The sequence below is a fragment of the Nonomuraea coxensis DSM 45129 genome, assembly GCF_019397265.1.
Taxonomy (GTDB): domain Bacteria; phylum Actinomycetota; class Actinomycetes; order Streptosporangiales; family Streptosporangiaceae; genus Nonomuraea; species Nonomuraea coxensis.
In genome coordinates this window covers 3601747-3714125 of record NZ_CP068985.1, presented here as the reverse complement: position 1 = coordinate 3714125, position 112379 = coordinate 3601747, and the positions used below count along the sequence as shown (strand labels likewise).

The following is a 112379-nucleotide window of genomic DNA, read 5'->3' as shown; positions in this document are numbered from 1 at the left end:
GGGCGGCCGCCGAGTCGCTGCCGGCCGACGCCGAGGCGCTGCGCGAGCATCCGCGCATGCGCGAGGAGATCCAGAAGGCGGTCGACCAGGTCAACGCCGACCAGGCCAGCTACTCGACGGTCAAGAAGTTCGCGATCCTCGCCGAGGACTTCACCGTGGAGACCGGCGAGCTGACGGCCAGCCTCAAGATCCGCCGCAAGATCGTCGAGGAGCGTCACGGCAAGACCCTGGACGGCTTCTACGACGGCTGAGCACCTGCCCGCCGCCGCTCGAAGACCGAGAGCAGCCGGTCGGCGGCGAGCGCCGGGGTCAGCGCGCCGTCGAGGATCTTCCGCTCCACCTCGTCCTTGATGGCGGCCACCCCGGGGTCGTCGCGCAACTCGGCCAGCAGCCGCTCGCGGACCAGCGTCCACGTCCAGCCGACCTGCTGGGCCCGGCGCTTGGCGGCCAGGTCGATCGACTCCTGGTGCGCCACGACGTGCCGCCACAGCTTCTCCAGGCCCTCGCCGGTCAGGCCGCTGCAGGTCAGCACGGGCGGCGGGGTGCTGTCGGAACGCAGCATGCGCAGCGCGCCGGCCAGCTCGCGGGCCGCCTTCCTGGCCGGGAGCTGGTACTCGCCGTCGGCCTTGTTGACGGCGATCACGTCGGCCAGCTCCAGTACGCCCTTCTTGATGCCCTGGAGCTGGTCGCCGGTACGGGCCAGGGTGAGCAGCAGGAACGTGTCCACCATGTCGGCCACGGCGGTCTCCGACTGGCCGACGCCGACGGTCTCGACGAGCACCACGTCGAACCCGGCCGCCTCCACCACGACCATCGCCTCGCGGGTGGCCTTGGCCACGCCGCCCAGCGTGCCCGACGTGGGCGAGGGCCGGATGAAGGCCGCGGGATCGACGGACAGACGGGACATGCGGGTCTTGTCGCCGAGAATGCTGCCGCCCGTGCGGGTGGAGGAGGGGTCCACGGCCAGGACGGCGACCTTGTGCCCCTCGCCGGTCAGCATCGTGCCGAACGCGTCGATGAACGTGGACTTGCCCACGCCGGGCACGCCCGACACGCCGATCCTGCGGGCGTGGCCGGTGAGCGGGGTGAGCTCGACGAGCAGCCGCTGGGCCAGGGCCATGTGGTCGGGCCTGGTGGACTCGACCAGCGTGATCGCGCGGGCGATCCACGTTCGCGAGCCCGCGCGGACGCCGTCGGCGTAATCCTCCAGCGAGTGCACGCCCCGCACCCCTTTCTTCCTCTTGGTCATCATGACTTCTGACAAATGTTGACTTTGCCAGTATGGTGCTGGAGTTCCCGTCTCAGCCGTCACAGGAGTCACTCCTCTCATGCCCCATGTCGAACCCCTGCGCGCGGGCGACCCGGCTGCCGCCGGACCCTACCGGCTCGTCGGGCGGCTCGGCGCGGGCGGCCGTGGCGCCGGCTACCTCGGCAGGGCGCCCGACGGGAGGCCCGTCGCGGTCAAGCTGCTGCCCGAAGGGCCGGCCGACCGGGCGCGGCTGGTCAGGGACCTGACCGTGGCGCGGCGGATGGAGCCGTCCTGCCTGGCGCGGGTGCTCGACGCGGCGGCCGGCGAGCGGCCGCACGTGGTGCGCGAGTACGTGAGCGGGCCCACCCTGGAGCAGGCCGCGCCCGCCCCGGCGGCGGAGCTGCCCCGGCTCGCGGTCGCCGTCGCGACCGGGCTGGACGCCCTGCACCAGGCGGGCGTCGCGCACCTGGCGCTCAAACCGGCCAACGTGCTGCTGGGGCCCGGCGGGGCGCGGGTCGCCGACTACGGGATCGCGGGGGCGTACGGGACGGCGGGCGGGACGCCCGCGTACCTGGCGCCCGAACAGCTCGCCGGGGGACCGTGCGGCGCACCGGCCGACGTGTTCGCCTGGGGCGCGGTGATCGGGTTCGCGGCCACCGGCGTCCCGCCCTTCGGCGACGGCCCCCCGGCCGAGGTCGCCGAGCGGGTGCTGCGCGGCGAGCCGCGGCTGGACGGGCTGCCCGCCCCCTTGCGGGAGGTGGTGACCGCCTGCCTGGCCAAGGATCCCGCGGCCCGCCCGGCCATGCGCGAGGTGCTCCTGCGCCTGATCGGCGCCGCCCCCGCCCCGGACGACGACTACGCCACCCCGGCCACCGCCCACGACCTCCGCCCCCCGAGCCTCCCGCTCCCCGCGCCGCGCGCCCAGCCCCCGGACCCGCACGTCCAGCCGCCCGCTCCGCGCGGCCGGTTCCGGGCGCCGCGGGCCAGTGACACCGGCACGCTCCTGGTGCGTCCCTTCGCGGCTCCCGTGGAGCCCGCACGGGTGCGTGCGGCCGCTCCCCCCGCCGACTGGGCGGCGTTCCAGCGGGCCGAGGGCGGGCAGCCGCCGGCGTTCGTGGACGTCCTGGCCGCCGGCGACCCGCCGGCGGCTCGTGGGAGCGACCGCCTGGTCGCCGGCGACCCGCGCCGCTCCCACGAGCCGGGTGAGCCGCGTCAGGATGGCGATCGTCGCCACCTTCTCGGGCGTCCTCGTTCCGGTCCTGGCCGCCGCGATCGTCTGGCTCACCCCCGCCGAGCCCTCGCGCCCCGGGCCCGCGGCCTCCGCCTCCCCGTCGGGGAGCAGCCGCACCACCACCGGCCAGAGCGCCGCCGACCTCCAGGTGACCCGCCTGCGCCCCCACGGCACGAGGAACGACGGCTGCTGGGCCCCCGGTGAGGTGACCGTACGGGCCCTGGCGGCCCGCACCGGCGGCCCGCTGACCATCCGCTACGCATGGCTGGTCGACGGCGCACCCGCGGGCGCGACCGCCTCCACGCTCATCCCCGGGAACGGACAGCGCTACCTGACCTCACCGCGTGCCCTGACGGCGGACCCGCCGGCCGGGAACACCACGCGCCGCGTCACGCTGCGCATCACGTCCCCGGTCGTCGTCCAGCGGTCGGTCACGCTCACGCTGTGCGCCGGCGGTTGAGCTGGTCCAGCAGGCCGAGCGCGGCATCGGCGATCACCGTGCCCGGCGGGAAGATCGCGGACGCGCCCGCGGCGCGCAGCTCGTCGTGGTCGCCGGGCGGGATGACGCCGCCGACCACGATCATGATGTCGTCTGCGCCGAGCCCGGCCAGCGCCTCGCGCAGCGCGGGCACCAGCGTCAGGTGCCCGGCGGCCAGCGAGGACACGCCGACCACGTGCACGTCGGCCTCCACGGCCTGCCTGGCGACCTCCTCCGGCGTCTGGAACAGCGGGCCGACGTCCACGTCGAAGCCGAGGTCGGCGAAGGCGGTGGCGATCACCTTCTGGCCGCGGTCGTGCCCGTCCTGGCCCATCTTGGCGACCAGGATGCGCGGGCGGCGGCCCTCGGCCCGCTCGAAGTCGGCGCAGGCGCGGCGCGCGCGCTCGATGTTCTCGGCGGGGCCCGACTCGTCGCGATACACCCCTGAGATGGTACGGACCGGCTCGGCGTGCCGCCCGAACACCCGCTCCAGAGCCTCGGACATCTCCCCCACGGTGGCCTTGGCGCGGGCCGCGTCCACCGACAGTTCGAGCAGGTTGTGCTCCAGCCCCGGCCGCGGGTCCCTGGCGGCGGCGGTGAGCGCGTCGAGGGCCCGCCGCACCGCTTCGTCGTCCCGCTCGGCCCGCAGCCGGGCCAGCTTCTCCAGTTGCCGGCCGCGGACCGCGCTGTTGTCGACCTTGAGCACGTCGATCGTCTCGTCGCCGCCGGTCCTGTACTTGTTGACGCCGATCACCGGCTGCGTGCCGGAGTCGATACGGGCCTGGGCGCGCGCCGCGGCCTCCTCGATGCGCAGCTTGGGCAGCCCCGCCTCGATCGCCTTCGCCATGCCACCGGCCGCCTCGACCTCCTCGATGTGCCGCCACGCCCGCTCGGCCAGCCGCGCGGTCAACGTCTCCACGTAATAGGAACCGCCCCACGGGTCGATCACCCGCGTGGTGCCCGACTCGTGCTGCAGCAGCAACTGCGTGTTGCGGGCGATGCGGGCGGAGAAGTCGCTCGGCAGCGCCAGAGCCTCGTCCAGGGCGTTGGTGTGCAACGACTGCGTGCCCCTGGGTGGCGGCCATCGCCTCCACACAGGTACGCACCACGTTGTTGTACACATCCTGCGCCGTCAACGACCAGCCGGAAGTCTGACTGTGCGTACGCAACGCCAGCGACTTCGGGTTCCCCGCCCCCATGTCCCGCACGATGCGGCTCCACAGCAGACGGGCCGCCCGCAGCTTGGCCACCTCCATGAAGAAGTTCATCCCGATGCACCAGAAGAACGACAACCGCGGCGCGAACGCGTCCACCTCCAGCCCCGCCCCGACCCCCGCCCGCAGGTACTCCATCCCGTCGGCCAGCGTGTAGGCCAGCTCCAGGTCACACGTCGCCCCGGCCTCCTGCAGGTGATAACCCGAGATGCTGATCGAATTGAACTTCGGCATCCTTTGACTGGTGTAGGCGAAAATGTCGGAAATGATGCGCATCGACGGAGCCGGCGGATAGATGTAGGTGTTCCGGACCATGAACTCCTTGAGGATGTCGTTCTGGATCGTCCCCATGAGCTGCTCCGGCTTCACCCCCTGCTCCTCCGCCGCCACGATGTACAACGCCAGGATCGGCAGGACCGCGCCGTTCATCGTCATCGACACCGACATGCGATCCAACGGGATGCCGTCGAAGAGCTGGCGCATGTCGTAGATGGAGTCGATCGCCACCCCCGCCATGCCGACATCGCCCGCCACCCGCGGATGATCGGAGTCATACCCCCGGTGCGTGGCCAGGTCGAACGCGACCGACAACCCCTTCTGCCCGGCCGCCAGATTACGCCGGTAGAAGGCGTTGGAGTCCTCGGCGGTGGAGAACCCCGCGTACTGCCGGACCGTCCACGGCTGGTTGACGTACATCGTGGGGTACGGCCCCCGCACGTACGGGGCGATGCCCGGATAGGTGCGCAGGAAGTCGAGCCCGTCGAGGTCGCCCCCGGTGTAGAGGGGCTTGACCGCGATGCCCTCCGGGGTCTCCCAGACCTCGCCGCCCGGCTCGGGGCGCCGTCCCGGCTCCTTGGCCAGGCCGTTGAGCGGTACGCCGGAGAAGTCCGGGATCATCGGGTCACCCCCAGGTCGTCGTCGAGCACGTCGTCGTAGGTGGCGCGCAGCACGTGGAGGGCGTCGCAGCCGGCGTGCACGGTGCCGTCCACGCCGTCGTACCTGCCCCGGCCCGCCAGCCACACCCGCCTGGCCCCGGCCCGTCTGAGCGCGGCGGCCACAGGGGCGGCGTGCTCGGCGTACAGCGGGTCGCTGGAGCACAGGCAGGCGACGCGGGCGCCGCTGACGGCGAAGGCGGTGGCGATCTGGCCGGGGTCGGCGCCCGGCCCGGCGGTCTCGGTCGCGAAGCCGCCCGCCCGGAACAGGTTGGCGGCGAACGCGGCCCGCGCGGTGTGGGCGGCGACGGGCCCGATCGTGGCGAGGAACACCTTGGGCCGCTCCGGCCGCGACTCGGCGAGGTCGCGCAGCGCCTCGAACTCCTCGGCGTAGCGCGGCGTGGCGATGCCGTTCCCGTCGCGCGGGACGGGGCGTTCGGCCAGGTCGGGGTACTCGCTGACGCCGGTGATCGGGAAGCGGCGGCGGGCGATGTCGGCGGCGCGGCGCTCGCGGGTGGCGGCCACGCGGGCCGCGATCAGCTCTCCTGCCGCGTCGGCGCCTCCGGCGGCCTCGATCTCCTGGAACCACGCCCACGCCTTCTCGGCCAGGTCGGCGGTGCGGCGCTCGACGTACCAGGAGCCGCCCGCGGGGTCGAGCACGCGGGCCAGGTGCGCCTCCTCCAGCAGCAGGGCCTGGGTGTTGCGGGCGAGCCGGCGGGAGAAGTCGTCCGGCAGTCCGAGCGCGGCGTCGAACGGCTGCACGGTGACGGCGTCGGCCCCGCCGACCCCGGCGGCGAAGCAGGCGACGGTGGTGCGCAGCAGGTTCGTGTACGGGTCGCGGACGGTCATCATGGCCGAGCTGGTGACCGCGTGCTGCCGCTGGCCGCCGTGCCCCGGAGCGCCGCACACCTCGGCGACCCTGGCCCACAGCCGCCGGGCGGCGCGCAGCTTGGCGATGGTGGCGAACTGGTCGTCGGTGGCGGCGTAGCGGAACTCGATCTGGTCCAGCGCCTGCTCGACCGGCAGGCCGGCCCGGGTGAGCTCGCGCAGCTCGGCCACGCCGCGCGCGATCGAGCAGCCCAGCTCGTCGGCGTCGCCGCCGCCCGCGTCGTGCCAACCGGTGGCGTCGACGGTGACGGCCCGCAGCCCCGGGAACTCGGCGGCGCACCGCACCGCCAGCTCCGCCCCGGCCGCGCCGGAGCCCCCCAGGTTGCCGGAGACGGCGACGCCGCGCCCGGCCGCCAGCGCGAGCAGCGCCTCGGCGGCCTCGCGGGTGCGCCCGCCCGCGTCCAGGACCACGGGGGCCAGGTCGAGCAGCACGTCCTTCAGCACGTCGGCCAGCGCCTCCGGCGGGATCGCGCCGTCGCCGACGACCAGCCACAACGAGGTGACGCCGTTCTCCAGGTCGGCCAGCACCGCCTCGGGGTCGGGCACGGCGTGCCGCTGCCGGACGTCCCAGCCGGGGACCGTCCGGGCGCCCCGCACGTACGGCGGCGCGCCCGGCAGCCCGGGATCGCCGGGCAGGTCGTCCAGGTCGTAGAGGGGTGCGATCGTCAGGCCGTCGTAGGTGGTGGTGGACAGCGCCTCCTCGGGCGAGCCCGCCTCGATCCCGGACCTGAGCAGGACGGCCGCCGCCAGCTCCCGCCAGTCGTCCCGGGTCGTGGGCGTGAACCCCGCTGCGAGTTCCATGGTTCGGATAGTAGGCGGAACCGGTCGGAGCCAGCACCCCAGGGGCCCCCGACATCCTGATCAGCTCCGCGGAGCCTCCCAGGTGAGCCGCCAGGTGAGCGGGCCCACCACGCCGTCGTCGGCGATGCCCTGCCCCCGTTGGAAGGCGACGCAGGCGGCGCGGGAGGCGGGGCCGTACGCGCCGTCGGCGTCGAGGTCGAAACCGCGCTCGCGCATGCGGCCCTGCCAGGCGCGCACGTCGTCGCCGCGCACGACCGGCGGGTACGACAGCAGGCGTCCGGGGAACGGCGGCGCGGCCGGACCCGGCGGCGGCGGCTCCTCCCCGCCCGACGGCCGGGGCGCGCCCCGGCGCACCCAGGAGTAGAGGGGGTCGCCGGGGCAGTCGGTGGAATAGCCGTCGCGGTGCCCCTTGATCTCCTTGCCGGCGCCGCCGCGGGCGCGTACGTGCTCGACGGCGTCGAGGATGGCGTGCAGGATCGGGCCGGTGGGCTGCACGAGCCCGCTGTTGCCGACCAGTCCGAGCACCGCGTAGTGGCCGGCGTTGAGCCCGGGGCCGTTGGCGGCGGGCAGGTGGTGCAGCCCGCGCCCCTCGAACACCTTGCGATGGGGGCAGGCCACAAAGGAGTAGCCGATGTCGACCCAGCCGTTGCCGTCCATGTGGTACGCCTGGATGGAGCGCACCAGCGCCGCGCAGGCGGCGTGGTCGCCGACGATGCCGGGATCGACCCTGCCGCCGGTGTAGTGGACCTTCACCCCTTTGGCGGAGTCGAGCTGTGAGTAGTCTCCGCGGGGGGCGCGGGCGTTCCAGTCGTGCCGTGACACCAGGTCGATGGCCAAGACGAGCTCCGAAGACTTGTGCGGGGAATACTGAGCGTAACAAGGGATACGCGGACAGGTCCCGAAGATGGCCGATTTGCCTACGGGCGAATCACCCGGCTCTCCGTCACGATGGCGGTGATGAGGTCGCGCGGGGTGACGTCGAAGGCCGGGTTGAGCGCGTCGGTCCCCTCCGGGGCGACCCGCACGCCCCTGACCGTGACGATCTCGTCGGCGCCGCGGTCCTCGATCTCGATGTGCCCGCCGGTCGGGGTGCCGGGGTCGATGGTGGACTCGGGGGCGACGACGACGAACGGGACGCCGGCGCGCTCGGCGCCGAGCGCGAGGGCGTACGAGCCGATCTTGTTGGCGGTGTCGCCGTTGGCGGCGATGCGGTCGGCGCCGATGAGGACCGCGTCCACCTCGCCCCTGGCCAGCAGGTAGGGGCCCGCCGAGTCGGCGACGAGGCGGTGCGGCGCGCCCATCCTGGCCAGCTCCCAGGTGGTGAGCCTGGCGCCCTGCAGCAGCGGCCGGGTCTCCAGCGCGAGGACCTCGGCCAGCCGGCCGCGCTCGTGCAGCGTACGGACGACGCCGAGCGCGGTGCCGCGCTCGACGGCGGCGAGCGCGCCGGTGTTGCACACGGTCATGATCCGCAGCCGGTCGCCCTCCAGCAGGTCGGCGCCGCGCTCCCCCATCGCCCGGCAGGCGGCGATGTCGTCGTCGCGCAGGCGCAGCGCGGCGGCGAGCACGGCGTCCCTGCCCTCGCCGAGCCTGGCGGCGGCACGGTCGACGCCCCAGGCGAGGTTGACGGCGGTGGGACGGGCGGCGCGCAGCCGGGCGATCAGCTCCGGGTCGCCGTCGGCGAGCACGACGCCGAGCGCGCCGGCCACGCCGAGGGCCGGCGCGCCGCGCACGGCGAGCCGGCGGATCGCGTCGACGAGCTCGTCCACGGTGTGGAGGCGCAGCGTCACGCACGTGTCGGGCAGCAGCGTCTGGTCGATCAGCTCGATCGCGCCGTCCACCCAGTCGATGGTCCTCACGCCAGAAACGGTAACGGGTCCCGGCGGGACCGGCGTCCGGCTCTAGTGGTCGGCCAGGACGATGACGGCGTCGCCCTCGGCGAGGACCACCGGGTCCGACGTGCCGGGGTTGAGGACGATGCCGTAGTGCGGCGGCTCGTCGCGGCCGGCGCGGGCACGGTAGCCGACGGCGCTCTCGCCGCGCCGCCGGGCGGCCTCGATCACCGTGGAGAACGTCACCTGCGTCCCGGTACGGACGTACGAGGAGGCGGGGCGGAGGTAGATCTCCGAGCCGTGCGAGTCGAAGAGGGCGCCGAACACCTCGGCGAGGTGGCGGTTCTCGGCGAGCTGCGCCAGCAGCAGGCCGATGACCGTGTCGCTGATGACGATGTCGTCGGCCTCGGTGACCTCGGCGAGGGTCCGGTTGTTCTCGTCGTGCATCTCGCTGACGATCGAGTAGTGCTCGCCGAGCGCGCTCTGCATGTCGCGGAGCTGCAGCAGGGTCATGAGCGTGCGCGTGTCGGCGTGGTGCGGGTCGAACCGGTCGTCGGACAGGACGATCACGTGCTGGAACACGCCGACGCCGAGCGCCTCCAGGGCGAAGCGGTCGGTGGTGTCGCAGTCCTTGACGTTGACGGTGAGGTTGCCCAGCCCGGAAAGCCCGGCGCCGGCCCTCGGGTGGTCGGCGGCGATCTCCAGGACCGAGCCTGGCGCCGCGTAGGCGTCGAGGAGGCGGACGATCCGCTCGGCGCGGCCGTTCCAGTTGAGCAGCAGCGTGCGCTCGGGCGCGGGCCCCGGCCGCCCGGCGGCGGGAGCGGCGATGGCGGACTCGTCCACGGACGGCTTGCCGGCGGCGAGGCGTACGTGGGAGTCGTCGGCGGCGATGACGATGATCTCGTCGTCCGCGCCGATCACGGTGTCGCCCGGCGGGTTGAGCACGACGCCGGACGGACGGCGCAGGCCGATCACGACGGCGGTCTGGTAGGCGTGCAGCGCCTCCCCGTAGGTGACGCCGACGAGCTTCCTCGGGGTGCGCAGGTAGATCTCGCCGCCGTCGAAGTTCAGCAGGTCCATGCAGACGACGGACAGGCCGGACTGGCGCGAGGACTGCACGATGAGCCGGGCGGCGGTGTCGTCGGAGTCGACCAGGTGCACGTCCGGGCCGCCGGCCAGGCGGGCGGCGGCGAGGTTGCGGCCGGAGGCGAGCGCGGCGACCACCGGCGGGTGCGCGCCCTCGCGCTTGGCCAGCGCGAGCAGGATCTTGATGACGTGCGCGTCCGGGTCCTCGCCCTGCGGCGAGAGCACGACGACGCTCCGCGCGGCGGCGAGGTTCATGAGCGCGAGGTCGTGCGGCTCCGTGGGCTTGCCGGTGCGGCAGATCAGCCGGGTACGGCCGAGGTCGCCGAGGTGCTCGCGGAGGTCCTCCTCCATGTCCAGCTTGTCGCGGTCGGCGAGGATCGCGACGGCCGACCGCTTCTGGCTGGCGTGCGCCTTGACCAGCTCGCCCACGATGGTGAACACCTGGTCCGACCAGCCGAGCACCACCGTGTGGCCGGACTCCACGATCCGCGAGCGCCCCCTGCGCAGGCGGTCCACCTGCTGCTTCAGCCCGTTGGACAGCAGGCCGACGAGCATGCTGACGATGAACAGGCCGCCGAGCGAGCCGGCGAACATCACCGCCAGGTACGCGGCCGACCCCTTGTCGCTCGCCACCTTGCTCGGGGTCAGCGCGTGCATGAGCGTGATCCATAAGACCTCGCCCGCGTGGCCCGCGCCGTCCGGCTCGCCCGGCGCCAGCCACAGCGTGAACGCCGCCACCGACACGATGAGCGCCACCGACACGACGGCCAGCCACCCGATCAGCGAGGCGGTGCCTTTCGACATCGTGTTGTCGAACCAGTACCGCAGGCGCGCACGGACCGTGACCTTGGACATTCCCCGTTACCTCCGTGTAAGGAGCCATTTGACGCGAGGCAACAAGGTACCTGGCGATCTTTCCTGACGCAGGAGGACCGGTAACGTATCCGCCATGGCGCACCCCCTCACCCCGGACGACCCGGAATCGCTGGGCGGATACCGCCTGGCCGGGCGGCTCGGCGAGGGCGGGCAGGGCGTCGTCTACCTCGCCCATCCGGCCGGGGGCGGCGACCCCGTCGCGGTCAAGCTGCTCAGCGCGGGCGACCGGGAGACGCGGGCCCGGCTCGCCCGCGAGCTCGACGCGCTGGAGGGCATCGCCTCCTTCTGCACGGCGCGGGTCCTCGACGCCTCCGTGGACGGGCCGCGGCCGTACGTGGTGAGCGAGTACGTGGACGGCCCCTCCCTGGCCGAGCGGGTGCGCGAGCGCGGGCCGCTGCGCGGCGGCGAGCTCGAACGGCTGGTCGTCGGCACCGCCACCGCCCTGGCCGCCATCCACGCGGCCGGGATCGTGCACCGCGACTTCAAGCCCGGCAACGTCCTGCTGGGGCCGGACGGGCCGCGCGTGGTCGACTTCGGCATCGCGCGGGCGGAGGGCGCGGCGACGCTCACGTCCGGGATCATCGGGACGCCCGCCTACCTGGCGCCCGAGCAGATCAACGGGACGCCCGCGTCGGCCGCCTCCGACGTGTTCGCGTGGGCGGCCTCGATGGTGTACGCGGGAACGGGGGTGAGCCCGTTCGGGGCCGACACCGTGCCGGCGGTGCTGCACCGGGTGCTGCACAGCGAGCCCGATCTGTCGCCGTTACCTGAGCGGCTGCGGGGGCTGCTCGCCGCCTGCCTGTCGAAGGAGCCGGGGCGTCGGCCCACGGCGCAGCACCTGATGGTCGCCCTCGTCACCCCCGGCCCCCCTCCCGGCGGCCCCGCGCCGGTGGGGACGGCTCCCCGGCGGCCGGCCGGGACCGTGCCGGGCCGTTCCCGTCCCCGGGGGCTGATCATGGGCGCGGTGGCCGCGGCCGCGGTCCTGGCGGCGTCCGCCGTCACCGCCGCCGTCCTGCTGAACCAGCCTCCCGGCCGCCTCACCGACACGGGCCGCTCCCCGTCGGCCGCCCCGCCCGCCACCACCTCCCCCGCGTCCGGCAACGGCAGCACCGCCCCCACCAGCCCCCCGACCAGCCTCCCTGCCAGCCCTCCTGCCAGCGTCGCCTCCCGCCCCGCCGGCAACCCCAGGATCCCGGCCGCCTTCGCGGGCCACTGGTCCGGCCACACCACCAGCACCAACCCCATGGACGGCGACGGCGCCGACAACGAGGTACGCCTGAAGAGCGGCGAGTCCACCGCCGAATGGCGCGAGGACAACAACGGCGGCAAGTGCAGGGGCACGATCACCCTCACCCAGGTCGAGGACACCCGGCTCACCTTCTCCCTCGGCGCGAACGAGGGCGGCTGCATCGCCGGCACCATCTGGCTCGACCTGCGCCCCGACGGCACGCTCGGCTACACCTGGCGCGACGAGCCCGGCCTGGGTCTCGTGACGCAGACCGGTTCGCTCAGCAAGAACTAACCAGATCGGCAGGCAAAAACCTTCGACATCGGGCCCGGCTGACTAGATCATGGACGCTATGTCTGTGATTAAGGAGGTGCCGTTCCCCAGCCCGGACTCTTCGGAGCTTCCGATGAACATCTGGATCGACGACGCCGACTCCGCCATCGACGTGATCGACGCCCTGGCGCTGTCGCCGTTCGCGACGGGCGCCCAGCCGTGGTCCCGGCTGGCGAACCTGGAGCGCGTGCGCACCGACGCGCCGCTCGCCCCCAAGGGCGGCCGGGTGCTGCGCACGGCGCGGGTCGAGGACGGCACGGAGTCGCGGCTCATCTGCGGCGACGGCTGGACGCTGCGCGTGGTGCGCCACCGCAACCGCACGGCCACGGTCAGCGTCACGGCGGTCGACGAGGAGCTGGCCAAGTCGGTGCTGCGCGAGAGCATCGAGGGCGCCGAGGAGGCCGTGCCCGAGGCCGACCACGTCGACATGGGCTTCTGGTGGCGGGGCACGCACGGCGGCACGCGCTCGGAGAAGCCGATCACCGCCCAGCCCTGGCCGGAGATCAGCCAGAACTACTCCGGCAAGGTGCGTCCCGCCCTCGACCGGCTGATGTCGATCACCCCGGCCGACGTCAACGGCCGGCTCATCCTGCTGCACGGCCAGCCCGGCACCGGCAAGACCACGCTGCTGCGCACGCTCGCCAAGCAGTGGCGCGAGTGGTGCCAGGTCGACTGCGTGCTCGACCCCGAGCGCCTGTTCAACGAGCCCGGCTACCTGATGGAGGTGGCGGTCGGCTACGACACCGACGAGGACGCGCAGCGCTGGCGGCTGCTCGTCCTGGAGGACTGCGACGAGCTGATCAGCTCGGGCGCGAAGGCGCAGGCGGGGCAGGGCCTGTCGCGGCTGCTCAACCTGACCGACGGCCTGCTCGGCCAGGGCCGGGACGTGCTGGTGGCCATCACCACCAACGAGGACCTCGCCCGGCTCCACCCGGCCGTCGTCCGTCCGGGCCGGTGCCTGACCCAGCTCGAGGTGGGGCCGCTGAGCAGGGACGAGGCCGTCGCCTGGCTCGGCAGGTCCGACGGCGTGGGCCCGTCGGGGGCGACCCTGGCGGAGCTGTACGCGCTGCGCGCCGGCCGCGAGTTCACCCCCGCCCAGGGCGACGAGTCCACCGGCCTCTACCTCTGACCCCGCCACCCGGGCGTCAGGCCCGGTGCGGGCCGCGTCGCGTCAGGTAGGTGTGGAGCCGCCGCGCCTCGCGTACGAAGTTGTTCGACGCCCGGCGCGCGGCGGCCTCCGCCACGCACGGCACCGGCCCGCGCGCCTCTGCCCACCGTGCCGCGCGCAGGGCGAAGCCGAGCACCTGCGCGTGCCGCGCGGCCGGCCGCTCCTCGGGCCCCGGCAGGAACGTTTCCAGCAACCCCGTCACGACCTCCCACACCTGCCGGTGCGCCCCCAGCGCCGCCGCGGCCTCCAGCGTCTCCAGCACCGGGCCCGGCTTGCGCCATCCCCCGCGCAGCAGCCGGCCGAGCTGCCGCCCGAGCCCGGCCCCGTCCAGTTCGCCGCGCGCGGCCAGCTCCACCACCGGCGCGGCCCGCCGCTCCGGAGCGCCGCCCCGGGGCCGGTCCGCGACGACGTGGGCGAGCACGAGGGCGACCCCCTCCCCCGGCGGCCCGCCGCTCGCCGCGAGCGCCAGCGCCTCCCCCGGCCCGACGTCCTCGCGCCCCGGCGTCCCGGCCAGGCGCAGCCAGGGCAGGTAGTGCTGCGCGGCCACCTCCCGGTCCGACGGCATGACGTACGGCCACCACGGCAGGCAGCCGCCGGCGTGCTCCTCGTCCGGGCGGGGCTCGGGATCGGCGAACAGCAGGTCGATCAGCGGCAGCCCGGTGGCGTCGGCGCGGATGCGCGCCACGAGCCCGTCCAGCCGTTCCCCCTGCCGTTCGCCCGGCTGTTCGCCCGGCTGTTCGCCCGGCCATGCGACGGCGGTCAGCGGCGCCGGGCGGGCGCCGTCCATCCATCGGGCCGCCGCGCGTCCCGCCGTCGAGGCGAGCGCCCGTGCCCGGGCCACCACCTCGGGCGGTACGGCGCGCGGCAACCGGAGCAGGGCCTGCTGCAGGTCGGCGGGCATGACCTGGACGTCCGCGCGCTCGTAGTCCTCCAACCGGGTCACCAGCTCGGCGGGGTCGATGTGGCCCGTCGGCTCGGTGGGCTCGGCGAGCAGGAACGGCGGCAACGTCCCCGCACGCAGCCCGTCACGGACCTCGGCCCAGCGACGCAGCAGCAACAGGTACGGCGCGGGCAAGCGGGCCCCGGCGCCGGGTGCGCCCACAGCCCCGTCGTCCAGGGGTTCACCGGAGAGCCCCCGCGGAAGGCCGTCCGCAGGGGCTCCCGCGGCCCCGCCCCCAGGTCGGTCGGCGGGCGCGTCCGCGAGGCAGGCGAGGATCGTCTCCGAGCACGCCTCGATCCCGTCGCGGGGGCCGCCGGTTGCCGTCCTCCTGGCGGCGCGTACGGCCAGGGCCGTCGCGAGGCCGCCGGGGTCCTCGCCGTGCAGCCGGACGACGCCCGCCAGCCACAGCTCCATGGCCGGCCACGAGTCGCGATGAGGGATGTCCGCGAGGTCGGCGGCGGTACGGGGCGCGGGCGGCAGCGGCGGCAGGGGCCGGGGGGCGGGCAGCGGGACGGGGGCGAAGCCGTCGTGCTCCCGCCGCGCCCCCGCGTGCGCCGCACCGCCGAACGCCGCCGCCAGGGTCTCCGCGAGGTCCTGGGGCAGCACCCTGGCTCCGGCCCGTACGGCCGCGACCCCCTCGGGGCCGAAATGCCTGGCGTGCGTGACCGCCAGCCGCACCGCCCGCCCCTGGACGTCGGCCGACGGGCAGCGGAAGGCGTTCGCCAGCGCGGGCGCGAACGTGTCCAGCCCGGCGTCGCGGTCGCTCGCGTACTCGTCGAGCCAGGCGAGCCCGGCCGTCACCAGCCTGCGTTCCGGGCGGGACAGCAGCGCCCGCACCGCCTCCCCCACGTCCTGGTGGCCGAGGCCGGCGAGCCGCCGCAGGTGCCGCAGCGCCAGGTCGGCGACCGAGCCGGGCGCGGCGGTGAGCAGGCGCAGGTAGGCGTGGGCGCGCGCGTGCACCTCGTCGTAGGTGGGCTCCAGCCGTTCGTGCAGGCGGGCGAAGAAGCGCAGGCCGACGACGGGGCCGCCGCGCAGGAAACGGTGTACGCAGCCGTCGAGCAGCAGGTCGCGGCCGATCCCGCCGTCGCCGGCCAGGGTCGTGAGCGCGGCGAGCCAGGCGCCGGAGGCGGAACGGTCGCCGCGTTCGTCGCGCAGCGCCCTGCCGACGCCGTCCGCCTCGAACAGCCGGGGCAGGAGGTGGCCGAGGAGCGGGTCGCGGCCGAGCTGGGAGGCGGTGGGCGGGCGCGCGGCCCACTCGACCACGAGCGGGTCGTGCGCCGGCGGGGTGACGCCGGTGTGGCGCAGCATGGCGAGGACCAGGGCGCCCAGGTCGCCGGAGCGGCGGTGGCCGCCGCGGCGGCCGGGGAGCCTGAGCGCGGCGCGGGTGGCGAAGTCGGCCTGCCAGGCGGGCGGGCGGGCCGACAGGACCCGCACCAGGACGGGGGTGGCGTCGGGGGCCTCGTGCCGGCGGTCCTGGAAGTCGCGGCGGTTGAGCCAGGCCACGGTGGCGGCGGCACCGGAGATGGCGCCCGCGCCGGCGACGCGCATGGGGTCGATCCAGGTCTCGTCGCCTGGGGCGACGGTCACCGCGCGGCGCCGTGCCACGGCGAGACGGCCCGGGAGAGCCGCGGCCACCGCCTTCCGTCCCTCCGCGTCCAGAGCCAGGACACGCTCGGCGACCAGCTCCGCATCCCCGCTGCCGACCGCCTCCCACACCCCTTCCCCACCGACCCGAGCAAGGCCCCCAGGAGGGGAGGGTGGGGAGTGGGTGGGGGTCATGGGGTGGCCTCGGACGGGACGGGTTCGGCGGGGGTGGTGGGGCGGGCGGCGATGCGCGCGGCGAGGACGTGCTTGCAGGGGCCGCGCGACCCCTGGTGGTCCCACCACCAGGGGCAGGTGCACGCGCCGGACTCGATGCGCACCCGCCGCACGCCGCCGTCCGTGGTGACCTCGGCCGTGTCGCCCATGAGCCGCACCGCGCCGGCAGCGACCAGCCGGCGGGCGGCGGTCAGGCGGGGGTTGAGCTGGGCGACCTGGTCGCGGTCGTACGGCAGCTCGCGGTGGAAGTGGGCGGCCTCGTGCAGGTCGTAGCCGACGCGCCCGGATACGCCGAGCTGGGTGAGGGCGGCGCGGACGCGCTCGGCGGGCAGGCCGGAGCGGTCGGCGAGCAGGCCGAGCTCGACCGTCGGCTCGAAGTTGAGCAGCATGCCGACCAGGTCGGCGTCGCCGGCGGCCTCGTCGGTGGCGAGGTCGGACAGGACGGCGCCCTCGCCGGAGAAGCCGCGCCACGGCTCGGGCGAGACGGCGAGGGTGTAGCGCATGCCGGGCAGCTCCAGCTCCCAGGCGCCGGCGGTGGAGGAGCCGTCGGCGGGCCCGTACACGCGCAGCCTCTTGGCGAAGCGCAGCAGCGGCAGGAGGGTGGCGACGCGCCCGGTGCCGGACAGGCAGACGCCGCCGCGCGCGGGCCCCGAGGAGAGGCGCAGGTCGCGCCCGGACGGGACGGCCCAGACGGTGGAGCGGGCGCCGCGCGGCAGGGACCGCAGGAAGCGGACCGCCTGCGGCCCCGCCAGCTCGGCGCGCAGGTCGAACCCGGCGGCGATCACCTGCACCTCGGCGAAGCCGCGCAGCCACCGCTCCGGCAGCGGCACCTTCTTCTCCACCACGGCGCCGTCGAGGGTGGTGACGGTCAGCTCGTCGGGCCCGACGCCGAGGTGGAGCGGGTCGCGCCCGCCGACCCTGGCGAGGGATTCGCGCAGCGGGCCGTTGACGTCGACGTTGGATGTGCCGCGGTCGAGGACGTCGCCGTCGAGCTCCAGCACGTCGAGGCGGGCGTAGACGCCGCCGCAGGCGGAGAACGACTCGAACCTGAGCCGGTCGCCGTCGCAGGTCACCACCGGGTCGCGGGTCCAGCCGGGCCGGGGCTGGTGGTAGCGGGTGAGCGCGACGTCGGCGACGGCCAGCAGCCCGGCGGCGGCCGGGGCGGCGTGGGTGAGCAGGCCGCTGAAGAAGCGGGGGTGCGCCTGCGGCCCGGACAGCGCGGTGCCGCCGGAGGTCGAGAGGCCGAGCCTGCCGTCGGCCAGCGTGGAGGGGCCCGCGTAGGAGTAGGCCTGTACGGCTTGAGTCATGGCCCGCACCATAGAGATCAACACCGACACATTTCCGCCGCCGTGGAGAGCCCCCGCCCAGGCCGGTACGTAAACCATCCGATGTGCGGCATCCAGGGACGAAACCACAATGTGCCTGGTGCTCACCGTCGATCTCGCCCGCGTCTCCTTCGCCCGCTTCGCCGTGCCCCCAGCGGCGGGCGACCCGGGCGCCACGACGGCGGGCGACGTGTGGATCGGCGAGGAACGCGAGATCGGCTTCCCCGCCACCCAGCTCGTGCCCTCGTGGACCGCGCGCACCCCGCCGGGCGCGTGGATCGAGGTCGCGCTTCGGGCCAGGGTCCCGTCAGGGGCCCGTACCAAGTGGTACGTGATGGGGCGCTGGTCCGAACAGGGCGCTCCCCGCACGTCGGTGCCCGGCCAGGGGGACGAGGACGGCGACGTGGCGGTGGACACGTTCGTGGCGCGGCGGCCGGTGACCGCCTACCAGGTGCGGATCGTCCGGCACGGCCCGGCGCGGGTGACCGGGCTGGGCGTGATGGCCTCGGCCGTGCCGCTCCGCCCGCCCACGCCGAGCGCGCCGCTCGCCGCCGAGCCGGTGGAGCTGGCCGTGCCGCGGCACTGGCAGCACGCGCACGCCGGGCACCATCCGCGCTTCGACGGCGGCGGCGCGAACTGGTGCGGCCCGGCGTCGGTGGCCATGGTGCTCGGCTACTGGGGCCGCGGCCCCGGCCCCGATGAGCTGGCGTGGGTGGGGGCCGGCGACCCGGCCCCGTCGGTGGACCACGCGGCCATGGGCGCCTACGACGAGAGCTACCAGGGCACCGGCAACTGGCCGTTCAACGTGGCCTACGCGGGCCGTTACGGGCTGGCCGGGTTCGTGACGCGGCTGCGCTCGGCGGCGGAGCTGGAGCTGTTCGTCAGGGCCGGGATCCCGGTGATCACGTCGCAGTCGTTCAAGGCGCACGAGCTGCCCGGCTCCGGCTACTCCACGAACGGCCACATCCACGTCGTCGTCGGCTTCACGGCGGCCGGCGACGTGGTCGTGAACGACCCGGCCGTGCCCGACGGCGAGGTGCGGCGGGTGTATCCGCGGGCCGCGTTCGAGAACGTGTGGCTGCGGGGATCGGGCAGCGGCGGCATCGCGTACGTGCTGCATCCGCCCGATCATTCCCTTCCCTACAGTAGTGATGGCAATTGGTGAGTTGATGAGCATTCGACCGATCGACGTGGCCCGTACCGACGGCGGCCCCCAGTGGGTGGAGGCGGTGGCCACGCCCGCCGGCGTCGAGGTGTGGTGGGACGAGCCGCGTCCCCACGAGGACGGCCGCAGATGCGTGGTGCGCCGGCTGCCGGACGGGACGCGCACGGACGCGCTGCCGCCCGGCTGGAACGCCCGCAACCGGGTGGTCGAGTACGGCGGCCGTTCCTGGCGCCCGCTGCCCGGCGGCGGCCTGGTCTTCACGAACTGGGCCGACCAACGCCTCTACCGCCGCGACGGCGAGGCCGCCCCGGTCCCGCTCACCCCGGAGGGCCCCGCAAGGTACGCCGACCTGTACCTGCCGCCGGGCCGCGACGAGGTGTGGGCGGTGCGCGAGGTGGACGACGTCCGCGACCTGGTGGCGGTGCCGCTGGCGGGCGGCGAGGTCCGGGTGGTCGCGAAGGCCCAGCACTTCCTCATGAACCCCCGCCTGTCGCCGGACGGCCGGCACGTCTGCTGGATCGGCTGGGACCACCCGGCCATGCCGTGGGACGGCACCGAGCTGTGCGTCGCCCCGCTCGGCGCGGACGGCACGGCGGGCCCGCACCGCGTGGTGGCCGGCGGCCCGCGCGAGTCGGTGGCCCAGGCGGAGTGGCGCGACGGGGCGAGCCTGTACGCGGTGACGGACCCCACCGGCTGGTGGAACCTCCACCTCGTGCCGCTCGGCGGCTCCCCCTCGGTCAACCTCACGCCGATGGAGTCGGAGTTCGGCGCGGCCACCTGGAAGCCGGGCATGTCGTTCTTCGCCGTGGCGGCGGACGGGCGGCCGGCGGTTCTGTACGGCACGGCCGACCGGCGCAGGCTCGGCGTGCTCGACCCGGGGAGCGGCGAGCTGCGCGAGATCGGCGGGGAGGCGACGCACTGGGTCTCGACCGTGTCGGTGGCGGACGGGCGGGTCGCCGGGGTGGCGGCGACGCCGTACACGCCGATGGAGGTCGTGCTGCTCGGCCTGGACGGCGGCGGGCGCGAGGTCGTCTCGGCGCCCAAGCCGCTGCCGGACCGGGCGCTGCTGCCCACCCCGGAGGCGGTGACGGTCGAGGGCGTGCACGCGCACCTCTACCCGCCGTCAGGGGCGCCCGCGGGGCCGGCCCCGTACGTGATCTTCGTGCACGGCGGGCCCACCGGCCACATGCCGATCGTGCTCGACCTGGAGATCGCCTACTTCACCAGCCGAGGCATCGGCGTCGCCGTCGTCAACTACGGCGGCTCGACCGGCTACGGCCGCGCCTACCGGGAGCGGCTGCGCCACCAGTGGGGCGTGGTGGACGTGCAGGACTGCGCCAGGGTGGCCCGCGGCCTGGTCGAGCTGGGCCGCGCGGACGCCGCCAGGCTGGCGATCCGCGGCGGTAGCGCGGGCGGCTGGACGACGGTCGCCGCGCTGGTGCACAGCGACGTGTTCGCGGGCGGCGTCGCCCACTACGCGATCACCGATCCGGAGAGCTGGGCGGCCGAGACCCACGACTTCGAGTCCCGCTACCTGGACGGCCTGGTGGGCCCGCTGCCGGAGACCCGGCAGCGCTACACCGAGCGCTCGCCGCTGCTCAACGCCGGCCGCGCCTCGGGCCCGTGCCTGATGCTGCACGGCCTGGAGGACGCCATCGTGGACGTGAGCCAGGCCGAGCGCTTCACCGCAGAGCTGGACCGGCACGGCAAGGAGTGGGCCCTGCTGACCTTCCCCGGCGAGCAGCACGGCTGGCGCAGGGAGGAGACCATCGTCGCGGCACTGGAGGCCGAGCTGGCCTTCTACGGGCTGATCTTCGGCATGGAGACGCCCGAGGTGCCGCCGCTGACCCTGAAGGGACGAGTGTGAAGAGCGTCGCCGAGATCTGCTCGGATCTGATCAGGTTCGACACCACCAATCCGGGTTCCGGGGAACGCCCGGCGGCCGAGTACACCGCCACCCTGCTGGCCGACGCCGGCCTGGAGCCGGTCGTGTTCGAGGCGGCGCCGAAGCGGACCACGGTCGTCGCGAGGATCGCCGGCGACTCGCCGGACGCGCTGCTCGTCCACGGCCACCTGGACGTGGTGCCGGCCGACCCGGCCGAGTGGCGGATGCATCCGTTCTCGGGCGAGATCGTGGACGGCTGCGTGTACGGGCGCGGCGCGGTCGACATGAAGGGCTCGTGCGCGATGACGCTGGCGGCCGTGCTCGGCATGGCGGCGCGCGGCGAACGGCCGAGGCGGGACCTGGTGCTCGCGTTCCTGGCCGACGAGGAGGCGACCGGCGACCACGGCTCGCGGCACGCGGTCACCGAGCACCGCGAGCTGTTCGACGGGGTGAGCGAGGCGATCAGCGAGTCCGGCGGGTTCAGCGTGGACTCCGGCGGGCGCCGGGTGTACCCGATCGCGGTGGGCGAGCGCGGCACCGCCTGGATGAGGCTGACCGCGCACGGCGTGGCCGGGCACGGCTCGCGCCCGCCGGTGGACAACCCGGTGGCCACGCTCGTGCACGCCCTGTCCAGGATCGCCTCCTACCGCTGGCCGGTACGGCTGACGCCGTCGGTGGCCGCGCTGCTGGAGGAGCTCGGCGAGATCACCGGCCGGCCCGTGGACCTGGACCGGCTGGACGAGGAGGCGGCCCGGCTCGGCCCGCTCGGTGGCCTGTTCAGGAGCCAGATCCGCAACTCGGCCAACCCCACCATGCTGGACGCCGGCTACAAGGTGAACGTCGTCCCCTCGACGGCGGAGGCGCACGTGGACGGGCGTTACCTGCCGGGGCTGCGCGAGGAGTTCCTGGACACGATCGACGAGCTGCTCGGGGCGAAGGTCACCCGCGAGTTCGTCAACCTGGAGGACGCGCCGGACGCGCCGTACCCGTCGGCGTTCTTCGACGAGCTGGCGGGGGCGCTGATGGCCGAGGATCCGCTCGCCCGGCCGGTGCCGTACGTGATGGCGGGCGGGACGGACGCCAAGTCGTTCGCCAGGATCGGCATCAAGGGCTACGGCTTCGCCCCGCTGATGCTGCGGCCCGACCTGGACTACTTCGGCATGTTCCACGGCAAGGACGAGCGGGTGCCGGTGGAGGGCCTGGAGTTCGGCGTCCGCGTCCTGACGCGGCTCCTGACCGGCGACCGAGTGGAACAAAGCATTCCGTTCTGATAGAGTGGAGTCACCACGAAAGGGGACTCACTCATGAGCGGCATCACCAGCGGCTGGGACGTTCTGGACGAGGCGCACGCGGCACTCCGCGCGGCGGTCGCCGGCGTCCCGGCCGGCGGCTGGGACCTCGCCACGCCCTGCGCGGGCTGGAACGTCACCGCCGTCCTGCAGCACGCGGCCGGCGACCAGATCGGGTTCGCCTCCGCGCTCACCGGCGAGCCCGGCCCGGACTTCGACCCGTTCTCCCCCTCGGGCAAGCCGGAGGAGGACCCGCGGGCGTTCCTGGAGGCGGCGCTGAACCGCTCGGCCGCCGCCTGGGCGGCCGTCGGCCACGACGTCGCCGAGGTGCCCACCCCGGTGCCGCCGCACCGGATGACGGCCTGGTCCGGCATGGCCGCGTGCGCGCTCGACGCCGGCGTCCACGCCTGGGACATCGCGAGGGCGGCCGGCGCGCCCTCGCCGCTCACGCCCGGGCTGGCCAGGCCGCTCACGCGGGTGGCCCGCGAGATCGTCGAGCCGCTGCGCGCCTGGGGCGCGTACGCCGCCGCCCTGGCCCCCGAGCAGGGCGACGACGACGTGGCCGCGCTGCTGCGTCACCTCGGCCGCGACCCGCACTGGCAGCCCCCGGCGGCCTAGGAGAACTTCGTCCGCGGCCGCTCCTGGAGCTCGCCGTCCACGTAGATGTCGAGCTTCTCGTTGTAGAACGCGATCAGCCCGGCGATCCGCTCGCTCTCCGGCAGCGGCGTCCGGTACGACCAGGCCAGGTCCTCCCGCCCGTTCACGGACCAGTACTCCGCCGTCCCCTTGTAGGGGCAGCGGGTCACCGTGCCGGTGGGCTCCAGCAGGTCGAGCCGGACGTCCGTCTTCGGCAGGTAGTAGCGGGCGGGCAGCCCCGTCTCGAACAGCACGCGGGCGCCCCGCGAGTCGGCCACGGTCACCCCGTCCACCTCCACCCGGACGTGCCGGGAGGTGGGCAGGATGTCCACCCGCGTGTACGGGTCGCGCGGATGGACGTAGACCTCCTCGTCCTCCTCGAACCAGGCGTCCATCGCGTCCCACTCGAACCTGACGTGCCCCCGGATCTCCTCCAGCGGCGAGTCAGGATAGGTCAGCGCCGCGCCGGGCGCCTCGGCGGCGCCGCTCGTCACGGTGTGCACGACGCCCTCGCCGCGCGACGGCGAGCGCGTGGTGGCCCCGGTCGCCTTCAGCGCCGACTCCTCGACGTCCGCGAGCGGGAAGTAGTAGGTCGGATAGTACGGGACCTCCCACACGAGAAGGGCGGCGGTGGTGTCGGCCACCGCCCGCCCGCCCAGGTAGGCCCTGACACGCTTGGCCGTGCGCTCGACCCGCACCCGGCCACGAGCTGCGGTATCCATGAACGCGGCAACCCCGCACGGAACCCGCCTATTCCGGGCTCAGAGCCCGAAGGCGGTCAGGGTGGCCCAGGTCGTCAGCGCGCCCACCGCCGCGCCGGCCGCGACCTGCGGCCACGTGTGGTGCGTCAGCCGCACCCGCGCCCAGCAGATCAGCGCCACCACCGCCGCTCCGGCGAGCAGCGTCGGCGCGGGCGGCAGCACGTACGCCAGCACGACGACCGTCCCCGCCGACACGGCCGCGTGGAAGGAGATCTTCCACCGCAGCGTGATCGGCACGGTCACCGCCAGCGCCACCAGCATCGCCGTCACCGTGGCCAGCAGCAGCAGCGGCGCGCCCATCAGCACGAGCAGCAGCAGCGCCACCAGCACGGCCGCCACCGCCGCCATGAGCGGCCCGGCCCGCCGCGCCCGGTCCACGATGTGGTGCGAGTCGAGCCGTCCCGACCGCACCCCGGCCGCGATCACCGCCGCCGGCACGCCCCCGCACAACGCCGAGGCCACCAGGCCCCACGCGGCCCCGCTCCAGCCCTGCGCGATGAGGCCGACGAGCGGCGGCATGAGGATCACCAGCACCTGGGGCGCCAGCAGGTCCGTCACCCGTTTCGCCAGCGAGTCGGCCATCATGGCAGGAAAGGTTACGCGATCACGGGCCGCGGCCCGATCACACGGGCGCGTCGCGTGTCCCCGCCGGACGCCGGCCCAGAAGTGCGGCCCGGAAGTGCAGCTCAGAAGAGGGTCAGGGGCTCGTCCTCCGCGGGCAGCGGCATCGGCTCGGGCAGCGGCTCCAGCTCGGGCAGCCGGGCGCGTACCTCGTCGTGGAAGCGCCGGGCCAGCTCCAGGGCGTCGGCGTTGTCGGGGGTGTGGACGAACAGGGTCGGCGACCGGCCCTCGCGCAGCCACGCCACGACGGTGTCCAGCCACGGCCGCCAGCCCTCCACCGTCCGCTCGGTGGCGTCCCTGCCGAGGTAGCGGACGATCGGATGCCCGGTCAGGGCGCGGCTCCTGCGCGGCAGGCGCGGCTTCTTGGTCCACGCGTCGCGCTCGGCGTCGCTGGCCGGCGGCGCGGCGAACAGCGCGGTCGTGTCGAACGGCACCCACTCGGCCCCGGCCGCGTCCAGCACCCGCTCCAGCAGCCGCCCGGCATGGTCGTCGGCGAAGAACGCCGGATGCCGCACCTCGACGGCGCAGCGGTAGGAACGGGGCACCCGGCGCAGGAACGCCGCCAGCGCGCCCACCTCACCAGGGCCGAACGAACCAGGCAACTGCACCCAGAGCGCATGCGTACGCGACTCGATCGGCGCCATCGCCTCCAGGAACGCCCGCATCGGCTCGTCGACGTCCGCCAGCCGCCGCTCGTGCGTCACCGGCTTGGGAAGCTTCACCACGAACCGGAAGTCCGGCGGCGTCTGCCGCGCCCACGACTCCACGGTGTCGCGCGACGGGGTGGCGTAGAAGGTCGTGTTGCCCTCCACCGCGTTGCACCAGGTCGCGTACGCGCCCAGCCGCTCCCCCGCCGCCAGGTGCGGCGGCAGGAACCGCCCCGGCCACTTCGCGTGCGTCCACATCGCGCATCCCACATGAAGCCGCATGCCTCGACCGTAGCGGAGGAGAGGCACCGCATACTGTGGGCCTATGGGCATGGTCGGGACGGTCGGGCTGGTGTTGCATCCGGAGCGCGACTCGAAGAAGGCGATCGACACCATCCTGCGCTGGGCGGGGGCCAAGGGCGCCACCGTGCTCGGCCTGCCCGAGGAGGTCGGGCGGATCGACTGCAGCGCCGTCGCGGTGGACGCCGACACGCTGGTCGAGCGGGCCGACCTGCTGGTGGGGCTCGGCGGCGACGGGACGATGCTGCGCACCATGCGGCTGCTGGCCGGGCGGCCGACGCCCATCCTCGGGGTCAACCTCGGGCGGCTCGGGTTCCTCGCCGAGATCGACGTCGACGAGCTGGCCGGCACCCTGTCGGCCATCGACGAGCACCGCCACACGGTGGAGCCCAGGATGGCGATCAGGAGCCGGGTCGCGGGCGCGCACGTGACCGCCTTCAACGACATCGCGCTCGTCCGCACCCCCGGCGACGGGCTCGCGGCCGTGGCCGTCACGCCGGCGGGCAGCGACTTCGTCCGGTTCTCCGCCGACGCCGTGATCGTGGCGACCACCACGGGGTCCACCGCCTACAGCTTCTCGGCGGGCGGGCCGATCGTCTCGCCCCGGGTGGAGGCGGTGCTGGTGGTGCCCGCGGCGGCCCACTCCTCGTTCAACCGGGCGCTGGTGCTGCCCGCGGACGAGGAGGTGACGCTGAAGGTGCTGCCCACCAGCGGGCGGCTGGCCGTCGAGGTGGACGGCGCGGTCGTCGGGCACCTGTCCCCCGGCGACTCCGTCACGGTCAGCGCGTGGCCGGGGGCGGCCAAGGTGGTGCGGCTCGGCACCACCTTCTACGAGCGGGCCCGGCGCAAGCTGCGGGTGGACGGCAGCGCCGAGGCGTACTGACCCGGCCCTGAGGCCGGTCAGGCGCGGCGGCGGTGGCGGGACGCACGGCGCCCGGCGGGCGGCTGCGCGTGGGAGTCGTTCCCGGCCGACGACGGGTAGGCAGGATGCGGGTCGGGACGCAGCGCGGACGGCCCGTCAGGACGCTGCGGGGCCGGGGTGAAGAAGCCGCCCTCGGGCACCGGGGAGTCACGGCGCTCGGTCCCTGCCGGCGCGGCGGCGTGCTCGTCGCCGCCCACCCGGCTGAAGAAGTCGTCGTCGTCGGGGTCGTCCTGGCGGCTGAAGAAGTCGCCGGGCTCGTCCTCGACCGGCCCGGCCGCCTCGGGCGCGGAGCGGGCGCGGCGGGAGGCGGCGAAGGCGGCCAGCGCCGTCGTGACGGGCACGGCGGAGATGAGGCCGAGCGTGCCCGCGATGCTGCGGACGATCTCCTGGGCGACCACCGGCGTCGTCAGCACCTCGCCCAGGGGCTGGGAGCCGATGCTGAACAGCAGCAGCAGCGGCAGCGACGCCCCCGCGTACGCCAGGATGATCGTGTTGATGACCGAGGCGATGTGCGCCCGCCCGACCCGGGCCGCGGCCCGGTAGAGGCGCGCGAAGCCGTAGGACGGGTTGGCGTGCGCCAGCTCGGTCACCGTGACCGCCTGGGTGACGGTGACGTCGTCGAGGACGCCGAGCGCGCCGATGATGATCCCGGCCAGCAGCAGGCCCCGCGTGTCGATGGGCAGGCTCATGCCGACGGTCACGGCGACGTCGTCGGTGGCGCCGTTGAGCTGGGCGAGGGCCAGCGCCGCCGACGACAGCCCCGCGGTGAGCGCGAGCGCGGCGAGCGTGCCGAGCACGGCCGTCGTGGTGGACGGCGAGAAGCCGTGCGTGAGGTAGAGCACGGTCAGCATGATCGCGGCGGAGCCGACGACGGCGACGAGGATGGGCGGCTTGCCGTCGATGATGCCGGGGATGACGAACGTCAGCAGCACCACGAACGTCACCGCCAGCCCCGCCAGCGCGGTCACCCCGCGCCACCGGCCGAAGGCGATCACCGCCAGCGCGAACGCCAGCCCGAACAGCAGCAGCGGCGTGCCCCGGTCGTGGTCGGAGAGCTGGTAGCCGCCGTCGGGGCCGCGCAGCAGGATCACCGCGTCGCCCGCGGCGAAGCGCTGCGCCCCCGGCCCGCTGGGCAGGCGGAGCTGGATCTCCCTGCCGGTGTCGGGCCCGTCATCGACCTTGACGGTCGCCTTGCCGCAGGTGGCCGGATCGGGCCGGGGGGCGCCTTCGCTCGCGGCCGGGCACGGCGCGAGCGTGACGGCGGTGACGGTGCCGCCGAGCCGCTGGCTGCCGGTCTCCGGGCCCGGGGCCGCGGCCCGGCCGCCGTCCGGCCACAGCCAGATCAGCGCCGCCAGCGTGACGATCGCCAGCGGCACCACAACCGCCAGCCCGGCCATGAGCGTACGCCGCGACACGGGGGCGGCGGGGCCGTGAGCGTGATTGGCGCCCATCGTGTGTTGGTCCTCCTCGCCTGACGAGTAGTGACAGTACTGCAAGGCGGGGGTCAGGGTAGGCGTAAAGTCATGACATGGTGGGTGGGCACCTCGGGCTGGCAGTACAAGGACTGGCGGGAGGTGCTGTATCCGGAGGGGGTGCCGCAGCGGCTCTGGCTGGAGACGTACGCGGCCGAGTTCCCCACGGTCGAGAGCAACAACGCCTTCTACCGGCTGCCGCGGCCGGAGACGTTCGCGGCGTGGCGGGAACGCACGCCCGACGGGTTCGTGATGGCGGTGAAGGCGAGCCGGTTCCTCACCCACATCAAGCGGCTGCGTGATCCCGAGGAGCCGGTGCGGCGGCTGATGGGGGCGGCGTCGGGGCTGAAGGAGAAACTGGGCCCGGTCCTGCTGCAGCTCCCGCCCACCCTGCGGGCCGAGCCCGGCCGCCTCGACCAGTGCCTGGCCGCCTTCCCCGCCGGGGTGCGGGTGGCGGTCGAGCCCCGGCACGAGTCCTGGTGGACCGACGAGGTCAGGGGCGTCCTGGAGGCGCGCGGCGCGGCGCTGTGCTGGGCGGACCGGCTGGGCCGTCCGGTGAGCCCGCTCTGGCGCACCGCCGGCTGGGGCTACCTGCGCCTGCACCAGGCGGCGGACGGCTGGGAGTACGGCGGGCGCGGCGCCCTGCCGGCGTGGGCGGGCCGGCTGCGCGAGGCGGGCTTGACGGAGGCGTACGTCTACTTCAACAACGACCCGGGCGGCGCCGCGGTGCGCGACGCGCGGCGCTTCGCCGCCCTCGCGGGCGACAGCGCGGCGCTCAAGGGCTGACCTTCGCGTACGCGGTGTCCAGGAAGAAGGGCCGGGCGGCGGCCAGCCCGGCCTCGCGCTCGCTCACTTCGGTCAAGGCGTCCTCCCCGACACGCGGCGTTGCAGGGACCTTGCGCACCTTGTCGGTGATCGGGGAAGGGCCTGTCATCCGACTGTTGCGGCGGCCGGGCAGATCATCCGACGAACGGCCGGGCCTCGGCGGCGAGCCGTTCGACCGGCACGTCCCCCGCCTGGCCGCCGTCGCGCAGCCGTACGGACGCGCCGCCGGCCGCCGCCTCGCGCGGCCCCACCACGAGCTGGTACGGCACCAGCCGGTGCGCCCTGATCCTGGCCCCGAGGCTGCCCCGGTCGGCGGGCGCCAGCTCGGCCCGCAGCCCGGCGGCCAGGCAGCGGCGCAGCAGCTCGGCGGCGGCGGGCAGCTCGGCGTCCGACAGCGGCAGCACCACGGCCTGCACCGGGGCGAGCCAGGCGGGGAACGCCCCCGCGTGCACCTCGATCAGGTGCGCGGCCAGGCGTTCGAGGCCGCCGACGACGCTGCGGTGCACCATGACGGGCCGTCGCGGGCCTTCGGGGCTCACGTAGGTGAGGTCGAAGCGGGCGGGCTGGTAGAGGTCGACCTGGACGGTGGACAGGGTGCTCTCGCGGCCGGCCGGGTCGGTGATCTGGATGTCGATCTTCGGGCCGTAGAAGGCGCCCTCGCCGGGCTCCTCGTCGTAGTCCTGGCCGCGTCCGGCCAGGACCTCGCGCAGCAGGGCCTCGGAGCGGGCCCACATGGCGGGGTCGTCGACGTACTTGCCGCCCTCGCCGCGCAGCGACAGCCGGTAGCGGACGGCGCCGACGCCGAGCCTGGCGTGGGCCTGCCCGATGAGGTCGAGCGCGGCCGACACCTCGGCGGCGGCGTGCTCGGGCGGGCAGAAGACGTGGCCGTCGTTGAGCTGGATGGCGCGCACCCGGCTGAGGCCGCCGAGCACGCCGGACGGCTCGGAGCGGTACATGCCGCCCAGTTCGGCCAGGCGCAGCGGCAGGTCGCGGTGGCTGCGCTGGTGTGAGCGGTAGACGATGGCGTGGTGCGGGCACAGGCTGGGGCGCAGCACGAACTCCTCGCCGCCGACGTTCATCGGCGGGAACATGTCCTCGGCGTAGTGGGCCCAGTGGCCGGATCGCTCGTAGAGCTCGCGTTTGCCGAGGACGGGCGAGTTGACGTGCCGGTAGCCGTTGCGGCGTTCGAGTTCGTGGACGTAGTCCTCGACGGCCTTGCGCAGGGCGGCCCCGGCGGGCAGCCAGTAGGGCAGGCCGGAGCCGATGAGCGGGTCGGTGTCGAAGATGCCGAGCTCTCGGCCGAGTCTGCGGTGGTCGTTCATGATCATCCTTTCGCGGGAAAGGGCGAACGACCAGCGGTCCCGGGCGTTCGCCCGGGAGCATGGAGTCAGCGCGCCGGGACGAGGTCCGGCGTCGTCGTGGCGAGGACGTGAGCGCGCTGCACGGATCCACCGTAACATCCCGAGTCCGCTGAAAATAATCTTCAACAGGATCTCCAGGATTGGCGAATGATATAAAGGGGCGGTGGCCGAGATCACCCTGGACGTCCGCCATCTCCGGGCGTTCGCGGAGGTCGGCTACCAGGTGGCGGGCGGCGGCGACGCGCACGGGGCGATGGCCGCGCTGCGCAGGGTGGTTCCGCTCGACGCCTACGAGTTCGTCGCCTTCGACCCCGCCACGGGGCGCCATCACAGCGTCGTCTCCGACGGCCACCGGCAGATCGACCGCGACGCCGCCGAGGAGTACGCCGGGCTGGAGGCCTACCGCCGCGCCCGCGCCACCCGCTCCCCCGTGCCGATGCCCGAGCCCTGCACCGAGCGTTACTTCCGCCGCCACCTCGCCCCCTACGGCTGGCGGGCGGGCCTGACCGCGCCGCTGTTCCTGCCGGAGGGCCGCTACACGGGGCTGCTGCACCTGGCCACCCGCGAGACGTTCCCCGGGCGGACGGGGGCCGTGGTGGCGGCCGTCAGCCCGCTGCTCGCGCACCTCACCGACCTGAGCCGCTGCGTGATCGACCCGGTCGGCCTGCCGCCCGGCTTCCGGGCGGTGGCGTTCGACCGGCTCGGCGTCCGGCGCGAGGTGCCGGGGCGCGAGCCGTCGCCGGCGCTCTGGGACGATCCGGCCGTGGCGGCCTACGCGCGCGCGTTCATCGACTCGCGGGAGCTGAGCCGCCACGGCCTGTGGCTCGACGGCGGCGGGCGCTGGCACGAGCTGCGGCTGCTGCGGGCCGGCGTCGGGTTCCAGGGGGCGCTCCAGGGGGCGGTGGCCGGGGAGCGGCCGTGCGCGTTGCCGTACGAGCTGACCGGCCGCGAGGTGGACGTGCTGACCCGGGTGGCGGCGGGCGACTCCAACCCGCAGATCGCCGCCGCGCTGGTGCTCAGTGTGCGCACGGTGACCACGCACCTGGAGCACATCTTCGCCAAGCTGGGCTGCGACAGCCGCACCAGGCTCACCACGAAGGCGCTCGCCGAAGGACTGTGCCGCCTCGACGTGTGAGCCGCGCCCGGTGCCGGACGAGCCGGTGGCCGCGCTAGACCGCGACCGCCGCGACGCCCGCCTGCAGCAGCTCGAACCAGACCGTCGTCGAGCCGTTCTCGCGGGTGAACCCCCAGCGGTGGCTGAGCGCCTCGATGAGCGGCAGGCCGCGCCCGCTGGTCGACTGCGCCCCCGTACGGCACACGCACGGCGGCCCGTCCGACCCGGCGTCCTCCACGCGCACCCGCACCACCGACGGCGAGCTCGTCACGCTCACCGTGAACGAGCCGCCGGCCCCCGACCGGGTGTGCAGGACCGCGTTCGTGGCCAGTTCGCTCGTGAGCAGCACCACGTCGTCGTGGAGCGGATGGTCGCGGCCCAGCGCGTCGGTGACGATCCCCCGCGCCCTCGCCACCTGGGAGGGAGCACCCGGCAACTGGACCACGAGGTCGCCGGGGGCGGGCGCGTCAGCGCCGTCGGCACCCCCGTCGACACCCCCGTTGACGCGGTGAAAGTCCGGCATCAGCGACCTCCCCCATGATCGAGCCCGAACCCGGGCGGCGTTATGAGACGCGCCGCGCCCGCCTCCCGGAGCCTCGCCAAAAGGTAGGAATGCACTTTCCCATGGTCACCTGCACGGTCCGCGGAAGCGACCGAGTACGCTGCGATCGACGAGTCGTCTAGGCCCAGGGGCAGAGCCGCCGAGGCCGGCAGGGCAGCGAAGGAGGTCGCGTGAGCAGCCTGGAGGCCGTCTGGGTGCAGCCGTACGACCGGACGGGGGCGGCGGTGGTCACCGGGGTCTTCGACATCCTGCACGTGGGCCACGTGCGCTATCTCGGCGCCGTGGCGTCGCGCGGGCTGCCGCTCGTCGTCGGCGTCGAGGACGACCCCCGCGTACGCGCGTGGAAGGGGCCGACCCGCCCGCTCAACCCCGCCGCCGAGCGCGCCGAGGTGCTGGCCGCGCTCCGGTTCGTCGCGGGCGTCTTCATCGTGACCGGGCCGCCCGAGGCGCACGGCCCGGAGGACTACATCGACCTGCTCGCCCCCATGAGCCCGCGCGCCCTGGCCCACACCGCGGGTGACCCGCACGCCGGGGCGCGCGCCGCGGCGGCGGCGATCCTGGGCGCCGACTGCTGGGAGATGGAGGCCATCCCCGGCCGCTCGACCACCCGCATCGTCAACGCCGCGGGCAAGGGCTGAGCCGCGCCTCACTCGCGCAGCACGTTCCGCAGGCGGGCGGGCACGCCTGTCATGATGCCGTCCACGCCGTAGGAGAGCAGGCGGCGCAGCGCCCGGGGCCGGTCCGTCGGGCCCGTGTAGACGCGCAGGCCGTGCGCCTTGACCTCGCGCACCTGCCGTTCGGTGAGCCTGGCCTGCGGCAGGACGAGGGCGCTGGCGTAGTCGCCCACCTCGGACAGCCGCTTGCCGTTCACGCCCAGCAGGAGGATGGGGACGTCGGGCACCATGCGGTGCAGCGTCCGCATCGCCTGCCAGTCGAAGGCCTGGAGCGCGAGGCGCCGGCCCTGCCACAGGTCCTTGTTCTCCAGCAGCTCGGCGGCCACCCGGCGGTCGATGCCGGGGCTGCGGGGCGAGTGCTTGACCTCCAGCAGCAGCCCGGCCCCGCCCTTGTCCAGCAGCTCCAGGGCCTGGCCGAGCGTGGGCACGCGCGTGCCGCGGTAGCGCGGCGAGAACCACGACCCGGCGTCCAGGCGACGGATCTCGGCGAGGGTGAAGTCGGAGACGCGCCACGGGCGGCGGTTGGGGAACACCTGCTCGACGTTCGTGGTGCGGGCCAGCGTCTCGTCGTGGATGAGGACGAGCTGCTGGTCCTTGGTCTGCTGGACGTCGAACTCGCACAGGTCGGCGCCCGCGGCGCCGGCGCGGGCGCAGGCGACGATGGTGTTCTCCGGCGCCTGGCCGGAGCCCGCGCGGTGCGCGATGTTCTCGGCCCGCGCGAAGTGCGGCCGCCTCGGCGGCCGCATGAGGTTCGCCTGGCTCGCCAGGTTCGGGCTCGCCAGGCGCACCGGTTTCGTCAGGTTCACCCGGTTCGGCGGGCTCGCCGGCGAGGCCCACGCCGCGCCGGCGAGAAGTACCGTGCCGGTGAGATATGCGGCGACAATGCCGAAGGAGCGGTACATCTCCATCCTTCACCCACTACGCAAAGTTATGTCGGACATGCAGGCTGTGCCCGTTAATAGGGTGATCACCCCCTTACGGACGGGCAAGTCTTCATGACCCGGCCCTCGTGGGAGATCATCCGGGACTGCGTGCGGCGCTAGCCTGGTCACGACGCGACGAGCGAGCGGAGGGATCCCAGGTGGTGCGGCGGAAGCGGGTGACCGGGCTGATGGGGGCCGCCGCGCGGCGGACCTCGGAGATCGCCGCCGTGATCGGGATCGTCGTCATGGCCGGAGCGGCGGCCCTCGTGCCGGCGTCCTTCGTGCCGCTCATCGGCTGGGACGCCGCGGCGCTCTCCTTCCTCACGGCCACCTGGTGGCGGATCGGCCGGCTCGACGGCCCCGCCACCGCCGCCGACGTCGCGCGCGAGGACCCGTCACGGGCGGGGGCGGACCTCGCGGTGCTGGTCGCCGCGGTGGCCAGCCTGGTGGCCGTGGCCTACCTGGTCGTCCAGGCCGACACCCCGGCGGAGCTGGTACTGCACGTGGGGGTCGGCGTGGCCAGCGTCGTGGTCTCGTGGGCGGTGGTGCACACGATCTTCACGCTGCGGTACACGCGGATGTTCTACACCCCCGACCCCTGGGGCGGGGTGGACTTCCACGACCACGACCCGGACGCCCAGCCCCGCTTCACCGACTTCGCCTACCTCGCCTTCACCGTGGGGATGACGTTCCAGGTCTCCGACACCGAGCTCAACACCCCCGCGTTCCGCGCGGCGGTGCTGCGCCAGGCGCTGCTGTCGTACCTGTTCGGCGCCGTCATCCTGGCCCTCACCATCAACCTGGTCGCGGGCGTGGGCCGATGAGCCCGTCCGCCGGCGGCCGGCTGGAGATCGGCGACCGCGTGACCGGCGACCGGGTCGTCGTGGTGACCGTACGCGGGCCGCTCGACCTCGACACCTGTCCCGCCCTGCAGGTCGCGCTGGCCCGGGCGCTGACCGTGCGCGAACCGCCGCTGCTGGCGATCGACCTGAGCGGCCTGACCTCGGCCGACTCGTACGGGCTGACCGTCCTGCTGGCCACCGAGCGGCACGTGCGGACGGCCGGAGGCGGCCTCGTCGTCTTCGGCGTCGGCCCGCTCCCCCGCCGCATCTTCCGCGACCGCGGCCTCGACCGGTTCCTCGACATCCAGCCGACGCTGGCCGAGGCCGTACGGCGGCTGGAGGACGGCCCGCTCCTTTGAACGCTCCTTTGAATAGGCCCCTCACCAGGGGTATGGGGGCGTTAGGCACCGAGGTCCGCGCATTTCAGGAAGGCGGTGCACGATGGTGCGAACATCGGGGACGCGGGTGCGTCCCGACATGGCGGAAACGCGGCAGCACTACGAGGAGGCGGCCTGCCGGGCCGGGTTCCAGGCGCTCGACGGCCTCGCCCTGCTCGCCGGGCTCTATCTGGCGATCTCGCCCTGGGTGGCGCGCTTCGCCCAGCTCGACCGGCTGACCGTCAGCAACCTGGTCACCGGCCTGGCGGTGGCGGCCCTCGCCGTGGGCTTCGCCACGGCCTACGGGCGCACGCACGGGCTGATCTGGGTGGCGCCGGTCATCGGCCTCTGGACGATCATCGCGCCCTGGGTCATGTACGGCGGCGCAGTCCCGGGCAGAGCCGTGCTGAACAACGTCGTCGTCGGCATCTGGATCGCCCTCATGGGCCTGGCCGCGGCCGGGATGGCGGCGAGCCGCCACTTCAGGGGGCGGGGTCCGGCCACGCGGGTGGACGGGACCCGGCCCACCATGTGACGGCCGCGCGACCGCTCTTCCGGCCGTTACTTAGTGGTGCCGCCTGGAAGTCTCTCGGGGGTTGACGGGCCGAGACTGATCGTGCTTCAGCGTCAGGAGTCGATGCTGGTGACGTAGAGATCGCAGACCAGGTCCAGGGCGTCCTGAGGGGTGCCGCTGAACCAGGGTGCGGCCTCGTAGCGGTCGTTGCTGGGGGTGTGGATGGCCAGCCCCCAGTAGGTGGCCGAGCCCCCGTAACGCAGCCGCATCAGGGGCAGCGTGCCGCCGTCGGTGAGCTGTCCTTCAACGTAGGCGAACTGGCCGTGGTAGCGCACGTGGACCGTGACCAGTTGCGGCCAGTGCTCGTTGGCGTGCAGCGTGAGCCGCTGGTCCAGCGAGGTCTTGGTCGAGGCGGGGATCGCGGGCATGACCGCCATCTTGCCGTGCAGGCGTGTCAGGCGTGCACACACTGGCACATGCCGGGCAAAGTCGGCGGGTCATTCGTGAAGATCGACTGGAGAAAGATCTCGGTGCCCCGCTGTCGCGCTCGCTTGATCACGCTGACCGCCGCCGAACGGCAGCGGCTTAAGAAGATCGCCTACTCCCACACCGCTGCCTACCAGCTCGTGGTCCGAGTCCAGATCATCCTGGATGCCGCGCATGGCTACTCCAACAACAAGATCGCCCAGCGTCGCGGGGTGACGGTGGACACCGTGCGGTTATGGCGGGGACGCTACCGCAGCCAGGATGGCATCAAGAGCCTGACCGATCGGCCCCGCTCCGGCCGGCCACCTGCCTTCAGCCCGCTCCAGCGCGCCGAGATCAAGGCACTGGCCTGCCAACTCCCGGCCGAGACCGGCGCGCCGCTGTCGCGCTGGAGCTGCCCCGAACTGGCGCGCGAGGCCGTCACCCGCAGCCTGGCAGCGGCGATCTCGGCCTCCACGGTGCGCCGGATTCTGGCCGAGGACACGCTCAGACCGTGGCGGCATCAATCGTGGATCTTCATCCGCGACCCTCACTTCGCCGACAAGGCTGCTCGCGTGCTCGACTTATACGCGCGCCGTTGGGACGACCTTGCGCTCGGCGACGATGAGTACGTCATCAGCGCCGATGAGAAGACCTCCATTCAAGCCCGCTGCCGCTGCCACCCCACCCTGCCCCCGGGCATAGCACGGATGATGCGCGTCAACCACGACTACGAGCGCGGTGGTGCGCTGGCCTACCTGGCCGCCTACGACGTCCACGCCGCTCGCGTGTTCGGCCGCTGCTCGGCCAAGACCGGGATCGTCCCGTTCATGGACCTGGTCACCCAGGTCATGACCCAAGAGCCCTACGCCTCGGCCAAGCGCGTGTTCTGGATCGTCGACAACGGTTCCAGCCATCGTGGCAAAGCCGCCGCCGACCGGCTCACCGCACGCTTCCCCAACGCGGTCATGGTGCACACGCCCGTGCATGCCTCGTGGCTCAACCAGATCGAGATCTACTTCTCCATCGTGCAGCGCAAAGTCGTCACACCCAACGACTTCACCAGCCTTGACCAGGTCGAACACCGGCTGATCGCCTTCGAGCGTCGTTACAACGAGACCGCCCGGCCCTTCAGATGGAAGTTCACCCCGGCCGACCTCGAGGACCTGCTGGCCCGGATCGAGCGACACGAACAGAAAGAGCGCAACTCCCAGCAGCCCACCGGCTGCGACCATCAGCCTGCCGTACTGAACCCCGCCGCATAACCCCAGAAGGATTTACAGCGCGAACCACTTAGGCCGGGAAGGTTCAGGTACGTCCGAATCTGGTCTACGCTCAGCGTGGCGAGGGGAGTACTTCGCAAGCGCCGATCCGGTCAGTACGGACGTACCTGAGCGTCCCCGGACGGCCGCCCGTCACCCCCGGGCGAAGGAGACCTCGAACGGTTGAGTCACGTTCGAGGAGGTTCCATGTCCCCGGGGACACTTTCGGCTGCGAGCGGAAGCACCATCGCGTCGTTCACGCTGTGGGCGGTCACCGTCGCCGCGCTGCTCCTGCTGCTGGTCGTCGACATCGTCCTGACCAGGCGCCCGCACGAGGTGCGGATGCGCGAGGCGGTCGGCTGGTCGGTGTTCTACCTGGTGCTGCCGGTGCTGTTCGGCTTCTACCTGTGGGCCGCGTTCGACGGGGGCGTGGCGGTCGAGTTCTTCACCGGCTGGGTGGTGGAGAAGTCGCTGTCGGTGGACAACCTGTTCGTGTTCATGTTGCTGCTGGCCGCCTTCGCGGTGCCCACCGAGCTGGCGCAACGGGTGCTGCTGTACGGCATCATCGGGGCGCTGGTGCTCCGGGCGGTCTTCATCGCCCTGGGCGCGGCGGCGCTGAAGAGCGGCACGTGGGCGTTCCTGCTGTTCGGCGCGGTCCTCATCGTGACCGCCGTCAAGGTGCTCAGGGAGGCCCGCAAGGGCGAGGCGCACGCGGTCGACATCGACTCCATGCGCAGTGTGCGGCTGCTGCGCCGCCTCGTCCCCGTCTCCCCCCGCTACCACGGCTTCCGGCTCCTGGTGCGGGAGAACGGCAGGACCGCGATCACGCCGCTGGCGCTGGCGACCGTGGCGGTCTTCGCCACCGACATCGTCTTCGCCGTCGACTCCGTGCCCGCCGTCTACGGCGTCACCGAGGACCCGTTCCTGGTCTTCGCCACGAACGCCTTCGCCCTGCTCGGCCTGCGGGCCCTGTACTTCGTGCTGCGCGGCGCGCTGGCCCGGCTGCGCCACCTCAACTACGGCCTGGCCGTCATCCTGGCCTTCATCGGGGTCAAGCTGGTGCTGCACTGGGCGCACGGGATCTGGGCGTGGGTGCCGGAGATCCCCACGGCGGCCTCGCTCGGCGTCATCGTCACGGTCCTGTTCACCGTCACGATCACCAGCCTGCGGGCCGAACGCGTCCCGCCTCCGCCGCAGGCCGACGAGGCTTGACCGCCCCTCCCTCCCGTGATGCCCTGGAACCCGTTCCGGATCATGACGGGATGGGAGCGGCCGATGAGCGAGCACGACGCCTGGACCGAGGTCGACACCACGGTCCCGCACGCAGCGCGCGTTCCTCATCCGGGCCGTGCGCCATCTCGTGCTGGAGGCCGGGATCCGGCAGTTCCTGGATGTCGGCAGCGGGCTGCCCACGGCGGACAACACCCATGAGGTCGCGCAGGCCCTCGCGCCCGGGTCACGGGTCGTGTACGTCGACCACGATCCCGTCGTGCTGGCGCACGCCCGCGCCCTGCTGGCCGGCGCACCGGAGGGCACCACGGCGTACGTGCACGCGGACGTCCGCGACACCGGCCTCATCCTGGAGCAGGCGGCCCGGACGCTCGACCTCTCGCAGCCGGTGGCGCTCATGATGCTGAGCGTCGCCGGGCAGCTCACCGACGACGACGCCCCGGAGGACGTCGTCGCCCGGCTGCTGGAGCCGGTGGAGCCCGGCGTGGTGCCGACGCCCGAATGGCGTCCGGACGCGGGCACGGGCGAGCCGCCCGTGGCGGCCGGCCCGGTGGTGAGCGCGGTGGTGAGCGCGGTGGTGAGCGCGGTGGTGAGCGCGGTGTGCGGCGTGGCCCGCAAACCCGCCCCGGCCTGACCCGCACGGCGGCCGGCGCGGGCGGCAAGCCTGCCTTGGCCTGACCCCATGCGACCGGCGGAGGCCGCCGGCCCGCCCTTCACCTGACCTCACGGGGCCACGGCGCTCAGGCCGTGAGTTCCCGGCCCGCCCGCGCCTCCTGGATGCCGTCGGAGGCGTCGTCCTCGGGCAGGAAACCGCCGGACTGGTGGCTCCAGAGGCGGGCGTAGGGGCCCTGCGCCCGCAGCAGCTCGCTGTGGGAGCCCTGCTCCACGATGGTCCCCCGGTTGAGCACGACGAGCCGGTCCATCCTGACCACCGTGCTCAGCCGGTGGGCGACCACGATCGCCGTACGATCCTGCATGAGCCGCCACAGCGCCTCCTGGACGAGGATCTCGCTCTCGGAGTCGAGGGCGCTGGTGGCCTCGTCCAGCAGCAGGATCGGGGCGTCGCGCAGGATGGCGCGGGCGAGCGCGACGCGCTGGCGCTGCCCGCCGGACAGCTTCACGCCCCGCTCGCCGACCAGCGTGTCGAAGCCCTCGGGCAGGGCCTCGACGAACTCCGTGACGTGCGCCGCCCGCGCCGCCCGCAGGATCTCGGCCTCGGTGGCGCCCGGCCGGGCGAAGGCGATGTTGTCGCGGACCGTGCGGTGGAACATCGCGGGTTCCTGCGGGACGTAGGCGATCAGGCTCCGCAGGTCGGCCTGGCGCAGCCGGGAGATGTCCTGGCCGCCGACGAGGATCCGGCCGCCGTCGACGTCCATGAGACGCAGCAGCAGCCGGGTGAGCGTGGTCTTGCCGCCGCCCGACTGACCGACCAGGCCGATCTTGGTGCCGCTGGGGATGTCGAGGTCCAGGTCGGCGAAGAGGGGGTCGCCGCCCGCGTAGCCGAAGCGCACCCGCTCGAAGCGCACGCCCGCGTCGGCCGGGCGCAGCGGCTGCGGCTCGGGCGGGTCCACCACGGTCGGCGGGTCCAGCAGCAGCTCCGTGAACTGCGCGGCCTCCGTGAGCACGCTCTCGATCCGCCGGTAGATCTGGTTGAACTCGAACATGATGCTGATCGTGTTGGTGTAGTACGTGAACGTCACCACGATCGCCTCCACGCCCAGCCCGCCGCGCAGCGCCACGGCGAGCAGGAGGCCGACGGCGCTGGTCAGCACCGACAGGGGCGCGACGACGGTGTCGACCCGCAGGTTGCCGTAGTCCCACGAGCGCAGGGACGCCCGGCCCTGCTCGGCGACCCTGGCCCGGTGCTCGGCGGCCTCACGGTCCTCGGCGGCGAAGGCGCGCACGGTGTCCATGTTCGCCAGCACGTCGGCGACGTGCCCCGACACCAGCACCTTGGCGGCCTCGCGCCGGTCGACCAGCGCCTGCCGGCGGCGGATGAGCGGGGCGACGAGGAAGCCGGTGACGAGGATGAGGCCCACCAGCACCAGGACCAGCAGCGGGTGGTACTGCCACAGCACCACCGAGGCGAAGCCCAGCGGCACCACCTTGGCCATGATCGAGAAGGTGAGCGTGTCGGCGAACTCCTCGAACCTGGAGGAGAATCCCAGCACCCGCTTGGTCAGCGAACCGGCGAAGTTGTTGTGGAAGAACGCGGCGTCCTTGGCCAGCAGCTCGTCCATGCCGACGACGCCGAGCCGTTCGATGCCGCGGGCGTCGGTGCGGTTGAGGAAGTGCAGGCCCACCCGCCACAGCACCTCGCCCGCCAGCAGCATCCCCGCGAAGCCGGCGACGTACGGCAGCAGCGACTCGACGGACCCGTCCCCGCCGCCCGCCAGGTGCCCCACCAGGCCGGCCACCGCGAGCGGCGCCAGGTAGAACAGGCAGATGTTGCCGACGGCGGGCAGGGTCAGCGCGGGGAGCGCGACCGGCCACTGCCGGCGCAGTTCGTTCCAGTAGTAGCGCAGCGCGAGCAGGACCGCCGATCTTCGTGCGGACGATCGCTCTCCGGAGCCCGCGAGTGATCCGAGCACAGCCATCCGCCCTCCCGAATGCCGACGCCGCCCTGTCATGCTGCCGCAGCGCTCACGGCGGGAGCCAACGATTTTCCGTCAGGAAGAAGCCGCCGCGGATGTCGAGAACCCGGCGTCGGCGCCGACTGCCGCATGAAGAGGACACCGTCCACTCCTGAGGAGACACCATGGAAGCGATCAGGACCGGCACGCTCACGACGCCCGGCGCGACCTTGTACCACGAGGTCAGGGGCTCGGGCCCGATCCTGCTGCTGATCTGCGGCGGCGTGTACGACGCCGCCGGTTTCTCGGCCCTCGCCGCGACCCTTGCCGACCGGTACACCGTGATCACCTATGACCGGCGCGGCAACTCGCGCAGCCCCCTGGACGGCCCGCCGGAGGCGCAGAGCGTCGAGGTGCACGCCGACGACGCGGCCCGGCTGCTGGTGGCGGCCGGCGTGACGCCGGAGCAGCCGGCCCTGGTCTTCGGCAACAGCTCGGGCGCGGCGATCGGCCTGGAGCTCGCGGCCCGCCGTCCCGAGCTGGTGCGGGCGCTGGTCGCGCACGAGCCGCCCCTGTTCGAGCTGCTGCCCGAGCGCGACCGGTGGCGGGCCCTGTTCCTGGACGTCGAGAAGACCTTCCGGCAGGACGGCCCGGACGCCGCGCACCGGCTCTTCGCCGCCGGCCTGGACGGCGCGCCGGAGGGCGGCTCCGACGCCGGCCAGGAGGGCGGCCCGGCCGGTGGTGAGGCCCCCGAGGGCGAGCCGGATCCGGAGATCATCGCCATGATGGGCCGCCTGGCGAGCAACGCCACGTTCTTCATCGGCTACGAGGCGCCGTACTTCTCCCGCCACGTCCCCGACCTCGCCGCGGTCCGGGCGGCCGGGGTGCGGGTCGTGCCGGCGCTCGGCGCGGCCACGGCGGAGGACGAGCCGTACGCGCGCGCCACCCGGCTGGTGGCCGAGCGGCTGGGCGCGGAGATCGCCCCGTTCCCCGGCGACCACGGCGGCTTCGGCACGGACCCCGCGGCGTTCGGGGAGGCGCTGCGGAAGACGCTTGCGACCTGCTGAAACCCGCGTAGGAGCCGCCGGCGGGCGGCGCGGAGGGCGACGACGATCCGCGCGGCCGGCGCCACGACGGGCCGGCCGCGCGGATTTCGGCCAGCGTTCGCAGGGATCAGGACACGGACGGCCGGTGCCGTTGCCGCGCGGCCGGGCGCGCCGAAGAGTGGGGTCCGGCCGGCACCGTGCCGGCGTCCGGAAGGAGGAGAGCCTATGCGGGTGCTGGCGGACATCACCGTGGCCGCACCGGCCAGGGAGGACGAGGACCTGCCGCCGCGCGAGCGGAACGGCGGGGCGCCGGTTCCCACGGGAGCGGAACCGGTGCTGGGCGCGCTGCTGCGGGCCTGGCGGGAACGGTCCCTGCTGACCCAGGAGGAGCTGGCGGAGCGGGCGGGGCTGAACGTGCGCACGGTGCGCCGGGTGGAGGCGGACGCACTGAGCCGGCCGCGCGCCACGTCCCTACGGCTGCTCGCCGAGGCGCTGGGCCTGGAGGCGGCCGAGCTGGGCGCCCTGACCAGGGCCGCCTCGGGCACGGCGATCGAGCTGACCGTCACGCTGCGGTACGTGGAGGAGCCCGGGCCCGGCCGGTGAGAACGGCGCCGGGCGAGCGCGCGGGCGTTGAGCGAGGACATCTCTCACGGATATCTTCTTGATCCTCTGCCTTACCGGCTGTCACTCCGGCACCGAAAGGCGAGAGACGCCTCAGGCGTCCCCCGTTCCAGCTCCTACACCAGCCCCTTCGAGCACTGCGGCTGACGCCCGTGCTCCGTCGCCCCGGCCGGCACCGCCTCCGGCCGGGGCGACGGAGGCGGTGCCGGCCGGCCCGCCGTCAGGGCCGGCCGGGAACGGGGCCGGCCCGGCGTCAGGGGCCGCTCTCCCCCGCCCCGTCGTCGGCCAGCGCGGCGAGCTCGCCCAGCGTCACCGGGGCGGCGATCGGGCGGGTGGACATCGGTCGCAGGTCGTCCGCGGTGCTCTCGCGTCCGCTGAGGCACGCCGCGACGCCCGCCGTGGCGAAGCCGCACACCCGGCCCTGACACCAGCCCATGCCGGGCCGGGCCAGCATCTTCAGCGTACGGGGGTCCGCGGCGCCCAGCTCGGCGTGCGCCGCGCGCAGCTCGCCGTACGAGACCTCCTCGCAGCGGCAGACCAGCGTCGAGTCCCGCAGCCAGCCGGTCCACGCCGGCGGCACCCGGTAGGTGCGGTGCATGGCGGCGGCGAAGCGGCGGCCCCGTACGATCGCGGCCCGCAACCGGACCATCAACGCCGGATCGGCCGGACGGCCCAGCGAGCGGGCCAGGGCGAGCGCGCTCAGGCGGCCCTCCTGCCCGGCCAGTGCCGCGCCGCCGACGCCGGTCGCCTCGCCGGCCACGTACAGGCCGGGGACGCTGCTGCGCTGCAGGGCGTCCACGGACACCACGAGCGAGCCGTCCACGTCCTTGCGGGCGTCGGCGCCGAGCATGAGCGGCAGCTCGATCGACGGGGTGAACCCCCAGCCGAGGGCGACGAGGTCGGCGCGGATCTCGTCGGCCGGTCCGTACGGGCGGCCCTCGCGGTCCACGCGGGCGACGCGGACCGCCTCCACCCGGTCCTCGCCGAGGATCTCGGTGATCGCCGTCCTGGTCCGGTACGGGATGCGGTGCCGGGCCATCAGCGCCGCGTACTGGAGCGCCTCCACGCCCTTGCCCGGGGCCGAGGCCGCGCCCGCCGGGTCGCGCAGCCAGCCCAGGGTGGCGTTGGCCTCGACGACGGCCGCCACCTCGGTGCCCGCGCGGGCCAGGCCCGTCGCGACCGGCAGCAGGAACGGGCCGGTGCCGGCGACGACGGCGCGCCGGCCGGCCGTCGTACGGTGGCCCTTGAGCAGGGCCTGCGCGCCGCCCGCGGTCATCACGCCGGGCAGGTCCCAGCCGGGGACGGGGAGCTGGCGGTCGTAGCCGCCGGGGCACAGGATCAGCGCGGGGGCGGTGACCGTGACTCCGGTCTCGCCCGGCGCGCCGGCCACCGGGGTGGTGCGGAGGACGAAGGCGCCGCCGGCGGCGCGGGTGATCAGCCAGACCTGGAGGCCGGGGAGGTGGTCGATCAGGCCGGCGGCGGACAGGGCGCGCAGGCGGCCACGGAGGCGGGTGAACGTCCGCAGGTCGTGGTGGCCCGTACGGTCGGCGGGGCGGGCGTGGCGCTCGTCGTAGTGCCGCCAGTACTGGCCGCCGGGCTGGGCGGCGGCGTCCACGAGCGCGACCCGCAGCCCGGCCTCGGCCGCCTCCACCGCCGCGGCCAGCCCCGCCGGCCCGGCCCCGACCACGGCCACCTCATACTCACGCATGCCCACGCCCCATCTCGCCACCACCGAGTGTGGTGCCCTTGGGGGCAGGGTCCGCGGAGGCGGCGTCCTTGGGGGCCACGTCCTTGGGGGCGAGGTCCTTGGGGGCCACGTCCTTAGGGGCCACGTCCTTGGGGGCGGGTCCCTCGGCAGCAGCGCCCTCGGGGGCGGGGTCCTCGGGGGCGGGGTCCTCGGGGGTGGGGTCCTCACGGGTGGGGGTCTCGGGGGTGGGGGTGAGGTGGAGGCCGTCGGCGGCCGGGGTGAGGCAGGCGCGGAGGTCGGGGATGCCGTTCACCGTGATGAGGCAGTCGAAGCAGACGCCGATGCCGCAGAACAGGCCGCGCGGCCGGCCGCCCCTGCGGGTGGTGCGCCAGTCGCGGATCCCGGCCGCGACGAGCGCCGCGCCGACGCTCTGGCCCGGCTCGGCGGGGACGGCGGCGCCGCGGAAGGTCATGCGGTACGTCATGAGAGCACCTCCTCGGGCTCCGGGAACCGTTCGGGCGCGAACGGCTTGAGGTCAAGGTCGGGCCGCTCGCCGGTGAGGGCCTGCGCGATCAGCTTGCCGGTGCCCGCCGACAGCCCGATGCCCGCCCCTTCGTGGCCGCAGGCGTGCCAGAGGCCGGGCGCCCTCGGGTCGGGCCCGATGACCGGCAGGTGGTCGGGGCAGTAGGGGCGGAACCCCAGGTACGTGCGCATGACGCGGACGTCCCGCAGCATGGGGAACAGCGCGATCGCCTTGGCCGCGAGCGCACCGATCGCCGCCGTGGACACCGTGCGGTCGAACCCGACCCGCTCGCGCGAGGCCCCGATGAGGATCGTGCCGCTTCCGGTGCCCTCGACCACGGGCGAGGTCTGGAGCGCGGCGTCGGAGCTGGCGACGTCGCCGACGTACTCGGCGGCGTACACCTTGTGCCGGATCGTCCGGGCCGGCATGGGCTGTGTGACCAGCACGAACCCGCGCCGCGGCAGCACCGGCAGGTGCGCCCCGGCCAGCGCGGCCACGCCGCCCGCCCAGGTGCCCGCGGCGTTGAGCACCGCGCCCGCGTGGACGTCGCCGGCGGTGGTGCGCACGCCCGTCACCCGGCCGCCGTCGCGCAGGAACCCGGTCACCTCGGCCCCGGTGCGCACCCGCGCCCCGAGCCCCCGGGCCAGGCGCAGCAGGTGGGCGACCACGAGCATCGGCTGGACCTGCGCGTCCTGCGGGTAGAACGCGCCGCCGCGCAGCCCGGGCGACAGGTGCGGCTCGTACGCGCGCAGCTCGTCCCCGGGGACGTCGCGGACCTCGACGCCGTGGCGGCGCTGGTGGACGGCGAGCTCGCGCAGCGTCGCGACGCTCGCCTGCGACCCGGCGACGACGAGGCCGCCCTTGGACTCGAACTCCCACAGCCCGGCGTGCTCGGCCAGGTCCTCGCGCCAGACGCGCTGCGCGTAGAGGGCGAGGTCGAGCTCGGGCCCGGCTTCCTTGTCGGAGACGAGCAGGTTGCCCTCGCCGGCGCTGGAGGTGCCGCCGGCGATGGCGCCGCGTTCGGCGACGACCACCCGCAGCCCGGCCAGCGACGCGAAGTAGGCGGCGGCGGCGCCGACCACGCCCGCGCCGATCACGACAAGATCGGCCCTCATGCCCGCTCCTGAGCGGTCGCGCCGCCGCGGTCACGCATCGGGGAGCTCTCCTCCCATGTCGCGGACCAGTTCCCTGAGCCGGCCGAGGACGCGGGGGTCGCCGACGCCGTCGTGCTCGTACTCGTTGGTGACCCAGCAGCGGGTGTTGCCGATCCTGGCGGCGGTGTCGAGCTGGAGGTGGGCGTCGACGTACATGTCGTCGTAGTAGACGGCGGCGGCGAGCGGGACCTCGTTGGCGGCCAGCCGGTCGTGGTCGTAGAGCGGCGGCCACTCGGGGCGGGCGGCCAGCAGCTCGACCGCGCCGCGGAAGGGCCGCAGCCCGGCGATCTCCTCGAACATCCAGGGGTAGATCATCTCGCCGGTGAACAGCAGCGGCCTGGCGTCCTCCGCGAAGCGCGGGTGCCGGGCCCGCTCGGCCTCGGCGGCCCATCCCGTGGGGCCGGGGCCGTGGCCGTAGATGCTCTCCTGGAGCGCGGCGTACAGCGGGTTGTCGCTGTAGGAGGTGCGGGCCAGCACCTGGTGCAGGAACGTCGCCGACAGCTCGTCCCCGCTGAACGCCTCGTCGAGCAGGTAGTGCAGGCGTTCGTGGCCGGGTTTCATGCCGAGGTCGACGCCGAGCGACTGCAGCCGCCGCACGGTCAGCGGGTCGCCGTCGGGCAGCCGCACGTCGCCGGCGGCGAGCCGGTCGGCGACGCGGGCGGCCGTCCCGGCGTGCTGGGGGTAGCGGCGGTAGAACTCCTCGTTCTTGGCCTGGACGCGGGGGTAGGTGCGCCGGTAGACCTCGGCCGCGGAGGGGTCCAGGCCGGGCAGGCCGCCGGTGACGTAGCAGGCGCTCAGCCCTTCTGGCGCGTTCGACAGGTACGTCAGCGTGAGGAACCCGCCGTACGACTGACCGAGCGTGCTCCAGCGCCGCCCGCCGAAGAACGTCCTGCGTACGTGCTCGTGGTCGGCCACGATGGCGTCGGCACGGAAGCAGGCGAGGTGGCGCGCCCCCTCCTCGGCGGTGGCGAAGGCGCTCATCCTGCGGCCGTCGACCCGGGTGCTGCGGCCGGTGCCGCGCTGGTCCATGAGGATCACGCGGTGGGTGCGCAGCGCCTGGCCGAGCCAGCCGTCCGCGGTGAGCGGGCGCGGCCCCTTCCCGCCGGGGCCGCCTTGCAGGTAGACCAGGCACGGCAGGTCCTCGCGCGCCCGCGCGGGGTCGGCCAGCTCGCGGAAGAAGATGTCGATCTCGCCCCGCGACGGGTCGGACCAGTCGAGCGGCACGGCGGTCACGTGCTCGCGTACGAGGACGCCCGGCATGATGTAAGTAATGTGTGGCATTGCACCGAACATTAAAGGCAGGCGCGGCGGCTGCCAAGGCCACCACCCGCGATTTAGCATGATCTGCCGTGGAACGACGGAGGTTCACGCCCGCCAGGAGACGCCGGCCCGGGAGGCCCTCCAGGCCCGAGCGGTGCTCTGACGGTCGGTCTCTGTGGACGGCTCAGCCTGCCCGTATCTCGCCGCGTCCTGCGGCGGGGCCGCCCCACAGATACCGGCGATTGTGGGCCGGAAACTCCTTGCGCAGCAGTCGCGCTGACCACGCTACGACCCCGCCGGAAACCGGGTTTCCAGCGCGGCGAGATGGACCTGCTGATAGTTTGTTCGATTGTGAAACTGGTGGTGCAGGTGAAGCTCCTGCCGACGCCGCAGCAGGCGGCGGCGCTGGAAGCCACGCTGGACGCCGCCAACCGAGCGGCGAATCTGGTCGCGGCACTGGCGTTCCAGCACCACTGTTTCCGCAACTTCGACCTGCGCAAGCACACCTACGACCGGATCAAGGCCGAGTTCGGGCCGGCCGCCCAGGCCGCCCAGCATGTGATCAAGAAGGTGTGCGACGCCTATCGCACCCTGCACGCCAACCTGGCCGCCGGGCACCTGGGCAAGCCCGGATCGCCGCGCCGGGCCGCCATCGAAGCCCGGCCGATCTCCTTCCGGTCGCCGGCGGCCCAGCCGTATGACGACCGGTGCCTGTCCTGGCAGCATGACGCGCGGACGGTGTCGATCTGGACGACCGCCGGGCGGCTGAAAGGGGTGACCTTCACCGGCTCGGCGCGGCAACTGGCGCTGCTGGCCGTCCATCGACGCGGTGAGTCGGATCTGATCTGCCGGGACGGGATGTGGTTCCTGCATGCCACGGTCGAGGTGGCCGACCGGCCGCCATCGGAACCGGACGGCTTCGTCGGGGTGGATCTGGGCATCGCCAACATCGCCACCACCTCCGATGGGGTCCGTCATCGCGGCAAGGGCCTGAACGCGGTCCGCCACCGTCATCGCCGGCTTCGCCGCCGCCTGCAGGCCAAGCGGACCAAGTCCGCCAAGCGGCTGCTGAAACGGCGGCGTCGTAGCGAGGCGCGGTTCGCCGCGAATGTCGCCCACGTCATCGCCAAGAGCATCGTGACCGAGGCAGAACGCACCGGGCGCGGGATCGCTCTGGAGGATCTCCAGGGCATCCGCGAACGGGTACGGCTTCGCAAGCCCCAGCGGGTCACGCTGCATTCCTGGAGTTTCCACCAGCTCGGAGCCTTCATCGCCTACAAGGCGGTCCTGGCAGGAGTGGCCGTGATTCTCGTGGATGCGGCCTACACCTCACAGCAGTGCTCGCGCTGTGGGCATGTGGACAAGCGCAACCGGCCTGACCAGGCCACCTTCAGATGTACGTCGTGCGGTTTCGCTGAGCACGCCGACGTCAACGCAGCCCGCAACATCGCCTCACGCGGTGAGACGGGCTGGGCAGTGAGTCACGCTGCCTGACGCGGACCGGACCGTCGAAGCCATCGACGGCGAGGAGCTGCAAGCTCGGTCGTTCACGGCCGAGAAGCTGACCGGAAGTAGTGTCCCTCGTCGAGATCGGCGAGCAGCCCCCGCCGTACGGGCCGCCAGCCGAGCAGCTCGCGGGTCAGCTTGCTGGAGGCCGGGGCGTCCGTGCCGGCGAAGGCGGCCAGCCAGCCGAAGTGCGCGCCCGCCTCCCCCTCGGGGATCGAGGCCACCGGCAGCCCCAGGTGGCGGCCGAACACCTCGGCGATCGCGCGGAACGGCACCCCTTCCTCGGCGGCGGCGTGCAGCACCGACCCCGCGGGGGCCCGCTCCAGCGCCATCAGGAAGAGCGTCGCGACGTCGAGGCGGTGCGCGGCCGGCCACCGGTTGGACCCGTCGCCCACATAGCCCGCCACGCCCTTGTCGCGGGCGACGCCGACCAGTGACGCCATGAAGCCGTGGTCCCCCTCGCCGTGCACGGTCGGGGGCAGCCGCAGGACGATCGACCGTACGCCCCGCTCCGCGAGCGCGACGGTCAGCCGCGCGGTCTCCCAGCGGACGGCGGGGCCGGCGGGCACGCTGTCCGCGGGCGGGTCGTCCCGCTCGGTGGACACCCGGCCGGGCAGCAGCCCCAGCAGGCCGGAGGCGAGGACGAACGGCCGGCCGGAGCCCGCCAGCGCCTCCCCCATGACCTCGACCGCGCGCCGGTCGGCGGTGGCGGCGGCCTCGAAGCCGCCGCTGAAGGCGAGGTCGTGCTTGAAGGCGAGGTGAATCACGCCGTCGGCGGCGGCGGAGGCGTCCCGCAGGACGTCGAGGTCGTCGAGGGCGCCCCGGCGGACCTCCGCGCCGGCCACGGCGAGCGCGTCCGCCGCGGCGTCGGACCGGGCGAGCCCGATGACCTGGTGTCCCGCGCCGATGAGCTCGGGGACGAGGGCGGATCCGATCCAGCCGGACGCGCCGGTGACGAAGACACGCATGAGAAGACCTCCGGGAGAGCCGGCGGGCAGGCTGACGCCGCCCCCGACTGATGTCAGTTGCTGTCATCAGCAGGATAGCCCGCGATGTCAGTAACTGTCATCAACTATGATCGGGCCATGGGGCGATGGGAGCCGAACGCGCGCGGCCGGCTTGAGGAGGCCGCGCTGGAGCTGTACGGCGAGCGCGGCTACGAGCAGACGACGGTGGCGGAGATCGCCAGGCGCGCCGGGCTCACCGAGCGCACGTTCTTCCGGCACTTCGCCGACAAGCGCGAGGTGCTGTTCGGCGGCGGGAAGCTGCTGGAGGAGCGCCTGACGGCGGCCGTCGCCGCCGCGCCCGACTCGGCCGGGCCGCTGGAGGCGGTCGCGGCGGCGCTCGACGCCGCCGGGCCGCTGTTCCAGGAGCGCCACGAGCGCTCCCGCAGGCGTCAGGCGATCATCCTCGCCCACGCCGAGCTGCGGGAGCGCGAGCTGATCAAGCTGGCCACGCTCGCCAGGGCACTCGCCGGCGCGCTGCGCGAGCGCGGGGTCGGCGAGCCGGCCGCAAGCCTCGCCGCCGAGGCGGGCATCGCGGTCTTCAAGATCGCCTTTGAACGCTGGACGGACGAGCCCGGCGAGGCGGACCTGCGGCAGGCGATGCGGGAGGCGTTCGCCGAGCTGAGGGCCGTGACGGCGGGCACGCCGGGCCCGTGAACGCGAGCGCCACCCGCCCGGAGCTTCCGGACGGGTGGCGGGGAGAAGGGCCGCGCTAGTGGCTCGTCACCGAACGTTAGTCGGGTAATCGATCTCGGGCGGTGGACCCGTCGGCCGGCTCCCAGGGCTTAAGCCCTCCTGGGGAGGCGCAGCCATAAGCGTAAGCTGGACAGACTCTTAGATCTCAGAGTGGGCTGGCATCCTGCCCATTGGCTTCCAGGGCCTAGGATGACGCGCGATGAATGAGCCTGATGCGGAGAGTCGGCAGTTGCTGGATGTCCTGCGGGCTGACCCGGAGTCTTGGTCCGGTCTGGGCTTCGCCCCCGCCGAGGATGACGACACCTGGGACGCCAACGCCGAACGTCGTGCGGCGGTGTTGGCTGCGATTCTGTTCGATCCGCGGGCCGCTGATCGGGCTTTGCTGAGGTTCCTGCTGCAGCAGGATATTCGGGAAGCTGAACAGTTCTGGGGTGTGTCCGACGGGCTGAGACTCGGCATGTTGTTGCTGGCAGAGCATCGCTGCGTGGATGATGCCTGGCTGCAGTGGAGCGCGAAGATCGCTAACTTCGACACGGAGATGGGTCTGGATCTGTGGGCTGTTCTCGCTGGTGGTGTGGTCGCGGTGCGGTCGATGGTGGCGGCAAGTGATCATCCGGAGCGCGACGAACTCCTAGAGCGTCTGGCCGAAGAGCCGTATGTCGATGCCACGGATGAGGATGTCGAGCGTTGGTTGCTGAAGCAGCGCATTCAGTATTTCCAGGCCCCTCACGCAACCTTGGACGGGTAACTGGTCCAGCTCCTGATGGGTGAGCTGGCTGCGGAGTTCGTCTTGGGCTGGGCTCGGGCGTTGCGCCAGCGCACGTACGTGCCGATCGCCGCGTTCTGCTCGTCGTGGCTGCGGTGATCGGTGCCGTTGAGCGCGTAGTAACGCAAGGCGGCGAACTCGGACTCGATCCAGTTCAGCCACGAGCCATAGGTCGGCAAGAACACCAGCTCGACATCGTTGGCCGCGGCCCGGGAGCGGACCTGAGGATGCTTGTGCGGGGAGTAGTTGTCGGCGATCACATACAGCTTCTCGCCAGGCCATCGGGCGCGGAGCGTCTTGAGGAAGGACAAGTACTCCCGCCAGCGCTTGCGGGTGCGGATGCGGTAGTAGAGCTTGCCGGTGGCCAGGTCGAGTGCGGCGATCATCTGCATCACGCCGTGGTAGCGGTGGTAGGTGGCGCGCAACCGCGCCGGCGAGCGGGCCGGCCACCAGCGCTTACCTTTGCGTGGCATTAGGTTCAACGGGCCGAACTCATCGACGCAGATCACCCGCCCGTCGGCCGGTGGGTGATCGTATAACTCCAGCACGCGCTGCATCTTGGCGCTGAAGTGCGGGTCGGTGGAGGCCTTCCACGTCGTGGTGGTCTGCCAGCTCACCCCGCCCTTGCGCAGGATCCGCCGCAGATGTCACGGCTGATCGCCGCCACGACACCCCGCGCGATGAGGTGCTCGGCCAGGGTGCGCAGGCTCCAGGTCGACATCCCTTCGATGCCCCACTCGGTGGGGGCCGTCGTGGCGATCAGGCAGATGTGCTCACGCACCTGCTCACTGATCGCCGGTGGACGGCCCCCGCTCCATTTTGGGTCCAGCGCGTCGAACCCCCGCTCGTTGAAAGCGTGGATGACATCGCGCACGTAGTCGTCGCTGACCTGCATCAACGAGGTGATGTCCGGAACGCTTTGGCCTTGGCCGGACATCATCGCCCCGATCGCCCGCCGCAGCTTGACCGGATCCTTCGCATTACGCGTGATCCGCTGCAGCTTGCGGCCTTCCTCCATCGTCAGCGGCCGGACGAACACCTCCGGTCGGCGAGCCACGACCACCTCCATGTTGTGAAAGCAGCCAGCCTGACGGGTTCACCGCCCGAGATCAATTACCCGTCCAACGATCGGTGACGGGCCACTAGAACGTGACCGGGACGCCGCCGAAGCTCACGACGAGACGGCCGTCCGAGGCGAAGGACCAGCTCAGCGCGCCACTGTAGGACGAGCAGCGCGAGCCGTTCGAGCCGCTCCAGAACTGGTTGGAGCTGTCGGAGTTACCGACGATCTTGTCGTTGCTCCCGCTGCCGCTGCGGCAGGAGGTGTTGCCGCGGAAGACCGAGGTGCCGCCGTCGAAGGAGAAGTTGCGCTCGGAGTTGTCGATGCTCACGTTGTCGGAGATCGTCATGGTGCCGAGGTTGCGGTTGTAGGTGAAGCCGTGCTTGCCGTTGCGGTAGGCGATGTTGCGGCGGATGACGTGGTTGACGGATATGTCCTCGCCGCCGAGCTTGTAGCCGTTGCGGTCGCCGTTGCCGGCCTGGCCGCCGTTGCTCAGGGTGCCGTTGCCGTAGGCCAGGGAGTCCTCGATGGTCACCACGCCGATGGGGCCGGTGTCGGTCTTGGTGTAGAGGTCCCAGCCGTCGTCGATGTTGTTGCGGGACACCGCGTAGCGGAAGACGTTGCCGGAGCCGACCGTCAGCTTGGCGGCGAAACCGTCGGCGTCCTCGCCGTCGGAGTCGGCGTTGTCGTGCGACAGGACGCTGAGCATGAGGTTGTTGGCCGGCCACTGGCTGTTCGGGGTGTCGGAGGCGATCCGCGAGAGCTGCAGGCCGGTGTCGCGGTTGTAGCGCGTCGTGGTGCGCTCGATGATGTTGTCGCTGCCGCCGACGAAGATGCCGTTGTCGCCGGCCCGCTCGACGACGATGCCGTAGACGTGCCAGTACGCCCCGTTCACCGCGAGCCCGCGGTTGGCCGGGTCCTCGCTCTGGGCCGAGAAGTTCAGCACCGGGGTCTCGCCCGGGTAGGCCGACAGTTTCTTGCGGGCGCTGGAGGTGCCGTTGTTGCCGGGGGCGATGGTGACGGTCTGGGCGTAGGAGTAGGTGCCGCCCCGCAGGTAGATGGTGCCGCCGGCGGCGATCCTGGTGATCGCCGAGGTGAGTGTCGTCGGGTCGGACTGCGTGCCGGTGGCGCTGTCGCGGCCGCTGGGTGACACGTACAGGGTGCCGCTCGCCGGCGGGGGCGTGGTGGTCGGCGTGGTGGTGGGGGTGCTGGTCGGCGTGGACGTGGGGGTCGGGCCGGCGCCCGCGGGGCTGAGCGTCCACTGCTTGGTGGAGACCGAGTCGCAGGAGTTCTGCTGGAGCAGGGCTCCGGAGGAGGTGGCGTTGTCCTTGACGTTGAGGCACTTGCCGCCGTTGGCGTTGACGATGCGGTAGTTGGCGCCGGAGGCGGTGAGCTGCCAGGTCTGGGAGGTGGCGCCGGTGCAGCTCTCCTGCTGGACGGGCTTGCCCGCGCTGGTGGAGGCGTCGCGGACGCCGACGCACTTGCCGCTGTGCCGGGCGGTGATGCGGTAGGCGGACCCGCCGGCCGTGAGGGTGAAGACCTGCCCGGCGGCGCCGGTGCAGGAGGTCTGGCTCAGTTGGACGCCGTCTCCGGTGGCGGCGCCGGGGACGGTGGCGCACAGGCCGCTGCCCGCGTTGACGAGGGTGTAGGCGCCTTCGGCGGGGGCGGCCGAGGCGGGGGCGCCGAGCACGGCCACCAGGCCGCCCGCGGCGAGGACGCCGGCGGCCAGCGTGACGGCCGCTCTGCGTCCCGGGAAATGGTTGTTGCGCACGTCCGGCTCCGTTCGGTCGGTTCGAGGCATGGCGCTGCAGAGCTCGCAAGGGGGGAATACCAACCGGTTGCAGTCACAGTGACGTTACCTGCCGGAAACGTCAATACATCCAGGTAAAACTGCAAACGGCGCCGGGAGTTCTGGCTGGCTGCGCGAAGATTCCTGCAACAACCGATTGCAAGAATCCTGCAATCGGAGCCGGTTTCGACAGGCGGGAGCGGGCTGCCGGGCCCTCAGTCCTCCCAGCGCCGGGCGTTGCCGTCGTGGAGGGTGCCGGGCGGGTCGGGGATGACGCAGAACCGCAGGCCCGCCGGGTCCTCCATGATCCACCAGCGGCCTTCCACGTTCTGTACGCGCTTGGCGCCCAGACGCTCCAGCCGGGCCGTCTCGGCCTCGACGTCGTCGGTGTGGATGTCCAGGTGCACCCCGGCCGGCCCCTCGCCCAGGCGCTGGACCAGCAGCCCGAAGTCGCCGTCGCCCAGCATGGCGCCGTGGAACTCCGGGAAGGAGGGGAAGTTCTCCATCGCAGCGCCGGTCGCGCCCTGCCAGAAGGCGAGCTCGTCGGCGTGGTGGCGCTCCTCGACGTCGATCACGATGCGGCAGAGCTTGCTGTAGTGCGGCACGTCGTCCTCTTTCCATCAGGTACGGCGATCATTCCGACCGCCTCGCGCCGTACCGTACGGGGAAGCGCAGACAGGTGGCAAAGCGGCCTCACGCACCGGCCCGTACGTGCGCCGCACCCCAGTCCCCCGGCGGCTCCCGGGTCGCCGAGGCACGACAGGAGGGCGTCGGCCAGGTCGTCCGGCGACGCCGGTCCGCGCCGCACCCAACCGCCGTCCTGTAGCCCGAGAGCGGCGGCCCGCGCCATGACCTCTCCGGCCACTTCTCTGCCACCTGGAGTGCCCTCTCTTCTCCCACACGGGTGGATTCGAAGAGTGAGCATTCTGCTACAGGATGTGACCGAGCCGAGGCGGCGACCGCCGTCCGGCACCGGACACGAGGAGAGACATCATGAGGAAGACCCACGTCACCCGCATCGCCGCCGCCTCCGCCGCCGCGCTCGCCACGATGGCCGTCCTGGCCGTCCCTGCAGCGGCGGCACGCGCGGGTGACATCTGCCTGTACACCGGCCGCAACTTCTCGGGGGCGCACTGGTGCTGGAACCCGGGCAACGGATACGTGGACGTGCCGCCCGCCCTGCACGACAACGTCGGCTCCTTTCGCGCGCAGGCGAACGGCTGCTTCATCAACTGGATCCAGGTCCCCACCAGGAAGGAGACGCGCGTCGTCCGTAACGGCGACTACCGCACCGTCTACGACAACGACTTCGGCGGCAAGATCGACGCCGTGGCGCCTCAGTGCTGATCCGCGCGCGCGGGTCCACGCCGGACCCGCGCCGGCCTGCTGATGGCCGTCGCGAGCGCATGGGCGGGGCCAGGCTGGGTACTGGCCCGCCCACCATGGCGGCGGTACGACGGCGAAGGCGGGTGGCAGGTGGGCCTGACGGTGGCGTTGAGGCATCGGTTCGGGCGGCGCGGCCGGCGGCTGCGGGCCGCGGCGCGGCGGCGGTTCGGGTGGGAGCGGCTGCGGCCGGGCCAGCAGGAGGCGATGGAGCACCTGCTCGCGGGGAGGGACGTGCTGCTCGTCATGCCGACGGGGGCCGGCAAGTCGGCCGTCTACCAGCTCCCCGCGCAGCTCCTCGACGGCCCGACGGTCGTCGTCTCGCCGCTCATCGCGCTCCAGCGCGACCAGGTGGCGGGCCTGCTGAAGGCCGACGCGGGCGGCGCGGTGGCGGTCAACTCGACCACCTCCGTGGACAGCGGGCTGGAGCAGGTGACGGCGGGCGCGGCCGAGTTCGTTTTCCTGTCGCCGGAGCAGCTCGCCAAGGCGGACGTGGTCGAGCGGCTGGCGTCGGCCCGGCCCTCGCTGATCGCGATCGACGAGGCGCACTGCGTCGCCGCGTGGGGGCACGACTTCCGGCCCGACTACCAGCGGCTCGGCAGGGTCGTCGAGCGGCTCGGGCATCCGCCGGTGGTGGCGATGACGGCCACCGCCGCGCCGAACGTCCGCGAGGAGATCGTCCGAGCGCTCGGCCTGTCCGACCCCGTGGAGATCGTCCGGGGGTTCGACCGGCCGAACATCGCGCTGGAGGTCCGCCGGTTCGTCCGCGAGGAGGACAAGAGCCGGGCGCTGGTCGAGCACGCCGCCGGGCAGGACGGCCTCGGCCTGGTCTACGCCGCCACCCGCAAGGACACCGAGCGGTACGCCGCCGCGCTGGCCGAGCGGGGGCGGCGGGCGGAGGCGTACCACGGCGGGATGCGGGCCGCCGAGCGGACCCGCGTCCAGGAGCTGTTCGCCGCCGGGGACCTGGACGTGGTGGTGGCGACGTCGGCGTTCGGGATGGGCATCGACCGGCCGGACGTCCGGTACGTGCTGCACGCCGCGCCGCCCGAGTCGCCGGACGCCTACTACCAGGAGATCGGCCGCGCGGGACGGGACGGCGCGCCCGCCTCGGCGGTGCTGTTCTACCGGCCGGAGGACCTCGGCCTGCGCCGCTTCTTCACCGGCGGCCGGGCCGACGCGGGGACGCTGCTCCGGGTGGCGGCGCTGGTCCGCGAGCGCGGCGGGGCGGTGCCCGCGCGGGAGGTGGCCGGGCTGCTGGAGCTGAGCGCGTCCCAGCTCACCCGGCTGGTCAACCTGCTGGAGCGGGCGGAGGCGCTCGCCGTGACCGACGCCGGCGACCTCCGGTACGCCGACCCCGGGCTGCCGGCCGAGCGGGCCGCCGAGCGGGCGGCGGCCCTGGACGAGGCCCGGCACCACCTGGACCGGTCGCGGATCGACATGATGCGCGGCTACGCGGAGACCCGGGGGTGCCGCCGCCGCTTCCTGCTGGCGTACTTCGGGGAGCCGTACGCGGCGGGGGCGTGCGGCTCGTGCGACACCTGCCGGGACGGCGAGGCTCCGGAGCCGCCGCCCCCGGCGGACGAGGGGCCGTTCCCCGTGGGGGCGAAGGTGACGCACAGGACCTGGGGCCAGGGGACGGTGATGGGCCGCGAGTCCGACCGGATCACCGTCCTGTTCGACTCGGTCGGCTACAAGACGCTGGCGCTGAGCGCGCTCGACCACGTCCTGACACCCGGCGACGGGCCGGGTTAGGGGTCGCGCCTGCTCAGCAGCTTCGGCAGGGCCGCCAGCGTCGCGCCGCCCGCGCCGCCCGCGCCGAGCAGGGCGCCCGGCCACTCCGCGCCGGTGGCCAGGACGAGCGCGCAGGTGATCGCGGCGATCACGACGGTCACGGTGAGCGTGAGCAGCTGGCGCGTGGTGAACATGGGTCCTCTTCTCTGAAGCGGTCAGGGGCGGTCGTCGGCCCAGAAGTCGATGAGCTCCTCGGGGGTGAGGTCCCCGGGGCGGCCGGCGGGAGGGGTGCGGCCCGTCGCCAGGACCCAGGTCGTCAGCAGCGTGACCAGCAGGCGCTCGTCCGCGAGGCAGGGAGCGTCGGCACGGTAGGCGATGCTCGACGGGCGCATGGGCAGGGGCATGGGCGGCGGCCTCCCGGTGGGTGGATCGCGGCCCACCCTGCCGGTGCGGGGAAGCGGCCGGCCACCGGTCCAAACGTGCCCGGACGGGGCCGTACGAGCCCGGAAAGAGCGGCGGCAATGCCGCCAATATCCGTAATTCTCGGCATTCATCCGGATTTATCCGGACTCGTCCGGACGGAATAACAAAGAGAAGTCCCGACCCGCTCCTGAGACCTTTGGGGCGGCGATTGACCGGCGTGACCCCGGTCGCCGAACGAGACGGGATTCGTCAATCATCGCGGGTTGCGAGGAAATTTCTGGAACTATGGCCGCATTCATCCACCTCCGAGTTCACCAGGGACGATGACGGACACCTACCGGGCGGGACCGCATTCCGCCTTCATCGCCGCGCTCATAGAGTTGCGGGAAGCGGCCGGGCAGCCGAGCTATACCCAGATGCATCGGTTGTCCCGCGTGCAGGGCACACCCAAGGAGCTGCCCGCGAGCACGCTCAACGACATACTCAACGGCAAGCGGGAGCGCCTGCCGGACTGGGGGCTCGTCGCCTCCTTCGTCGCGGTCTGCCGGCGCCACGCCGAGCAGACCGGCCTGCCGGCCGGCCCTCTCGGCACCCTGGAGGAGTGGGCGGCCCGCTGGCGCGCCGCCCGCAACGAGCCGCCGGCCCGCCCGCGGGTCACCGGCTCGTACGACCCCTACACGACGCCCCCCGACGAGGCGGAGCGGCGCACCACCAGGACCGTCGCGCGCCTGGTCCGCCTGGCGGGCGACGGCGACCCCGACGCAGCGTGCCGGCTGGCGATCATCGACCTGCTGACCGGCGACCTCGCCGAGGCGCGGTACTGGATCCACGCCGCGGCCCGGCGCGGCCATCCGGACGCCCGCGCCCTCGCCGCCCATCCGCGGCCGGTCGAGCTCGCGGCCGGCCTGTCCTTCGCCTACGGGGAGGCGTGCGAGCAGGGGGGCCCGGCCAAGCTCCGCATCGCGCGGTTCTACTACCGGCTCGCCGCCGGGCGGGGTCACCCGGGCGCCGCCGAGCGCCTGCGCGTGCTGCGCGCCGTCCCGTTCGGCAAGCCGCTCCCCGCTCCCCCGCGGGCGGACGACGCCTGAGACTCAGTCGACGGGCACGGGGATGCGCGCCTCGACCTTGAACGACGCCCGGTCGGCGCGGTAGACGTCGCGGGCGAACTCGATGCAGCGGCCCTCGGCGGTGTAGGTGCGGCGGGTCAGCAGGACGCCGTTCGAGGCGCTGCGCACCTGGAGCCGGGCGCATGAGGCGTCGTCGATGACGATCGACTCGATGACGGCCGACGCCTGCGTGGGGACGACCCCGTACTCGTTGCGCAGGACGTGCCAGAGCGAGCCGGTGAGCGGCTGCTCCAGCAGGCCGGGCGTGAGGGCGCTCGGGAAGTAGGTGGTCTCCAGGGCGATGGGCTCGTCGTCGGCGAAGCGGAGCCGGTGCAGGGCGTGCACGGTCTCCTCGCCCGCGAGGTCGAGCGCCGCCCGCGCCGAGGGGGTGGGCGGGCGTTCCTCGGCCCAGATGAGCTGGGCGGACGGCCGCCGCCCGGCCAGGATGATCTCGTCGGAGAAGCTGCCGATGTGGAAGGGCACGCGGGGCTCGGCGACGAACGTGCCGCGCGGCGGCCTGCGGTAGACGTACCCCTCCTTCTCCAGGAGCGCGAGGGCCTGCCTGGCGGTCATCCTGCTGACGCCGTAGGTGTCGCTGAGCTCGCGTTCCGACGGCATGAGGGTGTGCGGGCCGAGCTTGTCACCGGTGATCCGGTCGCGGAGCTCCGCGGCGATCGAGACGTAGCGCGGAGATGTTGCGGTCTTGTGAACTCTCGTCCCCATGGTTGACACCTTAGCCCGCTTGGACGGTACCTTGCGGTCTACACCACATGGTATATACCAAGGAGGAGGTTGCGATGAGTCAACACAACACCGACAGCGACGAGCTGGCTCGCTTCGGTTATGAACAGTCCTTCGAACGGCGGACGGGCAAGTTCGCGTCGTTCGCGGTGGCCTTCGCGTTCGTCTCGATCGCGACCGGCATCTTCACCACCTACGGGTCGGTCCTGAACTCCTCGGGCCCGCTCGGCATCTGGACCTGGCCGATCGCGGTGGTCGGCCAGCTCGCGGTGGCCCTCGTCATCGGCTCGCTGGCCTCCCGCATCCCGGTGACCGGCTACGCCTACCAGTGGACCTCCCGCCTGGCCAACCCCGTGCTCGGCTGGATCATCGGCTGGATCTCGTTCATGTTCCTCGCGGTCGTGGTCGTGGCCGTGGACTACACGGTGGCCTCGACGGTGCTGCCCGTCCTGCTGGACTACGAGGCGAACGGCTTCGTCACCTGGGCGGTCACCGCCGTGATCCTGCTCGGGCAGGCCGCGCTCATCGGCAGCTCGACCAAGTGGACGGAGAAGGTCAACAACGCCGCCGTCTCGGCCGAGCTCGTCGGCATGGTGCTGCTGACCGTGCTGCTGCTCGTGGTGGCCGCGATCCGCAACAACATGGACTTCAGCAACCTGTGGAGCCGGGGCGCCGTCGCGGCCGAGGGCTACTGGAGCTTCGGGGAGGCGACCTCGGCGGGCCCGTGGATGCTGGGCTTCCTGCTGGGCGCGTTCACCATCGTCGGCTTCGAGTCGGCGGCCAACCTCGCCGAGGAGACCAACGACCCCGAGCGGGTGGTGCCGCGTGCCATGTGGCAGGCCGTGCTCGCCTCGGGCGTGCTGGGCTTCCTGTTCCTGGTCGCGGTGACGCTCGCGGCCGGCGACCCGGTGGCGCTGGCGGCCTCGGGCACCCCGATCGCCGACGTCATCAAGAACACCCTGGGCCCGGTCGTGGCCACGCTCCTGCTGCTGCTCGTCGTGCTGGCGATCTTCGCCTGCGGCCTGGTCATCATGATGACCGGCACCCGCCTGACCTGGGCGATGTCCAGGGACGAGCGTTTCCCCGGCTGGCGGCAGTGGAAGAAGGTCTCGCCGCGCTTCGGCACCCCGCTGCGCGCGACGCTGTTCTACGTGGTGCTCGCCGAGGTGATCCTGGGCCTGTTCTCGGCCTTCTCCGAGGACGCGCTGTTCACCCTGTTCGGCGCGGCCACGCTGCTGCCGGCCGTCATCTACGCCGCGACCGTCGCGCTCTACCTCACCAAGCGGCGGGCGCTGCCCGAGGGCGGCAAGTTCGATCTCAGCGGGTGGGAGAAGCCCGTGCTGGCGGTCTCCGTGGTCTGGCTGGTGTTCGAGCTGTCGCTCTTCCGCGACGCCTCCTTCCGCGACGCCTGGCTCTACGTTCTGGTGATGGTCGTGATCGGCGCCGCCTACCTGGTGACGCTGCTGGCGACCCGGGGCCGCCGGGCGCTCGACATGCCCGACATGCACTCGATCGACGCCGCGTTCGCGCAGAAGGAGCAGAGCTGACGATGCACATCCTCGCCATCGACCAGGGCACCTCCGGGACCAAGGCCATCGTCGTGGACGCGGCCGGGACGGTCCTGGCGATCGCCGAGGAGGGCCTGCGGCCCCGCTACCTGGACGGCGGCGGCGTCGAGCAGGACCCCCAGGCCCTGCTCGCGTCCGTCCTGACCGCCGGGCGGCGGGCCGCGGCCGAGGCCGGGGTGCCGCTGGACGCGGTCGCCCTGGCCAACCAGGGTGAGACCGTGCTCGCCTGGGACCCCCGCACCGGCGAGCCGCTCACCCCCGCCGTGGTCTGGCAGGACCGCAGGGCCGAGCGGTTGTGCGCGGAGCGGGCCGCGCACGCCGGGCGGGTCGCCGAGCTGACCGGCCTCGTGCTCGACCCGTACTTCTCGGCGCCGAAGATGCGCTGGATCCGGGACGAGCTCACGACCGAGGGCGTCGTGACGACCACGGACACCTGGCTGGTGCACCGGCTGTGCGGGGCGTTCGTCACCGACGCCTCCACCGCCTCCCGCTCGCTGCTGCTCGGCCTGGACGACGCCCGCTGGAACGACGAGCTGGTAGAGCTGTTCGGCCTCGGCGGCGAGCGGCTGCCGGAGATCGTCGCCAGCGACGCCGTGGTGGGCACGACCAGCGCGTTCGGGCCCGAGCTGCCGGTGACCGGGCTGATCGTGGACCAGCAGGCGGCGCTGCTGGCCGAGTCGTGCCTGGAGGCGGGCACCGCCAAGTGCACGTACGGCACGGGCGCGTTCCTGCTCGCCCAGCTCGGCGGCTCGCCCGCGCGCTCGGCGTCCGGGCTCGCCACCTCCATCGCCTGGCGGCTGCGCGGCGAGACCCGCTACTGCGTGGACGGCCAGGTCTACACGGCGGCCTCGGCCGTGCGCTGGCTCGCCGACCTCGGGCTCATCAGCGGCGCGGCCGAGCTCGACGCCGTCGCGGCGCCGTCCGGCGACGGGGTGCTGTGCGTGCCCGCGCTCGCCGGGCTCGCCGCGCCGTGGTGGGACGCCGGCGCCACCGCCTCCTTCACCGGCATGACGCTCAGCACCGGCCGCGGCCATCTCGTACGTGCCCTGCTGGAGGGCGTCGCCGCGCAGGTCGCCGCGCTGGCCGAGCTGGCCGGGGCGGATCTCGGCGCGCCGCTGACCCGGCTGCGCGCCGACGGCGGCCTCACCCGCTCCCGCGTCCTCATGCAGGCGCAGGCCGACCTCGCGCAGATCCCCGTCGAGGTCTACCCGTCGCCGCACGCGACCCCGCTCGGCGCCGCCGCCTGCGCCCTCATGGCTCTCGACCCCGCACTGGACCCGGCCACCGCCACGGGCGGCTGGCGGCCGTCGGCGGTCTACGAGCCCGCCTGGCCGGCCGAGCGGGCCGCCGCGTACCTGGAGCGATGGCAGGCCGCCGCCCGCGCCACCCTGTCCGTGAACTCCGAGGAGCACTCATGACCTCGTACGACGTCGCCGTGATCGGCGGCGGCATCGTCGGCTCGGCCATCGCCCGCCTGCTCGGCGGCGCCGACCTGTCGGTCGCGCTGCTGGAGGCCCGCGGCGACGTGGGCGACGGCACCAGCAAGGCCAACACGGCCATCCTGCACACCGGCTTCGACGCCAAGCCGGGCACCCTGGAGTCGCGCCTGGTCGCCCGCGGCTACCACCTGCTCGGCGAGTACGCCGCCGCCACCGGCATCCCGGTCGAGCGCACCGGCGCGCTGCTGGTCGCCTGGAGCCAGGAACAGCTCGACGCCCTGCCGGGGCTGCGCGACAAGGCCGCGCGCAACGGCTACACCGCCTGCGAGATCGTGGACGCGGCCGAGGTCCGCCGCCGGGTCCCCGCGCTCGGTCCTGGCGCGCTCGGCGGCCTGACCGTGCCGGGCGAGTCCGTCATCTGCACCTGGACCACGAACCTGGCCCTCGCCACCGACGCCGTCAACCGCGGCGTACGCCTGCTGCGCGGCCACCGGGTCACCGCGGTCCACCAGGGCGCGGACGCCACCCGGCTCACCACCACCGCGGGCGAGGTCACCGCCCGGTGGGTGGTCAACGCCGCCGGACTCGGCGCCGACCGGCTCGACGCGCTCTTCGGCCACGACCGCTTCACCGTGACGCCGCGCCGCGGCGAGCTGCTGGTCTTCGACAAGCTCGCCCGGCCGCTCGCGCCCTGCATCGTGCTGCCGGTGCCGTCGTCGGCGGGCAAGGGCGTGCTGGTCAGCCCGACGATCTACGGCAACGTCATGGTCGGCCCGACCGCCGAGGACCTGTCGGACCGCACCGCCACCGGCACCTCGGAGGCGGGGCTCGCGTTCCTGTGGGAGAAGGCGGCCGCGCTCATGCCGGCGCTGACCGAGGAGGAGGTCACCGCCACGTACGCGGGCCTGCGGGCCTCGGCCGGCCGCGACGACTACCTCATCGACCTCGACGCCGGGCAGCGCTACCTCCTCGTCGGCGGCATCCGCTCCACCGGCCTGACGGCCGGGATGGCGATCGCCGAGCACGTCGCGGGGCTGCTCGGCGAGCACCTGGACCTCGCCCAGCGGGCCGGGCTGCCCGCGCCGCCGCGCATGCCCAACCTCGGCGAGGCGTTCACCCGCCCGTACCAGGACGCCGCCGCGATCGCGGCCGACCCCGAGTACGGCCGGGTGGTGTGCTTCTGCGAGCGGGTCACCCGGGGTGAGCTGCGCGACGCCCTCGCCTCGCCGGTCCCGCCCGCCGACCTGGAGGGGCTGCGCCGCCGTACGAGGGTCATGAACGGGCGCTGCCAGGGGTTCTACTGCGGCGCCCGGGTACGCGAGATCTTCGAGGGGGAGAACGAATGACCGAGCGCGTGCGGGTGGCCGTGATCGGCGGCGGCCCGGCCGGGCTGACCGCGGCGGCCGCCCTCGCCCCGTCCGTGGCCGGCGACGTCCTGGTGCTGGAGCGGGAGGTCGAGACCGGCGGCATCCCCCGGCACAGCGACCATCCCGGCTACGGCCTGCGCGACCTGCGCCGGTTCATGTCCGGCCCCGAGTACGCGCGCCGGCTCACCGGCTCGGCCCGCGAGGCCGGGGCCCGGCTGGAGACCGAGGCCATGGTGACCGGCTGGGCCGGGCCGCGCACCCTTGAGGTGACCTCGCCGCGCGGCCGGCGGCTGGTCGAGGCGGACGCGGTGGTCCTCGCGACCGGCGCCAGGGAGCGGCCCCGCCCGGCCCGGCTCATCGCGGGCGACCGCCCCGACGGCGTCTACACCACCGGCCAGCTGCAGAACCTCGTGCACCTGCACCACCGCGAGGTCGGGCGGCGGGCCGTGATCGTCGGCGCGGAGCTGGTGAGCTGGTCGGCGGTGCTGACCCTGCACGAGGCGGGCTGCCGCACGGTGCTCATGACCAGCGAGTACGACAAGCCGGAGGCGTACACCGCGTTCCGCGTGCCGGGGCGGCTGGCCTTCGGCGTGCTGGTGCGCGCCCGCACCCGCGTGGTCGCCATCCACGGCAAGGGCCGGGTGACCTCGGTCGAGATCGAGAACCTGGACACCGGGCAGCGTCACCGCGTCCCCTGCGACACGGTGATCACCACCGGCGACTGGATCCCGGACCACGAGCTGGCCCGCGCCGCCGGCCTCGACCTGGACGAGGGCACGCGGGGGCCGCGCGTGGACACCTCGCTGGCCACGAGCGTGCCCGGCGTGTTCGCGGCCGGGAACCTGCTGCACCCGGTCGACACCGCCGACGTCGCGGCGCTCGACGGCCGGCACGTCGCCGCGGCCGTCCTCGGCCATCTGGCCGGCGAGCCCGCGCCGGGCGGCGGGGTGCCGCTGGTCGCCGAGGCGCCGCTGCGGTGGGTCGCGCCGCAGCTCGTCAGGCCCGGCGGCCCGCCGCCCTCGCGCGGCAAGCTGCTGCTGTGGTCGGACGCCTTCCGCACGCTCCCCCGCGTCACCGCCACCCAGGACGGGCGGGTGCTCGGCCGTGCCCGCCTGCCGTGGCCGGCCGCGCCCGGACGGGTCTTCCGCGTCCCGTACTCGCTGGTGGCGGGGGCCGACCCGGCGGGCGGACCGGTACGTCTCACGCTGGCCTGACCGGCGGGACGTCCTCCAGGTAGGCGGCGGCGCGAACGTGCACGACATGCATGGATGCATGTCGTGCACGTTTGTCGCTAGGGTGGCCGGCGAGACCCTGCCCGCCCAGGAAAGGATGCGCCCATGGCGTCCACCAGCGACCGGCCCGAGTCCCCCACCGCGATGCGGCGCCTGCTGCCCGCCGACATGGTGGAGCGGGGCGCGTGCCCGTTCGACCCGCCGGCCGGGCTGCGCGAGCTGCGCGGCAAGGGGGCGATCCGGCCGCTGACGCTGGGCAACGGCGCGCCGGCCTGGCTGGTCACCGGCCTGGAGGAGGCGAGGGCCGTGCTCGGCGACCCCCGCTTCAGCGCCGACCGGGTCCGCCACCCCGACGCCACGAGCCCCGGGCCCGCCGCGCCGCAGGTCGAGAGCCGGACCGACGGGATGTTCGTCTTCATGGACCCGCCGGAGCACACCCGGCTGCGGCGGCTGCTGACCGGCCAGTTCACCGTACGGCGGATGCGGGCGCTGGAGTCGCGCGTCCGCGAGATCGCCGTCGAGCACCTGGAGGCGATGCGGGCCGCGGGCACCGAGGCCGACCTCGTGCCCGCGTACGCGCTGCCGATCCCCTCCCTGGTGATCTGCGAGATGCTCGGCGTCGACTACGCCGACCGCGCCCAGTTCCAGAGCAACACCGCCGTCGCCCTCAACTCCGACACCCCCGACGACGAGCGGGCCCGCGCCGGGCTGGAGCTGTACGGCTTCATCCAGACGCTGGTCGACGCCAAGAAGGCCGAGCCGGGCGACGACATGCTGTCCGGGCTCATCCACGACGCCGACCCGCCGCTGACCGACGCCCAGCTCGTCGACATGGCGCTGGTGCTGCTCGGCGCCGGCCACGAGACGACCGCCAACATGCTGGCCCTCGGCACGTTCGCGCTGCTGGAGAACCCCGAGCAGCTCGCCGCGCTGCGCGACGACCCCGGCCTGCTGGACAACGCCGTCGAGGAGCTGCTGCGGTTCCTGTCGATCATCCAGATGGGCGTCAGCCGGGTGGCGACCGAGGACGTCACGATCGCCGGGGCCGACGTCCCCGCGGGCGCCACGGTGATCATCGCCACGCCCGAGGCCAACCGCGACCCGCGCCACTGGGACGACCCTGACCGGCTCGACGTCCGCCGCCGCCGGGTCTCGCACCTGGCCTTCGGGCATGGCGTGCACCAGTGCCTCGGCCAGCAGCTCGCCCGCGTGGAGCTCAAGGTCGGCCTGGGCGAGCTGCTGGCCCGGCTGCCGGACCTGCGCCTCGCCGTACCGGCCGGCCAGGTGCCGCTGCGCAACGAGATGCTGATCTTCGGCGTGCACTCCCTGCCGGTGACCTGGGGCCCGTGAGATGAGCGAAGCCGGCGCGCCCGCGGTGACCGGGCGGCGCGAGCGCAAGAAGCTGGCCACCCGCGCCGCGCTCCGGGAGGCGGCGCTGCGGCTGGCCGCGCGCCACGGGGTGGAGCGCGTCACCGTCGAGCGGATCGCCGCCGAGGCCGACATCGCGGTGCGGACCTTCTTCAACTACTTCTCCAGCAGGGAGGAGGCGATGGTCGCCACGCTGGCCGCCGGGGCGGAGGCGCTGATCGCCGAGTTCCGCGCCCGGCCGCCCTCCGAGTCGGTGCTGACGGCCCTGCGGGAGGCGGCGCTGCGCGTGCTGCGGGCCGGCGACCTCGCCGGGCCGGAGCAGATCCAGGCGCTGCGGCTGATCGTGCGGGCCCCCTCGCTGGAGCCGCAGCGGCTCGCGGTGTTCGCCGCCCAGGAGCGGGCCCTCGCGGCGGCCATCGCCGAGCGGGTGCCCGCCGTGGCCGGCGCCCGCTACCCGGCGCTGTGCGCGGCCACGGCGCTGACGGCGATGCGTCTCGTCCTGGACGAGTGGCTGGACGACGCCGCCGCGTCCCGGGCGGCACTGCGGGAGAGCCTGGACGAGGTGATGGCCGAGCTGGCCGCGGGCCTCGACCGGCCCGGCGACTCGTAGTACGCGGGAGCTACGCGCGAAGTTCGCTCCGCAGCGGGAGTCGGACGGCCCCCGGTGATCCGTACGGTCGGCGTGGACGATCACCGACCACCGAGGGACCGCCATGCTCTTCTTCCCCACCCCTCCGAAGCCCCGTCCGCCGCGCCCGGGGGCGCTCCGGGCCGGGCTGGCAGCGCTGATCATGGGGGCGGTCGTGTGGCCGGCGACCGGGGCGGCGCGGCCGGGGGCGGTGCCCGCGCCCGTGCCCGCGCCCGTCCCGCCGCTGGCCGTCCCGCTCGGCGACGGGCTCGCCACGCGGTACGCGGCCGCCCGCGCGGAGATCCTGGCCGCCGTACGGACCGCGGACCGCCACGGGCATCACCGGCGGGCCGCCGCGCTCCGCGAGATGGCCGTCCCAGCCCGCCGCTTCCTGGCCTTCGACGGGCGGGACGGCGGCCGGGCGGCGGAGGTCTTCGGCGACCTGCCCGCCGCCCGCGCGATCGCGGTGCTGGTCCCCGGCGCGGGCGTCGACCTCGACCGGTACGGCCCGCTGCGCGGCGGCGCGACGCGGCTGCGGGACACGCTCGGCGGCGGCTCCGCCGTGGTCGCCTGGCTCGGATACGCGACCCCGAGCAGCGTGAGCCTCCAGGCGCTGACCCCGGCCCGCGCCGACGCGGCGGTCCCCGCCCTGCGCGCCTTCGTACGCGAGCTGCGCGCGGCCAGGCCGGCGGCGCGGATCTGGCTCGTGTGCCACTCCTACGGCTCCGTCGTGTGCGGCCGAGCCGCCGGCGGGCTGGACGTGACCGGCGTCGTGCTGCTCGGCGGCCCCGGCGCGGGCGTCGCCACCGCCGCCGCGCTGGGCCCGTACGCCGAGGTGTGGGCGGGCCGGGCAGCCGGTGACTGGGTCGCCCTGCTGCCGCACGTGTCCGTCGAGCTGCCGTTCGCCACGGTGGGGCTGGCCGCCGACCCGGTGTCGCCCGGGTTCGGCGCCCGGGTGCTCGACGCGGGCGCCGGCGGGCACGGCGACTACCTGGCGGCCGGCTCCCCGGCGCTGGCGGGCGTCGCGCGGATCGTGGCGGGGGCGGGTGGCGGCGATGGATGACCGTCCCCGGCAGGTGCCGCCACGGGCCCGGCCGCGTCGCTACGCTGGAGCGGCCGGACGCGGGGACGGCCGGGGTGGAGGCGACGTGAGGCGGAAGCAGGAAGCCGGGCGGCGTGGTCTCCTCGCCGCCTTACGCGCCGACCTGTGGTCCACGGCCGCCGACCCGCTCCCCCGGATGCGCGGGCCGCGCCCGCTGGCCCGGCTGCCGCACGTCCTCGTCGTCCTGTACGCGCTGGTCCTCGGCCTGTTCCCGGACGGCGCGGGCATCGACCCGACGGTCCCGCTGCTCGCGACGGCGCAGGCGGCGGCGCTGGTGGCCGCGATGTTCCGCCCGCTGCCGGCGTTCTGGGCGTCGCTCGCCGTCGTGCTGGCCGGAGCCCGTGCCGGGATGACGTACCTGCCGCAGACCCTCACCTTCCCCTGGATGGTCGAGCGGGAGGCGCCCGGCGCGCCGCTCATGCCGAGGATCCTGTACGCCGACCCGGTGGCGTTCCCCTGGACGGGGTCGGGGATCTTCCTGCACGCCGGGGTGCTGTTCCTGCTGGCCCTGCGGGTACGGCCCCGCGCGGCCGCGGAGACGCTGGCGGTCAGCGTGCTCGCCGCGGCGGCGTGCGTGGTGTTCCTGCCCGAGCAGACGGGCGGCACGCCGGTGGTCGCCGTCCCCGTGTACGCGCTCGCCGTCGCCTCGGGCACGATGGTCCGGATGCTGAGGACGACCAGGACCCGGCTGGAGGCCCAGGAGGAGCTGACGGCGGAGGAGCGCGCCCACCGCACGCTGCTCCAGGAGCGCAGCAGGATCGCCCGCGAGCTGCACGACGTGGTGGCGCACCACATGTCGGTGATCTCCATCCAGGCGCAGGTGGCGCCGCACCTCGTCCACGACCCGCCGGACGAGCTGCGGGAGAACCTGGCCGGCATCCGCGGGAACGCCGTCGAGGCGCTGACCGAGCTGCGCAGGATCCTCGGCGTGCTGCGCACGGAGGACACCGCGGGCCACGCGCCGGGGCAGGCGCCGCAGCCGACGCTCGACCGGCTCGGCGAGCTGCTGGCGAACGTGCGCGGCGCGGGCGTCACGCTCACCGTCGAGATCGCGGGCGAGCGGCGTCCGCTCGCGCCCGGCGTGGAGCTGTCGGCGTTCCGGATCGTGCAGGAGGCGCTCAGCAACGCGATGCGGCACGCGCCGGGCGCGGCCGTGACGCTCCGGCTGGGTTACCGGCCGGACGCCCTCACGATCCGGGTCGTCAACGCCGCCCCCGCGAAGCCGGCGCCGCCTTCGGACGGCGGGCACGGGCTGCCGGGGATGCGCGAGCGCGCCGCCATGCTCGGCGGCGACCTGGCCGCCGGGCCGACGCCGGACGGCGGCTACGAGGTCAGCGCGTACCTGCCCGCCGGTACGCCGGCGGCCCCGGAGAAAGGTGACGAGACCCTCTCATGACGAGCATCCGCGTGCTCATAGCCGACGACCAGGCGATGGTGCGCCAGGGCTTCACCGTGCTGCTCGACGCCGAGCCGGGCATCGAGGTCGTCGGCCAGGCCGCGAACGGCCTCGACGCCGTCTCCATGGCCGCCGCGCTGAACCCCGACGTCGTGCTCATGGACGTGCGGATGCCCGAGCTCGGCGGCATCGAGGCCACCCGCCGCATCGCCGCCCGTCCTGGCACGACGGTGAAGGTCCTGATGCTGACCACGTTCGACCTGGACGACTACGTGTACGAGGCGCTGCGCGCCGGCGCGTCCGGCTTCCTGCTGAAGGACGCCTCGGCGGCCGAACTGGCCCAGGCGGTGCGGGTCGTCGCCGCCGGGGACGCGCTGCTCGCGCCGGCCGTCACCAGGCGCCTCATCGCCGAGTTCACGCGGCTGAGCGCCGGGCCGCGCGCCCCGCTCAAGGAGCGCCTCGGCGACCTGACCGAGCGGGAGACGGAGGTGCTGGCGCTGGTCGCGCAGGGCCTGTCGAACGCGGAGATCGCCGCCGGCCTGGTGGTCGCCGAGCAGACGGTCAAGACGCACGTGAGCCGGATCCTGGTCAAGCTCGGGCTGCGTGACCGGACGCAGGCGGCGGTGTTCGCGTACGAGACGGGCCTGGTCCGCCCGTCCGGCTACTGATCCCGCCTGGCCTGCCACTGCCGTACCCAGGCGCGGCCGTAGTCGTTGCCGTGCGGGGTGCGCAGCACGGTGTGGACGTGGAACGGCTTGGGGGTGTCGTAGTCGAGGAAGACGCCGCAGTGGTGGTCGAGCTCGGCGACGATCACCGGCGACTGGAGCCGGTAGTAGAAGACGTCGCCGGGCCGGTGCCCGCCGATCCAGCAGAACCAGGTCTCCCTCAGATGGGCGGCGACCTCCCTGAGCCGGGCGGCGCGCGGCCCCTCCGGCAGGAGCCCGGCGAACGTGCCCGCGATCGCCAGCGCGTGCTCCTGGGCCTCGGCGGGCATGTCGGCGACCCGGAGACCCTCGACCGGGATCACCCGGTTGTCCTGGAACGCCCCGGCCAGGTGGCGTTCGTCGCCCGGATCCACCCGGCCCTCCGGCATGGCCGGATCGACCATCCGCTCGTAGACGACGGCCTGCCGGCGCTGCTCGGCGGGCAGCGCGGCCATCAGCCGCAGCCCCAGCTCCACACGGTCGGCGAACACGTCGCGCAGCCCGGCGTGCGGGCCCGCGTCGATCTCGTCGGGCTCCGCACCGAGGAACACCGGCGACAGCGCCATGCGGCCCTCGACGACCAGGCAGTTGAGCGCGCAGTGGTGGCCGTAGAGCTGCCAGCCCCACGGGGCCCGGAGGTCGGGGGTGCCGTAGAGCGCGAGGTTGTAGCTGAACTCGTTGAGGATGGTCTCCAGGCCGACGACCTCGCCGAGGAAGCCGTTGATGAGCATCATGGCGCGCGCCAGGTGGTAGCCCTCGGGCGAGAGCGAGGCCCGCACCAGCGCCAGGGCCTTCTCGCGGACGGGCTCCGGCTGGAGGTCCAGGCGCAGGCCGGTGTCGAACTGCAGGAACTCCGGGTTGGCCCAGGTCTGCCACTCCACGGCGTCCACCGGATGACCGATGCGGGCGCGGCCCTCGTCGTCGAGGGCGGCGAGCAGGTCGCGCGCGGCGGCGACCATGGCCGCGACGGGCGCCTCCTCGCCGGGCTCGGCGGGCGTCAGCGGGTGCAGGCCCTCGCGGAGGACGCCGTTCTCGGTGACGCCGCGGAACTCGTTCCTGTAGAGCGGCGTCCAGTTCGCGACCAGGCCGCCGGTGAACGTGCCCGGTCTCCTGGCGAGCTCGCCGTAGGCGTACGGGTCGAGGCCGCGGATCTCGGCCAGGCGCGGGTGGTCGTGCGGGAACAGGTGCCGTCGGTACTCACCGGGCATGACGGGCTCCTCCGGCGTTCAGGGGGTGAGGGGACGGGGTGGGGCTCAGGGGGCGGGGGTGCGGTGTGCGGCGACGGCGGCGCGGACCGCGGCCTCGTCGCCGTCGGCGATGGCCTCGACCAGGTCGGCGTGAACCTGGTAGCGGGCGGCCCGGTACGCCGCCCGCGGGTCGTCGGCGGGGCGGTCGTCGGCGGGCCGGTCGTGGTCGTCAGAGGGCCGGTCGTCGGCGAGGCGGGCGGAGGTGGTGCCCAGGTGGCCGAGGGTGCCGACGTAGACGGCCCGCGCCATCGCGTTCGGGCTGATGGCGGCGATCCGCTCGTGCAGCGCCCAGTTGGCGCGCATGAAGCCGTCCCAGCCGGGCGCGGCGCGCAGCCGGCGCAGCAGGCGGCGCAGGTCGGCGACGTCCTGGGCGGTGCGGTGCCGGGCGGCGGCGAGGTCGATGAGCTCTTCGAGGTGCTCGCGCAGCTCGATGGCGTCGGCGACCGCGCCCGGCTCGTCGGCGACGCTCAGCAGCGTGTGCCGCAGCCGCACCACCGGCCCGCGCTCGGCCGCGAACAGCCCGCCCCCGCGCCCCGGCCGGATCTCCAGCACGCCCCGGTCGCGCAGCAGCCGGACGGCCTCGCTGACCGTCGCGTAGGCGAGGCCGGTCTCGGCGCGCAGCGACTCCAGCGTCCCGACCGGCTCGCCGGGGGCGAGCCCGCGGACGCGCTCGTCGAGCGCGGCGGCCAGCCGCTCGGCGCGGGTCCGCGCGCCCTGCCCGACGCCGGCCAGGGGTTGTCCGGAGGAGGAGGTCTGCGGCATAGTCGCCATCCAAGCACAAACCTCCGAACCTTTAGAAGGTTTCACGGCGGGCAGCGAGGAGAGGGCCGATGAGGATCGCAGGCATCCGCAGGGACGGCGGCCCGGTCGAGGTGGCGTCGCTGTCGCCCGACGGCACGACGGTCACCGTGCTGGCCGGACTGGAGGAGTTCTGGGCGGGCGCGGCCGGATGGCTGTCCAGGGAGCCGGCCGGCGAGACGGTCCCGGCCTCGGCGGTCGCCTTCGTGCCGCCGGTGCTGCCGGGCGCGCGGGTGATCTGCGTCGGGCTCAACTACCTCAGGCACGTGGCCGAGGGCTCGTACGCGGGCGAGGGCGTCCCGCCGCACCCGACGCTGTTCGCCCGCTGGACGCGCTCACTGACCGTGGGCGGCGCCCCGGTGCCGGTGCCGTCGGGCGAGGACGGCCTGGACTGGGAGGGCGAGGTCGTGGCGTACGTGGGGGCGCCGCTGGCCGACGCCGACCCGGACGAGGCGCTGGCCGCCGTGGCCGGCTACTCGGCCTTCAACGACATCACCTCGCGCCGGGCGCAGAAGCTGACCAGCCAGTGGACCCTCGGCAAGAACGGCGACAACTCCGGTCCCCTCGGCCCTCTGGTGCCCGCCGCCGAGGTCGGCGACCTGCGTGACGGGCTGCGGGTGCGGACGCGGGTCAACGGCGAGGTCGTCCAGGACGGCCGCACCGACGAGATGGTCTACACCGTCGGCGACACGCTCGCCCTCATCTCCCGTACGTTCACGCTGCGGCCGGGCGACCTGCTGGCCACCGGCACGCCCGCCGGGGTCGGCTACGCGCGTACGCCGCCGTGGCTGCTGCGGCCGGGCGACGAGGTGGAGGTCGAGGTCGAACGGCTCGGCAGCGTACGCAACCCGATCGTCGCCAACGACGCCCGGCTGCCCGCCGCCTGAGGCGGCCGCGGCCCGCAACCGTTGCACACTGCCATGAACAGGCCGGGGCCCGTCGCGCGTATCTCATGACGAGCGGCGCCCTCCGCCCGGACGCCGCGCCACCCCGATCCGGAACGGGATGACGACCATGGCCCACCCCAGCACCACCACCGCCGGGGGCCTCGCCGCCCTCTGCCTGCTCACCGCCTGCGCCGGCTACACCCCCACGCCGCTCCCCGACACCGCCGCCCTCGACGCCGCCGCGTCCGCGGAGCCCGACGCCACCCCTTCCGAGCGGGAGAGCGACACCGGCACGGTCCAGACCAAGTGGGGCCCGCTGTCGGAGCTCGACCGCGACCTCGTCCGCAAGGTACGCCTGGCCAGTCTGTGGGAGATGCCCATGGCGCAGGACGCGATCCAGCGCGGCGAGGCCGCCCGCGTCCGGCAGATCAGCAGGGAGATCGCCGCCCAGCACCACACCCTCGACGGCCAGGTCCGCGACGTGGCGGGCAAGCTGCGGATCACTCTGCCGGTCAAGCCCACGGACCAGCAGCAGGCGTGGATGACCGACATCTCGGGCCGGTCCGGGCAGGCCTACGACGCCACGTACGTCAAGTGGCTGCGCCTGGCGCACGGCCAGATCTTCGGGGTCATCGGCACGGTGCGCGGCACCACCCAGAACACCCTGATCCGCCGCTTCTCCGAGCAGGCCAACGCCGCCGTGCTCAACCACCAGCGCCTCCTGGAGAGCACCGGCCTGACGACCCCCGAGAGCTTCCCCACCCCGCCCTCCTGAACGCACCAACGTGTACAACTGTGTCCATGAAACAGCCCTTCGCGGGTGGCCGGGCCGGCGCCGGCGATCTCGACGCCGTCATCTCGGCCGTGCTCACCGGCTCGCGGCTGCTGGTGGCCATCGCCGCCCGTTCCATGGCCGCGGTCCAGGACCGGGTCACGCTCCCCCAGTTCCGCATGCTGGTGGTGCTGTCCCTGCACGGCGAGACCAAGCTCGTCACCATGGCCGAGCTGCTCGACGTCAACAGCTCCACCGCCATGCGGATGGCCGACCGTCTCTCCGCGGCCGGTCTCGTCACCCGCGAGGTCAACCCGCACAACCGCCGCGAAAGCCTCATGCGGCTCACCTCGGACGGCCGGCAGCTCGTCGAGGACGTGATGGCGCGCCGCCGCGAGGAGATCGCCGGCATCGTCTCCCGCATGACCCCCGAGCAGTCCCGCGCGCTCGTCTCCGCCATGAACGCCTTCACCGAGGCCGGCGGCGAGCGCCTGCCCGGCCCGCGCTACCCGCTCGGCTGGCCCGACGCCCCGTGAGCCGGGCCCGGCGCCCCTTGTGACCGGCCCGGCTCCTCGCGGGACGACGGCAGCGGCTCGACCCACCGGGACCACTGGCGCTGCGCCGGTCAGAGCCAGCCGCGGGACTCGGCGACCCGTACGGCCTCCGCCCGGTTGCGGGCCCCGGTCTTGCCGATCGCGGAGGACAGGTAGTTGCGCACGGTGCCCTCGGTCAGGAACAGGTGGCGGGCCAGCTCGGCGACGGTCGCGCCGCCGGACGCGGCCCGCAGCACCTCGGCCTCGCGCTGGGTGAGCGGGCTCGGCCCGACCGTCAGGGCGGAGAGCGCCAGCTTCGGGTCGATCACGGTCTCCCCGGCCATGACGCGCCGCACGGCCGCGGTCAGCTCGGCCACCGGCGCGTCCTTGACGACGAATCCGGCGACGCCGGCCGCGAGCGCCCGGCCCAGGTAGCCGGGCCTGCCGAACGTCGTGACGATGACCACGCGCTGCCCGCGCAGGCGTTCGGCGACCGTCAGGCCGGACATGCCGGGCATCTCGATGTCGAGCAGGATCACGTCGGGCCGGTGCTCGGCCACCGCGGCCTCGACCTGGTCGCCGCGCCCGACCTCGGCCACCACCTCGATGTCGTCCTCCAGCGACAGCAGCGCGGCGAGGCCGCCCCGGACGAGTTCCTGGTCGTCGGCGACGAGGACGCGGATCATGACGGCTCCACGGGGACGCGGGCGCGCAGCAGGTAGCCGGCGCCGTCCGGCGGCGGGCCGGTCTCCAGGCGCCCGCCCGCCGCGGCGAGGCGTTCGGCCAGCCCGGTCAGGCCGTTCCCCGGGGCGGTGCCGGGGGCCGGGCCGGTCCCGTCGTCGCGTACCTCGACGGTGGCGGCGCCGTCGTCCACGGCGAGGGCGATCCGGCAGCGGCGGGCGCGGCTGTGGCGGACGACGTTCGTGGCGGCCTCGCGTACGGTCCAGGCGAGCAGCGTCTCGGCGGCGGCCGGGATGGGGCCGGCGGCGGGCGAGACCTCCAGGCGGATCCCGGCCAGCGCGAGGCCGCCGGTCGCCCGCCGCAGCTCGTCCGACAGGGCGGGGGCGCGGTAGCCGGCGACGGAGTGGCGCACCTCGTCGAGGGCCCGGCGGGCGGCGCGCTCCACGTCGGCCATGCGGCTCGCGGCCCCCTCGGGGTCGTCGCGGGCGAGCCGGGCGGCGAGCTGGCTGGAGATCGTGATCGAGGTGAGCGTGTGGCCGAGGGTGTCGTGCAGGTCGCGGGCGAAGCGCAGCCGCTCGTTGTCCACGGCGAGCTGCGCCACCTCGGCGCGGGCGGCGGCGAGCCTCGCCAGCAGCTCGCCCATGCCGAGCAGCGCGGAGACCGCGCCCGCCTCGGCGAGGATCACCAGGGGCACCCACCAGATCTGCCCGAGCGGCAGCCCGTACGCCGCCAGCGCGCCGGTCGTGACGGCCGCCGTCGCCGCGAGCGCCGCCGCGAACGCCGCCCCGCGAACGACGGGGGCCAGCGCGCTGACCACGAAGACGAAGCTCACGTACGCCCACGGCGGCCCCAGCACCGGCATGCCGGCCAGCGCCGCGGCGGCCACCCCCGCGGGCCACCACGGCGCGGGCCGGCCCGGCCCGAACACCGCCCACGTCGTACGGATCCAGCACACGACGAGGACCGCGGTCACCGCGACCGCCCACAGCACCCGCCCGGCCCCCGGGGACGCCCACAGGAACGCCCCCAGCGGCCAGGCCAGCAGGGCCAGCCAGGCGGCCGAGCCGGCCCTGGCCGCCGCGCGTCCCCGGCTGAAGTCGAAGTCGTCCACGCTCACGTCGTCCACGCTCACGTCGTCCACGCTCACAGGGCCCGACGGTAACGCCAGAGGGCCAGCGCGACGAAGACCAGCGTCCAGCCGGCGAGCACGGCGAGCGAGAGCCCCGTCGGCGGCCTGCCCTCCAGCGCCCGCCAGCCGAGGGAGCCGACCTGGTAGGTGGGGCTGTACTCGGCCAGGGCCCGCATGCCGGACGGCATGCTCGTGACCGGCACCCACAGCCCGCCGAGCACGGACAGCCCGAAGTAGACGATCATCATGGCGAGGCTCGCGAGCTGGCCGCTGAAGGTGTAGCCGAAGGCCACGCCGAGCGCGGCGAACGGCAGCACACCCGCCCAGACGAGCGGCACCAGGGCCGCCCACGTGCCCGCGGGCAGCCGTACGCCGCCGAGCAGCGCGCCCGCCGCCAGCACGACGAGGATGCTGGGCAGCACCCCGGCGGCGGCGCCGAGCAGCTTGGCGGTCACGTACCCGTGGGCGGGCAGCGGGGTGACGGCGAGCTGCCGCAGCCAGCCGCCGGCCCGCTCCATCGCGATCGCGCCGCCGACGAACATCGCGCCGCCCATCGCCCCGTAGGTGGCCATGGACACCATCGCCTGGGCGGGCGGCGCCACGGTCAGCACCTTGGCCCACAGCAGGAAGAGCAGGAGCGGGAAGACGGTCAGCATGGTCATCCCGACCGGGTTGCGGAGGGCTCGCGCCAGCTCCAGCCGTACGTACGCGCTCATCAGCGCGCTCCTTCCACGAGGTCCGGGCCGGCCGTCAGGCTGACGAAGGCGCTCTCCAGGTCGACGCCCTCGACGCGCACGCCCCGGACGTCGTCGAAGGCGGCGAACAGCGCCCGCAGCGTCGCGTCGGAGTCGGCGGTGCGCAGCGCCACGGTGCCGTTCCCGGCGTGGACGCCGCGCACGCCCGGCAGCGCGCGCAGCCGGGCCAGGTCGGCCTCCCCGCGGACGGCCGCGCTGTCGAAGCGGATCTCTCCCCCTCCGACCAGGGCCTTGATCGCGTCCACCGGGCCGTCGGCGACGACCCGGCCGCGGGCCAGCAGCACGACGCGGTCGGCGTAGGCGTCGGCCTCGGCCAGGTAGTGGGTGGCGAAGACGGTGGTGCCGGCGCGGCTGTTGACCTCGTGCCAGAGGGCGCGGCGGCCGTCGACGTCCAGGCCGGCGGTGGGCTCGTCGAGCACCAGCAACTCGGGGCCGCCGGCCAGGGCGAGGGCGAACCTGACCCGCTGGCGCTGCCCGCCGGACAGCCGGCCGACCCGGCGCTCGGCGAGGTCCGTGATCCCCGCGGCGCGCAGGGTGGCGGCGAGGGGCGGCGGGCGGTCGTACATGGCGGCGACGGCGGCGACCAGCTCGCGCACCCGTACGTCGTCGAGCAGCCCCGCCTCCTGCGGCAGCACGCCGACCCGGCCGGCGCGCAGGGCGTCGGCGGGCGGGAGGCCGAGCAGCGTGGCCCGGCCCGAGGTGGCCGGCAGCAGGCCGAGCGCGACGGCGAGCAGGGTGCTCTTGCCGGCTCCGTTGGGGCCGAGCAGCGCGACCGTCTCCCCTTCCGCCACGGTGAGGTCGACTCCGTCCAGGGCGGTGACGGGGCCGTAGCGTTTGCGTGCGTCGTTCAGTTCCAGCGCGTTCCGCATGGGTCCAGCGTGCGGTGGCGGGGGCCTCGGAGGTAGTGCGGTGCGTCAGCCGCGCCGCCATGACAAACGTCATCGCAGGTAAAGACTGAGGGCGATGTCGTTGCCGGGGAATTACCCAGGTAGGGGGTTAGTTGTACATATCGGACGCGAGATGACATAACTCCGCGTACCGGGCATCGCAAACCTTTTCCTTCTGATGGCTCTCGACGAGGAGCCGTGCGATCGCCCCCCGGCAGCCGCCACATCCGGGCGCTGCCGCCGCCCGTTGCACGACACACCGCCAGGAGCGTATTCCTTCATGTTCGAGCACCGTCTCACGCATGCCCGCACCGCCCTCCGCGCCGCGCTCGGCGCCGCAGTCGCCGCCGGCGCCATCGCCGGCGGAGTCGCCGCCGGCGGCACCGCCGCCCACGCCGACACCGACGTCCGCCCGCCCGCCCGGGCCGCCCAGCACACGCAGGCCGTCCAGGTGACCGCCGAGCAGGTCCTGGCCACGGCCAGGGCGCAGATCGGCACCACCGAGAACGCCGACGGCGGCGGCACCAAGTTCCAGCAGTGGTACACCACCTCGCAGCGCGCCCTGGAGACCGCCGCCCGCGACGGCGGCAGCACCACCTCCTACAAGAACGCCCCCTGGTGCTCGATGTTCGTGTCCTGGGTCGGCGAGCACACCGGCGCCCGCTCGCAGATCGGCTGGGACGCCTACGCCGTCACCCACGCCAAGTGGTTCGAGGCCAACCAGCGCTTCGGCACCGCGCCGAAGCCCGGCGCCGTCGTCTTCTTCTCGTGGAGCGGCAGCAAGGACCTCGACGCCATCGACCACGTCGGCTTCGTCGTCAAGGACAACGGCGACGGCAGCCTGACCACCATCGAGGGCAACACCGGCAACGGCAAGGTCGAGCAGCGGACCCGCCCGACCTCGCAGGTCGTCGGCTACGGCTACCCGGTCTACGCCTCCTGAGGCGTCCGGGCGGCGGCGGCCGTCCGCGCGAGCAACGCGCCGGAGAGCACGACCAGGCCGCCCGCCACCTGCGCCGGACCGAGCGTCTCCCCCGCCAGCGCCCAGGCGGCCAGCGCGCCGGCGATGACCTCCAGCGAGGCGACCGTGGCGCCGACGGCGGCCGACAGGCGGCGCACGGCGTGCACGCCCAGCACGTACGCCACCGCCGTCGCGACCACCACCAGCCCCGCGTACGCCGCGGCCACCGGCAGCGGCAGGCCGCCGGGGCCGGGCGTGGCGGAACGGGTGAAGACCTCCCAGGGGATGCCCCAGGGCCGGGCGAGCGGCAGCAGCACCACCGCCGCCCCGGTCATCCCCCACGCGACCAGGCCCAAGGGGTCCACCTCGCCGCCGGAGCCCTCGTTCATCAGGAAGTAGCCGGCGGAGCAGGCGGCGGCCAGCAGCCCGAGCAGCAGGCCGATCCCGTCCATCCGCGTCTCACGCCAGACCTCGGCGACGATCCCGAGACCGGCCAGCGCGACCAGCGCCCCCGCGTACGCGGCGGGCGCTGGTCGCGTTTTCCTGACCAGCCGCGCCCACGCCACCACGAGCACCGGCGCCAGGTAGACCAGCAGCAGCGCGATCCCGACCGGCAGCCGGGTGATCGCGGCGAAGTACAGCGACTGCACCCCCGCCACCGCCGTGACCGCGTACAGCGCGACGAACGGCAGGCGGACGCGGCGGATCCGCAGCGCGTGCGGCCTGGCCACGGCGAGGACGGCCACCATCAGCAGCCCCGCGCCGGCCAGCCGGGTCCACACGGCCTCGAACGGCGTCAGCCCGGCGGCGATGAGATATTTGGCCAGCGGCCCCGAGAACGCGAAGCAGCCCGCCGCCCCCAACGCCAGGGCGAGTCCCGCCCCCCTCCTCACGGCCCGTCGCCCGCCTTCGTGCCGCCCCTGAGATCGGAAGGGGCGGCCGCGGCGTTGGGAGAGGCCGACCCGGGGTCGGGAGAGGCGGACCCGGGGTCGGGAGGGGCAGCCCCGGGGTCGAGGCAGGCGTCGCGGTTCGTGACGAGCACCTGCCGGAGCAGCGCGGCGGTGCGCGACTCGGACGCCGACGGGCCGGCCGAGCGGGCGAGGTCGGCCACGATGTTGAGCGCCGCGTGCGCGCGGAAGCGGACGCGGGCCGGCTCCTCCCCCGGGCGCAGCTCGGCGAGCAGTCCGGTCCAGGTGTCGACGTGCCGCCGCTGGGCGGCGCGCAGCCGCCGCAGGTCGGCCGGGGGAAGGTTCTCGCCCTCCGTGAGGTAGACCGCGGTGAGGTCGGCCTGGTCGAAGGTGTAGGCGACGTAGGTGTCGATCAGCCGGGACAGGGCCTCGGCGGGCGTGCCCGCGCCGGACAGCGCGGCCGCCGTCAGGTGCTCCAGGCGGCTGGTGGCGCGGTAGTAGGCGGCGGCGAGCAGCTCGGCCTTGCCGGTGAAGTGCGTGTAGACGCTGGAGGCGTTGATGCCGGCGGCCTGGCCGATGTCGGCGATGCTGACCTGGTGGTAGCCGCGCTCGTCGAAGAGCCTGATGGCCTCGGCGAGCAGCCGCTCGCGGCGGGGCAGCAGCGCGAACCTCCCGGAGCCCTCTGACCCCCCGGAGCCCTCTGACCGCCCGAAGCCTTCGGACCGGGCGCCGGGCGGGCGGTCCGGGGCGGGCAGGTCGGCGGCGAGGACCGCGGCGACGCAGCTGAGGACGGTCTGCTCGGCCTTGGCCCTGGGCAGGCTCGCCCGGTGCGTGGCGGGGCTCGCGACCACGCTCAGCGCGGCCGAGGTGAGCAGCGCGGCGTCGCGCCGGCCCAGCTCGGGCCGCACCCCCAGCAGCAGCTCGCGCAGGGCGCGCACGGAGCGGTCGAACGACGCGGCCGGCTCCGCCTGGAGTCCGGGGTCGAGATGGCGGGCCTCCCACTGGTAGAGCCGGGCCACGCCGCGCCGGTCGAGGGTGTAGCGGACCAGCGCCCGCAGCGCGGCGTGCAGGCGTTCGCCGGGCGTCGCGGCGCCGGCGCCGGCGGCGACGCACTCGGCGAAGCGGGTGACCAGCTCCTCGACGGCGGCGGCGAGCACGGCCTGCTTGTTCGGGAAGTGCCGGTAGATGGCCGGGCCGGTGATGCCGACCTCCTGGGCGATGTCCTCGATGCCGACGTTGTGGTAGCCGCGGGCGCAGAACAGCTCGGCGGCGACGAGGGCGATCGCCTCCTTGCGGTCCTTGGGGCGGGCGCGCTGACTTGTCGGCATGACCCGAGTGTAGCGATCGCGTGGTGATCCGGAAATCGCCTCCTCCCCTCAGAATGCATCCGTCCGACCTGCATCGACGTGACCGCAAGTAAGTCGTGATTCGGATGTATTGACACCAGAACGATGTTCGGGCTTCGATGGAGGCGCTCGGGGTCGGCGGAGGGAGAAAAAGGATGATCACAGAGGCGGACGTGCGGGCCGCGCTGGGTACGCACACGGTTCCTGGGCTGCTACGGCGCAACGCCGAGGAGCACGGCGACCTGCCCGCCCTGACCGGGACCGACGGAAGCACGCTGACGTGGCGGGAACTGCGCGAGCGGGTACTGTCCGTGGCGAGCGGGCTGAGCGCGCTGGGCCTGCGGAACGGCGAGCGGCTGCTCATCGGCATGTCGAGCCGTCCTGAGCACTGGATCGCCGACCTCGCCGCGGTCGAGCTGGGCGCGATCCCGTGCACCACGTACGCGACGTTGAGCCCGGAGCAGATCCGCCAGGTCGCGCTGCACAGCGCGGCCACCGTGGTGGTGCTGGAGGGCCCGGCCGAGCTGGAGCGGTGGGCGCCCGCGCTGGCCGCGATGCCCGGGCTCAAGGGCGTCGTGGTCGTCGAGGACGCCGGCGACTCCGGCCACACGCGCTTCGCCGACCTGCTGGCCGCCCCGGGCGACGCGGTGCCGTCCGCGAACGCCGCCCAGGACGACCCGGTGACGATGATCTACACCTCGGGGACGACCGGCGACCCGAAGGGCGTGGTGCTCTCGCACCTCAACGTGCTCTACCAGTGCGCGCTCCAGGAGCTGGTCCAGCCCACGCCCGCGAACCCGCGGACGGTCGCGTACCTGCCGCTCGCGCACATCGCCGAGCGGGTGCTCGGCATCTACCTGCCCATCTACACCGCGGGCCACGTGACGATCTGCGCCGACTCCACGAAGCTGCTGCCCACGCTGATCGCGGTGCGTCCGCAGGCGTTCTTCGGCGTGCCGCGCGTGTGGGAGAAGTTCGCCGCCGGGCTGCAGCAGATGCTCGCCGCCCTGGACAGCGACGCGCTCCGCGAGGCGCGCGAGCTGGCGGCCGAGGCGTACCGGATCCGCGGCGCCGGCGGCGAGCCGCCCGCCGACCTGGCCGGGGAGCTGGAGCGCGCGGACCGGGAGGTGCTGCGGCCGCTGCGCGAGCGCATCGGGCTCGCCGAGGCGGTCCGGCTGGGCAGCGGCGCGGCGCCCATCCCCGCCGAGGTGCTGGAGTTCTTCGGCAGCCTCGGCATGACGATCATGGAGGTGTGGGGGCTCAGCGAGACCACCGGCTCGGCCACCAGCACCTTCCGCGACGACTACCGGGCCGGCACGGTCGGCCGCCCGATGCCGGGCATGGAGATCAAGCTCGCCGACGACGGCGAGATCCTGGTCCGCGGGCCGCTGGTGTTCCTCGGCTACCTCCAGCCCGACGGGCAGGTCAAGCCCGCGGTGGACGCCGACGGCTGGCTCGCGACCGGCGACATCGGCGCCTACGACGACAATGGGCTGCTGAAGATCATCGACCGCAAGAAGGAGATGATCATCACCTCGCACGGCAAGAACATCGCGCCGAGCGCGGTCGAGTCGCTGCTGCGCGCGCACCCGCTGATCGGGTACGCCGTCGTGGTCGGCGACCGGCGGCCGTACCTGACGGCGCTGATCATGCTGGACGAGGAGGCCGCGCCCGTCTGGGCCAAGGCGCGGGGCATCGCCGCGACCGAGCTGAAGGAGCTCGCCGCCGACCCGCAGGTGCTGGCGGAGCTGGCCGAGGGCGTCGAGCGGGCGAACGCGGCGCTGTCGCGGCCCGAGCAGGTGAAGGCGTACCGCGTGCTCGACCACGCCTGGAGCCCGGCGAGCGGGGAGCTCACCCCGTCGCTGAAGCTGCGGCGGCGGGTCATCGAGCAGCGCTACGCCGAGGTGATCGAAGAGCTCTACAGGGGAGGATCTGGGGCGTGACCCTGACCGACGAGCGGCGCGACTTCGTGGCCGCCATCGAGGACTTCTGCCGCCGCGAGGCCGGCACCCGCGAGCAGTGGCTCAAGCTGACCGACGGCGGCGCCGAGCCGCACCACGACGGCCTCTACCGGAAGATGGGCGAGCTCGGCTGGCTGGGCGTCGCAGTCCCGCAGGAGTACGGCGGCGCCGGCCAGAGCATGGTGGACCTGCTGCTGTTCCTGGAGACCACCGCCTACTGGCAGGTGCCGATCGGCGGGTTCGCCACGTCCGCGATCACCGCCGCCTCCTACGAGCGGTTCGGCAGCGAGGAGCAGAAACACCGGGTGCTCGGCGGCTTCCTGCGCGGCGAGGTCCTGGCGGTGTCGATGTCGGAGCCCGGCGCGGGGTCGGACGTCGCGGCGCTGACCTGCCGGGCCGAGCGGCGCGACGGCGGCTGGGTGGTCAACGGCCAGAAGACGTGGTGCTCCAACGCGCACATCGCGGAGCACATCCTGCTCGTCGCCCGCACGTCCACGGAGGGCGGCAAGCACGACGGGCTCACCATGTTCTCCGTCCCGGCGGGCGTCGAGGGCCTGACCGTGCGCGGCATCGAGACGATGGGCGGCCGCGAGGTCAACGACCTCTACTTCACCGACTGCCGGCTGCCCGAGGACGCGGTGGTGGGCGAGGTCGGGTCGGCGTGGCGGCAGCTCATGTCCGGGCTCAACCTGGAGCGCATGATCCTCGCCGGGCTGATGCTCGGCGCCGCGCGCCGGGTGTTCGACGACACGGTGGCGTACGTGCGCGAGCGGCAGCAGTTCGGCCGCCCGGTCGGCAGCTTCCAGGCGCTGCGGCACCGGCTCGCCGACCACGCCACCGAGCTGGAGTGCACGCGGCTGCTGGTGCACGACGTGGCGCGGCGGATCGAGGCCGACCCGGAGCGGCAGCTCCCGCGCGAGGCGTCGATGGCCAAGCTGAAGGCGACGGAGCTGGCCAAGGCGCTGGCGCTGGACGGCATGCAGATGATGGGCGGCTACGGCTACGCCACGGAGTACGGCATGGAACGCCTGCTGCGCTCCACGGTGGTGTCCACGGTGTACGGGGGCACGAGCGAGATCCAGCGCGACATCATCGGCAAGTCGTACGGGCTCTGACCGCCCGGCCCGGTCCGCCGGGCTGGCACAAAAATGGCACAAAGAGGGTCCGACAGCGGTAAGTCCATGCATGTCCCGTCACTAGGGTGAAAACTCAGCAGGTGATCGCGGACGGGGCAGGTTCGGCATGGAACGGGAGGACTCGCCGTACCCGATGCTGGTCGTCGGCGCCTCGGGCGCCGTCGAGCGGGCGAACGCGGCCGCCCGCGCGCTGCTCGGCGGCGCGCGGGACGTTCCGGCGTGGCTGGCGCGGGCGCACGGCGAGCACGCCGCCGGGCCTGTCACGGGGCCGGTGGGCGAGCGGGTCTTCGAGGCGCATCCCGTCCGCGACGACGGCGCGGGCCGCGTCGAGTGGTGGCTGGTGGACGTCACAGAACGGCACAGGGCAGGCGAGGCCGTGCGGGCCGAGCGCGACGCGCTGGCCGCCGCGGTGGAGGTGTCCAGCGAGCTGCTGGCCACGCTCAACCTGGACCGCTGCCTGGAAGCGGTCGCCCGGCTGGCGGTACGGCACCTCGCCGTGGCCGCCAGGGTCGTCCTGCCGCGCGCCGGGCACCGGCACGTGGTCACCTGCTGCGAGGCGGGCGACGGCACCGCGCACCTGGACCTGACCCGCGAGGCGGGCACCATGCCCGGATTGTCCGAGGCGCTGCGGGGCTTCCCGCCGGTGCCGCCCCGCTGGCTGGACCCCGCCACGGCTCCCGCATGGGTGACGCGCGGCGCGCCCGCCGGGATCGGCTCGATCGTGGTGCTCGCGCTCCCCGGGTACGGGTTGCCCGCGGGCGCGCTGATCCTCCTGCGCCGCTCGGAACATCACGGTTTCACCCCGTCCGAGGCGCTGTTCGCGCCGCTGTTCACCGCCCGCGCGGGCACCGCGATCTCGATCGCCCGCCTGTACGCCGAGCAGGCCGCCATCACCGAGACGCTGATGGCCGACCTGCTGCCGCCCGTGATGACGCACGTGGACGGCGTGGAGGTGGCCGCCCGCTACCGCGCGGCCGGCGACAGCGCGCAGGTCGGCGGGGACTTCTACGACGTGCACGCGGTCGCCGGCGCCGGCCGCCGGTCCCTGGTGGTGCTCGGCGACGTGTCCGGCAAGGGGCTGGAGGCGGCGGTGCTCACCGGCAAGATCCGCAACACGCTGCGCGCCCTGCTGCCGCTCTCCGACGACCACCAGCGGGTGCTGAACCGGCTCAACGACGTGCTGCTCGCCGCCGACGGCTCCCGCTTCGTCACGCTCGTGCTGGCCGGGGTCGAACGACGCGGCGGCCGGGTCGTGCTCCGGCTGACCAGCGCCGGCCATCCGCCGCCGATGATCGTCCGTTTCGACGGGCGGGTGCAGGTGGCCCGTACCAGGGGGACGTTGATCGGGCTGCTGGAGCACGTCACCAGCGTCACCGAGGAGGTGCTGCTGGAGCCCGGCGACACCTGCCTGCTCTACAGCGACGGCGTCATCGAGGCGCGGGGCGGGCCGTTCGGCGGCGAGCTGTTCGGCGAGGAACGGCTGGAGGCGGAGCTGCGGCGCTGCGCCGGCATGCCGGCCGACTCCCTGGCGGAGCGGGTGCAGATGCTCGCCTCGCAGTGGGCGGGCGGCGGCGAGCGCGACGACCTCGCGATCGTCGCCATCGGCGTGCCGCGCGAACAGTCCAGGAACGGAGCGGTCCCGTGAACGACGACGTCAGGCGGTGCGCGGAGGCGCTGTGGCAGGCGGCGACGGCCGGCGACGAGTACGCCGCGATCGAGGTCGCCGTGTCCGCGCTCGACAGCGGCCTGCCCGCCGAGAGCCTGATCCTGGACGTCGTCGCCGCCGTGCAGGCGCGGATCGGCCTGGAGTGGGCGCACAACCGGCTATCGGTCGCTCAGGAGCACACGGCGACCGCGGTCAACGAGAGCGTGCTCGTCGTGTCGGCCCACCACGCGGCGGCCGGGCTGCGCGGTCCCGAGCAGGCGAAGGGGCGGATCTGCCTGGCGTGCGTGGAGGGCGAGTGGCACACGTTCCCCCTCCGGCTGCTGGCCGAGGTGCTACGGCTGCGCGGCTGGCGGGTCGACTACCTGGGCGCGAACGTGCCCACCTCGGCCCTCGTCGTGCACCTGCACAGGACCGGGCCCAGCGCGGTCGCCCTGTCCGCCTCGATCGCGACCCACCTGCCGGCCGCGCACGCGGCGATCACGGCGTGCCGGGCGGCGTCCACGCCGGTGCTCGCCGGCGGCCCCGCGTTCGGCCCGGACGGCCGCTACGCGCGCCGGTTCGGCGCCGACGCCTGGGCGCCGGACGCCCGCGCCGCCGCCGACCTGCTCGACCACGGCCTGCCCCGTCGCGACGGACCCGGCCGCGGCCACCAGGCCGACCTCGAGTACGCCGTGCTCGATCTCCGCACGCCGGACCTGGTCAGGGCCGTCATGGACGAGCTGGACCGGCACGCCGGGGAAACGGGGCCGCACGGCGACACGGCCGAGGACGCCGCCTCGATCGTCGGCTTCCTCAAGGCCGCCGTCTACGTCGGCGACCCGGGGCTGTTCGCCTCCTTCGCCGGCTGGATGGCGGAGCTGCTCGGGGCGCGCGGCATGCCCGCCCCCGCCCTGCCGGCCGCGCTGGACGCCCTGGCGGACGGCCTGCCCGACCTGCCGCACGCCCGCGCGATGCTGCGCGTCTAGCGTGCGCGGGGAGGACCCCGGCGCGGCGATGCCGTACGGGTATCGCTGGATGCGGAAATGCACTTGGACGGGAATCATCCCTCGTCCTTAGCCTGAAGGCGTCACGTCCCCCGCGCCCAAGGAAGCATGAGCATGCCCCGTTACTCGCCGCAGGAGCTCGCCGCCCGTCTCGGGAGCGGCCTGTTGTCGTTCCCCGTCACGCACTTCACCCCCGACCTGTGCTTCGACGAGGCGGGCTACCGCGACCACCTGTCCTGGCTGAGCGAGCACCCGGTGGCCGGGCTGTTCGCGGCGGGCGGCACCGGCGAGGGCTTCTCGCTGACCGGCGAGGAGATCGACCGGGTCGTGCGCGCGGCGGTCGGCGAGGTCGGCGGCCGGGTGCCGGTCATCGCGCCGGCCACCGGCGGCACCGCCACCGCCGTCGCCCAGGCGCGCGCCGCCGAGGCCGCGGGCGCCGACGGGCTGCTGCTGCTGCCGCCCTACCTCACGGAGGCCGGCCAGGACGGGCTGGTCGAGCACGTGTCGGCGGTCTGCGCCGCCACCGGGCTCGGCGTGATCGTCTACAGCCGGGCCAACGCGGTGCTCACTGACCGCAGCGTCGAACGGCTGGCGGCGCGCAACCCGACGTTCGTCGGCCTCAAGGACGGCGTCGGCGACATCGAGAACCTCACCCGCGTCTACGCCGCCGTGGGCGAGCGCCTGACCTACATCGGCGGCCTGCCCACGGCCGAGACGTTCGCGCTGCCGCTGCTGCAGCTCGGCGTCACCACGTACTCCTCGGCGATCTTCAACTTCCTGCCGCGGTTCGCGCTCGGCTTCTACGCCGACGTCCGCGCGCGGGACCACGCGGCGGTCTATCGGCGCATCCGCGAGTTCATCGTGCCGTACCTGGACATCCGGGACCGGACGAAGGGGTACGCGGTCTCGATCGTCAAGGCCGGCCTGGCCGCCGTCGGCCGCCCCGCCGGCCCGGTCCGGCCGCCGCTGCAGAACCTCACCGAGGCCGAGCTCGCGGAGCTGACCCGGCTCGTCGGCACGGGCGTTCAGCGGTAGTAGCCCTCGACGGGGACGCGGGCCTCGTCGAGGAGCGCCGGGCCCTCCTGCGGCACCTGCGGCCAGGCGGCGCCGCCCGGCTTGAGCTCGCCGAGCTGCCCCTCCGAGAGGGCGTACACGACGCGCCCGAGTCCGCTGCGCTGGATCGCCCCCGCGCACATGCCGCACGGCTGGCAGCTCGTGAACATCGTGGTGGCGGCGGCGGTCGCCGGGTCGAGCTCGCGGGCCGCCCAGACGGCCAGCTTCAGCTCCGGGTGCGCGCTGATGTCGCGGCCGGTGACGGTGGTGTTGCGCTCCTCGGCCAGCACGCGCCCCCCGGCGTCGGCCAGCAGCGAGCCGAACGGCGGGTCGCCCGCCGCGCGGGCCTCGGCGGCCAGCTCGATCGCCCGGCGCAGCAACGTTTCCTCGTCCGGTGTCATGATCTCTCCTTCGCGGTGTTGAGGTCGGTGGGAAGGTCGGTGTGGAGGTCGGTGTGGGCGGCGACGTCGGCGAGCATGCGCCACTTCGCCGCCGGGCGCAGGGTCTCGTCAGGGTCGCCGTCGAACGGGTCGAGGACGACCGTGTCGGCGCCGAGCCGGTCGAGCTCGGCGAGGTCGGCGGTCACCTGGTCGATCGTGCCCTCGCCGGCGCGCCGGTCCGGCGAGGTGACGGGCGTGGCGGTGATCCGCAGGTGGATGCGCGGGGCGAAGGCGGGCACGGGCCGGTGGCCGGCGATCGTCCGCATCCGCTCCACCGCCTCGCGCAGCCAGGGCAGGGTGGCGCGCAGCGGGTGCCAGGCGTCGCCGAGCCGGACGGCCCGGCGGATGCCGGCGTCGCTGTTGCCGCCGATCCACAGCGGCAGCGGCCCCGCCCGGTAGTCCTCGGTGTCCTCGCGGGCGGCGCGCAGGGTCTTCAGCACCTCGTCGGTCAGCTCGCCGCGCCGCTCGAACGGCACCCCGAGCGCGGCGAACTCCTGCCGCGCCCATCCTGAGGCCACGCCGAGGACCAGCCGGCCGCCGCTCAGCCGGTTGAGGTTGGCCGCCATGCGGGCGGTCAGCAGCGGGTGCCGGTAGGGCGCGATGAGCACGGTCGTGCCGAGCCGGATCCGGCCGGTGACGCCGGCCAGCCAGGAGAGGGTGGTGAACGGCTCGTAGAACGGCGCGGGATACTGCGCGGCGACGTCCTGCGTCACCACGACGTGGTCGGAGACCATCAGCAGGTCGAAGCCGAGGCCCTCGACGGTCTGCGCCCACGCGCGCAGGACGCCCGGGTCGGTGCCGGGGCCGAAGTTGGGAACGTTGACGCCTAGTCGCACCGGTTCAGGCTATCCAGGCGACCGAGGCCGGAGTAAGGGATTCTTTCCGGCGTGAACGGCGATCGGCCGGGATTTTGCCGGTAGATTGGTCGAATGACCGAGAACATCGATGCGACCGACTGGGCGATCCTGGCCGAGCTGCAGCGGGACGGGCGGATGCCGTTCACCGAGCTGGGGCGGCGGGTGCGGCTCAGCTCCTCGGCGACCACCGAGCGGGTGCGCCGGCTGGAGTCGCTGGGCGTCATCACCGGCTACCGCGCCGAGGTGGACCTGGAGAAGGCCGGGTTCGCGGTGCTGGCCGTGGTGCGGCTGAAGTATCCGGGCAACCGGCACGAGCCCCTGCACCGGCTGCTCGCCGAGCGGACGGAGATCCTGGAGTGCCTGCGCACCACCGGCGACGACTGCTACACGCTGAAGGTCGCGGCGTCCTCCATGCGGCACCTGGAGCGGCTGGTGGGCGAGCTCGCCGAGCTCGGCAGCACGACCACCAGCGTCGTCTACAGCCAGCCCCTGCCCTACCGGGGGCCGCGGCCCGCTTCCTAGCCCGTCCCCCAGATGGGCCGTCCGGGGTCGGCAGGGGGCAGCTCGGCCAGGATCTCCGCGATGGTCTCCCAGTCGGCCACCTGGACGACGTCCGCCATGAGCCGCAGCCGCTCGGCGATCTCGTGGTGGGCGTCGAGCCACTCCTCGACGCCCGCCATGACCTGGCCGGTGACCGCCTCGTAGCCGCCGGCGCCGCCCTGGCCCTTGGCGAAGGTGGCGCCGAGCTTGTCCTCGCCCCAGAAGGCGCCGATGGCGTTCAGCTCGCCGGCCGCGTGGCGGACGAACTCCCCCAAGGTCTCCCGTTCCAGGTCGTAGGCGTCGGCGGCGGAGCGGAGCCGGCGCTTGTGGATCTCCATGCCGCGCTCAGCCTCCCGCCGGTTTGTGGGCCATGGTGAAGTACAGCAGCACGCGCCCCAGGGTCTCCTTCCAGGTCGGCACCAGCTCCTCCCCCGACTGCCCGTTCATGGCGTCGTAGGAGGGGCCGTAGCCGATGGACCCGCCGGCCAGGCGGCTGAGGAAATACTGCACGTCGGCGTTGCCGCTCACCTTCCTGGCCAGCGGCGCGGCGGCGTCGAACACCCCGTAGAAGGCGACCGAGGCGGCGAACTCCTTCAGCGCCTGCCTGGCGTTGTCCTCCAGCGAGCCGGGGTCCTCGCCGCGCGCCGCCTTCACGCCCGCGACCACGGCCACGTCGCCGACGGCGAAGAAGGCGCTGCCGATCGAGTATTCCGTCAGCTTGGCCGCCACGATCCGCGCGACGGAGTGTTCGAGCAGCCGGGCCAGCATGCCCGCCTGGGCGCGGCGCATGAGGAACTGGGTGATCTGGTACGCCGCGCCCGCCTGCCAGGGGAAGGTGCTGATGAAGACGAAGCTGGCGAAGTTGGCCAGGGCCAGCGTCCAGTACGTGTGCCTGGCCGCCTCGATCGCGTCGGCGTACCCGGCGCAGGCCTCGCTGTTGTCCCTGCAGCGGCGGGCGAGCCTGGCGGCGTAGCCGTCCTCGGGGTCGGGCGGGTAGAGGCCGGCGGTGACGGCCTCGCGGAACTCGGGCACGCCGCCGCCCTCGTTGTGGCGCCACACCGACGCCGCGGCGCCGTACGTGCGGGCGGGGCTGCGCTCGACGCGCTCGGCCAGCCGCGCCCAGACGGCCGCGGCCTGGCGGGCCTTGTCCGGGTCGCCCTCGGGATAGTCGACCGCCAGCATCTGGAAGACGAAGGCGGCGATGCCGAGGGTTCCGGCGCCGTAGATGCCGGCGCGGCCTGGGCTGATCATCGTGACCGCCTCCGTTCGCGGCCGGCGGGTCTGCCGTCGTCCTCCCGCAGCGCCTGCTCCAGGGGCGTGCCGGCGAGGAACGGCGTCACCAGGCCGGCGGCCCGCTCCCCCGCCGCGCGCGCCGCCCGCGCCGACGCCCGCAGGATCGCCTCGGCGAGCCGGTCGGAGCCGAGCCGCATGGCGCGCGGGTCGATGACGAGCCCGGCGAGCGCGCCGTCCTGCGTCACCTCGACGACGACCCGGCCGTCCGCCGCCTCACCCCGTCCCCTCACCTCGGCGAGCCGGTCGCGCAGCCCTTCCAGCGCCGCGACGTCACGCTGGTAGTCCGCCAGCAGCCTGCCGAGTTCGGTATCGTCTGGCTCCTTGGTCATGATCTCCACCCTATACACGTATAAGACGGTAGGTATTACATAATTTTGCGATCCGGGTAGCGTGGCCCCATGGTCATCGTCGTGACCGGCGCCACCCGCGGCATCGGCCGCGGGCTCGCCGACGAGTTCGCCGCCCGCGGCCACCAGGTCGTCACCTGCGGCACCACCGGCGGCGACGTGGTCGCCGACGTCACCGACCGCGACCAGGTGCGACGGGTCTGGGACACCGCCGTGGACCGGCACGGCCGGGTCGACATGTGGATCAACAACGCGGGCGTCACCCACTCCAGGCTCCCGCTCTGGGAGCTGCCCGCCGGCGAGGCCCGGCACGTGCTCGACGTCAACCTCAACGGCGTCGTCAACGGCTGCGCGGTCGCCGTCCAGGGCATGGCCGCCCAGGGGCACGGTCACGTGTGGAACATGGAGGGCCTCGGCAGCGACGGCCGGGTCGTGCCGGGGTTGTCCGTCTACGGCGCGAGCAAGCGGGCGCTGACCTACCTCACCAAGGCGCTGGCCAAGGAGGTCCCCCCTGGGGTGTCGGCCGGGCTGCTGAGCCCCGGCATGGTGGTCACCGACCTGCTCATGCGCGACGCCGGACCGGCGCCGAGCCGGGCGTTGCTGCTGCTCGCCGACCGGGTGGAGACGGTGACCCCGTGGCTGGCCGAGCAGGCGGTCGCGCGGGCCCGCAACGGCGCGCACGTACGGTGGCTGACCACCCGCAAGGTCCTCACCCGCTTCGCCCTGGCCCCGTTCGCCAACAGGGACGTGCTCTCCTGAGCCTCCTGCCCCCAGAAGGCACCGGCCGGAACGGCCGGGCTCACGCCGGCGAGGTCGCGCCGGCGTGAGCCCGGGTGTTCACTCGGTGGTGCTCAGCGGAGGTCGAAGGCGCGCAGCGCGGTCTGCTTGACGCGGTTGCCGGCCGCGTCCCACGCCTCCACCTTCAGGCTGACCGCGCCCTTCGTCGCCCGGAACGCCGGGTAGGTGGCCGAGGCGGTGTAGCGGCCGTCCCGTCCCTTCCTGAGGTCGGCGGGCCGCCAGGTGGCGCCGTCGTCGGTGCTGGTCCACAGGCGCACGCCCGCGATGGCCGGCGTCCTGCCGCCCGACGGCCCGTGGTACGCCTCCAGCTCGAACGTGTGCCGCCGGCCCGCCGCGACCGTGTTCCGCTCCGACAGGGTGCCGCCGAGGTCGTAGCTGACGTACACCGCGGGAACGGTGCGGCACTGCTCCACCGCCCCGTCGATCCACCAGGCGTAGCAGGTGAGCCCCGGCTGCGCCTGGTCCTTGCCGGACGGGGCGGTGAACGTCCACTCGATGTCCTGGAGGTCGTTCTTCGCCGTCAGCCGGTAGGTGCCCTCGCCCTCGGGCAGCGGGTAGCGCGGCAGCTTCATGAACGGGTCGACGGGCGTGTTCGGGATCTCCTTCCCGTCGCGGTAGAGGTGCAGGTCGTAGCGGGGCTGGATGTCGCCGAAGACGACGCCGTCGTCGCGCTGCTCCCCGACCCCGTTGACCATGGACGGCGTCACCCACAGGTTGCCGTCGTGCACGCAGATCGCGCACGGCATCCCGATGAGGGCCGTCATCGGCGGGGCGTCCCGGTCGCCGAGCCGGTACAGGTTCTCGCCCGACGTCGCGGCGCCCGGCACGCTCGGCGTGGCGAACCACTGCTGCGTCGTGCTGCCCGGCCGGTCGAAGACCTGGGTGCGGAAGCGGCTCTCCTCGACGTCCTGGACGGGGTCAGGGGTGATGAGCGCGGACAGGCCCGCCTGGTTCACGACCTTGGGGTCGAGCGGCCAGATCCACTGCGGCCTGCGGTCGGGCGCCGGGTAGGACCAGTGCAGCATGTTCGAGGCGGTCGAGGTGTAGGAGACGTCGTCGGGCCGCCACGCGCTGCGCCAGTTCATGTAGTTCGTGTACGGCCCCGCGTGCACGTCGAGGTCCACCCGGTGCATCTGGCGCTCGGTGACCTTGTAGCGCATCGAGCCGGGGACGCGGCCGTCCGCGTACGGCTTGAACACGTACGAGTACGGCGTGTTCGGCGTGCCCACCACGTCGATCGTGACCTGGCCGCGCCGGACCGCCTCACGGACCTTCGTGCCCTCGGCGTTCGAGACGTAGGCGACGGGGATGCCGACCGGCTTCCCCGGCCCGGTGTTCGGCTTCTGGGAGATGCCCAGCGGGATCGGGCACCTGCCGCGCTCCTCGTTGAAGACCAGGACGCCGGCCGCGCCCGCGTCCCTGACGGCGGAGGTCCGCTCGACCTGCAGGCCGCACTCGGGCCCGAACACGCCCTCGGCCAGCTCGGCGTCGATCAGGACGAGCGCGTCGCGCACGTCCTTGCCCGCGAGGTCCTCGGGACGGCCCTTGCCCGCGTCCACGACCCGCAGGCTCCTGCTCGGGAACGGCACCCAGCCGGGGTGCAGCTCCCCCCGGTCGAGGATGTGCACCCGGGAGACCGGGTGCAGCGCCACCGGCTTCGGCGTGCGCATCGTCATGCTGACCTCGGGAACGCCGAGCTCCCACTGGCCGGTGAGGCGGAAGCCGCCCTTGGTGACCCGCTTGGTCGGCAGCGCCCAGGCCTTCTCCCACGAGCCGATCGGGCGGTTGACCGGCAGGGCGCCGCCGTGGACGTCGCCGTTCGGCAGGGTCCGCTGGAAGAACAGGTCGTAGCCGTTGTTGAGCGGCTGCGCGGTCTTCGGCGCGTCGAACGAGATCTCGGTGGCCTTGCGGGCGTCGAGGGTGATCTCGGTGTCGCCGGTGACGGTCAGCTCCGGCTCGAACAGCCAGGCACGGTTCGTCCGGTCGTCGCCGTCCACCCAGTCGAGCACCTGGACCACGCTGACGGTGCCGGCGGGCACCCGGGTGACGACCACGCCGGTGTCGTGGATGCTGTACGGGCCGAGCTCGCCCTTCGTGCCGTCCACGTCCACGACGCTCATGGCGGTCGGGGTGCGCGGCTTGCCGTCCCGGTCGAGGGTGCGGATGGTGAGGTCCACCTTGGGGACGTCGCGCACCGCGCCGAGCGGCGTGGTGAGCCGTACGTCGCCGCCGGCCTCGGCGGTCACGGCGCCGCTGTAGGTGCCGAGGGCCAGCCCGGACGGGTCCAGGGTGACGGCCGTGCCTGCGGTGCCGCCCGCCGGGACGGTCAGCGTCGACTCGGCGAGGCTCACCTTCGCGCCGCCGCTCATCGCCGCCTTCAGCGTGAGCGTGACGGGCTCCTTGCCCAGGTTGGCGTAGGTGACCTTGCCGGTCCGCGGCTCGCCGGACTCCTCCTCCAGCAGGCCGAAGTCGACGCCGCCGCCGGTGGCGAAGACCTGCTGGCGGGTGGCCCGCTCCAGGTCCACGCGGCCCGCGCCCTGCTCGTGGACGGTGAAGCCGTCGTCCTTGGCCGTGGACATCAGGGCGGACTTGAGCTGCTGGGCCGTCCAGTCGGGGTGCTGCTGCGCCATGATCGCCACGGCGCCGGCCACGTGCGGCGTGGCCATGGAGGTGCCGGAGGCGGCGGTGTAGTGGTCGTCCACGGGGCTGCCCATGGAGGTGCCCGACGCGCGGGCCGCCACGATGTCCACGCCCGGCGCGGCGATGTCCGGCTTGAGCGCGCCGTCGCCGACCCGAGGCCCGCGGCTGGAGAAGCCGGCGAGCTGGTCGCTCTTGTCCACGGCGGCCACGGTCAGCGCCGCGTCGGCCGCGCCGGGGGTGCTCACGGTCTCCTTGCCGCCGAGGTTGCCCGCGGCGATCACGAACAGGGCGCCGGTCTCGGCGGTCAGGTCGTTCACGGCCTGGCTGAGCGGGTCGGTGCCGTCGGTGGGCGGGCCGCCGAGGCTCATGCTGACGGCCTTGGCGCCGCTGCGCGCGGCCCACTCCATGCCCTCGATGATCCACGACTCCAGGCCGGAGCCGCTGTCGTCGAGCACCTTGCCGACGACCAGCTTCGCGCCGGGCGCGACGCCCTTGTTCCTGCCGCCTGAGGCCGCGCCGGTGCCGGCGATGGTCGAGGCGACGTGCGTGCCGTGCCCCTGGCCGTCCTGGACGGCCTGGTCGGGGACGAACGACCTGCTGTCGGCGATCTTGCCGGCCAGGTCGGGGTGGGCGAGGTCCGCGCCGGTGTCCAGGACGGCGACGGTCACGCCGGTGCCGTCGTGGCCGCGTTCCCATGCCTGGGGCGCGCCGATCTGCGGGACGCTCACGTCGAGGTCGGCCTTGACCTTGGCGTCCAGCCAGATCTTGGCGATGCCGCCGCGCAGGCTCTTCGCCGTGCCCTGCTGGGCGCGTACGGACTCCCAGAACGTGCCGGCCTCGCCCTTGGCGACGTCGAGGGCGGCGGCGTGGATGCTCTCCAGCGTACGGGTGGGCTTGCCGGCGGGGATGGCCGCGGCCGAGCGCTTGACCTCGGCCTCAGGCTGTCCGCCCGGGTACTGCACAATGACCGGGAGCCGCCCGGTCGCGTCGTCGGCGTAGCCGTTCTCGGCCAGGTACTTGACGTCGAACAGGCGCCTGTCCAGCAGGCCGGCCGCGATGGCGGGGACGGCGTCGTCCGGGAGCACGTAGACGCCGTCCGGGGTGAACTGGGTGAACAGGTTGATCCGGCCGCCGCCCCGGCGGGTGCCGGGGTCGGGCTCCACGCGGTACTTGCCCGGGACGGTCTGGGTGAGCTGGACCTTGTCTCCGGTGATCAGCGTGACGACCAGGCGGCGGGCGCGCACGCCGGTCAGGGGGGCGGTCTGCGCCTCGTTCCCCGCGCCCTCGGCGGCGGTGGGGGCGGGGGCCGGGGCCGGTGTGGCCGTCGTGGCGGCGGGTGCGGGGGTCGCGGGCGACAGGACCGTCAGCACGGTGACGGCGGTCAGCAGCGCGCCTGCGCGGCGCGCTAACGGGGGGCGGGGCAGCGCCATGAAGGGCCTTTCTGAGGGGGGCTTCGCGTTGGGGGGGCGATCGGCGCGGCGGACGCGGTCCACCGGGCGGCGGTTCAGACGGGCTCGAACCCTTCGGGCAACCCCACCGGCGGGACCGGGCCCGCGGAGGTCGGACCGGCGGGTATCGGGTCCGCGGGGGTCAGGTCGGCAGGGGTCCGGTCCACGGGGTTCCGGTCGGCGGGGGTCCGGCCCGCGCGAAGTGGGTCCGCGGGGGGTGGGTCCTCGGGTGGGTCGTCGGGGCCGGGCTCGCCGCCGGGGTACTGCCGGGCCGGCTCCGGCGCTGCGGGGGTTTCGGACACGGGGAAAGTGTCGCGGCGGCGGCACGGAATGGGGAATGGGGTGCCCCATGGGGAAAAATCCCCATTCGCGAAACAACGTGAACCGGGCCGGCCCTGGGGACGGAGTCCTTCCGTGGGCGTCAGTCGGCGGGGAGGAGCCGGGCGAGCTCCGTCCGCGACCGCGCCCCGACCTTGCGCATCGCCGCGCTCACGTGCTTGTCCACCGTCTTCGGCGACAGGAACAGCTCCCGCGCGATCTCCTGGTTCGTCAGCCCCTCCGCCGCCAGCCGGGCCACCTGCTCCTGACGGGCCGACAGCACGTGGTCGTCCCCGCCGCGCGCCGCCGGGACCGGCGCGGGCCGGACCCCCCACCGGCGGCCCAGCCCGGCCGCGCGGTCCAGGTCCCAGCGCGCGCCGAGTTCCCCGTACAGGGTGACGGCCCGGCCGAGCCGGGTGGCGGCGGTGGGATCGTCCAGGGCGAACAGGCAGGCGGCGGCCTGCTCGTGCGCCTGCGCGGCCTCGTAACGGGCCGGGACCGCCTCGAAGGCGTCCGCCGCCGCGGCGAACCCGGCGGCGGCCTCCGCCCACCGCTCCCCGGCGGCGGCGAGCAGGCCGCGGGCGTACCCGAGGGAAGGCCCGGCCAGCGGGGCGTCGAGCCCGGCGAGGTGGGCGGCGTACCGGGCGACCGTGTCCGCCGCGTCCCCGGCCCGGCCCGCCGCGAGCAGCGCCTGGGTGAGCGCGGGCAGCGTGCGGACGGCCACGGGCCACAGGCGGGCCGCCTCCCAGTGGACGGCCGCCTCGGCCGCCGCCGCGAGCGCCGCCTCAGGCTCGCCCCGCAGCGCGGCCAGGCGCAGCAGCACGGCCAGGGGCAGGACGAGATCGTCGAACTGCCCCCGCGTCTGGGCCATGGCGACCGCGTCGAGCAGCAACGGCGGCGCCGCCTCCGGCCGCCCCTGGAGCGCGGCCAGGCAGGCGCCCAGCCCGTCCACGATGATCCGCTCGTGCGGCTCGTCGCCGAAGTGCTCGCGCAGCTCCTCCAGCCGCGCCGCGAGGCCGTCCCACGACCCTTCGAGGTAGTCGGCCACGGCGATGATCACCACGCACCGCAGTTCGAGGCGTCCGCGCAGGTCGGGCTCCGCGCCGTCCTCGATCGCGGTCGTCACCAGGCGGCGGCCGGCGCGGTGGTGGCCGGAGAAGAGGGCGGCCCCGCCGATGGAGCGGTAGGCGTTCACCTCGCGGCGCAGCAGCCTGCGCCCGCCGGTCTCGCGCAGCAGGTCCTCGGCCAGCCCGGCCCAGCGCGGATCGCCGATCACCACGAAGATCATCGCGATCTTGCCGAGGACCAGCATCCGCATGGCGGGGTCGTCCACGGCGGGCAGCGTGGCGAGCGCGCGTTCCAGCCAGGCCATGGCCTCGTCGAGCGGCACGGGGCTCGGCGGGCGCCCCACGCCGACCATGGCCCAGGCGGCGAGGCCGGGGCGGCCCGGCTCTCCCGGCCGGGCGGTCAGGTCCTCGGCGGCGGCGGCGAAGGCTTCCCCGATGCTGGCCTCGTCGGTCCGGGTGCGTTCCAGGTGCAGCGCGAGCAGCAGGCGGAGCGTGCCGCGGATGGGGCGGGGCACGTCCCGCTGCTCCAGGGCGGCGGTGATGAGGGCGGCGACGGGCGGGGGCCGCAGCAGCTCCAGCGCGGCCCAGCCGAGCCTGACCGTCAGCTCCGCCCGGCGGGGCGCCGGCGGGTCGGTCTCGCTCAGCACGTCCGTCAGCAGGCGCGCGGCCTCGGCGTCGTCGCCCAGCCGGGCCGCCTGCTCGGCGGCCTCGACGGCGGCGTCGGCCCACTGCCCGGTGCGGCCGGCGTGCCGCAGGTGGTGCGCCAGCCGTCCCAGCGGCACGGGACGCAGCCCGCGTACGGCGTCCGCCGCCTCGGCGTGCAGCGCCCGGCGGCGACCGGCCGGGATCGCGTCGTGGACCGCCTGCGCCGCCAGCACGTGCCGGAACCCGATCAGGCCGCCGGCGTCCGTGAGCAGCCCGGAGCCGAGCACCTCGTCGATCGCCCCGGCCTCGCCGGGGGCCAGCAGGTCGATGGGCACCGGCGTCTGCAGCACGGCGGCCCGCTCGGCCACCTCCTTGGCGCCCGAGGACAGCCGGGCGACGCGTTCCTGCACCGAGGCGCGTACCCCGCTCGGCACGTCCAGCTCGTCGAGGGCGCGCCGCGCCCAGCCGCCCTTCCACCTGATCAGCGTGCCGCGGACGCGCAGCAGCGCCATCAGCTCCTGGACGGCGAGCGGCAGCCCGGACGCCCGCGCGCACAGGTGCTCGGCGAACTCGGCCGTCACCTCCTCGGCGCCGAGGATGGCCGAGGCCATCACCCGGGTCTGGGCGGCGTCGAGCGGCGGCAGCACCAGGTGCTCGCGGCGGATCACGTCGGGGAGGCGGGCGGTGATGGCGCGCACCGCGGCCGGCGCCTCCTCCCCCCGGTACGTCAGGACCACCCGGAGCGCGCCGGCCGGCGTTCCCGGCAGCACGGACATCAGGTAGGTCAGGAACTCGACCGTCTGGTCGTCGGCCCAGTGCAGGTCCTCCACGACCAGGACGGCGGGGCCGAGCGCCGTCAGAACTTCGGCGAGCCCGCGGAAGACCCGGTGCCGCTCGGCCGCCCGGTCGTCCAGCGGGTGCGGCGCGGCCGGCAGCACCTCGGCGAGCTCGGGCAGCAGCTCGCGCAGGGCTCCGGCGACCGGCGACAGGGCGGCCTCGCCGAGGTCGGCGGCGCGGCCGCGCAGCGCCTCCACCATCGGCCCCAGCGGGAACGGCTCCCTGATCTGCAGGCAGCCCCCGCGGAGGACCCGCCGGCCTGCCACGGCGGGGCCGTTCAGCAGCTCGGCGACGAGCCGCGACTTCCCGATGCCGGCCTCCCCCTCGACCACGGCCACGGCGGGCCCGGGAGGCGCGAGGGCCGTGCCGGGTGTGGCGGCGATCAGCTCGGCGAGCCGGGCGAGCTCTCGCTCCCGCCCCACGAGTATCGGGGACACCACCGGCCCATCGTGCATTCGGTCATTCAACTGCACCCCGAGTCATCCAGCAATGTCACCCCCGGTGCCGAACGACCAGCCGGCGGACGAGGCCACCATGCGGACGAGGTCCGCGCCGTCCGGGCCGGTCGAAGGTCTCACGGTGTCCTCGGCTGCCGGACCGCCACGGCGCCTCTCCCCCGGGGAGCTTCGCCCTTGTAGGGTCGCGTTCGTGACGATCGGCAGCTCCCTGTGGTCCTTCGCGCTCGTCGTCGGGGTGCTCACCCTCACCCCGGGCCTCGACACCGCGCTGATCCTGCGGACCGCGGCCCTCGGGCGGCGCCGGGGCGCGTGGGGCGTGGTCCTGGGCATCCAGGCGGGCACGCTGGCGTGGGGCGCGCTCACCTCGCTCGGCGTGACGGCCCTGCTCACCGCCTCGCACCTCGCGTACGAGGCGCTGCGCTGGGCGGGGGCGGCGTACCTGGTGTGGATGGGCGCCCGGATGCTGATCGGCACGTTCCGGCGGGACGCGGCCGACCACACGGAGGACACCGTGGAGGACACCGTGGAGGACACGGTGGAGGACACGGTGGCCCGCGGTTTCCGGCGGGGGCTGACGACGAACCTGCTCAACCCGAAGGTCGGCGCGTTCTACGTCGCCGTGCTGCCGCAGTTCATCCCGGCGGGCGCGAACCACCTGGCGATGGGGGTGCTGCTCGCCTCGGTGCACGTCGCGCTCGGGCTGGTCTGGTCCACGGCGCTGGTGGCCTTCGCGCGGGGCCTGGGGAACCGGCTCCGTACGGCCCGCGCCAGGCGGCTGCTGGACCGAAGCGCCGGCACGGTGATCGCCGCCTTCGGCGTCCGGCTCGCGCTGGGCGACTGACCGCGGCCCGGGGCGCCCTTGACCGGCCGCGGGACGTGAGCGATAGTCACGTCATCCGGCCGGACCATCGAGGATGGTGAGGACAACGTGCGAGCTCTGCGTCATGTGACCGCCCGTCTCTTCGGCAAGACCCGCGTCAGCGGCAAGTACATCTACTGGCCCTACCGTTACGGCAAGTAAGAGATCCCGCCCTTGGACGCGGCACGCCCGCCAGGGCCGCGCGGCCACTGGCTCCTGGGCAACGTCGCCGACTACGAACGGGACCGCGTCTCGTTCCTGCGCCGCGGCCATCGGGAGCACGGCGACGTGCTCTCCTTCGACGACCGGATCGTCTTCACCGTCGACCCACGGCTCGCCCACCAGGTGCTGAAGGCCACCAACCGCGACTACGTCACGGAGCCGGCGCCGTTCGCGGGAGGGGCGGTGCCGCGTGAGGCGGGCGAGGAGATCCGGCCGTGGATGCGGGCGCGCCGCGTCCTCCGGCCCGCGCTGACCGGCGACGCCGCCGCGTGCCTCGACGCCCGGACCGTGGCGATCCTGGACGACGTGCTCGACGGGACGGCGGGACGGTCCGCCGACGTGCTGCCGCTCATGCTCGGCTTCACCGGGCGGGCCGTGGCCGAGCTGTGCCTGGGACCGGACGCGGCGGGCGTGCCGGGGCTGCTCGCCGAGGTGTACGCGGCGCTGCTGCCGTTCGAGAACGCCGGCTACCAGCTTCCGCCCTGGCTGCCGTCGGCGCGCAGGCGCCGGTTCGTCCGCGTCCACCGCCGGGTCGCCGGCGTGCTGGCCGGGCTGGTCGCCGCCCGGCGCGGCACGGCCGCGGGGTCCCCGCCCGACCTGCTGGACGTCCTGCTCGCGGCGCGGCCCGCGATGGGCGACGGCGAGGTGGTCTCCACGCTGTGGAGCGTGCTGATCGGCGGGCACGGCGTCCCGGCCGCGGCGCTCACGTCCCTGGTACGCGACCTGGCGCTCCACCCGGCCCTCGCCACCGCCCTCGCCGCCGAAGCCGGGGCGCCGCGTGGGGCGGGGCCACGGAGCGGGGCCGGGGCGCTGCGTGGGGGCGGGGTGGTGCGGGCGCTTCTTCCGGTGGCCGAGGCGGTCGTCAAGGAGACGTTGCGGCTGACTCCCCCGGCGTGGACGATGAGCCGGATCGCCTGTGTCCCCGTCGCCCTCGGCCCGTGGCGGTTGCGGCCGGGTGACGAGGTGCTGTCCACGCCGTACCTGATCCACCGCGATCCGCGCTGGTGGCCGCGGGCGGAGGAGTTCGACCCGTCCCGGTGGCGCGACGCCCGCCCGGCCGCCGGCACGTACCTGCCGTTCGGCGCCGGGCCCCGCTACTGCCTCGGGTCTGTGGTGGCGCTGCGCCAGCTCACCCTCGCCGCCTCCCGCATCGCGCAGCGTTTCGACGTGCACGCGCCGGCCGCCGCCTCCGCCGAGCCCGCCTTCTGCGGGCGTCTCGCCCCGGCGGGCCTGCGCGCGGAGTTCCGCCCCCGCGCGCACGCGGCCCGGTGAGTCACCAGCCGATCTCGTCGCAGCCGGTGTGGTCGTGCGGCTCCACCTGCAACGTGGCGTGGGCGACGCCGTGACGCCGGCGGAGCAGGTCGCGGGCCTGGTCGAGCACCGCGTGGTGGTCGTTCTGGTCGGCCGTGACGAGGTGGGCGGTGGCGACGTTCATGCCGGAGGTGAGCGTCCACAGGTGCAGGTCGTGGACGTCGCGCACGCCCTCGATGGCGGCGAGGTCGGCGGCGACGGCGGCGGCGTCGAGCCCTTCGGGCACGTGCTGCCCGAGCACGGCGAAGACCTCGCGGCCGAGCGAGAAGGCGCGCACCGCGACGAAGACGCCGATGGCCAGGGCGACCAGCGTGTCCCAGAACACCTGGCCGGTCGCGGCGATGAGCCAGCCGGCGACGATGACGCCGACGGAGCCGGCGGTGTCGGCGACCACCTCCAGGTAGGCGCCCTTGACGTTGAGGCTCTCGCGCGCGCCGGAGCGCAGCAGGGCCAGCGCGACCAGGTTGACCGCCAGGCCGATCCCGCCGACGACGAGCATCGGCCCGGAGGAGACCTCGGCGGGGCCGCCGATGCGGCCGATCGCCTCGGCGACCACGTAGACCGCGACGCCCAGCATGAGCACGACGGCCAGCAGCGAGGCGAACACCTCGGCCCGGTAGGAGCCGTAGCTGCGCCGGCCGGTGGTGTCGGGGCGGGTGGCGATGCGGGTGGCGACCAGGGCCGCGCCGAGCGTGACCACGTCGGCGGCCATGTGCCCGGCGTCCGACATGAGGGCCAGCGAGCCGGAGAGCAGCCCGTAGACCAGCTCGACCACGAAGAAGCAGCTGATCAGGGCGAACGCGAGCGCCAGCCGCCAGCGGTGCCGCCCGGCCGCGTGCCCGTGGCCGTGTCCCGCGCCCATCACCGGTCTCCCGAGCGTTCGGGGTGGATGGCGTCGGTGTGCTCGGTGTGGGCGAGCGCCAGGTCGAGCAGCAGCCGTACGTGCGGGTCGGCCAGCCGGTAGTAGGCCATCCGGCCGGAGCGGCGGGCGGCGACGATGCGGTGGGCGCGCAGCAGCCGCAGGGCGTGGGAGACGGCGGACTCGCTCTGCCCGGTGACGGCGGCGAGGTCGCACACGCACAGCTCGCCCTCCAGGAGGGCGACGAGCAGCTTCAGCCGGTTCGTGTCCGACAGCAGGCCGAAGACGTCGGCCGTGTCGGCGAGGTCGTCGGCGGGCGGCATCCGCTCGTGGACCGCGGCGATGCGGTCGGCGTCGACGACCTTGACCGCGCAGCCGTCCACGGCCGACACGCTCACGTCTGAAGAGTTGTTCATATGTCCATTGTGTCGTCGGGACGGACGCTGTCAACACCTCCCAAAAGGGGTCAACTTTCGTTTGACGGAACGATGGTCTACTCTTCGGAACGTGTCCGCAGCCACCCCTGACGATCCGGCCGCCGAGACCCGGCTCGTCGGGGCCGACCGCGTGCTCGCGGTGCTCGCCGAGCTGGCCCGCCACCCCGACGGCATCGGGCTGGAGGAGATGGCGAGAGCCGTGACGAGCCCGAAGCCGACCGTGCACCGCGCGCTGGCCGCGCTGCGCAGGGCCGGGTTCGCCGCGCAGCACGGCCACGGCCGCTACGTGCTGGGCGACGAGTTCCTGCGGATGGCCTTCGCGCACCACGAGGCGCGGCCCGACCACGTCCGCGTCGCGCCGACGCTCAAGGCGCTCTGCGACCGGCACGGCGAGACCGTGCACTACGCGGTGCTCGACGGCGTCTCGATCGTCTACCGGGCCAAGCTGGACCCCCCGGCGGGGGCGGTCCGGCTGGCGTCCGTCGTGGGCGGCCGCAACCCTGCGCACTGCACCGCGGCCGGCAAGGTGCTGCTCGCCCACGCCCTGCCCGACGAGGACGCGGTCCGCGCCTGGGTGGGCGGCAGGACGCTGGAACGCCGCACCGAGCGCTCGATCGGCACGGCGGGCGAGCTGCACGCCGAGCTGGCCCGCGTCCGCGAGCAGGGCTACGCGGCCGACGACCAGGAGAACGAGCCGGGCGTCAACTGTGTCGCGGTCCCCGCCTACCTGACCTCGCCCACCGTCCCCAGCGGCGCGATCAGCGTCAGCGGCCTGGCCTACCGCACCCCGCTGCGCGCGCTGGTCGACGACCTGCCCGCCATCCGCGCCATCGTGTTCAGAGAGAGGCACCCGTGTACCTGATGCGCATCGGCGCTCCCGGCGCCGAGAGGCCCGTCGTCCGCGTGGACGAGCGGCACTACGTCGACGTCTCCGACGTCACCCCCGACTTCGACGAGCGGTTCTTCGCCGCGGGCGGCCCCGCCCTGCTCGCCGGGCCGGTCGCGGCCGGGGAGCGGCGCGCGTTCGCCGGTGAGCGGATCGGCGCGCCGATCGCCCGCCCGCACCAGATCCTGTGCATCGGGCTCAACTACAGCGACCACGCCGCCGAGACCGGCCAGGCGGTGCCCGCCGAGCCGATCCTGTTCACCAAGTCGCCGAACACGCTGGTCGGCCCGTACGACGACGTGCGCATCCCGCGCGGCTCCACCAAGACCGACTGGGAGGTGGAGCTGGGCATCGTCGTCGGCCGGCGCACCTCCTACCTGAATTCTCCGGAGGAGGCGAAGGACGCGATCGCCGGCTACTGCGTGGTCAACGACGTCAGCGAGCGGGCGTTCCAGATGGAGCGCGGCGGGCAGTGGAGCAAGGGCAAGTCCGCCGAGACCTTCAACCCTGCCGGGCCGTGGCTGGTCACCCCCGACGAGCTCGCCGACGTCAGGAACCTCGGCATGTGGCTCGACGTCAACGGGACGCGCCGGCAGACCGGCACCACCAAGACCATGATCTTCGACCCGTACGTCATCGTGCACCACCTGAGCCAGTTCATGGTGCTGGAGCCGGGCGACCTGATCAACACCGGCACCCCGCCGGGCGTCGGCATGGGCCACGACCCGCAGATCTGGCTCCAGCCCGGCGACGTGATGGAGCTCGGCATCGAAGGACTCGGCAGCCAGCGCCAGAACGTCGTCGGGCCACGGTAGCGCCCGGCCCCCGCACCATCGGCACGTCCCCAGTGAAGAGAGCATGACCGTGATCCACGCCCGACCGCCCCGTCTGACCGCGCCCGACCCCGCCGTCCTGTCCCGCGTGGAGGCGGCGGTGCCGGGCATCGCCAGGACAAGGGCGAGCGACCGGCTCGGCATGGCCCACGACGCCTCGCACTACCTGCTGACCCCGGAGGCGGTGCTGGTGCCGGAGAGCGCCGGGCAGGTGGCGGCGCTGCTGCGGACCGGGCTGCCGCTGACGTTCCGCTCCGGCGGCACCAGCCTCAGCGGGCAGGGCGTCAGCGAGCACCTGCTGGTGGACACGCGCCGGCACTTCAGGGACATCGAGGTGCTGGACGGCGGGGCCCGGGTGCGGGTGCAGCCGGGCGCGGTGCTGCGCCAGGTCAACGCCCGCCTCGCGCCCTACGGCCGCAAGCTCGGCCCCGATCCGGCGAGCGAGTCGGCGTGCACGATCGGCGGGGTGGTCGCCAACAACTCCAGCGGCATGACCTGCGGCACGCACGCGAACACGTACCGGACGCTGGAGTCGATGACGCTCGTGCTGGCGAGCGGCACCGTCGTCGACACCGGCGCGCCGGACGCCGACGAGCGGCTGCGGGCGCTCGAACCCGAGCTGGCCGAGGGCCTGCTGCGGCTGCGCGACCGGGTGCGCGGCAACCCCGGCTCGGTGCGGCGGGTCCAGGCGCAGTTCTCGCTGAAGAACACCATGGGCTACGGGCTCAACAGCTTCCTCGACCACGACACCCCCGCGCAGATCCTCGCCCACCTGGTCATCGGCAGCGAGGGCACGCTCGGCTTCGTCGCCGAGGCGGTGCTGCGCACCGTCCCCGCGCATCCGCTGGCCGCCACCGGGCTGCTCGTCTTCCCCTCCCTGGGGCGGGCGATGGCCGCCATGCCGGAGCTGGTGGCCGCGGAGCCGGCCGCGGTGGAGCTGCTGGACGCCGAGTCGCTGCGGGTCGCCCAGGCCGACCCGAAGGCCGACGACGTGCTGCGCTCGATGACGGTCGCCGGGCACGCGGCGCTGCTGGTCGAGTGGCAGGAGTCCGACGCCGGCGCGCTGGCCGGGCGGGAGCGGGCCGCCGAGGAGGTGTTCGGCGCGCTGGAGCTGGCCGCGCCGGCCCGGCTGAGCCGCGACGCCCGGGGCCGGGCCGCGCTCTGGCACATCCGCAAGGGCCTGTACGCCGCCGTCGCCGGCGCCCGCCCCTCCGGCACGACCGCCCTGCTGGAGGACGTCGCCGTGCCGGTGCCCGCCCTGGCGGACCTGTGCGAGGAGCTGACCGCGCTGTTCGCCAAGCACCGCTACGAGCGCAGCGTCGTCTTCGGCCACGCCAAGGACGGCAACCTGCACTTCATGCTGAACGAGCGCTTCGCCACCGACCTGGAGCGCTACGCCGACTTCACCGAGGACCTGGTGACGGCCGTGCTGGAGCGCGGCGGCACGCTGAAGGCCGAGCACGGCACCGGCCGGGTCATGGCGCCGTTCGTCCGCCGCCAGTACGGCGACGAGCTGTACGAGGTGATGCGCGAGGTCAAGCGCCTGTGCGACCCGGCCGGCACGCTCAACCCGGGCGTCGTCCTCACCGACGCCGCCGACGCGCACCTGCGCGACCTCAAGAACGTGGTCACCGTCGAGCCCGAGGTCGACCGGTGTGTCGAGTGCGGCTACTGCGAGCCGGTCTGCCCCAGCCGCGACCTGACCACCACGCCCCGCCAGCGCATCGTGCTGCGCCGCGAGCTGGCCGCGGCCCGCGAGGCGGGTGACGGCGCGCTGGCCCGCGCGCTGGAGGCCGACTACGGCTACGACGCGGTGGACACCTGCGCCGTGGACGGCATGTGCGCGACCGCCTGCCCCGTCGGCATCAACACCGGCGACCTGACCAAGCGGCTGCGCGCCGAACGCCACGGCCGCGCCGCCCGCGCCGGCTGGAACGGCGCGGCCCGGCACTGGGACGGCGTCACCCGCGCGATGAACCTGGCCCTGGACACGGCGGCGGCGGTCCCGCCCGCGCTGGCCGAGGGCGCGAGCCGGGCGGCCCGCGCCGTCGCGGGCGCCGAGGCGGCACCTCAGTGGAGCAGGGACCTGCCCCGGGGCGGCCGGCCCCGCCTGCCGGTCCCCGCCGCCGCGCCCGACGCCGTCTACCTGCCGTCCTGCCTGAACACGATGTTCGCCCCGGCCGACGGCGGGCCGGGCGTGATGGCCGCGGTGCGGCGCCTGGCCGCGCGGGCCGGGGTCACGCTGCGCGTCCCCGACGGGGTCGCGGGCCTGTGCTGCGGCACGCCCTGGTCGTCGAAGGGCTACGCCGACGGCCACCGGACGATGGGCGAGCGCGTCCGCGAGGCGCTGACGGAGGCCACGGACGGCGGGCGGATCCCGGTGATCACCGACGCCGCCTCCTGCACCGAGGGTTTCCACCGGCTCGGCCTGGACGCGGCGGGCGTGCGGGTCGTGGACGCGGTGGCCTTCGCCGCCGAGCACCTGCTGCCCCGCCTGACCGTCGTCCGCCGCCTGCCCTCGCTGGCGCTGCATCCCACCTGCTCCTCCACGCAGCTCGGCCTGGACGGGGCGATCGCCCGGATCGCCGAGGCCGTCGCCGAGGAGGTCGTCGTCCCCCAGGGCTGGCAGTGCTGCGCCTTCGCCGGTGACCGGGGCCTGCTGCATCCGGAGCTGACCGCGTCGGCGACCCGCGCCGAGGCCGCCGCGGTGCGGGCGGGGAGGCACGCGGCCCACGCCTCGGTCAACCGCACGTGTGAGCTCGGCCTGACCCGCGCCACCGGCGACTCCTACCACCACCTGCTCGAACTCCTCGACCAGGCCACGAGCTCCGCGTGACGAGCCGGGCGTTCCGGCGTCAGCCGCCGAAGTAGCCGGTGTCCACATAGCCGATGACCTTGATGCCGGCGGCGTGCGCGGCCGCCAGGGCGCTCGTGCAGGCGGGCTCGGCCTCGTCGGCCGGGCCGTTGAAGACGTTCGCGACCAGCATGCCGGGCCTGCCCGCCGCGGTGTTCATGCAGCGGAAGGGCCAGGAGCACGGCTGCGAGCACGCCCCGCGAATGCGCGAAGCCGTGTTCAGCGCCGGCGCGGCAGCCGCAGCGCCATGACGGCGATGTCGTCCAGGCCGGTGGTCGGGAGCTCGCTCAGCAGGGCGTCGCAGAAGCTGTCCACGGGCCGGTCCGCGAACCGTTCGGCGGCCAGCCTGAGCCGTTCCAGGCCGCGGTCCAGGTGCTCGCCCGCCCGCTCCACGAGACCGTCGGTGTAGAGCAGGAGCGTGCCGCCCGGCGGCAGCGGCTCCTCGCGCGACGCGCGCCGCTCGCCGGGGAGAGCACCGAGCAACGGGCTCACGCCCTCCTCCAGGAAGCGGCCCCGGCCTCCGGGCTCGACCAGCAGCGGCGGCGGGTGGCCGGCCACCGCGTAGTCCAGGCGGTGGCCGCGGCCCGCGGGCTCCACGCGGGCGACCACGCAGGTCGCGGTGACCTCCCCGGCCAGCGACTCCATCGCCGTGTCGAGCCGGGACAGGATGTCCCCCGGCGGCTCCCGGCGGTCCATGGCGAGGGCGCGCAGCATGTTGCGGAGCTGGCTCATGGCGACGGCGGCGTTCAGGTCGTGGCCGGCCACGTCGCCGATCACCAGCATCGGCACGCCGTCGGGCAGGACGAAGGAGTCGTACCAGTCGCCGCCGACCTCCGCCGCGCTCGGGCTCGCCCGGTAGCGCGCCACGATGCGCAGGCCCGGCAGGCGCGGCGGCTCGGCGAGCAGGCTGTACTGCAGGGCCAGCGCGACCTGCTGGGTCCGCTGGAACCGGATGGCCCGGCTCAGCGCGTCGTGGGTGTGGTCGAACATCAGGTCCAGCAGCTTCGCGTCGTCCTCGCCGATGGGCGGACGGTCGCCGCAGGTCACGGCGACGACCACGGCGGGCACGGTCCCGTCCACCACGACGGGCAGGATCAGCGCGCCGTTGCCGCCGCTGTCCCGCAGCCACGGCCGGGTCACGTCGGGGACGACGCCCGGCGGCGGCGAACCGGCAGGGAACGTCCTGCGCAGGGGCCGCCGCCGCCGGACGGCCTTGACGAACGCGTGCCGGCCGGGCAGCCGCTCCTCGACGTACGACGCCGGGGTCCGCAGGCCGGGCCGGGCGGTGGTGGCCACCCGCCGGACGATGAGCGGCGCGTCGCCCTGGCGCCCGTCGGCGAGGTCGGTGACGAGGTAGACGCTGCAGCCGTCGGCGATCTCCGGCACGATCACCCCGGCCAGCGCGTCCAGCATCTCCTCCAGGCTGCGCAACCGCGCCGTGGCGCCGGCGGCGCGGTCGAGCAGGCGCTGCGCCCGCTGCTCGCGCCACTGGTCCTCGATGTCGGTGCTGGACCCCACCCACTCGACCACCCGGTCGTCCTCGCAGATGGGCACGGCGCGGAGCCGGAAGTGCCGGTAGCCGCCGTACCTGGTGCGCAGCCGGTAGACGTGCTCCCACGTCCCGCTGACGTCGTCGACGGCCCGCGCCCAGGACTTGATCGTGTCCCGGCGGTCGTCGGGGTGGACCATCCGCAGCCAGCCCTGGCCGCGGTACTCCTCCCACGTCTGGCCGGTCACCCGCTCCCAGTTGGGGCTCGGCTCGCGTACGTGGCCGTCGCGGCTGGTCACCCAGATGATCGGCGCGCTGATCTCCATGAGGCTGGCCAGCCGGTGCAGGAGGCGGCGGCGTTCCTCGGCGATGGCGGCGATCCGGCGGGCCGCGCCGACCTGGTCGGTCACGTCGATCACCATGGCCAGCACGCCGTGGTCGCCGGGGCCGAAGGAGATCCGCGACAGGCTGGCGGTGAAGAACCGTTCCGGCACGGGGCGCTCGCTGGAGGGCAGCTCGGGCTCGGCCATGATCATGATCGGCTCGCCGGTGGCGTGGACGTGGTCGAAGCGCGGGCGGTAGTAGCGCTGGACGAACCTGGCGAACGACTCCTCCACCGGCACCTTGCCGCCGGGGTCCCTGAACAGCGACTGGAACAGGGCGTTCGTGTAGACCAGCCGGTGCTCGGGGCCCCGCGTCACCACGACGCCGACCGGCGCGGGATCGAGCATGTCCAAGGCCAGGCCGCTGTCGTCGCGGCCGTCATCCGCACCCATGGCGACCTCCCCCGATGGCCACGTGCAGGGGTGCCCTACCCGGTGAGGGGCGCTCGATGCCGCGCGCGTGCCCGCCCGGCCGGCCGGCAGTAGTTCGTGACACGAATTTTCGCTTCTGGACGGCTGTTACGCTGAGCGCGTGACAGGAGACGACGACGGGCGGATCGGCGTGGTGGCCGCGCTGGTGCGCGGCGCGTTCCTGGTGAACGCCGTCTACACGGAGTCCGCCAGGGAGTTCGGCCTCACCGCGCAGCAGGGGCAGTTGTTGTGCGTGCTGATGCCGGGCCCGTACGGGATGGGCGAGCTGGGCGCGACGCTGGGGCTGGCCAAGTCGAGCCTCACCGGCCTGGTGGACCGCACCGAGCGCAACGGCCTGGTCAGGCGCGGGCCGGACCCGCGCGACTCCCGGGCGGTGCGGATCGCGCTGACCAGGAAGGGCGCGGCGCTCGCCGAGCGGTTCTACGCCGAGACCTGCCGGCGGGTGGAGCGGCTGACGGACGAGCTGTCCGGCGCCGGACGCGACACGCTCGCCGCGCTGCTCGGCTCCGTCGTGACGGCCAACAAGGTCCCCGTGGTGTTCCAGGAACCGGCCCAGGGAGTTGAAGTTCGCGCTACGAACTAATACGGTTCGTACAACGAACTACATTCTCTCCGGAAGGCACCCTCATGTCCGCATCCGGCGTCGTCTTCGGTTTCGGCGCACCCGGCGGCGTCGGCGCGGCGCGCGAGCTGTCACGCCTGGCCGAGCAGGCCGACCGCGACGGGCTCGACCTGTTCTCCCTGTCGGACCACCCCTACCTCGGCGAGCGCCTGGACGCCTACGCCGCGCTCGGCTTCGTCCTCGGCCGCACCCGGCGCCTGTCCGGCCTGGTCAACGTCACCAACCTGCCGACCAGGCCCGCCCCCGTGCTGGCCAGGACCGTCACGTCGCTGGCGGCGCTGGCGGACGGCCGGGTCCTGCTCGGCATGGGCGCGGGCGGGCTGTGGGACCGGATCGCCGCCATGGGCGTGCCCCGGCTGTCGCCCAGCGCGGCCGTGGAAGCGTTCGAGGAGGCGATCGTCCTCGTCAGGCTGCTGTCGGGCGGCGGCCCTCCGGTCACCTTCGAGGGCCGCCACTACCAGGTGCACGGGATCGAGCCGGCCCCGGTGGCCGCCCCTCCGGTGTGGACCGGCTCCAACGGCCCGAAGTCGCTGGCCGCGACGGGCCGGGTGGCCGACGGGTGGATCCCCGGCCACGCCGCCGACTGGCTGAGTGAGCGCTACCGCACCTCGCGGCCGATCATCGACGAGGCCGCGGCGGCCGCCGGCCTCGACCCCGGCGAGATCCGCACGGTCTACAACCTGCCCGGCCGCGTCACCGACCGGCCGCTCGCCGCCACCCGCGACCGCGACGGCCGCTGGCTCGGCGGCTCGCCCGCCCAGTGGGCCGAGGAGCTGACCGGGGCCGTGCTCGAACACGGCGCGTCCGGCTTCATCCTCTTCTCGGCCGAGCAGGGCGCCGCCGGCCAGGTCGCACTCGGCCGCTGGGCCGGGGAGATCGCCCCCGCCGTACGGGAGGCGGTCGCCAAGGAGCGCGGCTGAGCGGCGCTCAGGAGCAGAAGTCCGTGATCGTGCCGGCGAGCACGGCGGTCAGGCGGTCCACCGAGGCGAGGTCCGCCCACTCGCGGGCCGCGTGGGCGCCCTCGCCGTCCACGCCGAAGAGCAGGCAGGGGATGCCGGCGCGGTCCAGCAGCGCGGCGTCGGTCCAGAACGGCTCGCCGCGCACGGCGGGCGGATGCCCGAGCACCGCCTCCGCGTTCCTCGTCAGGGTGCGGACGATCGCCGACTCCGGGTCGGCCGCGAACGGCTCCCGGTGCAGGCCGGGCGTCAGGCGGTAGCGGAAGTCCGGGACCGTGACGGCGAGCCGGCCGAGCAGCGCGGCCAGCTCCGCCTCGGCCGTGGCGGCGTCCTCGCCGGGGACGGTACGGCGTTCGAGGGTGATCGAGCAGTGCTCGGGATAGGTCGCGGGCTCCCGCCCCCCGGAGATGACGGAGGCGTGCACGGTGCCGGTGCCGAGCAGCGGATGAGCCGGGCCCCGCGCGAGCCGCGCCCCCAGCTCCTCCAGCGCTACCAGGAAGTGCCCGGCCTTGGCGATGGCGTCGACGCCGAGGTCGGGGCGGGAGCCGTGCGCCGCGCGGCCCTCGACGCGCACCTCGAACCAGGCGAAGCCCTTGTGGGCGAGGGTGACCTCCAGGTGGCTCGGCTCGGTGACGATCGCCGCGTCGGCGGTGAAGGACTCCAGCACCTCCTCGGTGCCGGAGCTGCCGTGCTCCTCGTCGGCGACGCAGGCGAGCAGCACGTCGCCGCGCAGCGGCCCGCGGGCGGTGGCGCGGGCGGCGGCGGTCATCATGGCGGCGAGGCCGCCTTTCATGTCGAAGGCGCCGCGGCCGTGCATGCGGCCGTCCCTGACCCTCGGGTCGAGGGGGTCGCCGTCGTAGCCGGTCAGGCCGACGGTGTCGAGGTGGCCGTTGAGCATGAGCGAGCGGCCGCCGCCGGAGCCGCGCGCGACCGCGACGAGCGAGGGCCGGCCGGGGCGCCGCTCCAGGGTGTGCACCTCGAAGCCGCGCCCGGCCAGCCAGGCGGCGCAGAAGGCGGCGATCGCGCTCTCGCCCGCGCCGCCGGCCACCAGGTCCGGGTTGACGGAGTCGATCGCGATCAGCCGCGCCAGCAGGCCGGCGGGGTCGTCGTCCGCGGGCAAGGGCGTCTCAGGGGAAGTCTCGGGGAGCATGGCGTCCTCTCGCCTGGGGGCGGGTCAGGGCTCGGGGGCATGGCGTCCACTCGCCTGGGGTGGGTCAGGGCTCGGGGAGCATGGCGTCCACTCGCCTGGGGCTGGTCAGGGCTCGGCGTGCGGGTTGGCGTCCGGGCCCTCGGTGCTGAGCAGCACGGCCACCGAGGCGGGGCCGAGGCCCAGCGCCGCCCGGTGCCCGGCGGCGTTCTCCCCGGTGAGCAGCGCGCGCAGCCCCGCGAGCGCGGCGGCCCCGCAGGGCCCGGAGCGTACGCCGAGCGCGGCGAGATCGGCGGCGGCCCGGGCGCCGGCGGCGTCGGAGACCGCCACCGCGGCGTCCAGCCCGTCCCGCAGGAAGGGCCAGGCGAGGCTGGAGGGGGTGCCGCAGTTCAGCCCGGCCATGGTGGTCTCGCCGGTGGAGAGGCTGACGGGCTCGCCCCGGGCGAGGCTCGCGAGCACGCACGCCGCGGCCTCAGGTTCGACGGTCACCAGCGCCGGAGGGCGGCCCGCGCGGCGGCTGCGGTAGTGGGTGACGACGGACTGCGCCAGCGACCCCACGCCCGCCGGCACGCACACCAG

103 protein-coding genes and 2 pseudogenes (2 of these 105 only partly in view) are annotated in these 112379 nt (G+C 74.2%); 54 read left to right on the top strand and 51 right to left on the bottom strand.

The features are described from left to right. Nucleotides 1–251: the 3' portion of an AMP-dependent synthetase/ligase gene (locus Nocox_RS17355; RefSeq protein WP_020546985.1), read on the top strand. The gene continues 1504 nt to the left of window position 1, outside the view; the window shows 251 of its 1755 coding nt (coding positions 1505–1755); its start codon lies beyond the left edge, outside the window; its stop codon occupies nt 249–251. On the opposite strand, the gene meaB is transcribed toward Nocox_RS17355, so the two are convergent. Next, entirely contained in the window at nt 239–1252 is a 1014-nt protein-coding gene (gene meaB / locus Nocox_RS17350) for a methylmalonyl Co-A mutase-associated GTPase MeaB (RefSeq protein ID WP_026215125.1), read from the bottom strand. The genes Nocox_RS17355 and meaB overlap by 13 nt on opposite strands. Before the next feature lie 76 nt (nt 1253–1328). Between meaB and Nocox_RS17345 the strand changes: the two genes are divergently transcribed. Together Nocox_RS17345 and Nocox_RS17340 are read left to right on the top strand one after the other, a co-directional pair. After that, nucleotides 1329–2684, top strand: a complete 1356-nt coding sequence (locus Nocox_RS17345) for a serine/threonine-protein kinase (protein ID WP_219495630.1) — start codon at nt 1329–1331, stop codon at nt 2682–2684. 1 nt (nt 2685) lies between these two features. Then, nucleotides 2686–2940: a hypothetical protein gene (locus Nocox_RS17340; protein ID WP_219495629.1), complete on the top strand. Its 255-nt coding sequence runs from the start codon at nt 2686–2688 to the stop codon at nt 2938–2940. On the opposite strand, the pseudogene scpA reads toward Nocox_RS17340, so the two are convergent. The 5 genes and pseudogenes from scpA to Nocox_RS17315 all read right to left on the bottom strand — a co-directional run bounded on the left by scpA (nt 2918) and on the right by Nocox_RS17315 (nt 10563). Then, nucleotides 2918–5069: pseudogene (gene scpA / locus Nocox_RS17335) on the bottom strand (methylmalonyl-CoA mutase). The gene Nocox_RS17340 and the pseudogene scpA sit on opposite strands and share 23 nt — an antisense overlap. Continuing rightward, on the bottom strand, nt 5066–6793 hold the full coding sequence (locus tag Nocox_RS17330; RefSeq protein ID WP_020546868.1) for a methylmalonyl-CoA mutase subunit beta: 1728 nt from the start codon (nt 6791–6793) through the stop codon (nt 5066–5068). The pseudogene scpA and the gene Nocox_RS17330 overlap by 4 nt, the downstream one beginning before the upstream one ends. Before the next feature lie 60 nt (nt 6794–6853). Continuing rightward, entirely contained in the window at nt 6854–7630 is a 777-nt protein-coding gene (locus Nocox_RS17325; protein WP_020546867.1) for a peptidoglycan recognition protein family protein, read from the bottom strand. An 80-nt stretch (nt 7631–7710) separates the two neighbouring features. After that, on the bottom strand, nt 7711–8649 hold the full coding sequence (mtnA, locus tag Nocox_RS17320) for an S-methyl-5-thioribose-1-phosphate isomerase (RefSeq protein WP_020546866.1): 939 nt from the start codon (nt 8647–8649) through the stop codon (nt 7711–7713). Nucleotides 8650–8691: 42 nt separating this feature from the next. Beyond that, a complete protein-coding gene (locus Nocox_RS17315; RefSeq protein ID WP_020546865.1) occupies nt 8692–10563 on the bottom strand; it encodes a CASTOR/POLLUX-related putative ion channel in 1872 nt (623 codons plus the stop codon). Between the two features lie 94 nt (nt 10564–10657). On the opposite strand from Nocox_RS17315, the gene Nocox_RS17310 reads away from it, so the two are divergent. Continuing rightward, nucleotides 10658–12106, top strand: a complete 1449-nt coding sequence (locus Nocox_RS17310; protein WP_051112754.1) for a serine/threonine protein kinase — start codon at nt 10658–10660, stop codon at nt 12104–12106. A 112-nt stretch (nt 12107–12218) separates the two neighbouring features. Next, nucleotides 12219–13274 carry a DUF5925 domain-containing protein gene (locus Nocox_RS17305; RefSeq protein WP_020546864.1) on the top strand — a complete coding sequence of 352 codons (1056 nt, stop codon included), beginning with the start codon at nt 12219–12221 and terminating at the stop codon, nt 13272–13274. A gap of 16 nt (nt 13275–13290) precedes the next feature. Here the strand turns inward: Nocox_RS17305 and Nocox_RS17300 are convergent, their stop codons facing one another. Both Nocox_RS17300 and Nocox_RS17295 read right to left on the bottom strand, forming a co-directional pair. After that, nucleotides 13291–15969 (bottom strand): DUF7824 domain-containing protein, encoded by a 2679-nt coding sequence (locus tag Nocox_RS17300; protein ID WP_020546863.1) that lies wholly within the window; start codon nt 15967–15969, stop codon nt 13291–13293. Nucleotides 15970–16028: 59 nt separating this feature from the next. Beyond that, nucleotides 16029–17378 carry an SWIM zinc finger family protein gene (locus tag Nocox_RS17295; protein WP_033411087.1) on the bottom strand — a complete coding sequence of 450 codons (1350 nt, stop codon included), beginning with the start codon at nt 17376–17378 and terminating at the stop codon, nt 16029–16031. Nucleotides 17379–17487: 109 nt separating this feature from the next. Here Nocox_RS17295 and Nocox_RS17290 point away from each other — a divergent pair, with 109 nt between their 5' ends. The 4 genes from Nocox_RS17290 to Nocox_RS17275 are packed head-to-tail and all read left to right on the top strand — an operon-like array spanning nt 17488 to nt 22353. Continuing rightward, a complete protein-coding gene (locus Nocox_RS17290) occupies nt 17488–18561 on the top strand; it encodes a C39 family peptidase (protein WP_020546861.1) in 1074 nt (357 codons plus the stop codon). A gap of 4 nt (nt 18562–18565) precedes the next feature. Further along, nucleotides 18566–20428, top strand: a complete 1863-nt coding sequence (locus Nocox_RS17285) for a S9 family peptidase (protein ID WP_026215104.1) — start codon at nt 18566–18568, stop codon at nt 20426–20428. Further along, entirely contained in the window at nt 20425–21717 is a 1293-nt protein-coding gene (locus tag Nocox_RS17280) for a M20/M25/M40 family metallo-hydrolase (protein WP_020546859.1), read from the top strand. Before Nocox_RS17285 ends, Nocox_RS17280 begins: the two co-directional genes overlap by 4 nt. 33 nt (nt 21718–21750) lie before the next feature. Then, complete coding sequence (locus Nocox_RS17275) at nt 21751–22353, top strand: TIGR03086 family metal-binding protein (RefSeq protein ID WP_020546858.1); 603 nt, start codon at nt 21751–21753, stop codon at nt 22351–22353. Here Nocox_RS17275 and Nocox_RS17270 read toward each other — a convergent pair. The 3 genes from Nocox_RS17270 to Nocox_RS17260 form a co-directional block, all read right to left on the bottom strand. Further along, nucleotides 22350–23093 carry a DUF427 domain-containing protein gene (locus tag Nocox_RS17270; RefSeq protein ID WP_026215102.1) on the bottom strand — a complete coding sequence of 248 codons (744 nt, stop codon included), beginning with the start codon at nt 23091–23093 and terminating at the stop codon, nt 22350–22352. The two genes, Nocox_RS17275 and Nocox_RS17270, sit on opposite strands and share 4 nt — an antisense overlap. A gap of 39 nt (nt 23094–23132) precedes the next feature. Further along, the gene (locus Nocox_RS17265; protein ID WP_020546856.1) at nt 23133–23717 is read right to left on the bottom strand and encodes a phosphatase PAP2 family protein; all 585 of its coding nucleotides are present in this window, start codon (nt 23715–23717) and stop codon (nt 23133–23135) included. Between the two features lie 101 nt (nt 23718–23818). Continuing rightward, complete coding sequence (locus Nocox_RS17260; RefSeq protein ID WP_026215101.1) at nt 23819–24682, bottom strand: DUF72 domain-containing protein; 864 nt, start codon at nt 24680–24682, stop codon at nt 23819–23821. A 43-nt stretch (nt 24683–24725) separates the two neighbouring features. Here Nocox_RS17260 and Nocox_RS17255 point away from each other — a divergent pair, with 43 nt between their 5' ends. Continuing rightward, on the top strand, nt 24726–25583 hold the full coding sequence (locus tag Nocox_RS17255; protein ID WP_020546854.1) for an NAD(+)/NADH kinase: 858 nt from the start codon (nt 24726–24728) through the stop codon (nt 25581–25583). 17 nt (nt 25584–25600) lie between these two features. On the opposite strand, the gene Nocox_RS17250 is transcribed toward Nocox_RS17255, so the two are convergent. Beyond that, nucleotides 25601–27073 (bottom strand): YibE/F family protein, encoded by a 1473-nt coding sequence (locus Nocox_RS17250; RefSeq protein WP_020546853.1) that lies wholly within the window; start codon nt 27071–27073, stop codon nt 25601–25603. Nucleotides 27074–27145: 72 nt separating this feature from the next. Between Nocox_RS17250 and Nocox_RS17245 the strand changes: the two genes are divergently transcribed. Beyond that, entirely contained in the window at nt 27146–27880 is a 735-nt protein-coding gene (locus Nocox_RS17245; protein ID WP_026215100.1) for a DUF72 domain-containing protein, read from the top strand. On the opposite strand, the gene Nocox_RS17240 is transcribed toward Nocox_RS17245, so the two are convergent. Beyond that, nucleotides 27870–28028, bottom strand: coding sequence for a hypothetical protein (locus Nocox_RS17240; RefSeq protein WP_020546851.1), 159 nt, complete (start codon nt 28026–28028; stop codon nt 27870–27872). The two genes, Nocox_RS17245 and Nocox_RS17240, sit on opposite strands and share 11 nt — an antisense overlap. 25 nt (nt 28029–28053) lie before the next feature. Next, entirely contained in the window at nt 28054–29241 is a 1188-nt protein-coding gene (gene thrS, locus Nocox_RS17235) for a threonine--tRNA ligase (protein ID WP_020546850.1), read from the bottom strand. Between the two features lie 202 nt (nt 29242–29443). Here thrS and Nocox_RS17230 point away from each other — a divergent pair, with 202 nt between their 5' ends. Then, entirely contained in the window at nt 29444–30415 is a 972-nt protein-coding gene (locus Nocox_RS17230) for a helix-turn-helix transcriptional regulator (RefSeq protein ID WP_020546849.1), read from the top strand. Between the two features lie 34 nt (nt 30416–30449). Here the strand turns inward: Nocox_RS17230 and Nocox_RS17225 are convergent, their stop codons facing one another. Further along, nucleotides 30450–30917 carry an ATP-binding protein gene (locus tag Nocox_RS17225; RefSeq protein WP_020546848.1) on the bottom strand — a complete coding sequence of 156 codons (468 nt, stop codon included), beginning with the start codon at nt 30915–30917 and terminating at the stop codon, nt 30450–30452. A gap of 209 nt (nt 30918–31126) precedes the next feature. Between Nocox_RS17225 and Nocox_RS17220 the strand changes: the two genes are divergently transcribed. Further along, nucleotides 31127–31594 (top strand): adenylyltransferase/cytidyltransferase family protein, encoded by a 468-nt coding sequence (locus Nocox_RS17220; protein ID WP_020546847.1) that lies wholly within the window; start codon nt 31127–31129, stop codon nt 31592–31594. 8 nt (nt 31595–31602) lie between these two features. Here Nocox_RS17220 and Nocox_RS17215 read toward each other — a convergent pair whose 3' ends face one another. After that, a complete protein-coding gene (locus tag Nocox_RS17215) occupies nt 31603–32532 on the bottom strand; it encodes a glycerophosphodiester phosphodiesterase (RefSeq protein WP_020546846.1) in 930 nt (309 codons plus the stop codon). 179 nt (nt 32533–32711) lie between these two features. On the opposite strand from Nocox_RS17215, the gene Nocox_RS17210 reads away from it, so the two are divergent. The 3 genes from Nocox_RS17210 (at nt 32712) to Nocox_RS17200 (ending at nt 34307) form a co-directional block, all read left to right on the top strand. Further along, the gene (locus tag Nocox_RS17210) at nt 32712–33377 is read left to right on the top strand and encodes a DUF1345 domain-containing protein (RefSeq protein ID WP_020546845.1); all 666 of its coding nucleotides are present in this window, start codon (nt 32712–32714) and stop codon (nt 33375–33377) included. Further along, nucleotides 33374–33754, top strand: a complete 381-nt coding sequence (locus Nocox_RS17205; RefSeq protein WP_020546844.1) for an STAS domain-containing protein — start codon at nt 33374–33376, stop codon at nt 33752–33754. Before Nocox_RS17210 ends, Nocox_RS17205 begins: the two co-directional genes overlap by 4 nt. Before the next feature lie 82 nt (nt 33755–33836). Further along, nucleotides 33837–34307, top strand: a complete 471-nt coding sequence (locus Nocox_RS17200) for an SPW repeat protein (protein WP_157383424.1) — start codon at nt 33837–33839, stop codon at nt 34305–34307. Between the two features lie 92 nt (nt 34308–34399). Here the strand turns inward: Nocox_RS17200 and Nocox_RS17195 are convergent, their stop codons facing one another. After that, nucleotides 34400–34714, bottom strand: coding sequence for a hypothetical protein (locus Nocox_RS17195; protein ID WP_246649703.1), 315 nt, complete (start codon nt 34712–34714; stop codon nt 34400–34402). 75 nt (nt 34715–34789) lie between these two features. On the opposite strand from Nocox_RS17195, the gene Nocox_RS17190 reads away from it, so the two are divergent. From Nocox_RS17190 to Nocox_RS17180, 3 genes and pseudogenes are all read left to right on the top strand, one after another. After that, the gene (locus Nocox_RS17190) at nt 34790–36016 is read left to right on the top strand and encodes an IS630 family transposase (protein ID WP_219495557.1); all 1227 of its coding nucleotides are present in this window, start codon (nt 34790–34792) and stop codon (nt 36014–36016) included. A 204-nt stretch (nt 36017–36220) separates the two neighbouring features. After that, on the top strand, nt 36221–37225 hold the full coding sequence (locus Nocox_RS17185; RefSeq protein ID WP_020547422.1) for a TerC/Alx family metal homeostasis membrane protein: 1005 nt from the start codon (nt 36221–36223) through the stop codon (nt 37223–37225). A gap of 85 nt (nt 37226–37310) precedes the next feature. Continuing rightward, nucleotides 37311–37877, top strand: a pseudogene (locus Nocox_RS17180) (SAM-dependent methyltransferase); the annotation flags it as partial. Between the two features lie 106 nt (nt 37878–37983). Here the strand turns inward: Nocox_RS17180 and Nocox_RS17175 are convergent. Further along, nucleotides 37984–39840, bottom strand: coding sequence for an ABC transporter ATP-binding protein (locus Nocox_RS17175; RefSeq protein WP_033411396.1), 1857 nt, complete (start codon nt 39838–39840; stop codon nt 37984–37986). A 161-nt stretch (nt 39841–40001) separates the two neighbouring features. Here Nocox_RS17175 and Nocox_RS17170 point away from each other — a divergent pair, with 161 nt between their 5' ends. Together Nocox_RS17170 and Nocox_RS17165 are read left to right on the top strand one after the other, a co-directional pair. Further along, nucleotides 40002–40883, top strand: coding sequence for an alpha/beta fold hydrolase (locus Nocox_RS17170; RefSeq protein WP_020547419.1), 882 nt, complete (start codon nt 40002–40004; stop codon nt 40881–40883). A 204-nt stretch (nt 40884–41087) separates the two neighbouring features. Next, complete coding sequence (locus Nocox_RS17165) at nt 41088–41465, top strand: helix-turn-helix domain-containing protein (RefSeq protein ID WP_020547418.1); 378 nt, start codon at nt 41088–41090, stop codon at nt 41463–41465. Between the two features lie 271 nt (nt 41466–41736). On the opposite strand, the gene Nocox_RS17160 is transcribed toward Nocox_RS17165, so the two are convergent. From Nocox_RS17160 to Nocox_RS17145, 4 genes are read right to left on the bottom strand one after another with little or no spacing between them, the layout of a single operon-like run. Then, nucleotides 41737–43191 carry an FAD/NAD(P)-dependent oxidoreductase gene (locus Nocox_RS17160; protein ID WP_033411402.1) on the bottom strand — a complete coding sequence of 485 codons (1455 nt, stop codon included), beginning with the start codon at nt 43189–43191 and terminating at the stop codon, nt 41737–41739. Further along, nucleotides 43184–43654 carry a (2Fe-2S)-binding protein gene (locus Nocox_RS17155; protein WP_020547416.1) on the bottom strand — a complete coding sequence of 157 codons (471 nt, stop codon included), beginning with the start codon at nt 43652–43654 and terminating at the stop codon, nt 43184–43186. The genes Nocox_RS17160 and Nocox_RS17155 overlap by 8 nt, the downstream gene beginning before the upstream one ends. Next, complete coding sequence (locus Nocox_RS17150) at nt 43651–44808, bottom strand: NAD(P)/FAD-dependent oxidoreductase (RefSeq protein WP_020547415.1); 1158 nt, start codon at nt 44806–44808, stop codon at nt 43651–43653. The genes Nocox_RS17155 and Nocox_RS17150 overlap by 4 nt, the downstream gene beginning before the upstream one ends. A 30-nt stretch (nt 44809–44838) precedes the next feature. Beyond that, a complete protein-coding gene (locus Nocox_RS17145) occupies nt 44839–46128 on the bottom strand; it encodes an alpha/beta fold hydrolase (RefSeq protein ID WP_026215207.1) in 1290 nt (429 codons plus the stop codon). Nucleotides 46129–46431: 303 nt separating this feature from the next. Between Nocox_RS17145 and Nocox_RS17140 the strand changes: the two genes are divergently transcribed. Next, entirely contained in the window at nt 46432–47601 is a 1170-nt protein-coding gene (locus Nocox_RS17140) for an RNA-guided endonuclease InsQ/TnpB family protein (RefSeq protein ID WP_219495628.1), read from the top strand. 53 nt (nt 47602–47654) lie between these two features. Here Nocox_RS17140 and Nocox_RS17135 read toward each other — a convergent pair whose 3' ends face one another. Then, nucleotides 47655–48581: an SDR family oxidoreductase gene (locus Nocox_RS17135; RefSeq protein ID WP_020547762.1), complete on the bottom strand. Its 927-nt coding sequence runs from the start codon at nt 48579–48581 to the stop codon at nt 47655–47657. A 117-nt stretch (nt 48582–48698) separates the two neighbouring features. Here Nocox_RS17135 and Nocox_RS17130 point away from each other — a divergent pair, with 117 nt between their 5' ends. Beyond that, nucleotides 48699–49274: a TetR/AcrR family transcriptional regulator gene (locus tag Nocox_RS17130; protein WP_020547763.1), complete on the top strand. Its 576-nt coding sequence runs from the start codon at nt 48699–48701 to the stop codon at nt 49272–49274. A gap of 238 nt (nt 49275–49512) precedes the next feature. Next, entirely contained in the window at nt 49513–50061 is a 549-nt protein-coding gene (locus tag Nocox_RS17125; RefSeq protein WP_020547764.1) for a hypothetical protein, read from the top strand. On the opposite strand, the gene Nocox_RS17120 is transcribed toward Nocox_RS17125, so the two are convergent. From Nocox_RS17120 to Nocox_RS17105, 4 genes are all read right to left on the bottom strand, one after another. Continuing rightward, a complete protein-coding gene (locus Nocox_RS17120; RefSeq protein ID WP_020547765.1) occupies nt 50040–50696 on the bottom strand; it encodes an IS630 family transposase in 657 nt (218 codons plus the stop codon). The genes Nocox_RS17125 and Nocox_RS17120 overlap by 22 nt on opposite strands. Further along, nucleotides 50693–51148: a helix-turn-helix domain-containing protein gene (locus Nocox_RS17115; RefSeq protein WP_020547766.1), complete on the bottom strand. Its 456-nt coding sequence runs from the start codon at nt 51146–51148 to the stop codon at nt 50693–50695. The genes Nocox_RS17120 and Nocox_RS17115 overlap by 4 nt, the downstream gene beginning before the upstream one ends. A 73-nt stretch (nt 51149–51221) precedes the next feature. Then, nucleotides 51222–52910 (bottom strand): RICIN domain-containing protein, encoded by a 1689-nt coding sequence (locus tag Nocox_RS17110; RefSeq protein WP_020547767.1) that lies wholly within the window; start codon nt 52908–52910, stop codon nt 51222–51224. A gap of 233 nt (nt 52911–53143) precedes the next feature. Next, on the bottom strand, nt 53144–53533 hold the full coding sequence (locus Nocox_RS17105; protein ID WP_020547768.1) for a VOC family protein: 390 nt from the start codon (nt 53531–53533) through the stop codon (nt 53144–53146). A gap of 388 nt (nt 53534–53921) precedes the next feature. Here Nocox_RS17105 and Nocox_RS17100 point away from each other — a divergent pair, with 388 nt between their 5' ends. Together Nocox_RS17100 and Nocox_RS17095 are read left to right on the top strand one after the other, a co-directional pair. Then, complete coding sequence (locus Nocox_RS17100) at nt 53922–54275, top strand: peptidase inhibitor family I36 protein (RefSeq protein WP_020547769.1); 354 nt, start codon at nt 53922–53924, stop codon at nt 54273–54275. Between the two features lie 141 nt (nt 54276–54416). Further along, on the top strand, nt 54417–56066 hold the full coding sequence (locus Nocox_RS17095; RefSeq protein WP_033411610.1) for a RecQ family ATP-dependent DNA helicase: 1650 nt from the start codon (nt 54417–54419) through the stop codon (nt 56064–56066). On the opposite strand, the gene Nocox_RS17090 is transcribed toward Nocox_RS17095, so the two are convergent. Next, nucleotides 56063–56239 carry a hypothetical protein gene (locus Nocox_RS17090; protein WP_020547771.1) on the bottom strand — a complete coding sequence of 59 codons (177 nt, stop codon included), beginning with the start codon at nt 56237–56239 and terminating at the stop codon, nt 56063–56065. The two genes, Nocox_RS17095 and Nocox_RS17090, sit on opposite strands and share 4 nt — an antisense overlap. A 21-nt stretch (nt 56240–56260) precedes the next feature. Further along, nucleotides 56261–56449, bottom strand: coding sequence for a hypothetical protein (locus Nocox_RS17085; protein ID WP_020547772.1), 189 nt, complete (start codon nt 56447–56449; stop codon nt 56261–56263). Nucleotides 56450–56902: 453 nt separating this feature from the next. Here Nocox_RS17085 and Nocox_RS17080 point away from each other — a divergent pair, with 453 nt between their 5' ends. Continuing rightward, nucleotides 56903–57556, top strand: a complete 654-nt coding sequence (locus Nocox_RS17080) for an SEL1-like repeat protein (protein WP_157383530.1) — start codon at nt 56903–56905, stop codon at nt 57554–57556. A gap of 3 nt (nt 57557–57559) precedes the next feature. Here Nocox_RS17080 and Nocox_RS17075 read toward each other — a convergent pair whose 3' ends face one another. Continuing rightward, nucleotides 57560–58297 carry a GntR family transcriptional regulator gene (locus Nocox_RS17075; protein WP_020547774.1) on the bottom strand — a complete coding sequence of 246 codons (738 nt, stop codon included), beginning with the start codon at nt 58295–58297 and terminating at the stop codon, nt 57560–57562. A 74-nt stretch (nt 58298–58371) separates the two neighbouring features. On the opposite strand from Nocox_RS17075, the gene Nocox_RS17070 reads away from it, so the two are divergent. From Nocox_RS17070 to Nocox_RS17030, 9 genes are all read left to right on the top strand, one after another. Then, complete coding sequence (locus tag Nocox_RS17070; RefSeq protein ID WP_020547775.1) at nt 58372–59862, top strand: amino acid permease; 1491 nt, start codon at nt 58372–58374, stop codon at nt 59860–59862. 2 nt (nt 59863–59864) lie between these two features. Next, nucleotides 59865–61301: an FGGY family carbohydrate kinase gene (locus Nocox_RS17065; RefSeq protein ID WP_020547776.1), complete on the top strand. Its 1437-nt coding sequence runs from the start codon at nt 59865–59867 to the stop codon at nt 61299–61301. Further along, nucleotides 61298–62668 carry an NAD(P)/FAD-dependent oxidoreductase gene (locus Nocox_RS17060; RefSeq protein WP_020547777.1) on the top strand — a complete coding sequence of 457 codons (1371 nt, stop codon included), beginning with the start codon at nt 61298–61300 and terminating at the stop codon, nt 62666–62668. The genes Nocox_RS17065 and Nocox_RS17060 overlap by 4 nt, the downstream gene beginning before the upstream one ends. Next, nucleotides 62665–63903 carry an NAD(P)/FAD-dependent oxidoreductase gene (locus tag Nocox_RS17055; RefSeq protein ID WP_020547778.1) on the top strand — a complete coding sequence of 413 codons (1239 nt, stop codon included), beginning with the start codon at nt 62665–62667 and terminating at the stop codon, nt 63901–63903. The genes Nocox_RS17060 and Nocox_RS17055 overlap by 4 nt, the downstream gene beginning before the upstream one ends. Before the next feature lie 123 nt (nt 63904–64026). Next, entirely contained in the window at nt 64027–65271 is a 1245-nt protein-coding gene (locus Nocox_RS17050) for a cytochrome P450 (RefSeq protein ID WP_020547779.1), read from the top strand. A gap of 1 nt (nt 65272) precedes the next feature. Further along, on the top strand, nt 65273–65899 hold the full coding sequence (locus tag Nocox_RS17045; protein ID WP_020547780.1) for a TetR/AcrR family transcriptional regulator: 627 nt from the start codon (nt 65273–65275) through the stop codon (nt 65897–65899). Between the two features lie 103 nt (nt 65900–66002). After that, nucleotides 66003–66980, top strand: coding sequence for an alpha/beta hydrolase (locus tag Nocox_RS17040; protein WP_020547781.1), 978 nt, complete (start codon nt 66003–66005; stop codon nt 66978–66980). A gap of 85 nt (nt 66981–67065) precedes the next feature. Then, the gene (locus Nocox_RS17035; protein WP_020547782.1) at nt 67066–68415 is read left to right on the top strand and encodes a sensor histidine kinase; all 1350 of its coding nucleotides are present in this window, start codon (nt 67066–67068) and stop codon (nt 68413–68415) included. Beyond that, the gene (locus tag Nocox_RS17030) at nt 68412–69083 is read left to right on the top strand and encodes a response regulator (RefSeq protein ID WP_020547783.1); all 672 of its coding nucleotides are present in this window, start codon (nt 68412–68414) and stop codon (nt 69081–69083) included. Before Nocox_RS17035 ends, Nocox_RS17030 begins: the two co-directional genes overlap by 4 nt. Here the strand turns inward: Nocox_RS17030 and Nocox_RS17025 are convergent. After that, nucleotides 69077–70327 carry a DUF3500 domain-containing protein gene (locus Nocox_RS17025; RefSeq protein WP_020547784.1) on the bottom strand — a complete coding sequence of 417 codons (1251 nt, stop codon included), beginning with the start codon at nt 70325–70327 and terminating at the stop codon, nt 69077–69079. The genes Nocox_RS17030 and Nocox_RS17025 overlap by 7 nt on opposite strands. A gap of 45 nt (nt 70328–70372) precedes the next feature. Further along, a complete protein-coding gene (locus Nocox_RS17020) occupies nt 70373–71137 on the bottom strand; it encodes a FadR/GntR family transcriptional regulator (protein ID WP_157383531.1) in 765 nt (254 codons plus the stop codon). A gap of 59 nt (nt 71138–71196) precedes the next feature. Here Nocox_RS17020 and Nocox_RS17015 point away from each other — a divergent pair, with 59 nt between their 5' ends. The 3 genes from Nocox_RS17015 (at nt 71197) to Nocox_RS17005 (ending at nt 73359) form a co-directional block, all read left to right on the top strand. After that, on the top strand, nt 71197–72051 hold the full coding sequence (locus Nocox_RS17015) for a fumarylacetoacetate hydrolase family protein (RefSeq protein WP_020547786.1): 855 nt from the start codon (nt 71197–71199) through the stop codon (nt 72049–72051). Between the two features lie 118 nt (nt 72052–72169). Then, on the top strand, nt 72170–72826 hold the full coding sequence (locus tag Nocox_RS17010) for a DUF4142 domain-containing protein (RefSeq protein ID WP_020547787.1): 657 nt from the start codon (nt 72170–72172) through the stop codon (nt 72824–72826). A gap of 26 nt (nt 72827–72852) precedes the next feature. Further along, a complete protein-coding gene (locus tag Nocox_RS17005) occupies nt 72853–73359 on the top strand; it encodes a MarR family winged helix-turn-helix transcriptional regulator (RefSeq protein ID WP_020547788.1) in 507 nt (168 codons plus the stop codon). An 89-nt stretch (nt 73360–73448) separates the two neighbouring features. On the opposite strand, the gene Nocox_RS17000 is transcribed toward Nocox_RS17005, so the two are convergent. The 4 genes from Nocox_RS17000 to Nocox_RS16985 are packed head-to-tail and all read right to left on the bottom strand — an operon-like array spanning nt 73449 to nt 76790. Beyond that, nucleotides 73449–74042, bottom strand: a complete 594-nt coding sequence (locus Nocox_RS17000; protein WP_020547789.1) for a response regulator transcription factor — start codon at nt 74040–74042, stop codon at nt 73449–73451. Then, the gene (locus tag Nocox_RS16995) at nt 74039–75184 is read right to left on the bottom strand and encodes a sensor histidine kinase (RefSeq protein ID WP_157383532.1); all 1146 of its coding nucleotides are present in this window, start codon (nt 75182–75184) and stop codon (nt 74039–74041) included. Before Nocox_RS16995 ends, Nocox_RS17000 begins: the two co-directional genes overlap by 4 nt. Further along, on the bottom strand, nt 75181–75882 hold the full coding sequence (locus tag Nocox_RS16990) for an ABC transporter permease (protein ID WP_020547791.1): 702 nt from the start codon (nt 75880–75882) through the stop codon (nt 75181–75183). Before Nocox_RS16990 ends, Nocox_RS16995 begins: the two co-directional genes overlap by 4 nt. Next, complete coding sequence (locus Nocox_RS16985; RefSeq protein ID WP_020547792.1) at nt 75882–76790, bottom strand: ABC transporter ATP-binding protein; 909 nt, start codon at nt 76788–76790, stop codon at nt 75882–75884. Before Nocox_RS16985 ends, Nocox_RS16990 begins: the two co-directional genes overlap by 1 nt. Nucleotides 76791–77088: 298 nt before the next feature. Between Nocox_RS16985 and Nocox_RS16980 the strand changes: the two genes are divergently transcribed. Beyond that, nucleotides 77089–77751 (top strand): CHAP domain-containing protein, encoded by a 663-nt coding sequence (locus Nocox_RS16980; protein ID WP_020547793.1) that lies wholly within the window; start codon nt 77089–77091, stop codon nt 77749–77751. Here the strand turns inward: Nocox_RS16980 and Nocox_RS16975 are convergent. Beyond that, nucleotides 77739–78662 carry an EamA family transporter gene (locus tag Nocox_RS16975; protein WP_033411575.1) on the bottom strand — a complete coding sequence of 308 codons (924 nt, stop codon included), beginning with the start codon at nt 78660–78662 and terminating at the stop codon, nt 77739–77741. The genes Nocox_RS16980 and Nocox_RS16975 overlap by 13 nt on opposite strands. Then, nucleotides 78659–80005 carry a TetR/AcrR family transcriptional regulator gene (locus Nocox_RS16970; RefSeq protein ID WP_020547795.1) on the bottom strand — a complete coding sequence of 449 codons (1347 nt, stop codon included), beginning with the start codon at nt 80003–80005 and terminating at the stop codon, nt 78659–78661. The genes Nocox_RS16975 and Nocox_RS16970 overlap by 4 nt, the downstream gene beginning before the upstream one ends. Nucleotides 80006–80178: 173 nt before the next feature. Between Nocox_RS16970 and Nocox_RS16965 the strand changes: the two genes are divergently transcribed. The 5 genes from Nocox_RS16965 (at nt 80179) to kdgD (ending at nt 86804) form a co-directional block, all read left to right on the top strand. Then, a complete protein-coding gene (locus Nocox_RS16965) occupies nt 80179–81966 on the top strand; it encodes an AMP-dependent synthetase/ligase (protein WP_020547796.1) in 1788 nt (595 codons plus the stop codon). Continuing rightward, entirely contained in the window at nt 81963–83099 is a 1137-nt protein-coding gene (locus Nocox_RS16960) for an acyl-CoA dehydrogenase family protein (RefSeq protein ID WP_020547797.1), read from the top strand. Before Nocox_RS16965 ends, Nocox_RS16960 begins: the two co-directional genes overlap by 4 nt. A 127-nt stretch (nt 83100–83226) precedes the next feature. Next, nucleotides 83227–84765 carry a PP2C family protein-serine/threonine phosphatase gene (locus Nocox_RS16955; protein WP_020547798.1) on the top strand — a complete coding sequence of 513 codons (1539 nt, stop codon included), beginning with the start codon at nt 83227–83229 and terminating at the stop codon, nt 84763–84765. After that, the gene (locus Nocox_RS16950; protein WP_020547799.1) at nt 84762–85751 is read left to right on the top strand and encodes a cobalamin B12-binding domain-containing protein; all 990 of its coding nucleotides are present in this window, start codon (nt 84762–84764) and stop codon (nt 85749–85751) included. Before Nocox_RS16955 ends, Nocox_RS16950 begins: the two co-directional genes overlap by 4 nt. Nucleotides 85752–85877: 126 nt before the next feature. After that, nucleotides 85878–86804, top strand: coding sequence for a 5-dehydro-4-deoxyglucarate dehydratase (kdgD, locus tag Nocox_RS16945; protein ID WP_246649803.1), 927 nt, complete (start codon nt 85878–85880; stop codon nt 86802–86804). Here the strand turns inward: kdgD and Nocox_RS16940 are convergent. Then, nucleotides 86795–87223, bottom strand: a complete 429-nt coding sequence (locus tag Nocox_RS16940; protein ID WP_026215286.1) for a nucleoside deaminase — start codon at nt 87221–87223, stop codon at nt 86795–86797. The two genes, kdgD and Nocox_RS16940, sit on opposite strands and share 10 nt — an antisense overlap. Then, nucleotides 87220–88098: an LLM class flavin-dependent oxidoreductase gene (locus tag Nocox_RS16935; RefSeq protein WP_020547802.1), complete on the bottom strand. Its 879-nt coding sequence runs from the start codon at nt 88096–88098 to the stop codon at nt 87220–87222. Before Nocox_RS16935 ends, Nocox_RS16940 begins: the two co-directional genes overlap by 4 nt. Nucleotides 88099–88191: 93 nt before the next feature. Between Nocox_RS16935 and Nocox_RS16930 the strand changes: the two genes are divergently transcribed. Then, nucleotides 88192–88641 carry an Lrp/AsnC family transcriptional regulator gene (locus Nocox_RS16930; protein WP_020547803.1) on the top strand — a complete coding sequence of 150 codons (450 nt, stop codon included), beginning with the start codon at nt 88192–88194 and terminating at the stop codon, nt 88639–88641. Here Nocox_RS16930 and Nocox_RS16925 read toward each other — a convergent pair. Genes Nocox_RS16925 through Nocox_RS16915 form a run of 3 tightly spaced genes read right to left on the bottom strand, consistent with a single transcriptional unit; the run spans nt 88638 to nt 90281 of the window. Further along, nucleotides 88638–88997 carry a hypothetical protein gene (locus Nocox_RS16925; protein WP_020547804.1) on the bottom strand — a complete coding sequence of 120 codons (360 nt, stop codon included), beginning with the start codon at nt 88995–88997 and terminating at the stop codon, nt 88638–88640. The genes Nocox_RS16930 and Nocox_RS16925 overlap by 4 nt on opposite strands. Nucleotides 88998–89004: 7 nt before the next feature. Further along, nucleotides 89005–89910, bottom strand: coding sequence for a WXG100-like domain-containing protein (locus tag Nocox_RS16920; protein ID WP_020547805.1), 906 nt, complete (start codon nt 89908–89910; stop codon nt 89005–89007). Then, nucleotides 89907–90281, bottom strand: a complete 375-nt coding sequence (locus Nocox_RS16915) for a YbaB/EbfC family nucleoid-associated protein (RefSeq protein WP_020547806.1) — start codon at nt 90279–90281, stop codon at nt 89907–89909. The genes Nocox_RS16920 and Nocox_RS16915 overlap by 4 nt, the downstream gene beginning before the upstream one ends. Nucleotides 90282–90350: 69 nt before the next feature. Between Nocox_RS16915 and Nocox_RS16910 the strand changes: the two genes are divergently transcribed. Beyond that, nucleotides 90351–91058, top strand: coding sequence for an SDR family oxidoreductase (locus tag Nocox_RS16910; protein WP_020547807.1), 708 nt, complete (start codon nt 90351–90353; stop codon nt 91056–91058). A 92-nt stretch (nt 91059–91150) separates the two neighbouring features. Here the strand turns inward: Nocox_RS16910 and Nocox_RS16905 are convergent, their stop codons facing one another. Then, a complete protein-coding gene (locus Nocox_RS16905; RefSeq protein WP_020547808.1) occupies nt 91151–95167 on the bottom strand; it encodes a S8 family serine peptidase in 4017 nt (1338 codons plus the stop codon). A 439-nt stretch (nt 95168–95606) separates the two neighbouring features. After that, nucleotides 95607–98492, bottom strand: a complete 2886-nt coding sequence (locus tag Nocox_RS16900) for a helix-turn-helix transcriptional regulator (protein ID WP_246649802.1) — start codon at nt 98490–98492, stop codon at nt 95607–95609. Nucleotides 98493–98700: 208 nt separating this feature from the next. On the opposite strand from Nocox_RS16900, the gene Nocox_RS16895 reads away from it, so the two are divergent. Both Nocox_RS16895 and Nocox_RS16890 read left to right on the top strand, forming a co-directional pair. After that, nucleotides 98701–99351, top strand: a complete 651-nt coding sequence (locus tag Nocox_RS16895; RefSeq protein ID WP_020547810.1) for a LysE family translocator — start codon at nt 98701–98703, stop codon at nt 99349–99351. A gap of 192 nt (nt 99352–99543) precedes the next feature. Beyond that, entirely contained in the window at nt 99544–100863 is a 1320-nt protein-coding gene (locus Nocox_RS16890; protein WP_020547812.1) for a cytochrome P450, read from the top strand. A gap of 1 nt (nt 100864) precedes the next feature. Here the strand turns inward: Nocox_RS16890 and Nocox_RS16885 are convergent, their stop codons facing one another. Both Nocox_RS16885 and Nocox_RS16880 read right to left on the bottom strand, forming a co-directional pair. After that, complete coding sequence (locus tag Nocox_RS16885; protein WP_020547813.1) at nt 100865–101764, bottom strand: cation diffusion facilitator family transporter; 900 nt, start codon at nt 101762–101764, stop codon at nt 100865–100867. After that, nucleotides 101764–102177, bottom strand: a complete 414-nt coding sequence (locus Nocox_RS16880; protein WP_033411577.1) for an ArsR/SmtB family transcription factor — start codon at nt 102175–102177, stop codon at nt 101764–101766. The genes Nocox_RS16885 and Nocox_RS16880 overlap by 1 nt, the downstream gene beginning before the upstream one ends. 91 nt (nt 102178–102268) lie before the next feature. Between Nocox_RS16880 and Nocox_RS16875 the strand changes: the two genes are divergently transcribed. Genes Nocox_RS16875 through Nocox_RS16865 form a run of 3 tightly spaced genes read left to right on the top strand, consistent with a single transcriptional unit; the run spans nt 102269 to nt 106753 of the window. Then, nucleotides 102269–103060, top strand: coding sequence for an IclR family transcriptional regulator (locus Nocox_RS16875; RefSeq protein WP_020547815.1), 792 nt, complete (start codon nt 102269–102271; stop codon nt 103058–103060). Continuing rightward, nucleotides 103051–103899, top strand: coding sequence for a fumarylacetoacetate hydrolase family protein (locus Nocox_RS16870; protein WP_020547816.1), 849 nt, complete (start codon nt 103051–103053; stop codon nt 103897–103899). The genes Nocox_RS16875 and Nocox_RS16870 overlap by 10 nt, the downstream gene beginning before the upstream one ends. A 43-nt stretch (nt 103900–103942) precedes the next feature. Continuing rightward, nucleotides 103943–106753 carry an FAD-binding and (Fe-S)-binding domain-containing protein gene (locus Nocox_RS16865; RefSeq protein ID WP_020547817.1) on the top strand — a complete coding sequence of 937 codons (2811 nt, stop codon included), beginning with the start codon at nt 103943–103945 and terminating at the stop codon, nt 106751–106753. A gap of 19 nt (nt 106754–106772) precedes the next feature. On the opposite strand, the gene Nocox_RS16860 is transcribed toward Nocox_RS16865, so the two are convergent. Then, a complete protein-coding gene (locus Nocox_RS16860) occupies nt 106773–106931 on the bottom strand; it encodes a hypothetical protein (protein WP_157383533.1) in 159 nt (52 codons plus the stop codon). 59 nt (nt 106932–106990) lie between these two features. Continuing rightward, nucleotides 106991–109036: a SpoIIE family protein phosphatase gene (locus tag Nocox_RS16855; RefSeq protein ID WP_020547819.1), complete on the bottom strand. Its 2046-nt coding sequence runs from the start codon at nt 109034–109036 to the stop codon at nt 106991–106993. A 139-nt stretch (nt 109037–109175) separates the two neighbouring features. Between Nocox_RS16855 and Nocox_RS16850 the strand changes: the two genes are divergently transcribed. Together Nocox_RS16850 and Nocox_RS16845 are read left to right on the top strand one after the other, a co-directional pair. Next, nucleotides 109176–109658 (top strand): MarR family winged helix-turn-helix transcriptional regulator, encoded by a 483-nt coding sequence (locus tag Nocox_RS16850; protein WP_020547820.1) that lies wholly within the window; start codon nt 109176–109178, stop codon nt 109656–109658. 44 nt (nt 109659–109702) lie between these two features. Further along, nucleotides 109703–110617 carry an LLM class flavin-dependent oxidoreductase gene (locus Nocox_RS16845; RefSeq protein ID WP_020547821.1) on the top strand — a complete coding sequence of 305 codons (915 nt, stop codon included), beginning with the start codon at nt 109703–109705 and terminating at the stop codon, nt 110615–110617. A 7-nt stretch (nt 110618–110624) separates the two neighbouring features. Here the strand turns inward: Nocox_RS16845 and Nocox_RS16840 are convergent, their stop codons facing one another. Together Nocox_RS16840 and Nocox_RS16835 are read right to left on the bottom strand one after the other, a co-directional pair. Next, entirely contained in the window at nt 110625–111803 is a 1179-nt protein-coding gene (locus Nocox_RS16840) for an ArgE/DapE family deacylase (RefSeq protein ID WP_051112804.1), read from the bottom strand. Nucleotides 111804–111908: 105 nt separating this feature from the next. After that, a protein-coding gene (locus Nocox_RS16835) for a diaminopropionate ammonia-lyase (protein ID WP_020547823.1) crosses the window boundary here: on the bottom strand, nt 111909–112379 show its final stretch. Its footprint extends 624 nt past the window's final position; 471 of the gene's 1095 nt are visible here — the last part of the coding sequence; the start codon falls outside the window, past its right edge; its stop codon occupies nt 111909–111911.

Coding starts and splice junctions, on each gene's coding strand:
- meaB (WP_026215125.1), bottom strand. CDS start 1,252: ATGATGACCAAGAGGAAGAAAGGGGTGCGGGGCGTGCACTCGCTGGAG.
- Nocox_RS17345 (WP_219495630.1), top strand. CDS start 1,329: ATGCCCCATGTCGAACCCCTGCGCGCGGGCGACCCGGCTGCCGCCGGA.
- Nocox_RS17330 (WP_020546868.1), bottom strand. CDS start 6,793: ATGGAACTCGCAGCGGGGTTCACGCCCACGACCCGGGACGACTGGCGG.
- Nocox_RS17315 (WP_020546865.1), bottom strand. CDS start 10,563: ATGTCCAAGGTCACGGTCCGTGCGCGCCTGCGGTACTGGTTCGACAAC.
- Nocox_RS17310 (WP_051112754.1), top strand. CDS start 10,658: ATGGCGCACCCCCTCACCCCGGACGACCCGGAATCGCTGGGCGGATAC.
- Nocox_RS17305 (WP_020546864.1), top strand. CDS start 12,219: ATGAACATCTGGATCGACGACGCCGACTCCGCCATCGACGTGATCGAC.
- Nocox_RS17295 (WP_033411087.1), bottom strand. CDS start 17,378: ATGACTCAAGCCGTACAGGCCTACTCCTACGCGGGCCCCTCCACGCTG.
- Nocox_RS17290 (WP_020546861.1), top strand. CDS start 17,488: ATGTGCCTGGTGCTCACCGTCGATCTCGCCCGCGTCTCCTTCGCCCGC.
- Nocox_RS17285 (WP_026215104.1), top strand. CDS start 18,566: ATGAGCATTCGACCGATCGACGTGGCCCGTACCGACGGCGGCCCCCAG.
- Nocox_RS17275 (WP_020546858.1), top strand. CDS start 21,751: ATGAGCGGCATCACCAGCGGCTGGGACGTTCTGGACGAGGCGCACGCG.
- Nocox_RS17270 (WP_026215102.1), bottom strand. CDS start 23,093: ATGGATACCGCAGCTCGTGGCCGGGTGCGGGTCGAGCGCACGGCCAAG.
- Nocox_RS17265 (WP_020546856.1), bottom strand. CDS start 23,717: ATGATGGCCGACTCGCTGGCGAAACGGGTGACGGACCTGCTGGCGCCC.
- Nocox_RS17260 (WP_026215101.1), bottom strand. CDS start 24,682: ATGCGGCTTCATGTGGGATGCGCGATGTGGACGCACGCGAAGTGGCCG.
- Nocox_RS17255 (WP_020546854.1), top strand. CDS start 24,726: ATGGGCATGGTCGGGACGGTCGGGCTGGTGTTGCATCCGGAGCGCGAC.
- Nocox_RS17250 (WP_020546853.1), bottom strand. CDS start 27,073: ATGGGCGCCAATCACGCTCACGGCCCCGCCGCCCCCGTGTCGCGGCGT.
- Nocox_RS17245 (WP_026215100.1), top strand. CDS start 27,146: ATGACATGGTGGGTGGGCACCTCGGGCTGGCAGTACAAGGACTGGCGG.
- Nocox_RS17240 (WP_020546851.1), bottom strand. CDS start 28,028: ATGACAGGCCCTTCCCCGATCACCGACAAGGTGCGCAAGGTCCCTGCA.
- thrS (WP_020546850.1), bottom strand. CDS start 29,241: ATGAACGACCACCGCAGACTCGGCCGAGAGCTCGGCATCTTCGACACC.
- Nocox_RS17225 (WP_020546848.1), bottom strand. CDS start 30,917: ATGCCGGACTTTCACCGCGTCAACGGGGGTGTCGACGGGGGTGCCGAC.
- Nocox_RS17215 (WP_020546846.1), bottom strand. CDS start 32,532: ATGTACCGCTCCTTCGGCATTGTCGCCGCATATCTCACCGGCACGGTA.
- Nocox_RS17205 (WP_020546844.1), top strand. CDS start 33,374: ATGAGCCCGTCCGCCGGCGGCCGGCTGGAGATCGGCGACCGCGTGACC.
- Nocox_RS17200 (WP_157383424.1), top strand. CDS start 33,837: ATGGTGCGAACATCGGGGACGCGGGTGCGTCCCGACATGGCGGAAACG.
- Nocox_RS17195 (WP_246649703.1), bottom strand. CDS start 34,714: ATGCCCGCGATCCCCGCCTCGACCAAGACCTCGCTGGACCAGCGGCTC.
- Nocox_RS17185 (WP_020547422.1), top strand. CDS start 36,221: ATGTCCCCGGGGACACTTTCGGCTGCGAGCGGAAGCACCATCGCGTCG.
- Nocox_RS17175 (WP_033411396.1), bottom strand. CDS start 39,840: ATGGCTGTGCTCGGATCACTCGCGGGCTCCGGAGAGCGATCGTCCGCA.
- Nocox_RS17170 (WP_020547419.1), top strand. CDS start 40,002: ATGGAAGCGATCAGGACCGGCACGCTCACGACGCCCGGCGCGACCTTG.
- Nocox_RS17165 (WP_020547418.1), top strand. CDS start 41,088: ATGCGGGTGCTGGCGGACATCACCGTGGCCGCACCGGCCAGGGAGGAC.
- Nocox_RS17160 (WP_033411402.1), bottom strand. CDS start 43,191: ATGCGTGAGTATGAGGTGGCCGTGGTCGGGGCCGGGCCGGCGGGGCTG.
- Nocox_RS17155 (WP_020547416.1), bottom strand. CDS start 43,654: ATGACGTACCGCATGACCTTCCGCGGCGCCGCCGTCCCCGCCGAGCCG.
- Nocox_RS17150 (WP_020547415.1), bottom strand. CDS start 44,808: ATGAGGGCCGATCTTGTCGTGATCGGCGCGGGCGTGGTCGGCGCCGCC.
- Nocox_RS17145 (WP_026215207.1), bottom strand. CDS start 46,128: ATGCCACACATTACTTACATCATGCCGGGCGTCCTCGTACGCGAGCAC.
- Nocox_RS17140 (WP_219495628.1), top strand. CDS start 46,432: ATGGACCTGCTGATAGTTTGTTCGATTGTGAAACTGGTGGTGCAGGTG.
- Nocox_RS17135 (WP_020547762.1), bottom strand. CDS start 48,581: ATGCGTGTCTTCGTCACCGGCGCGTCCGGCTGGATCGGATCCGCCCTC.
- Nocox_RS17130 (WP_020547763.1), top strand. CDS start 48,699: ATGGGGCGATGGGAGCCGAACGCGCGCGGCCGGCTTGAGGAGGCCGCG.
- Nocox_RS17125 (WP_020547764.1), top strand. CDS start 49,513: ATGAATGAGCCTGATGCGGAGAGTCGGCAGTTGCTGGATGTCCTGCGG.
- Nocox_RS17115 (WP_020547766.1), bottom strand. CDS start 51,148: ATGGAGGTGGTCGTGGCTCGCCGACCGGAGGTGTTCGTCCGGCCGCTG.
- Nocox_RS17100 (WP_020547769.1), top strand. CDS start 53,922: ATGAGGAAGACCCACGTCACCCGCATCGCCGCCGCCTCCGCCGCCGCG.
- Nocox_RS17090 (WP_020547771.1), bottom strand. CDS start 56,239: ATGTTCACCACGCGCCAGCTGCTCACGCTCACCGTGACCGTCGTGATC.
- Nocox_RS17085 (WP_020547772.1), bottom strand. CDS start 56,449: ATGCCCCTGCCCATGCGCCCGTCGAGCATCGCCTACCGTGCCGACGCT.
- Nocox_RS17075 (WP_020547774.1), bottom strand. CDS start 58,297: ATGGGGACGAGAGTTCACAAGACCGCAACATCTCCGCGCTACGTCTCG.
- Nocox_RS17070 (WP_020547775.1), top strand. CDS start 58,372: ATGAGTCAACACAACACCGACAGCGACGAGCTGGCTCGCTTCGGTTAT.
- Nocox_RS17065 (WP_020547776.1), top strand. CDS start 59,865: ATGCACATCCTCGCCATCGACCAGGGCACCTCCGGGACCAAGGCCATC.
- Nocox_RS17060 (WP_020547777.1), top strand. CDS start 61,298: ATGACCTCGTACGACGTCGCCGTGATCGGCGGCGGCATCGTCGGCTCG.
- Nocox_RS17055 (WP_020547778.1), top strand. CDS start 62,665: ATGACCGAGCGCGTGCGGGTGGCCGTGATCGGCGGCGGCCCGGCCGGG.
- Nocox_RS17050 (WP_020547779.1), top strand. CDS start 64,027: ATGGCGTCCACCAGCGACCGGCCCGAGTCCCCCACCGCGATGCGGCGC.
- Nocox_RS17045 (WP_020547780.1), top strand. CDS start 65,273: ATGAGCGAAGCCGGCGCGCCCGCGGTGACCGGGCGGCGCGAGCGCAAG.
- Nocox_RS17040 (WP_020547781.1), top strand. CDS start 66,003: ATGCTCTTCTTCCCCACCCCTCCGAAGCCCCGTCCGCCGCGCCCGGGG.
- Nocox_RS17030 (WP_020547783.1), top strand. CDS start 68,412: ATGACGAGCATCCGCGTGCTCATAGCCGACGACCAGGCGATGGTGCGC.
- Nocox_RS17025 (WP_020547784.1), bottom strand. CDS start 70,327: ATGCCCGGTGAGTACCGACGGCACCTGTTCCCGCACGACCACCCGCGC.
- Nocox_RS17020 (WP_157383531.1), bottom strand. CDS start 71,137: ATGGCGACTATGCCGCAGACCTCCTCCTCCGGACAACCCCTGGCCGGC.
- Nocox_RS17015 (WP_020547786.1), top strand. CDS start 71,197: ATGAGGATCGCAGGCATCCGCAGGGACGGCGGCCCGGTCGAGGTGGCG.
- Nocox_RS17010 (WP_020547787.1), top strand. CDS start 72,170: ATGACGACCATGGCCCACCCCAGCACCACCACCGCCGGGGGCCTCGCC.
- Nocox_RS17005 (WP_020547788.1), top strand. CDS start 72,853: ATGAAACAGCCCTTCGCGGGTGGCCGGGCCGGCGCCGGCGATCTCGAC.
- Nocox_RS17000 (WP_020547789.1), bottom strand. CDS start 74,042: ATGATCCGCGTCCTCGTCGCCGACGACCAGGAACTCGTCCGGGGCGGC.
- Nocox_RS16990 (WP_020547791.1), bottom strand. CDS start 75,882: ATGAGCGCGTACGTACGGCTGGAGCTGGCGCGAGCCCTCCGCAACCCG.
- Nocox_RS16985 (WP_020547792.1), bottom strand. CDS start 76,790: ATGCGGAACGCGCTGGAACTGAACGACGCACGCAAACGCTACGGCCCC.
- Nocox_RS16980 (WP_020547793.1), top strand. CDS start 77,089: ATGTTCGAGCACCGTCTCACGCATGCCCGCACCGCCCTCCGCGCCGCG.
- Nocox_RS16970 (WP_020547795.1), bottom strand. CDS start 80,005: ATGCCGACAAGTCAGCGCGCCCGCCCCAAGGACCGCAAGGAGGCGATC.
- Nocox_RS16965 (WP_020547796.1), top strand. CDS start 80,179: ATGATCACAGAGGCGGACGTGCGGGCCGCGCTGGGTACGCACACGGTT.
- Nocox_RS16955 (WP_020547798.1), top strand. CDS start 83,227: ATGGAACGGGAGGACTCGCCGTACCCGATGCTGGTCGTCGGCGCCTCG.
- kdgD (WP_246649803.1), top strand. CDS start 85,878: ATGAGCATGCCCCGTTACTCGCCGCAGGAGCTCGCCGCCCGTCTCGGG.
- Nocox_RS16940 (WP_026215286.1), bottom strand. CDS start 87,223: ATGACACCGGACGAGGAAACGTTGCTGCGCCGGGCGATCGAGCTGGCC.
- Nocox_RS16930 (WP_020547803.1), top strand. CDS start 88,192: ATGACCGAGAACATCGATGCGACCGACTGGGCGATCCTGGCCGAGCTG.
- Nocox_RS16925 (WP_020547804.1), bottom strand. CDS start 88,997: ATGGAGATCCACAAGCGCCGGCTCCGCTCCGCCGCCGACGCCTACGAC.
- Nocox_RS16920 (WP_020547805.1), bottom strand. CDS start 89,910: ATGATCAGCCCAGGCCGCGCCGGCATCTACGGCGCCGGAACCCTCGGC.
- Nocox_RS16915 (WP_020547806.1), bottom strand. CDS start 90,281: ATGACCAAGGAGCCAGACGATACCGAACTCGGCAGGCTGCTGGCGGAC.
- Nocox_RS16910 (WP_020547807.1), top strand. CDS start 90,351: ATGGTCATCGTCGTGACCGGCGCCACCCGCGGCATCGGCCGCGGGCTC.
- Nocox_RS16905 (WP_020547808.1), bottom strand. CDS start 95,167: ATGGCGCTGCCCCGCCCCCCGTTAGCGCGCCGCGCAGGCGCGCTGCTG.
- Nocox_RS16885 (WP_020547813.1), bottom strand. CDS start 101,764: ATGGGCGCGGGACACGGCCACGGGCACGCGGCCGGGCGGCACCGCTGG.
- Nocox_RS16880 (WP_033411577.1), bottom strand. CDS start 102,177: ATGAACAACTCTTCAGACGTGAGCGTGTCGGCCGTGGACGGCTGCGCG.
- Nocox_RS16865 (WP_020547817.1), top strand. CDS start 103,943: ATGACCGTGATCCACGCCCGACCGCCCCGTCTGACCGCGCCCGACCCC.
- Nocox_RS16860 (WP_157383533.1), bottom strand. CDS start 106,931: ATGAACACCGCGGCGGGCAGGCCCGGCATGCTGGTCGCGAACGTCTTC.
- Nocox_RS16855 (WP_020547819.1), bottom strand. CDS start 109,036: ATGGGTGCGGATGACGGCCGCGACGACAGCGGCCTGGCCTTGGACATG.
- Nocox_RS16845 (WP_020547821.1), top strand. CDS start 109,703: ATGTCCGCATCCGGCGTCGTCTTCGGTTTCGGCGCACCCGGCGGCGTC.
- Nocox_RS16840 (WP_051112804.1), bottom strand. CDS start 111,803: ATGCTCCCCGAGACTTCCCCTGAGACGCCCTTGCCCGCGGACGACGAC.